Source organism: Streptomyces sp. KR80, assembly GCF_052245555.1.
In the GTDB taxonomy this organism is placed as follows: domain Bacteria; phylum Actinomycetota; class Actinomycetes; order Streptomycetales; family Streptomycetaceae; genus Streptomyces.
In genome coordinates this window covers 1-115,343 of sequence record NZ_JBQQCD010000019.1, presented here as the reverse complement: position 1 = coordinate 115,343, position 115,343 = coordinate 1, and the positions used below count along the sequence as shown (strand labels likewise).

The window sequence follows — 115,343 nt, the reverse complement described above, 5'->3', positions numbered from 1 at the left end:
AAGTGGATCTCGACGGGAACCGCCTGACCGTGTCCGCCGCCGAATAACCGCGTTGTCCTGTCCCGGTGCACCGGGAAACGGCGGCCCGCCGGGGCCGCCGCACCGGGTCGCCGGGGCGAGCCGGGGTTGCGGTCACCGGGCGGGTGTGAGGGAGGATGGCAGCATCCGTACGAAGGGAAATCCACGGTGAGCATCGACCCGTCCTCGATTCCGAATTTCGGGGGCCAGCCCGAACCGCAGCCGTCGGGGCCGGTGGGCCCCGTCGTCCCAGATCAGGACCTGGTCAAGCAGCTCCTCGACCAGATGGAGCTGAAGTACGTCGTCGACGAGGAGGGGGACCTCGCCGCGCCGTGGGAGCAGTTCCGCACGTACTTCATGTTCCGGGGGGAGGAGGAACAGCAGGTCTTCTCGGTCCGCACTTTCTATGACCGGCCGCACTCCATCGAGTCCAAGCCGCAGCTTCTGGAGTCGATCGACGACTGGAACCGCCGCACGCTGTGGCCGAAGGTCTACAGCCACACCAACGACGACGGTACGGTCCGCCTGATCGGCGAGGCGCAGATGCTGATCGGCACCGGCGTCAGCCTGGAGCACTTCGTCTCCAGCACCGTCAGCTGGGTGCGGGCCTCGATCGAGTTCGACCGCTGGATCGTCGAGCAGCTGGGCCTGGAGAAGGACATCGACTCCGCCGGTCCGGACGAGAAGGACGACGACGGCGAGGACTAGGTTCCCCGGCCATCCGCCCCACCGGGGTCCGACCCGGTGGTCAGGGCGACGACAGTGAAAAACCCTGAGAACCGAGCCTGAGCACCCGCTCCAGCGGTTCCACCGGACGTAGCGCACGCATCGTCGTCACGGCGCCGACCCGGCGATCGCCAGCAGATACGTTCCATAGCAGCACGAGAGCCCGGCCAGCGCGCCGACTGTCACCCCGACAGTGCGCAGCCGGGCTCTCGCCATGCCCACCGCGACCGGCAGCAGCAGCGGGAAGGCGGGCAGCAGGAAGCGCGGCTTGGAGCCGAAGTAGCGGGCGCCGCCCACCGTGATGACCAGCAGGACGGCGCTGTAGACCAGCAGCGCCACCGGCGGCCGGTCCATCATGAGCAGCACGAACAGCACCACCGCCAGCGAGACCACCGTGACCGTCATCGGATACGTGATGTGTTCCCTGCCCAGGACCATGTCCCGCACCGAGGCCCATGCGTCCTGGCCGAAGTCGAACTCCGAGCCCCACCTCCGCTGCACCCGGAAGTAGCCGAAGAACAGGCTGTCCTTCTGCCAGCCCACCCACAGCACGTACGTCAGCCAGCCGAGCGGGGCGATCGCGGCCCCCGCCCACAGCCGCCAGTCCTGGCGGGCGCACAGCGAGAGGCTGTCGGGCCCGCGGTTCCGCCACAGTTGGCAGATGTGCCACGCGGCGGCCATGCTGACGGCGGCGGCGACCGCGACGCCGTTCGGCCGGGACAGCCCGGCAAGCACGGAGAGTGTCCCCGCCCACAGCCACCGCCCGGTCAGCACGGCGTACAGCGTCCAAGCCGCGAAGGCGGTCATCAGCGACTCGGTGTACGCCATCGACTGGATGATCGCGTGCGGCAGGACGCCCCACAGGACCACCAGCAGCGTCGCGGCCCGGCGGCCGTGCAGCCGCTCGCCGACCGCGTAGATCCCCCAGGCCGCCGCTGCCGCAGCGGCCCACGACACCAGCAGCCCGGCGTGGACGAAGCCCAGAGACAGGACGGTGCGGATGACCCGGACCACCGCCGGGTACAGCGGGAAGAAGGCCAGATCGCTGTAAAGGCGGCTGGGGTCGGCGCTGTGCACCGCTGTGCCGTAGCCGTGCTCGACGACCCGCGCGTACCAGATCGAGTCCCAGGACTGGGCGAGCAGTTTGCGCGGATCCTTTCCGGCGTGCCAGGCCCACAGCGCCATGCAGGTCAGGCCGGTCAGCCGGACGGCCGCGTACACCCCGAGGGCGGGCGCGGCCCGGAGCAGCGCACTCCCCGCCCGGGTGTGCCACCGGGGGCGCAGTCGTACGGGCCGCACGCCCGGAGCGCTGACGGGCACGTGGGTGTCGGCGAACACGGGGCACCTCCGGTGCGGGCGCTGGGGGCGGACGCGGACCCGCCCCGCCGGGAGGAGGACCCTGCACCCCCGACCTTGCGCGGCGCCGCCCCTCACGGCACCCGCTGACGCCCGACGGTGGCCCGAAGTGCACCCACTCGGACCACGAGGCCGCACCCGGTCGCGTCAGCCCGTGCCGGCCAGGCCCTTCAGCCGCGAGACCGCCTCCTCGAGGACCTCTGTTCGCTTGCAGAAGGCGAAGCGGACGAACGGCGCGCCCTGGTCCTGGTGGTCGTAGAAGACCGCGTTCGGGATGGCGACCACCCCGCAGCGCTCGGGAAGCGCCCGGCAGAACGCGAAGCCGTCGGTCTCGCCGAGCGGCCGGACATCGGTGGTGACGAAGTACGTGCCGGCGGGACGGAACACGGTGAAGCCCGCCTCGGCGAGTCCGCTGCTCAGCAGATCGCGCTTGGCGCGCAGATCGTCCCGGAGGGTCTCGAAGTAGGCGTCGGGCAGGCGCAGCGCCTCCGCGACGGCGTACTGGAAGGGCCCGGCCGAGACGTAGGTCAGGAACTGCTTGGCGGACCGGACGGCCGCGACCAGCTCCGGGGCGGCGGTCACCCAGCCGACCTTCCACCCGGTGAAGGAGAAGGTCTTGCCCGAGGAGCCGATGGTGACCGTGCGCTCACGCATGCCCGGGAACCCGGCGAGCGGCAGGTGCTCGCCGTCGAAGACCAGGTGCTCGTAGACCTCGTCGGTGACCACCAGCAGATCCCGCTCGCAGGCCAGCTCGGCGACGGCGGCCAGTTCGGCGCGGGTGAGCACGGTGCCGGTGGGGTTGTGCGGGGTGTTGAGGAGGATGAGCCGCGTCCCGTCGGTGACGGCCGCCCGCAGCTCGTCCGGATCGAGGTGGTACGCACCGTCGTGCGGCCGCAGGGTGACCGGCACCCGCCGCCCGCCCGCCATCGCGATGCACGCGGCGTACGAGTCGTAGTACGGCTCCAGGGCGATGACCTCGTCGCCCGGCTCCAGCAGCGCGAGCAGTGCCGCGGCGATGGCCTCGGTCGCGCCCGCGGTGACCAGGACCTCGTGGTCCGGATCGAAGCCGAGCCCGTACCGGCGCTGTTGATGGTCGGCGATCGCGGTCCGCAGCTCGGGGACGCCGGGGCCGGGCGGGTACTGGTTCCCGCGGCCGTCCCGGAGCGCCCGCACCGCCGCCTCGCGGACCTCTTCCGGGCCGTCGGTGTCCGGGAAGCCCTGGCCCAGATTGATGGATCCGGTGCGGACGGCGAGCGCGGACATCTCGGCGAAGATCGTGGTGCCGAACTCGGCGAGGCGACGGTTGAGCAGAGGTCGTTTCATGCCGGTCATCCTGCGCCAGCCCCGCGGTGCGCTCAACCAGGCGTCGTTCCCCGTGGCTCTCCGTCCGCGTCCCGGCACAGTTTCCCGCCCGAACCTCTGGACTTCCTCAACTTACGTCCGGGGATCGGCACCTGGGGCGGTACCCGACGCACCGTTGCTGAGCAGGGGTAGGACCGTCGTTGTCTGTCGTTGTTGGCCGTCGTTGATCCCCCTCGGACGGCCCACAGACGGCCCGGAAGTGAGCGCGTGACCTGGCAAGACGCAGGGTTCCGGAAGTTCGCAGCGGGCCACCGCTCACGCTTCACTCACGCGCAGGTCCTTTCCGAGCGAGCCAGTGAGCTCCCTAGAACGACCAGGAGCTGACCGGCCGGCCGCTGCTGTGGTGGCAGGCGCCCACCGGGGGTCGTTCTTCTTACCCTGCCTCCGCGCACCACTTGCAGCCAAATCCTGCGGGTTCACGGCAAGGTGAGGCCCACCAGGATGAATAGGGAGAAGGCGATAGTCGCCCAAGCAAGGACGATCGCCGTCATACGGAGGCGTTCTCCGCTGTACTGGCCACCGGTAGCACGGATTGCTGCGCCGCATGAACGCGCGCGCATCAGTGCGATGACAGCTGGGATCATGCCGACGCCGACGACGAGGCTCAGAGGGAGGGAGACCACGGCCCATATGAGTGCCCCAACGGCTTCCGGATGCTGACCCCGTCCCGACTTGTCGCGGGGCTGCTTGCCCACGATGACCTCGGCAGCGACCTGGATCACCGCTTGGCCTGTCGGCCCCTTGACGGTGACCTCCCCGTGCAGGGAGCCGGGATGCGAGGTGTCCAGTGAGATGTCGACCCCCTCCTCGGAGACCACGGCACGCAGCCAACGGGGGGCCGACTCGACTGTGCAGTAGTGAGCGATAGGTGGGCCGAGCAGGGGTACCGTCTGACTCGGTCGGGATTCGTGTTGCCGCACGACGCCAAAGCCGATCCCCGGTACAGCGGGGTTGATCTCTACCTTGCGTACGGCCTGTTCTGCTTCGTCGGCAATGTCCCGGCGGTCGTTCTTGGCCATCTCGGCCAACGCCTTGTGTGCTCCGAGGGCATCGCCGAGATCCCCGCTCGCCAGAAGAGCGCGTAGTCGAGTGACAGCTCCCATGCGCGTGAGGGGATTTGGATCGTGCATGGCGTTGGCCAGGTCTGGCGGAATCGGCCGGGGCTTGACCACTCGCTGCGGGTTGCGGGCGATGTGCACCTCTCCCTGAAGTTCGAAGTCGCACGTAGGCGTCTGGTTGGGGTTCCTTTCGCTGACACGATCGCGGACGTAGTCGTAGAGCTCGCTGAGTGAAACCTGGCCGTCTCCGTCGCGGTCCGCATCCCCTGTGGTGAGCCCGTCGACCACGGCGCTGGTGAACACCGATGGCGCGGCACTCGACTCGTCGACGAGCTCATCCCCATCGAGCGCGTACTCCATTGCGCTGGAGGCCGTGATGACTGCATGGCCGCGCCCACCGTGGCGCTTCACATGGAACGGTTCGAGGACGTCCATGTCCTCGGCCGCTCGAACCCTGACGCCTTTCGCGAACGCGCCGCCGTAACAGCAGTCCAGGAGCAGTACCACGATGCGGGCTCGGCTGTCGCGCAAGCACTGACTCAGGAAGCCCGCTGAGACACCTGTGGAGATCAGTCGGTTCGGCACGGTGTCGCGTGCCACGAAGAACAACTCTCCCGATTGATGCTTGATGCCATGGCAGGAGAAGTGCACGAGGAGGAGGTCGTCTCGTCTGGCCTCGGAGAACAGGTCTTCGATTCGCCTCCGGATGCCGTGGGCAGACTCGTTTCGCACGACCTGCACATCGAATCCGCCGATCTTCGGATCGCTGAGCACTCCGACGAGAGCTCCTGCGTCTGCCGCTGGTGACCGAAGCCGCTTGAAGCGGGCATCCTCATACTCGTCGTTGGCAATGATCAATGCCTGTCGTTTACCGTCCACCGCTGGCCTCCATCGTCGATGACCTGGTTGATGAACACGTTCACCAGCCGGTCCCGGTCCGCAGCCGAGACGTTGGAGAGTTCCAAGACGGCTCCACCGACCTCCAGACGCACTCCTGCAGTGCCTTCTTGGGATCGGCCGAGCCATCGCTGGACCGTGAAAATGATCGATTGCAGTGCCGAAGCCAACTGCCCCACAGTCACTACAAGCTCACCCGCTGTCGACAGGTCCAGCCCGCGCGTCCCAGGCGGAGCCTCTCCTGCCGCCACGGGCGCGACGTCATCCACGTCGAGCTGGAGCAGGTCGTCTCGGAGGTATCTGGCCAGGAGAGACAACCGCTCCGGCTCCGCCCCCTCCTCGGACACATAGAGGTACAACATCGTGCTCATGAGACTGCTCCCGTTCGCCTCGGAGGGGACGCAACAACCCCTCCGCTATCCAGGCTAGGCGCAGCACAGCAGACCCAGATAGTCACGCTAAGTAATGGTTAACGCCATTGAGTAGCTGCACGCCTTCCTCATGCAGTGGGCCGGGCAAGGCCCGCGGTGACCATGGCCGGAGCGGGATGCTCAACGGCCGAACCCCATGACGCTGGCCGGTGAGCGCGGCCCCGAGTCATACCGCCCTCCGGTAGTCGACGACCTCCACGGAGTGCCCCGCGCACGGCGGAGCATCGTTGGGGGCGTCAGGCCACCTGTTCAGCCACGAGGCCGGCGACGCCCTCATACCAGGGTCTGCCACCGGGGCCGGGAGGCCAAGGATCGGGGCGACCTCCGCCAGGGAGACCACGTCGTAGTTGCGCGTACGGAACCGGTGTTGCGTGTGCCGTCGCCACCCGATTCGATAAGAGGGCATACATCTTCCACGGCACCGTGACCGTCGCAGCCATTCGCCTCTGGCTGCGCTCATGACCCGCCGAACAGCCCTTAGGCGCGTGCGGTCAGCTCAGCCGGGCATCGGCGTACACGGTCATCGCATCGCGCTGGTAGACGGCGAGCCCGTCGGCGATCTTGTCGAAGTTGGCCCGCATCTGCGGGTCGTCGACATAGGTCTGGCCCACTCCCTTGTACGCGGCCGCGGTCGGGGTCCAGAACCGGCAGATGCCCTGGTAGTTGGCGTCCACCTCGGCCTGTACCGCAGGGTCGGATACCGGCGTGCCGGCCACCATGAACTCCGCCATACGGATCATCTGCGCCGTCACCTCACGCTGCCAGCGCTCCGTGTCCTCGGAGGTCATCGCCTCGACGGCCTGCCGGGACTGCTCCCACGCCTGCGGCCACCGCTCCCGTACCTCGGCCTCGGCCTCGGCCTCGGAGGGGGCCTGGAACCCCTCGAACAGGTTCTCCGGCTTGTTGATCTTCGCCATATGGCCCTTGCCCTTACCTTCTTCCAGTTCGGCGATGGTGCGGCCGACCGTACGGGCGAGCGTCTCCAGCCGGTCCCGTTCCGCGAGCAGCCGTTGGTGGTGCGCACGGAGCACGGCCACCTGGTCGAGCTGGCTGTCCAGGACCGCCTGGATCTCGCGCAGCCCCAGGTCCAGCTCCCGCATCAGCAGGATCTGCTGCAACCGCAGCAGATCGGCCTCCTCGTAGTAGCGGTGCCCGTTGCTCCCGATCCATGCGGGCGGCAGCAGGCCGATCTCGTCGTAATGCCGCAGCGTCCGCGATGTCACCTTGGACATCCGCGCCACCTCCGCGATCGACCAGGCCATTGCCGGTGCCTCCCTCGCCGGGCCGGTCTCTCCGGCCCCACACATGACCGTAGAAGTTGCCGCAACGGAAAGCGCAAGCCCGAAGCCCTGTTGGACAGGCACCAGGGCCTGACCCGTCGGACAGGCCCTAGTGGGGAGGCTGACGCTGGCCGTGCGGCGCGCGTACCGTAGGCGCGAGAGACGCGACGATCGCGGGAGGCTCGGACCGTGAGCGACCAAACATGGACCATCGAATCCATCTGCGAGGCGCTGGGTACCCCCGCGCTGAGTCAGAGGTTCCTAGGCGAGATCAACCGGGCCCCCGCCCACGAGCTGCTGACGGTGTTCGCGAGGTGGCAGAGTGTTGCCGCTGGCATGGCCGCCGCGGCTGAACGCGGGCGCACTCTCGCTGAGGTAGAGAAGGCCACGGGGGAGATCCCCGGGGAGTGGGTAGATCGGACGGAGCGTGTCCAAGCTGAGGCCGCCGCTGCGCGCGCTCGTGGCGCCGCCTGATGAGCCACAGGCTCAAGTACGACCCGGCCGCCGAAGCGGTACACGACGCGCTGCCGTCCGACGTAAGTGAGCGGCTGTCCCTCGCACTTGCTGCAGCATGTGATGATCCCATTGCCGCGACAGAGCCCTATGGCGAGGATGACGGAGTCGTGCGGATGCTCATCACAGAGCATGTCATCGCGGTGCTCTTAGTCGGCCAGATCACGAAGACACTCACTGTGCTGCAGCTCAGCTACTTGGGTTGAGCTGCGGTTCAGCGAGCCCGCTTATCTTGGTAGCACCAGCGCTGTTGAGAGGACACGCGTGCCAAGAGTCTCGAAGCCCACTGATCACGCATACGACACCATCGCTGCGGAGCTGCGCTTGCGCATTGAGTCGGGGGAGCTCCCCGCTGGAGCCCCTATGCCATCGGAGTCTCAGCTCTGTAGGGAATTCGGGAAGTCGCGCGGGACTGTGCGTCGTGCACTCCAGCTCTTGGAGGAAGCGGGATTGACTCAGGTCGGCCAGGGGCAAGTGCGGCGAGTGCGAGGAGACGAACCGTTGCCGCACGCGCCGTACGAGAAGGTGGCCGAGGCTCTGACTGCCGAGATCGAGGCAGGGACACGTCGGCCTGGTGACAAGGTACCGAGCGCGGCGGACTTGGCTGCGACACACGGCGTGGCTATCGGCACGGCGCAGCGGGCGCTGAAAGTGCTGGAGAATCGTGGGCTGCTCACCAGCGGAGGTGTGCGGGGGCGCCTGGTTGCTGGATCGCCAGACGGAAGCCTGGAGCTGGGCCAAGTCGGGCAGGTGGCCGCTGCGCTCGCTGCCACGATTAGGGATGGGAAGCATCCGGTTGGGTCACGCCTCCCAGGCGAACGCAAGATCGCAGAGACGTACGGTGTGGCACGGGTGACGGTGCAGAGCGCGCTTACTCAGCTAGCCGAGCAGGGACTGATCGAGCGGCAGAGCCGGGGCAAAGGACGCCTGGTCCTGAGACAGGAGACGTAAGCCGTCAGCAGTGGCAAGCCACGGATTTTCTAGGGATACCTCGAAAGGGGAGCAAGTGGCGCACCGGTCCAATCAGCACACGGCAAACTTCTCGGCTGAGACAACCCTCCGTATAGCTCACAAAGCGAGTGAAATGGTTGGGCTAGGAGGCGAGACACTCCAGCCGATCCGTCTCGGGGAGAACGCCCTCTTTCGAGTCGGTCGGAACACCGTCGCTCGGGTAGCGCGTGGCCTGCACATGCTGGCCGACGTAGCCAAGGAAGTCGCTGTGGCTGATTGGTTGGAAGCGGCAGGGTTGCGAGCTACGCGCCTGGCGCCGCATATTGATCAGCCGGTCGCTGTAGATGGCTACCCGGTGACGTTCTGGCAGTTCATTGAGGAGTCAGAGCCACGCCCGACCATCGCTGAACTTGGTGGAATTCTCCGGCAGTTGCACGCCTTGCCGCTCGCCGAAGGGTTGCGGCTTCCTGATTACGACATGTTCGGCCGTGCGAAGCGGCGCATTGTTGCCGCGGAGGACATCAGCGATTCCGATCGTCGGTTCCTTTCAGAGCGGTACGAGGAGTTGATCGGGCGATACGCAGAGATTGAGTTCACCCTCCCAACGGGCCCCCTCCACGGTGATGCTCATCAGTCCAACCTCATGCGCGATGCTCAAGGGAATGTCGTACTCATCGACTTCGAGGGTATGGCCTTCGGGCCACCTGAGGCGGATTTGGCGATGACGGCCACGGAGTACCTCATCGGCTGGCATACCAAGAACGAATACGGGCGGTTCGTCGCGGCCTATGGGTGGGACGTCATGGACTCGCCAGCCTTCCCCGTGCTGCGCTCCATCCATGAGCTCAAGATGACGACGTGGCTCATGCAGAACATCAGGGAAAGCCAGCGCGTCGCGAATGAGTACGCGGCTCGGATTTCCGCCCTGCGCGATGAGTCAGCCCCGCGCCAGTGGCAGCCCTTCTGAGCGCTGTCTCAAGCGGACTGGGCTATCCGAACCGACTCCGCGACCCGCGCAAAGTCCTCAACCTCTCGGCTGCCTGAAGCCTGGAGCCGTGCATCTTCAAGAACACTGTCCACGTACTGCATGTAGCGGGCTGACTTGAGTGCGCCAGCGAGCTCAACGGCGTTTCTGGCCATAGCAAGCCCTTCTGCGACCTCTCCCTTCCGAACTGCGGCGTCCGCCTGCACAAGACGTAGGAAGGAGAGCGTACGGGCATAGGCAGGATCGGTCAGCTCGATGCAGCGCGACGTATAGATCTCTGCCTGGCGGAAGTCATTCAGGTCTCGAAAGCAGTGGGCGAACTCCCCATGCAATTCAGCTTCATCGAAGTAGCTGATCCACGCAGGATCATTTCCACTCTCACGAGACTTGAAGCTCTTCTCTGCCGCACGGAGTGCCAGCGCGGCACCTTTCGCCCTCACCGTCCAGGTCCGGGCGGCCGAGGCCGACATTCCCACCGACCTGCGCATGGCCGACTTCGCCCACCTGTGCGCGCAGCTCGATGCGGCGACCGGTCTCGGAGCGCTGAACGCCTACCGGACCAGCCTGGACGACCTCAACGACGACGTCATCGAGGGCGACCTACTGGCGCAGACCGTGCTGAAGCACGCCGTCGGCCTGGAAGCGGGCGCGCAGGAGCGGATGACCTCTGCCGAGTGGCTCCACTGCCTGACCCGGCTCTACACCGGCGACGACTTCCGCCCCCTGCCCAAGGGCTGGCCCACCACGGGCAAGGTCCTCTCCGACCGTCTCAAGCGGCTGCAGCCGACCCTCGCCGCTCGCGGCGTCCTCATCGACTGGGGCCGCACCAAAACGGCCCGCTACATCGAGATGACCCGCCCGTCGGTCCCGCCCTCGGAGCAGCAGGAGCCGGTGTTCTGACCTGCGACGCCACGGCCGCCCTGCTCAAGCAAGAAGAGCACCACGGGCATGACGTGCTCCTCTTGCTGTTCGGCGCAACGCGCCGCCCGATGGTCGCGCCGCGAAGCGGCTCCTTCTTCACGCTCTAAGGCGCACCGCACGACAACAGACACCCCCCTTCTCTTGTCCGAAGAGAAGGGACGCTGCGTCACCTGCGTCACCCGAGGGCGGGAAACGGCCCGTGACCTGCCGCTACAGGGGTGACGCAGGCGGGCGGTTCTGCGTCACCTTGCGTCACCCGCGTCACCGATGACGCAGACCACCTCGCGTCGGTGACACACCCCGAGACCTCTGCGTCACTCAAAACCGCAGGTCAGACGCACGAATGACGCAGATGACGCGGTGACGCAGAATCCCGCACCTCGGACAGACGCGGCCATGCCCTTCCCGATTGGAGTCCCTATGGCAATGCCGACAGACCCCGACCCCCGCGTCACTCTCCGAGGCGGCCTCCCGGACCGGTACCTCACCCGGACGACATCGCCGAGATGTTCGAGGTGCCCATAGAGACCGTCTACCAGTGGCGCAGGAAGCGCACTGGGCCGCCCGGCTTCCGCATCGGCAAGCACGTCCGCTACGACCCCGCCGACATACGCGCCTACGTCACCCAACGCAAGAACGCTGACACAGCCGCCTAACCGAATAGCCACCAGAGACAGCAGGGAGAGCCGTCGCCAACGGCTCTCCCTGCTGTGCGTCGAGAGAGGACCGCCGCCGCATGGCTGGCCACATCCAAGACCGCTGGTACAAGACCGAGACCGACACCGACGGCAAGACCGTCCGCGTCAAGACCCATCGGCACGGCAAGGGCATGCGCTATCGGGCCCGGTACGTCGGCCCCGACGGTACCGAGAAGTCCAAGAGCTTTCCCGACGGCAAGAAGCGTCTCGCCGAGAAGTGGCTCAGCGCCATCGAGACGGACATGACGCGCGGTCAGTACACCGACCCCAAGTCCATGCAGATCACGTTCCGCCAGTACGCCGAGAAGTGGCTGGACACCAAGACGCCCAGCGCGATGACCCGGAAGGAACTCGGTCGACGCCTGCGGCTGCACGCCTACCCGGTGCTTGGCTCCCGGCCAATCGGGACTTTCCGGCCTGAGCACATCAGGGAGTTCGTTGCCGCCCTGGAAGCGAAGCCCGGCGTCGGCCCGTCCTACGCCCGGAACATCTTCGCGGACGTTCAGTCGGTCCTGTCCGCCGCTGTCGACGACGCGCTGTTGTCGCGTAACCCGTGCGGTGCACGGACCGTCCGGCGGCCCAAGCCTGACGCGCACCTCGTAGTCCCGTGGGTGCCCGCTCAGGTATTCGCCGTTCGCACGGCCCTTCTGGAGCGGTACCGAGCGATGGTCGATGTCGGCGCCGGGTGCGGCCTGCGCCAGGGTGAGGTGTTCGGGCTCGCTGAGGACGCCATCGACACCGACGGGCGCACGCTCCATGTGGTCCGGCAGATCAAGCACGTGGAAGGGCACCCGGTGTTTGCTCTGCCCAAGGGAGGCAAGAAGCGGGACGTGCCGTTGCCGGACTCCGTGGCGGAAGCCCTCCGGGCGCACATGGACGCCTGCAAGCCCGTGGAGATCACGTTGCCGTGGGACGTGCCGGAGGGGTCGAAGGTGTCCGCCCGGCTGATCTTCACGGCTGAGCAAGGAGGCATGGTGTGGCGTAGCAACTTCAACGGCAAGGAGTGGAAGCCCGCCCTGGCGGTCGCTGGCCTCATCCCGGAGGCGGACGACGACGGCAAGTACGAGTCGGCGCGCGAGCACGGCATGCACGCCCTCAGGCATTTCTACGCCTCCGCCCTATTGGACGCGGGCGAGAACATCAAGGCCGTCAGCGAGTACATGGGACATGCTGACCCGGGGCTGACGCTGCGGGTGTACGCCCACCTGATGCCCGACAGCCGCCAGAGGGCCCGCCGCGCCATCGACACGGTGTTCCAGCGCATCTCCCGGGAAGATCACGGCCCACAGATAGCCCAGTGAGGCACGGACGGCCCCTGAACTGCCCTCCTGTGCAGGGCAGGGGCCGTTTCCCCTGAGGGACCCTTAGAACTTCAACGTACGTCCGGGCGGACTCAACAGCCGCCCACGCAAAGCGCTCGGCTAGGAACCCCAGCCGAGCGCCTCACTGCACTCGGGATCAGGCGGGCGGGCCGTCGAAGGAGGACCATTCGGACCAGGCGTCGTCGGGGTCGGTGCTCACCTTCCAGGAGGACACCGAACCGGTGTCGGTGCCGACCACGATCTGTGGGCGGCCGTCCGTCAGGGTAGCCACGCCCACGCTGCGGGCCGATCCCGGCAGATTGTTGAACTTCGCCCAGTTGGCCCAGGCGGCGCTCGGCTGGGTGTTCACCTTCCAGGTAGTCCACAGCTCGCCGCCTTCGGACACGGCGAATATCTGCGGCCGTTCGTCCGTCAGCGGGGCCGCGGCGAGCGACACCACACGGCCGTGGTCGAAGCCGAACGGCTGCCAGCCCGTCCAGCTGGCGTCCGGGAGCTCGGTCTCCTTCCACCTGGTGAACAGCCCATGGTTGCTTCCCGCGAACACTTGCGGGCGGCCGTCCGTGAGACGTGCTGACGTCATGCTTCGAACAGACATGCGATCCGTCTCCTTTTCCACGCCCAGACGGGCGTTCACGCCCCCACGTCCCTCCCTCCGTTCCACTGTTCGTCCGGCCGCGCGGATCCGCAAATCGGGCACTTGGCGGTAGGTGCAGGTATGGTGCCCGGCCGGACCGTGCTCGGCCGGCGGCCCGTTGTGGCGAAGAGCAAGACGGTGCGGCCCACGGCCGCGCGCCCCAAGATCACGGCCCACAGACGGCCCAGTGAGCCCCGCACGGACCCTGAACTGCCCTTCTACGCAGGTCAGGGGCCGTTGCCGCTGAGGGGACCCTCAGAACTTCCTCAACTCGGCTTTGGCCCGGGAAGGCCGGGGGCATCTCCCCTCCACGCCAGAAGCGGAGCCTCGCTTCGGGGGATGGAAGGAGAGTGAGGACTGATGGAGTTCACCCTTGGCTTGTTGTTCATCGGCTTTCTGCTGGCCGTCGTGATCCGCTTGGTGGGCGGCGGTCACAGGGGGCGCCGGCGCGGGAGCCGTGGCAGGGGCCGCGGCAGCGGCAGCAGCTGGTGGGCAGGCGGTGACGGCGGCGGCTCGTCCTGCGGCGGCAGCTTCTCCTGCGGCGGCGGTTCGTCGTGCGGCGGCGGAGGAGGAGGCGGTGGCTGCGGCGGTGGCGGCGGAAGCTGACGCAGCGACAGGGGTGACGGGCTGGGGGAGAGCGACCGCATCTGACCCGTGGTCGTGCGCCCGTCCCATGCTGCCTCGCATATGCGCCCGGCGGGACCGAATCCCGCCGGGCGTTCCACTTGTGAACAGTTGAACCGTGGAGCCCTCGGGGGGATGGAAACCCGCCGAAGATGGGTAAAACCGCTGTGGGCCCAAAACATTTCATGATTTCGTATCCCCCGGACCCCACGTGGGCACGAGCCGGCGAGCATTGCTCCCCTGGTCCTCTTCCGGGGCGGGCCGGCCCACCCTTCCACTGCGTTATTCACTGCGTGCTTGCGGAGCCGACCCATGCTCACCACTCTCAAGACTGCCTATACCGACACCCGTGCGGACGATCTCGCCTGGGCGCTCGGCAGGGAACCGCTTCCCGCCCTCGCCATCCTGGATCTCCGACTCGGTGATGCCTCGGTGCAGTTGCGGCTGCTCGGCGCCTCCCACCAAGTCCTCATCGAGGAAGAGCAGCGGGGCCGCTGCTCGGAGACCGTCGCCTGCATGCCGGGCAGCAGCACGCCCCTGCCGCTGGGCGTCGCCAAGCACATCGGGCAGTGGGAGTACGAATTCGCGGCCCGCGTCGAGACGCTCTCGCAGGGCTCGTTCGCAGGCCGCGCCCAGGAGTTGCTCGCGCTGGTGGCCGACCATCCGAACGGCCTGGCCGGGACGTTTCCGGGAAGCCCGCACGCGTTCACCGCCATGCTGGCCCAGCGCCACGAGGATCAGCTTCGCTGGCGTACATGGCACGCCTATCCGCAGGAGGGCCGGCTCGTCGCCACCCGCACCCAGGTCGGTACGCGGGTCGGTGTGCGGGTGGGCACGCGCGCGTGCATCCCCCAGTGACCTGTACTGCCCTGTTGACACCGTATTGCACCCCTGTGGGTGACTGGTTACTCGATGGGCCTGACGTAGCGTTCCGGTCGTGATCGACCCGCCGCTGTCCAGCGTCGTCCCTCCCGTGGCTGCCGCGCGGGAGCCGCAAGGTCTGGCGCGCCTGCCCGTACCGGCCGGGCTCGGCCGGCTGCTCGTCCTCGGCGCCGTCTTCGTCTGCGCCGCGTGCGGTCTCATCTATGAGCTCGAACTCGTCGCGCTGGCTTCGTACTTGACCGGCGATTCGGTCACCCAGGCGTCCGTCGTGCTGTCCGTGATGGTCTTCGCCATGGGGATCGGCTCGCTGCTGGCGAAGCGGCTGCGGTGGCGGCCGGCGGTCGGTTTCGGGCTCGTCGAGGCGGCCCTCGCACTGATCGGCGGCACGTCGGCGATGGCGCTGTACGCGGCGTTCGCCTGGTTCGGTCCGTCCCGCTCCGTGCTCGTCGCCTTCTCCTGCGCGATCGGCGTGCTGATCGGCGCCGAGGTACCGCTGCTGATGACCCTCATCCAGCGCATCCGCCGCCAGGACGCGGGCGGCGCCGTCGCGGATCTGTTCGCCGCCGACTACGTGGGCGCACTGGTCGGCGGCCTGGCGTTCCCGTTCCTTCTGCTGCCGGAGCTCGGGCAGTTGAGCGGGGCGCTGCTGACGGGCGCGGTGAACGCGGTCGCGGGCGGGGCGATGGTGCTGTGGCTGTTCCGCCGCGACCTGACCCTGCGGGCACGGTGGCTGCTGCTCGGCGCCAACGTGCTGGTGCTTGCCCTGCTCGCGGCCTGCACCCTCTTGGCCCAGCCCTTCGAACGGGCGGCGCGGCGCGCGGTGTACGGGACCGACGTGCGGGTCGCCGTACGAACCGACGTGCAGGAGGTCGTGCTGACCGGGGGCGTCGGCGGGCCGGCGGGCCGCCCGCCCGCCGTTCTCTCGCTCTTCGTCGACGGGCGGTTGCGGGTCGGCGGCCGCGACGGGGCCCGCGATCACGAGGCGCTGGTCCACCCGGCGATGGCCGCGAGCCCACGACGCGTTCTGATCCTCGGCGGCGGCGACGGTCTCGCGCTGCGCGAGGTGCTGCAGCACCCCCGGGTGACGGCGGTGACCCTCGTCGAACCCGACGCGGAGCTGGTGCGGTTGGCCCGTACGGACCCGGGGCTGTCCCGGCTGAACGGCGACGCCTTCGGGGACCGGCGGCTCCGGGTGGTGGTGGCCGACGCCTTCGACTGGCTGCGGAAGGCCGCGCGTTCGGCGGAGCGGCCCTACGACGTCGTCGTCTGCGATCTGCCCGACCCCGCGACCACCGGGGGCGCGCGGCTCTACTCGGCGGAGTTCTACGGACTGGTACGGCGTGTCCTGGCCCCCGACGGCAGGCTCGCCGTGCACACCGGCCGGATGCCGCTGCGCCGGCGCGCCTTCTGGACGGTCGACGCGACGCTGCGCTCGGCGGGACTGCGGACGGTGCCGTACCGGGTGGCCGCAACGGATCGACCCGACGGCACGGGGCTCTTCCTGGCGGCGCGTCGGGAGTCACCGGCGCGGCTGGAGTTGTCCACGGCTGTCCCGGGGCGGCGCTCGCCGGCCCGGTTGTCGCTGCGGGCGGTGGCGCGCGAGCGGGTGAGGGGGCTGCCCGCATCGACGCTGATGCATCCGCGCTACATCGACTGACGGCCTGGGGGCACCTCCCAGGTGAAGCTCTGGGGGAGGGTGTAGAACTGGGTGTCATGCGACAGATGGCTACATTTCGGACCGTTCTCTGCTGGTGGGTGGCCGGACTGGCGGCTGGGGCCGTCCTGACCGGCTGCGCCGACGCGGACTTGGGTTCCGGCGCGGATCCGCAGTCCGGTTCTGCGGCCACTTCCGACGGCGGCCTCGGCTCCGGTGGCTCGGGTTCCGGTGACTCGGGTTCCGAAGCCGACTCCGAGCCTCATGTCTGGGACGAGAAGTCGTCCGCCACCACGAAGCCCTCCCCAGGCGAGACCCCGAAGTCGGTGCTGCACGCGCTGACGGCGCTGGACACTGCTGACAGGTCCCTGCCGACCGGCGAGTCCTACGAGCTGGAGAGCGAGCGGGACGCGCGGGGCCGGCGGGTGTGGGAGATCGGTGTCGCGTCCGACGGCGACGACGAGTACGAAGTGGTGGTCTCCGAGGACGGCACGACGGTCCTGTCCAAGCGTGAGGACGAGACCACGGACGATGACGTCCTCAAGCTGAAGCGGGCGCGGACGACCGCCCAGCAGGCCGTGCGCCTGGCCTATATGCACCGGCCGGGCGAGGTCCGGGCGCTGGAGCTCGACACCCGCGCCGATGGCACGGTCGTCTGGCAGGTCACCATGGCGCCGCCGGGTGCCGGGGACCACGCCCCGGTCTCGGACGTGATCCTCAACGCCGGCACGGGCAACGTCATCCGCTCCGGGGCGTAAGGTCGCGGGCCGGCGCCATGAGGTCGGCGGGTGCCGGCGGTATGGGGCCGATGGCGTGGGACTGACGGCAGTGGTGCGCGAAGTCGCGCGGAAGAGGGTGCCGAACGGGATCGGCTGGGTAGGCTCGGGCCTCATGGAGCATGAGGTATTCGTTCCGTTTCCCACCGGCACCGTGCGGCAGGCCCTCGCCGATCCCGTACGCGTGGCTCGCTGCATCCCCGGCTTCCTGGGGGACGGCGACGCGTCGGACGCGCTCTCGGGCCGGATGCGGGTACGGATCGGCAACTCGACCATCACCTACCGCGGCCGGCTCCGGATCACGGAGCAGGAGGACGGCGACCTCGCGGTCGAGGGCGAGGGGACGGAGGCGCGCGGCAGCGGCTCCGTGAAGCTCGCGCTGCACGTCCGGCTGTCCGCCGCCAGTGACGGCTCGCTGCTGGCGTGCACCGGCACCGTACGCAGCGAGGGCCGGCTTGCCGACGCCGGGGAGACGGCGGCCACCACAGCGGGCCGCCGCCTGCTGGACCGTTTCGCCACGGAGCTGGCCGCGGGGCTGGAGTCCTCGCCGATCGGCACGGACGACGCGGCGCAGACCTGGGAGCCGGACGCGCCGGTCGGCGACCGGCCGCTGATCGGCTCGGAGGACGACAACCAGCGCGCCATCCCCGGTATCCCCGCGCCTGACAAGCCGAAGAACGGGAGCCCTTCGGGAGCCGCCTCCCCGCCGGACACGGCGGGTGCAGCAGGGGCGTCAGGTGCCGCGGACACCGAGGACGCGACCGGCGCGGCCGAGGCCGCGGAGGAGAGCGACGCGCGTGACGGCGTGGACGCGGGCCCCGAACAGCCCCAGCTGCCCCCGGACCAGGAACCCGAGCCGGGCACCGGCCCGGAGCCGGAGCCGGCCTCGGTGTTCGAGACCGAGGTCCCGCCGCCGTCGCTCGATCCGCTCTCCGACGAGGAGGACGCCGGCAGGGAGCCCCCGGCTGAGGCCGCGCACGCACGCCGCACGATGATCGGCCGCAGCGCGGAAGAGGTCGACCACGCACCGCCCCGCGGCCGCTACGCCCCGGTCCCCGCCCCCGAGGCCGGTTTCCCCACCGACACCCTGCGCTGGGCCGCACCCGTCGCGGCGGTGCTGATCGCCTCCGCGGTGGTCGTCGGCCGGATGCTCCGCCGCCGCCGCTGAACGGTCGGGCCGGGCGCGCAGGATGGTGATCTCTCTGCGGCCACCGCGCGCGAGGAATTAGGGTCGGAGGGTGAACACCCAGGACTCCGCGAAGACGGCGACCACCGATGGTGTCGTACGACTCGGCGCCGGAGATGCCGAGTTGACCATGCTGCCCGCTCTCGGCTGCCGGATCGGCTCACTGCGGATCGGTGGTAGGGAGCTGCTGCGACAAGGAGCGCGGTTCGGCTCGTTCCCGATGGTTCCCTGGTGCGGCCGGGTCGAGAACGGGCGGTTCCGGAACGGCGCCGTACAGCACCAGCTGCCGCGGAACAGTCCGCCGCACGCCATCCACGGCACCGGCCGCGACACCGCCTGGCGCACGGCCCGTGCCGAGCAGGACTCGGCCGTCTTCACCTACGACCTCGCGGAGCCCTGGCCGTATCCGGGCCGGGTCACCCAGCTCGTCGCACTGACCGCGGAGTCCCTCACGCTCACCATGGGCGTCGAGACGATCGGCGACTCCTTCCCCGCGCAGGTCGGCTGGCACCCCTGGTTCCTGCGGAACCTGGGCGGCGGTGGTGCCGATGTGGAGATCGATTTCCATCCCGCCTGGCAGGAGGAGCGCGGCGAGAACCACCTCCCCACCGGCCGCCGCATGGAGCCGAAGCCCGGTCCGTGGGACGACTGCTTCGGCATGCCGGACGGCGTGGCGGTCACCCTGCGCTGGCCCGGGCAGCTGGAATTGAAGATCAGCAGCCGCACCGAGTGGGTCGTCGTCTACGACGAGCAGCCCGCAGCGGTCTGCGTCGAGCCCCAGTCCGGCCCGCCGAACGGGCTCAATACGCTGCCGCGCCTGGTGACCCCTGTGGAGCCGCTCGAGATGGCCGTGACCTGGACGTGGCGCCGGCTCTGACCGCTCCGACCGGCGCCTGCCACCCACCGAGCACCGGGGGCGGCGAGGAGGCTTAGGCTCAGGGGCATGACCGATGCGCGTGACGCCCTGCTGCAGCAGATCAAGGACAAGGCCGTGGTCCACGGCAAGGTGGTCCTCTCCTCCGGCAAGGAGGCCGACTACTACATCGACCTGCGCCGGATCACCCTCGGTGGTCAGGCCGCCCCACTCGTCGGCCAAGTCATGCTCGACCTGACGGCCGACCTCGACTACGACGCCGTGGGCGGCCTGACCCTGGGCGCCGACCCCGTCGCCGCCTCGATGCTGCACGCCGCCGCCGCACGCGGCCGCACGCTCGACGCCTTCGTCGTACGGAAGGCGGGCAAGGCGCACGGTCTGCAACGCCGTATCGAGGGCCCGGACATCGCCGGGCGCCGTGTGCTGATCGTCGAGGACGTCTCCACCACCGGCGGTTCGCCGCTGACCGCCGTCGATGCGGCGCGTGAGGCGGGCGCGGAGGTCGTCGCCGTCGCGGTGATCGTCGAGCGAGGCGCGGCGTCCGCGATCGCGGAGGCAGGGCTCCCGTATCTGTCGGCCTATGGGCTCGCCGATTTGGGCCTCTGAGCTGCGGATTCACCGGCGCTTCCCTGTGGAGGCCTTGCACGGGCCTGAGGTTTCACGTGAAACTCCAGGCCCCGCGTCGCGCTCCCCGGGCGGCGCCGGGTGGACCAATCGTCCGTGTCTGGGAAGATGGGCGCGACGATGACGTCGCCCCTAGGTCAGGGCCCTTACGCACCCACCCGCACATCACAAGGAGCGGACAGATGCCCATCGCAACCCCCGAGGTCTACAACGAGATGCTCGACCGGGCGAAAGCAGGCAAGTTCGCCTACCCGGCCATCAACGTAACCTCGACGCAGACACTGCACGCGGCCCTCCGCGGCTTCGCCGAGGCCGAGAGTGACGGCATCGTCCAGATTTCCACAGGTGGCGCCGAGTTCCTGGGCGGCCAGTACAGCAAGGACATGGTCTCGGGCGCCGTTGCACTGGCCGAGTTCGCGCACATCGTCGCCAAGAAGTACCCGGTGAACATCGCGCTGCACACCGACCACTGCCCGAAGGACAAGCTCGACGGCTACGTACGGCCGCTGCTCGCGATCTCGCAGGAGCGCGTGGCCGCCGGCCTGGACCCGCTCTTCCAGTCCCACATGTGGGACGGCTCCGCGGAGAAGCTCGACGAGAACCTCGCCATCGCGCAGGAGCTGCTCTCCGAGGCCGTGAAGGCGAAGATCATCCTCGAGGTGGAGATCACCCCGACCGGCGGCGAGGAGGACGGCGTCTCGCACGAGATCAACGACGAGCTGTACACCACCGTCTCCGACGCCGAGCGGACCGCCGAGGCACTGGGCCTGGGCGAGAAGGGCCGCTACCTGTTGGCCGCCTCCTTCGGCAACGTCCACGGCGTCTACAAGCCGGGCAATGTCGTGCTCCGCCCTGAGCTGCTGCGCGACCTTCAGGATGGCATCGCCGCCAAGCACGGCAAGGCCGACCCGTTCGACTTCGTCTTCCACGGCGGCTCCGGCTCCACGGAAGAGGAGATCCGCACCGCTCTGGGGAACGGCGTCGTGAAGATGAACCTCGACACCGACACCCAGTACGCCTTCACCCGCCCTGTCGCGGACCACATGTTCCGCAACTACGACGGCGTGCTGAAGGTCGACGGCGACGTCGGGAACAAGAAGACCTACGACCCGCGCAGCTGGGGCAAGCTGGCCGAGAAGAGCATGGCCGAGCGCGTGACGAAGGCCTGCGCTGACCTGCGCTCCACGGGCACGAAGCTGAAGTAACGCGCTCCGCGCGCTCTGCGTACCGGGCCCAGCCCGGTCCCCCGCCGAGGCCCGGCCCCTCACCCTGAGGGGCCGGGCTTCGCGCTTTCTGGCGACCACCATTGCGGCGCGGCCTCGACCCACCCACGGCGGGGGCGCAGGACGGGCCCGGGCGAGGTGGCCGCAGACGGCGAAGGCGGGGATGATCCCGGTATGAGTGAGGGCTCGGCCGGGGCTCCCGGTGAGGGCAGGCGCGAGCGCGTCGGGCGGCCCGCGGAGGCGCCCGGGCGGGATGGTGCGGGATCGCGGCCGCCCGAGGCGCCTCCGCCCGGGGATGCCGGCACCACCCGGCTCTCCGAGGCCGCCGGGCGATGGATCGTGCTGGTGACCGTGCTCGGGTCCGGGATGGCCTTTCTCGACAGCACCGTCGTCAATGTCGCCCTGCCCCGGATGGGGGCCGATCTCGACGCCGACCTGGCCGTCCTGCAGTGGACCGTCAACGCCTACATGCTCACCCTCGCCGGGCTCATTCTGCTCGGCGGGGCGCTCGGCGACCGGTTCGGGCGGCGGCGGGTGTTCGTCGTCGGCGTCGTCTGGTTCGCGCTGACCTCGCTGGCCTGCGGGCTCGCACCCGGCGCCGGGGTGCTGATCGCCGCCCGCGCCCTGCAGGGCATCGGCGCGGCACTGCTCACCCCAGGATCCCTGGCCCTGATCCAGGCCACCATCCACCCGGACGAACGGGCGCGCGCCGTCGGTGCCTGGTCCGGGCTCACCGGCGTCGCGGCGGCCGTCGGGCCGTTCCTCGGCGGCTGGTTGGTCGACGGACCCGGCTGGCGATGGGTGTTCCTGCTCAACGTCCCGCTGGCCGCCGTCTGTGTGCCCGTGGCGCTGCGGCACGTGCCCGAGACGCTTGCGGCGCCCGCGGGGGCACTCGCCGGCGAGGCCCCCGGGCGGTTCGACGTCCCGGGCGCCGCGCTCGCCGCGCTGTCGCTCGGCGCCGTGACGTACGCCCTGATCGAGGCCCCCGAGCAGGGCGCCTCCCCGGCCGTCCTGGTCACGGCGCTCGGCGGGTTGTTGCTCGGCGCCGCCTTCATCCGGCGGGAACGGCGGCTGGAGCGGCAGCGGGACCATCCGCGGGAACCGTGGCCCGCCTCGCGACGAGCCGACCCGATGCTGCCGCCCCGGATCTTCCGCTCCCGCCAGTTCACCGCGGTCAACGCCGTGACCCTGTGCGTGTACGCGGCGTTCGGCGGCTTCTTCTTCCTTTCCGTCCTCCAGCTCCAGGTGGTCCTCGGCTACTCCGCCCTCGCCGCCGGTACCGCCCTGCTGCCCATCACCCTGCTGATGCTGCTGCTGTCCTCGCGGTCCGGTGAGCTGGGACAGCGGATCGGCCCTCGGATCCCGCTCACCGCGGGGTCGCTGCTCTGCGCGGCGGGGATGCTACTGATGATCCGGGCCGGTGCGGGAGCCTCGTACTGGACGGACGTGCTGCCGGCGCTGCTGGTGCTGGGCTCGGGCATGGTGCTGCTGGTCGCGCCGCTCACCGCGACCGTCCTCGCATCGGTCGAGGTGGCCCGGGCAGGCCTCGCGAGCGGGGTCAACAACGCGGTGGCGCGCGCGGCGGGCCTGATCGCGGTCGCCGCACTGCCGCTGCTCGCCGGGATGGGGCCGGAGGCGTACCGGGATGCCGGGGAGTTCGGCGAGACCTTCCGCCGGGCCATGCCGATCTGCGCGGGTGTGCTCGTGCTGGGAGCGCTGATCGCATGGCTCGCGGTGCGGACCGATGTGCTGGAGCCCGCCGCCCCGGGCGAGCCGCAGCGCTGCCGGGCGGAGTGCCGTACGCACTGTGCGGTCAGCTCGCCACCGCTCGACCCCGGTGAGACCCGCGGCGGGTCGGCGGGGGACCACGGCCCGGCGGTGGACGGTTCCCGCCCCTCTGCTCCGAGGGCTCCCTGAGCGCCCCTTTCGGGGCCGGGCCGGGCAAACTTGAACCCATGGCCATTCACGAGAATCTGCTCGGGGGACCGCCCCCGACCCATCTGCCCGACGAACCCGAGCCGCGCGAGCTGCTCGCCTCCGGCACCGCCCCCGCCGACGTGGCGGCGAAGTATCCGACGTCCTCGCTGGCCTGGGCACAGCTCTCCGACGACGCCTTCGAGGCAGGCCGGGTCGTCGAGTCGTACGCATATGCCCGCACGGGCTACCACCGCGGCCTCGACGCGCTGCGCCGCAACGGCTGGAAGGGCCACGGGCCCGTGCCGTGGGAGCACGAGCCGAACCGCGGCTTCCTGCGCGCGCTGCACGCCCTCGCGCGCGCCGCGCAGTCCATCGGTGAGCAGGACGAGTACGAGCGCTGTGCGACCTTCCTGCGTGACTCCTCCCCGACCGCCGCGGACACCCTCACCTGAGGTCTGTGCGCTCCCGGCGCGGGCTTTCCCGAGCCCGTGCCCACTCGGCCGTACGGCCGCCCGGCCGCTGGTCGCGCGACCGTACGGCCGTCGGGCCTGGCTGCCGGATTCGCCCAGGCAGCCCTTGCCGGAGCGGGCACCCGCCACGGATGATGCGCGTGGGCCTGCATCGCGCGGACCGCGCAGGCGGGCCCGAGGGGACCGGGGCTCCAATGCCGAGAGGAAGGGGCGGACCGCTACCCGGTAGCACGTACCGAGGAGACAGTGATGTCCCAGAAGCCCAATATGTCCGCAGTCGATCCGGACACCCCGGATCTCACCCCGGACTTCACTATTGGCAGCGGGGGCACGACACCCTACGAGGACTACGTCCAAGCGGATGTCCTCACGCACCTGCAGCACCCGCTCTCCGACGACCCCGGAGAGATGGTCTTCCTGGTGACCACCCAGGTGATGGAGTTGTGGTTCACCGTGATCGTCCATGAGTGGCGGACGGCCGCCGAGGCACTGCGCCAGGACGATCTGCCCGGCGCCATGGCGGCGCTCACCCGCTCCACCTACGAGCTGGAGTCGCTCACCGCGTCGTGGAAGCCGCTGGCGCACCTCACCCCTGCGCAGTTCAACGCCTACCGCGGCGCGCTCGGCGAAGGCTCCGGCTTCCAGTCCGCGATGTACCGGCGGCTGGAGTTCCTGCTCGGCGAGAAGTCCACGTCGATGCTCGTCCCACACCGTGGCGCACCGCGGGCCCACGCCGAGCTCGAAAAGGCGCTCGCGGAACCGAGCCTGTACGACGAGGTGGTACGGCTGCTCGCCCGCCGCGGCTACGCGATCCCCCGATCCGTACTCGATCGGGATCCGACGCAGCGCTACGAGCCCGAACCCGCAGTTGAGCAGGCCTGGCAGCAGATCTACTCCGGCCGGCAGGACAGCGAACTGCTGCGGCTCGGCGAGGCGCTGACCGAGGTCGCCGAGCTGGTGTGGCGCTGGCGCAACGACCATCTGGTCGCGACCCGCCGGGCGATGGGCGCGAAGCCCGGCACCGGCGGATCGGCGGGGGTCGCCTGGCTGGAGAAGCGGGCGCAGAAGTACGTCTTCCCCGAGCTGTGGACGGCGCGTAGCCATGTCTGAAGCACTCGCGGAGAAGGCGGCGCGGCTCGATGCCGCGGACGAACTGGCCAAGGCGCGCGATCGCTTCGCCCTCGACGACGACGTCGTCTACCTCGACGGCAACTCCCTCGGCGCCCTGCCCCGCTCGGTGCCGCAGCGACTGGCCGATGTCGTCGAGCACGAGTGGGGACGGCTGCGGATCCGCTCCTGGGAGGAGAGTGGCTGGTGGACCGCGCCCGAGCGGATCGGCGACCGGATCGCACCGCTCGTGGGGGCGGCGGCCGGGCAGGTCGTGGTCGGGGACTCGACGAGCGTCAACGTCTTCAAGGCGGTCGTCGCGGCCGTACGCATGGCCGGGGAAGGCCGTGACGAGGTGCTGGTCGACGCGTCGACGTTCCCCACGGACGGCTATATCGCCGAGTCCGCCGCCCGGCTGACCGGCTGCCGCCTCCGGGCCGTCGCGCCCGGTGCGATGGCCGCCGAGACCGGTCCGCGCACCGCCGCCCTGCTGGTCAACCACGTCGACTACCGCACCGGCCGGCTCCACGACCTGCCCGGGACGACGGCCGCCGCGCACGCGGCGGGGGCACTGGTGGTCTGGGATCTATGCCACAGCGCGGGCGCGCTGCCGGTCGGGCTCGACGAGCAGCGGGTCGACTTCGCCGTCGGCTGCACGTACAAGTACCTCAACGGCGGCCCGGGGGCTCCCGCGTACCTCTACGTCCGCCGTGACCACCAGCCCCGCTTCGACTCCCCGCTCCCGGGCTGGAACTCCCATGCCGACCCCTTCGGCATGGTGCCTTCCTACGCTCCGGCCGACGGTTGTGTGCGGGGCCGCGTCGGCACGCCCGACATCCTCTCCATGCTGGCGCTGGAGGCGGCGCTGGACGTCTGGGAGGACGTCTCGATCGACGCGGTACGGGCGAAGAGCCTCGCGCTGACGGACTTCTTCCTCGAGTGCGTGGCGCACTGCGTGCCGCGCGGACGGGTGGAGTGCCTCACCCCGGCCCGGCACGCCGAGCGCGGCAGCCAGGTCGCGCTGCGCTGCGCGGAGGCGGGCGCGGTCATGCGCGGTCTCACCTCGCGAGGCGTGGTCGGCGACTTCCGCCGCCCGGACGTCCTCCGCTTCGGCTTCACCCCGCTCTATACGTCATTCGCGGACACGGAGCGCGCCGCGCGCGTGCTGGGCGAGGTGCTCGCCGCCGAGAGGGGAGCTTGACCGTGCCTGCCGCGGCCGAGTCCGCTGGCGACGTGGAGGTGGCTGCTGTGCTGGCACATGCGCCTGTGCCCGCCGATGCGACCTTCGCGTACGGCGAACACCCCGATCAGGTCGTCGACTTCTACGCCCCGTGCGGGGGCGAGGGGACGGCGCCGCTCGTGGTGCTGCTGCACGGCGGGGCGTGGCGCGCGCCCTACGACCGCAGGCACATCTCGCCGTTGGCGGCGCATCTGGCACGGCACGGCTTCGCCGTGGCCTCGGTGGAGTACCGCCGAGGCCCGGCGCCGTCGGCTCAGCGGCACGGCGGGCCCGCGCTGTCGCGCGCCGGCCGCTGGCCCGACACGCTGGACGACGTCGCTACAGCCGTCGACGTCATCCCGACCTTCGTCAAAGAGCTGACCGCCGAGTCCGCCGAGTCCGCCGAGTCCGCAGGGGCGGGCAGTGCCGCCACCGCGCGCGGCCGCGCGGCCGCGCCCTGGGTGCGGGTCGACGCCGGCCGCGTGGTGCTCGTCGGGCACTCCGCCGGGGGGCACCTCGCCCTGTGGGCCGCCGCTCGGCATCGGCAGCCCGGCGGATCCCCATGGCGCCTGGCCGCCCCTCCCCCCGTCCGAGGCGTCGTCGCACTCGCCCCCATCGCGGACTTCGCCTTGGGCCGGGAGCTCGGTGTGTGTTCCGACGCCGTCGTGCAGTTCCTCGGCGGGCCGGAGGCGTACGCGGCGCGGCGGCCGTACGCCGACCCCGCGGCGCTGCTCCCCACCGGAATCGCCACCACGATCGTGCAGGGCGCCACCGACAGCGACGTACCTCCGCAGGTCGCCCGGGCCTTCGCCGATGCGGCGGAGCGTGCCGGAGCGCGGACCCGGCTCGTCGTCCTCGACGGCGTGGGGCACTTTCCGCTCATCGATCCCACCGCGCCCGCGACCCGTACGGTCGTGGCCGAGATCGAGCGGCTCAGCCGCTGAGATCCCCGCTTCCGGGTCGGTGCCCCGGCGCGGTCACCACACCAACACCGCTCGTCATCCTCGCGACGGACGCCGCGAAGTCACCTCACATGGTGACGACGCCCGGGCTCGCACTGCGTAGCGTGCACGGTGTGAACGAGACGACGACCTCTACCTGGACCGAGTCCCGGATTGCCCGAGCTGCTTGGCGGGCCCTGCATGAGGACCTGTTCCGGGACGCCTGGGCCTTCCGGCCCCTGCAGCCACTGCGCGCCGAGCGCTTCGCCCGCCGGCCCCGCCTCGAACGGATGGGTGCCCGCTGGCTGCCCTATGCCGCAGTTGTGGCGGTCGCCCTGTACATCTTCATGATCGACACCGCCAGCCGGGAAGACTCGCCCGGTGGCTCCGCGGTGGCGGTCCTCCTGGCGCTGGCCCACACCGCACCGCTCCTCATAACCCTCTTCCGTCCCGTCGGCGCCTGGTGGCTGTCGCTCGGTGTCATGGCCGCCGATACCGCCTTGAATGACGGGCCGGGGGCCGGGATCTTGGCGCACCTGGGGGTGATGGTCATCGTGACGCTGCGGTCCAGGCCCCGGGTGGCCGTCGAGATGTGGCTGATCTCCTTGGTCGTTCTGGGTGGAATCGGCGGGCTTCTGGGCTTCTCCGACGGGGCGACCGTCGGCTCGTTCGCCGTCTTCGCCGCCGTCGTCCTCGCCATCGCCCTCGCCGTGCGCGGCTGGTCGCTGGCCCGCGGTGAGGTCGCCGAGAAGGAGACCCTCGTGGCCGACGTCCGCGGCCAGCACACCCAGCTTGAGGAACGGGCCCGGATCGCCCGTGAACTGCACGACGTCGTCGCCCACCACATGTCCGTGATCGCGATTCAGGCCGAGGCCGCCCCGTACCGCGTCACCGATCCGCCCGAGGAGCTGACCAGGAGCTTCGCCACGATCCGCGAGAGCGCGGTGGTGGCGCTGGCCGAGCTGCGCCGTGTCCTCGGGGTGCTGCGCTTCGAGAACGGCCAGGTCGAAGACGGCATCCCCGACGCCCCGCAGCCCGACCTCTCCCGCCTGGACGAGCTGGTCGAGGGGGTACGGTCCGTGGGCCTGTCCGTCGACGTCGCGCGCACCGGCGCGCAGCGCAGCCTCCCGCAGGGCGTGGAGCTGTCGGCCTACCGGATCATCCAGGAGGCGCTGAGCAACGCCCTGCGCCATGCGCCCGGTTCACAGGTCCGGGTCGAGGTGAGTTACGTCCTCACCGGCCTCGGCCTGCGCATCGCCAACACCCCGCCCACGGAGAAGGTGCTGCCCTCCCCGGGCATCGGCCACGGCGTGATGGGCATGCGGGAGCGCGCCTCGATGCTGGGCGGCGAGCTGACCGCCCACCCCACTCCGGACGGCGGCTACGAGGTCGTGGCCTTCCTCCCGGTCGACCAGGCGGCCGCCCCCGCCGCCGACCAGGCCGGTGAGGGGGAGTCCGCATGACGATCCGCGTGCTGATCGCCGACGACCAGCTGATGGTCCGCGAAGGCTTCTCCGTGCTGTTGGGCGCGCAGCCGGACATCGAGGTGGTCGGCGAGGCCCTCGACGGTCACGAGGCCATCGCCAAGGTCGCCGAACTGCGTCCGGACGTCGTCCTCATGGACATCCGGATGCCCGGCATGAACGGTCTCGAGGCCACCCGCCGGATCGCCGCGGAGCGGCAGGACGAGGCAGGATCCGCCGCCCCGGAGGGCGGCACCCGAGTCCTGATCCTCACCACCTTCGACCTGGACGAGTACGTCTACGAGGCCCTGCGCGCCGGCGCGTCCGGCTTCCTCCTCAAGGACGCGTCGGCGCGCCAGCTCGCCGACGCCGTACGCATCGTGGCGGCGGGCGAGGCGCTGCTCGCGCCGACCGTCACCAAGCGGCTGCTGGCCGAGTTCACCCGGCTCGGCGCGCCACGCGCCCCACGGATGGACCGGATCGAGGCGCTGACCGAGCGCGAGACGGAGGTGCTCGCGCTGATCGCGCAGGGCCTGTCGAACGGGGAGATCGCCGCCCGGCTGTTCGTCACCGAGGCGACCGTGAAGACCCATGTCAGCCGGATCCTGGTGAAACTGGGGCTGCGCGACCGTACGCAGGCCGCCGTGTTCGCGTATGAGATCGGCCTGGTGACGCCGGGCGGTTGAGCAACCGGGGGCCGAACCCCGGGCGGTCGTACGGCGGATGGCCGCGGTGGCGGCTAACGTCGGTCCATGAGTGCTGCAGCCCCCGGGGCCGACGCCCCCGAGCCGCCCGGGCCTTACGTCCACCCCGAGTTCGATCCCTGGTCCCCGGCTTTCGTGGCCGACCCCTACCCCGCGTACGCGGAGCTGCGCGCGCGGGGCCGCGCCCTCTTCTTCGAGGGCTCCGGCCAGTGGCTGATCCCCCATCACAGCGATGTGAGCGCGCTGCTGCGCGATCGCCGACTGGGCCGTACGTATCTGCACCGCTTCACCCATGAGGAGTTCGGCCGGCCGGCGCCGCCGCAGGAGCAGGAGCCGTTCCATGTCCTCAACGACCACGGTCTGCTGGAGCTCGAGCCGCCGGCCCACACCAGGATCCGCCGGCTGATCTCGACGGCCTTCACCCCGCGCAGGGTCGAGCAGCTGACCCCGACGGTGGAACGGCTCGCCGGTGAGCTGGTCGACGAGCTGTGCGAGGAAGGCGGTGGGGATCTCATCGCCAGCCTCGCCGAGCCCCTGCCCGTCGCGGTCATCGCCGAGATGCTGGGCGTCCCCCGGGAGGACCGGGGGCTGCTGCGGCCCTGGTCGGCGGACATGGTCGCGATGTTCGAGCTGAACCGGACGGAGGAGACCGCCCGCCGAGCGGTCCAGGCCTCCGTCGAGTTCTCCGCCTACCTCCGCGAGCTCATCGCCGCCCGCCGCACATCTCCCGGCGACGACCTGATCAGTGGACTGATCGCGGCATACGACGCGGGCGACCGGCTGAGCGAGCAGGAGATGATCTCGACCTGTGTGCTGCTGCTGAACGCGGGCCACGAGGCGACGGTCAACACCACCGGCAACGGCTGGCTGTCGCTCTTCCGCCATCCCGAGCAGCTGGCCGCACTCCGGGCCGACCCGGCGCTTCTCCCCCGCGCGGTCGAGGAGCTGTTGCGCTACGACACTCCGCTGCAGCTGTTCGAGCGCTGGGTACTGGACGACATCGAGATCGACGGCCGGACGATCCCCCGCGGCTCGGAGGTCGCGCTGCTCTTCGGCTCCGCCAACCGCGACCCGGCCCGGTTCCCGGACCCCGACCGTCTGGACCTCGCCCGCGCCGACAATCCCCACATCTCCTTCGGCGGCGGCATCCACTACTGCCTTGGCGCGCCGCTCGCCCGGATCGAGCTCACGGCCTCCTTCGGCAAGCTGCTCGAGCGGGCCCCAGGCCTACGGATGTTGTCGGAGCCGGAGCGAAAGCCGGGCTACGTGATCCGCGGCCTGAAGGAACTCGTCGTCGAGGTCTGATGTGTTGGAGGGTCCGGTCCGTCCTGGTGGCGCGACCCGGGCCGCTGGGGCCCGGGTCGCTCACCCCAGGTCCCGGCGGCGGAACGCCACTACGCCCGCGACGGTGAGCGCCGCCGTCAGTGCCGACAGCTACAGGAACGGAGCCGCCGAGATCTCGGCGCCGGGCAGCCTCGGCAGGTGCCCGAAGGGCGAGATGTTCATGACCGACTGCGGCAGCTCCAGCGCGGGGCCGAGCCAGCCGATGGCCAGGCAGCCCCCGGCCGCGGCCCAGGCCGCCGCCGACGCCTTCGGGAAGGCGCCGAAGAGCAGCACCGCCACCGCTGCGAGCGCCCACACGGCCGGCACCTGCGCGAGGGCCGCGCCCAGCAGCCGTGGCAGCTGACCACCCACGTCCTCGGCCGCGACACCATGGCCGAGGCCCATCGCGAACCCGCCGACGAACAGGACGACTGCCGTGCCGAGGAAGGCGAAGACCAGATGGCTCGTCGCCCACGTGAAGCGGCTGACGGCGGTGGCGAGGACCGGCTCGGCGCGCCCGCCGGTCTCCTCGCCGCGCAGCCGCAGGACGCAGCCCACCGCGTAAAGAGCGGCGACCATGCCGAGCATGCCGATCATCGAGGCGAGGAAAGCGTCGGTGAGGTCCTGCCGCCCGCCCATCCGCTCGAAGATCTCCCGCGTGTCGTCGTTGCCGCCGACCAGGTCGGCCACGCCGTGGGTCATGCCGCCGAAGACCGCGCCCGAGGGGAGTCAGGTCCGGAGCAGGGGAGATGATGAGGCGATGACCGAGACGGCGGACGCCGCTAAGAACCGGCGCCGACGCGACGTCGGCCGTGATGACGAAGCGGTGTCCCGTTTCGTCGAGCGCTTCGCCGCGGAGCTGACCGAGGCCGGTATGCAACGGATGGCGGCCCGGGTCTTCGCTGCTCTGCTCGCCTCCGACTCCGGCTCGCTGACCTCCGCCGAGCTCGCCGAGCGGCTCCAGATCAGCCCGGCGGCCGTGTCCGGTGCGATCCGGTACCTCTCCCAGGTCAACATGGTCGGCCGGGAGCGCGATCCGGGTTCCCGCCGCGACCGCTACCGGCTGCACAACGAGCTCTGGTACGAGACCTTCACCCGCCGCGACCAAGTCCTGACCCGCTGGGAGAAGGTCCTGCGCGACGGAGCCGACACCCTCGGCCGCCTCGCCGGCGGGCGAGCGCGTCGCCGAGACGGCCGAGTTCTTCGAGTTCCTGCAGAAGGAGCTGCTCCAGGTGATGGAGCGCTGGCGGCATCGTCAGTCCGCTCGCCGCGAAGGCGGCGCCGCGGCGGAGTAGGGCACGGAACCCCCAGGCGGGCTCCTCCCGCCGGGCCCGGGGGGGTCGGCGGACCACCCCGGGCCCCGTGCTGCTACGCGTGGGGGAGCGTGAGGCGCCACGCGTCCGGCCGGACCGTCCAGGTGCGGGTGCGGACCGGTCCGCCCACCACGGCATCCGCGTGGTAGCGGAAGTCGGGGCCCGACACGGTGATCGCCCGGGCCCTGGCCGTGACGGCAGCGGCCGGCCGGCCGTCGTCGGCGGTCGGATTCACCACGACATGGGCGAAGCCCCCGTGGTCCGCATCCGGTCCCGAGGTCGTCACCGACAGGCCCTCGACCGGCCGGTCCAGATCCACCAGCAGATCCCCGTCCGCCTCCACTCGCAGCCGGTGCGCACGGCGGTCTCCTCGGGAGGACTGGGCTCCCGCGCCGGCCGATGGAGCCGAAGGCCGCACACCGCCGTTACCGGCCGGATCGCGGGGCCCGGCCGTTCCGGCGACATCCGCGGACTCGGCCGCCGCGCGCTCGGCACCGCCCGCTCCGGCGGTGGTCCGTTCCGTCTCTGCCGCGGCCTCCGCCCCTCCCCTGGTCAGGGTCTGGACCAGCGAACGGCAGCCCCGCAGGCCCGACTGCCACCAGGGCCCGCGCCCCTCACGTCCGGCGCCGCCGGCCGGCGCCGGAATGCGCAACCCGCCGAGCACCACTCCGTCGCTGTCGTCCACCAACAGGTCGAGTCGGCGGTCCACCCCGTCCAGCACCGCACGCGCCGCCGCCACCGGCCCCGTCGGCACGCCCAGCGTCCGCGCCAGCGAGAGCGCCGCCGATGCCCCCACCGGTACGAGCGCCAGTGCCGCCTCGCTCAGTGCCCGCTCCCGGTGCAGCATCCCCACGACCCGTACCAACGCCGCGTCATCGCCCACGACCACCGGCCGCCGACTGCCGCGCCGGGACAGCGCCCGCGCCACCTCCTCCGGTCCGTCCGGCAGACAGATTTTCGTGGCCGCGCCCGCACACAGCACATCTTTCGCGATGCGCACGGCTTCGCCGTCGATACGACGGGCGACCGGATCAATGACGAGGAGCAGGGGGTGCCCCCGGACGGAGTCTGGGGGAGCGTGCCCATGACACTGTGCCGACACCTCGGTCCTTCCGTCAGGTAATCTCTCGGTGCAAGAGCCCCTGTCGCTGTTGCCTTGCGCCAGGGGCTTCGTCTATCCGGGGCACCGGTTCGACGGCTCTCGCGGCGGCTGCATCTGCGCAGCGAGCCGACCGGCACGTTGGACATGCCCCGCCCGGAAGGGGTGTACGCCTGTGCCCGCACTTGTGCTGCTCGGTGCTCAGTGGGGTGATGAAGGCAAGGGGAAGGCCACCGATCTGCTCGGCGGCTCCGTGGACTACGTGGTGCGTTACCAGGGTGGCAACAACGCCGGTCACACGGTCGTCGTCGGCGACCAGAAGTACGCGCTGCACCTCCTCCCTTCCGGAATCCTCTCGCCGGGGTGCACCCCGGTCATCGGTAACGGTGTCGTCGTCGACCCGGCAGTCCTGCTCTCCGAGCTGAGCGGACTCGAGCACCGTGGCGTCGACACCTCCAAGCTGCTGATCAGCGGTAACGCGCATTTGATCACGCCGTATCACACCACTCTCGACAAGGTGACGGAACGCTTCCTCGGCAAGCGGAAGATCGGCACGACGGGCCGTGGTATCGGCCCGACCTATGCCGACAAGATCAACCGGGTCGGCATCCGCGTCCAGGACCTCTTCGACGAGTCGATCCTGGCCCAGAAGGTCGAGGCGGCCCTCGACTTCAAGAACCAGGTCCTCGCCAAGCTCTACAACCGCCGCGCCATCGCCCCCGCCCAAGTCGTGGAGGAACTGCTCGGCTACGCGGACCAGATCAGGGGCTACGTCGCGGACACCACCCTGATCCTCAACAACGCCATCGACGCGGGCCAGGTCGTCCTGTTCGAAGGCGGCCAGGGCACCCTGCTCGACGTGGACCACGGCACGTACCCCTTCGTCACCTCGTCGAACCCGACCGCCGGTGGCGCCTGCACCGGCGCCGGCGTCGGCCCCACGAAGATCAGCCGAGTCATCGGCATCCTCAAGGCCTACACCACGCGTGTCGGCGCGGGACCCTTCCCGACCGAGCTGCTCGACGAGGACGGCGAGAAGCTGCGCGCCATCGGCGGAGAGCGCGGCGTCACGACGGGACGCGACCGGCGCTGCGGCTGGTTCGATGCGGTTATCGCACGCTACGCCACGCGCGTCAACGGCCTCACCGACTTCTTCCTGACCAAGCTCGACGTGCTCACGGGCTGGGAGCAGATCCCCGTCTGCGTCGCGTACGAGATCGAGGGGAAGCGCGTCGAGGAACTCCCGTACAGCCAGAGCGACTTCCACCACGCGAAGCCGGTCTACGAGATGCTGCCGGGCTGGTCCGAGGACATCACCAAGGCGAAGACCTTCAGCGACCTGCCGAAGAACGCCCAGGGCTATGTGAAGGCCCTCGAGGAGATGTCCGGTGCCCCGATCTCCGCGGTCGGGGTCGGCCCGGGCCGCGACGAGACGATCGAGATCAACTCTTTCCTCTCATAAGCGCCTTGAGCGGCATAACCGCCATCGGCGGCATCGACGGCGGGCGGTTCCGGACGTCCGGCTCCGGCGCGGCGGGTCCCCGCGGACGTCGGTCCGCGGGGACCCGCCGTCGCTCATCCGGCCCATGTCACTCGGTCACTTTCCCTTCGACGGCGTCCAGGGCGCGGGACAGCCGTTCCAGGACGCGTACGGTTTCCTGGAGTTGGGCCGGTCCGAGTTCTTCCGCGAGCAGTCCGGCGAGATGCGCGTGCCCCGGGCCGATGCGGTCCACGGCCGCGTACCCCTCGTCGGTCGGGCGGAGCAGCTTGGCGCGGCGGTGCGCCGGATTCGGCACGTACTCGGCGAGGCCCTTGCCGACCAGCAGATCCGCGATGCGCTGCACGCTCTGCCGGGTGATGCCCATGGCGCGGGCGATGCCGGAGACGGGCAGCGGTTCGCGCAGTACGGCGCCGAGTACCTGCCACCAGGCGGCGGTCAGCCCGGCGGGCCGGGCCAGCCGCTCAGCCGCCGAGAGGAACTGGCCGTTGAGCCGGAACACGGCCAGCGCGGTCCCGGACAGCATCTCCTGCTCGGACATCTCCTTCTGGGCCGACCGTTCCACCGTGCCGCCTCTCCCCGTCATGCAGCGGCGCTCATCAGGATGGGGAACGCCTCGACGTCGGAGTGCCGGAACAGCCGGTACCAGGCGTCGAGCACCTGCGGCTCCATCACGCCCAGCTCCGCCAGGATCTCCCGGGCGAAGGCCACCGGCTCCGTCGGCCCGGCCGTGATGAGCCCCCGGTCGTTCACCGCGTCCGCCTCGCGGTAGCGCTTGTCGCCCTGGTAGCCGGGCTGTTGGGCGAGGTATTCGGGGACTGCGCTGGTGTGGTCCCGGTCGTCGAGCAGCCCTTCGCGGGCCAGACCGGCGGTGGCTCCGCAGATCGCGGCGACCGGCACCCCCGCATCGAGGAATTCCCGCGCCTTGCGGGTGAAGGGAGCGAGTTCTTCGCCGCTGTCCCACAGCTGGGCCCCCGGGAGGATCAGCAGCGCGCTGTCCTCCGGGCGCAGTTCCTCGAGCGCGAGGTCGGGCAGGAGGCGCATCCCGCCGATGGTGGTGACGGGGCCGGCGCCGTCGGCGGAGACGGTGGCGACGCTGAAGCCGATCCTGGGGGCGCGGTGGTACGACGTGTCCCTGATGAGCGAGGTCGCGTAGCCGAACTCCCAGTCGGCGAGGGTGTCGTAGCCGGCCACGTGGACGGTCCTGCTGGTCATGGCTTCTCCTTGGTGCGGGATTCCCCCGTGTTGACAGTATGCTGTCAAAAATGCAGCATGCTGTCAATCCCTCACCGCCGGACCCGACAGGGTGCCGGACAACGCGGCCGAAGCCATACAGATTGGCGGTGGGGCCGGGCCCGTCGGGCTCCTTACGCTGTGTGCATGACCCCTCATGCAGACCCCCAGGCCGGGAAGGCCGTCCAGGCCGCCGACCGCGCCCATGTCTTCCACTCCTGGTCCGCACAGGGGCTCATCGAGCCCCTGGCCGTCGCCGGTGCGGAGGGCTCGCACTTCTGGGACTACGACGGCAACCGCTACCTCGACTTCTCCTCCCAGCTGGTCAACACCAACATCGGCCACCAGCACCCGAAGGTCGTCGCGGCCATCCAGGAGCAGGCGGCCAGGCTGTGCACGATCGCGCCGGGGTTCGCCGTGGACGTGCGGTCCGAGGCCGCACGGCTGATAGCCGAGCGCACGCCCGGCGACCTGGACAAGATCTTCTTCACCAACGGCGGTGCGGAGGCGGTGGAGAACGCCGTCCGGATGGCGCGGCTGCACACGGGCCGGCCGAAGGTGCTCTCGGCGTACCGCTCGTACCACGGGGCCACCGCCGCCGCGATCAATCTGACCGGAGACCCCCGCCGGTGGCCCTCCGACACGGGTGCGGCCGGGGTCGTGCGCTTCTGGGGTCCGCACCTCTACCGCTCGCACTTCCACGCGGACACCGAGGCGCAGGAGTGCGAGCGCGCCCTGGCCCACCTCGAGGAGACCATCGCGTTCGAGGGCCCGCAGACCATCGCCGCGGTCATCCTGGAAACGGTGGTCGGCACGGCGGGCGTCCTGGTGCCCCCGCCCGGATACCTGAGCGGTGTCCGCGAGATCTGTGACCGCCACGGCATCGTCTTCGTCCTCGACGAGGTCATGGCCGGCTTCGGGCGCACCGGCCGCTGGTTCGCCGCCGACCACTTCGGCGTGGTTCCGGACCTGCTGACCTTCGCCAAGGGCGTCAACTCCGGCTACGTCCCGCTCGGCGGTGTCGCGATCTCCGCGGAGATCGCCGCGACCTTCGACCGGCTGCCGTACCCGGGCGGCCTGACCTACTCCGGCCACCCCCTGGCGTGCGCCTCCGCCGTCGCGACGATCAACGCCATGGAGGAGGAGCGGATCGTCGAGCACGCGGCACAGATCGGAGAGACGGTCCTCGGCCCCGGCCTGCGCGCGCTCGCCGAGCGGCATCCGTCGGTGGGCGAGGTCCGCGGCATGGGCGTCTTCTGGGCGCTGGAGCTGGTGAAGGACCGTACGACGCGTGAGCCGCTGGTGCCGTACAACGCGTCGGGTGCGGCGAACGCGCCGATGGCCGAGTTCGCGGCGGCCTGCAAGCAGCGCGGTCTCTGGCCGTTCGTGAACATGAACCGCACGCACGTCGTGCCGCCGTGCACCATCAGCGAAGCCGAGGCGAAGGAGGGCCTGGCGGTCCTCGACGAGGCCCTCGCGGCCGCGGACGCCCATACGGCCTGACCTCACGGGCACCACCTGGGCCGCCCCTCCGGAGGGCACCGCCTTCCGGACGGGCGGCCCCGCGTCGTCCCAGGTCTCGGGCGGGGTGTGATGACCGTCGCACGGAGTGGGCGCGCAGCGGGCGTAAGCGCTTATCGTGTCCGCGGGCCGACCCCCACCTGTGGGCCCGCGGAAGGAGAACTACGGATGCCCGGCAGCGGCAGCGACATCCACGGCGGCAGTCGAGCCGGCAGTCCCAGCCGCCGTCAGCCCGGCAGACAGCCGGGCGGCCACCGGGGCGGCGGGCATGGCGGTGGCGGCAATGGCGCCGGTGACAACCGGTCCCCCGTCACCCGCAACACCCTGCGCCAGCAGATGGCCGAGGCACTGCGTGACGAGATCCTGGCCGCCAGGCTGCCCGCCGGGCGGCATGTCACCGTGAAGGAGATCGCCGAGCAGTACGGCGTCTCCGCCACACCGGTCCGCGAGGCGCTGGTCGACCTCTCGGCGCAGGGTCTGATCGACATGGAGCACCACCGGGGCTTCCAGGTGCACCGTTTCACCCCGGACGACTTCCGCAGCATGATCGAGGCCCGCGCCCTCATCGTCGACGGGATCTTCCGATGCGCCACCGACCGGCTGCTCCAGGCCGCGACCCCGGCGGCCCTGACCTCCGTACGGCGCCGGGCCGACGAGGCCGAACGGGCTTCCCGAGCGGGCGACCTGGACATTCTCATCGGCTACGACCTGCGGTTCTGGCACGAACTCGGCTGCCTCGTCGGCAATCCGTACATATCGGACCTACTGGACCGCGTCCGCGTGCAGTGCTGGGCGTTCGCCGTGCCGTATCTGCGCCGCGCCGGAGACCTCAAGGGGCAGCTGTGGAGCGGTCACAACGACCTCGTCGACGCCGTCGACCGCCACGATGCGGCGGCCGCACAGCGCATCATCCAGGAGTACAACGAGCATGCGTTGAGCCTCCTCGACGAGGCCAGGCCCGCACACTGAGGCAGACCGGGGCCCGACCAGCCCCGGTCCGCTGCTTCCCGCCACCTCCGGCCGCCCGGGGCCCGGTACCGTACACACGGTCGACCACGTAGGGGGAAAGTCACGCATGGACGCCGTACGACGGGTGGCGCTACCCGCGCCAAGACCGCAGCCGCCCGGAGAGCCGTCCCGGGAGCCGGTGCCGGAATCGTCCGCGGTCATCGACCTCTCGGTGGTCGTTCCCGCGTACAACGAGGAGCTTCGGCTGCGCCGCGGGGTGGACGACGTCTGCCGCTACCTCCGCACCACCGGGCTCCGTTGGGAAGTGATCGTCGTCGACGACGGGTCCACCGACCGCACGGCCGCCGTGGCAGCCGAGGCCGCAGTCGCCGAGTCCGGCATCCGCCTGCTCCGGGCACCCGTCAACCGGGGCAAGGGCCATGCCGTACGGATCGGGATCCGCGCATCCCGCGGCCGCCGCGTGCTGTTCTGCGACGCCGACGCCGCCACGCCCATCGAGGAGCTGGCCCGGCTGCACGACCGGCTGGACGAGGGCTATGCCGCCGCGATCGGCTCCCGGGCCCAGCCCGGGGCGCGGATCGAGACCCGGCAGCATGTACTGCGCGAGCTGCTGGGGAAGGCCGGCAACCGGTTGATACAGCTCATGGCGGTGCCCGGGATCCGCGACACCCAGTGCGGCTTCAAGCTCTTCGACGGGGACAAGGCCCGGGCGGCCTTCGCTCGTGCCCGTACGGACGGGTGGGGCTTCGACGTCGAGATACTGCGGATCTTCCATGCCAGCGGCTGGCCGATCGCCGAGGTCCCGGTGCGCTGGGCGCACCAGCCGGGTTCAAAGGTCGGTCCGTTGGACTACGCCCGCGTGCTCGCCGAGGTCGTGCTGGTCCGGGTCCGACTGCGGCGCGAGAGCGGTCAGCCGCAGGAAACCCCGGGAGCCCGGGGCGCGCGGGTTCGCGAAGCGCAGGACGTGCGCGAACCGGGGGCGAAGGGACCGGGGACGACGTGACGACGGAGACGACGGAGACGACACCCACCCCGGAGCGGACACAGGAGCGGAGCGAGGTGGACACGGTCGCGCCGGGCCGCCGGACGAGCCCCCCGGCCTTCCTCATACCCGTCGGCTACCTGCTGGCGTCCCTACTGCTCTACGTCCATCTGTGGGCCGATCTCGACCGGGCCTACCTCGTCGACAGCCTGCGCGACCAGAACCAGTGGGAGTGGTTCTTCGCGGTCACGGCCCACCATGTCCTGTACGCCGACAACCCGCTCTTCACGACTCTGCAGAACTTCCCGCTCGGCGTGAACCTCATGGCGAACACCGTCATGCTCGGGCTCTCCGTGCCCCTCACCCCGGTCACCGCCGTCTTCGGACCGACCGTCACCTGGGCGATCGTCCTGACGGGCGGCCTCGCGGCGACTGCCACCGCTTGGTACTGGCTGATCCGCAAGCACCTCGGCACCGGCCGCGCGGCGGCCGTTCTCGGCGGCGCCTTCAGCGCCTTCGCGCCACCGATGATCTCGCACGCCAACGCCCACCCCAACCTGGTGGTGCTGTTCGTGATCCCCCTGATCATCGACCGCGCCCTGCGGCTCTGCGAGGGGCGGCGGGTTGTACGGGACGGGGTGGTGCTCGGACTGCTGCTGGCCTGGCAGATCTTCCTGGGCGAGGAGGCGCTGCTGCTCGCCGCGACCGGGATGCTGGTCTTCGCGGCCGGCTACGCCTGCATGCGACCGGCCGTGGTGCGCTCGGCCGCACTGCCGCTGCTCGGCGGCCTCGGGGTGGCCGCGGCGGTCTGTCTGCCGCTGGTCGCGTACCCGCTGTACTGGCAGTTCTTCGGGGACCAGAGCTACCAGAGCATCCTGCACGGCCCGACCGGCAACTCCCCGCTCGCCCTGGTGGAGTTCTCCAAGAGCGCCCTCGCGGGCGACGAGCAGACGGCCGCCGCGCTGTCCCTCAACCCGACCGAGCAGAACGCCTTCTACGGCTGGCCGCTGGCCTGCGTGCTCCTCGGCATCTCCGTCGTGCTCCGGAAGCGCGTCGTGGTCAGGGCTCTGGCACTGACGGTCGTCTTTGCGGCCCTGCTGTCGCTGGGCGCCCGGGTCCCGCTGCCGTTGACGGGGGCTACGGTGCCCGGGCCGTGGTGGCTCTTCGACAAGCTGCCGCTGTTCGAGTCGGTCATCGAGTCGCGCTACGCGATGGTGTGCGCCCCGGCGATCGGCATGCTGCTGGCCCTTGCGTGGACGGCGGTCGACCGGGCGGCGGCGGCCACCGCCGACCCCATGGCGAATCCGGCGGCGGAGGAGGAGCCGGCTCCAGAGTCGGTCGCGGCGCAGGACGCGGAGTCGGTCGCGGCGCAGGAAGTCGCGTCGGACGAAGACCCGGTGACCGCGCGGGACCGGCGCAGCCGTGCCCTCCTCATGCGCGTGGCCGGTTGCCTCGCCCTCGGTGCCGCACTGCTGCCGATCACACCGAAGCCGCTGCCGACCGTCGACCGCCCGGCCGTCCCCGCGTTCGTCACGGACGGCACGTGGCGCACGTACGTCCAGCCGGGCCAGTCCGTCGTACCCGTCCCGCTGCCCTCGCCCGCCGAGGCGAGCGCCCTGAAGTGGCAGATCGACGCCGACTTCGCATTCCCGCTGCCCGGCGGCTACTTCAACGGGCCCTGGGGCCCCGAGCGGATCGGCATCTACGGCGCCGTGCCACGCCCCACCAACGACCTCCTCCGTGACGTCCGCTACAGCGGCCGGATTCCGGCGATCGGCCCGGAGCAGCAGCGGGCCGCCCGAGAGGACCTGCGCTTCTGGCGCGCGGGCGTGGTGGTGCTGCCCCGGCAGGGGAACGACGAGGCGCTGCGGGCCACGCTCGAGCGGCTGCTGGGCTTCCCCGGGGAGCCGGTGGAGGACGCGTGGGTGTGGGACGTCGGCTGACGGGCGCGACGGCCCGGCGCGCGGCTGCCGCTGGGGTGTCCGGCTGACGTCGGGTGCCCGGCACACTACGCTGTCCCGATCATCGCAACGAACCACATCAATGCGACCGAGAGAGAGCGCCCGTGGCATGTGACCTCTGGTTGGTCCCCCTCGTCGACGTGCTGTGCCACAGCCCCGACAACCCGTTCGCCGAAGAACTCGCCACCTACGACAAGGCCTTGAACAACGCCGGTCTGCCGTCCGTCCCGGTCTTCGGCTACATGCCGGGACTCTCGGGGGACGTCGCCCCGGTCGCCGGATTCGACTACGACGCGCTCCACTTCCTCCGCCGCGCCTACCTGCTGCAGATCTCGGGCCTGGCCGTGACGCCGGTCGACGAACTGGGCGGGGACTACGAGCAGCTGCTCGAGATGTTCGAGGGCACCGCCCAGCAGTCTCATCTGGTCTGGCACTACGACCACGCGGGCGCGTACGTGCCGCTGGATTTCGCCCAGCCGCTGGCGAACGAGGAACTGATGGCGGGCGGCGGCCCCTTGGGATCGAGCAACGGCCTGCTGCGGGAGCTGGAGACCGTCGCCCCGGCGATCGGCATCGACCCGGTCAATCCGCCCGCGGCTCCCGCTCCGCCCGTCCGGCCCACCTCCCTGGAGGAGCCCGCAGCCACCGTGCCGTACGACGACAGCCCGTATGCCCGCGAGCGGCACGTCTGGCTGGGCCTGCACGCGGCGGCGATGCGAAGCCTGAGCCAGGGTTCGATGATCGTCTTCAGCTGACCCCTGACACCTCTGGACGCCTCACCGCTGACCCCTCACCGCCGACCCCTGACCGTTGACCGCTTCGCGGGTCGGCCGACGTGCCTCAACGCGGCGCCTCGGGCGGCCGTTGCCGCGGCATGCTCGGACGGGCGCCCGGCGGCAGCTGGAATCGGCTCGCCGACTGCCCGCCCGAGCCCGGTCGCTGCGCCCACGGGACCAGCGTCTGCGTGAGCAGCGGCCCGGAACCGGCCCGGAACTCGACCATCCAGTCGGCGGTCTCGGCCCGTACGAGCTCGGAGACGTCCTCGGAGAACCGCCGCAGCACGGTCAGACAGCGCTCGGCGGCCTCGCTCGCAGTGCCCTCGGTCGGCCCCAGCACCTCGCGTACGCTCTCCGACGCCCAGTCGAACTGCAGCGCCTCCAGCCGCCGCTGGATCGCCTGCGCCGTGGCCACGTCCCGCATCCATCCGGCGGTCAGCCCGAAGTAGCGGTCGCAGCCCACGCAGGCCGCGGCGGCCAGCAGGGCCAGGATGCCCCAGGCGGTGCCGTCGTGGATGGCACCGGTCAGGCCCAGCAGGGGCAGCGTTCCGCCCACCACGGCCACCGTGGCGGAGCCCAGGCGCAGGCCCTGGGCCGCGCGGCGCTTGCGCCGCCGGTCGGCGAGGTACCAGTCGACGGTGCGGAGCGCGCGGGACTCGACCCAGAGGTAGAGCTCCTCGAGGCGCTCCGCGGGCTCCCCCCAGTCGCCGTGCGGGAACGGCCGACCGAGCAGGTCGCCCTGCTGCTTCCCGCCCTCCTCCCGGGGGAGCCCCTCGGGGTGCATCTCCGGCTGACTCACCCGTGCGCTCCCTCTGCGGTGTGCGGTCTCTGCCTGCGGTCGTCCGTGCGTGGTGCGGCCCCCCTTCCTACCCCGAAAGGCTGGCCTCGACGGCAAGATCGCGGGATTACCGCCCGGAAGTGGTGCCCGGTCAGGTATAGGCACGCCCCTGACCTCACTCGAAAGAGTGCCCCGCCGCACACGGTCCGGTCCGGGCCTCAAGGGGCGGCGCGGTACCACCGAGGAGCGGACCACTACCCTGAAGCCCGTGAAGGTCCTCGTCATCGGCGGCGGCGCCCGCGAACACGCCCTGTGCCGCGCTCTCTCCCTCGACCCCGACGTCAGCGCGCTGCACTGCGCCCCCGGCAACGCCGGCATCGCCGAGGTGGCCGAGCTGCACCCGGTGGACGCCCTGGACGGTTCGGCGGTGGCCGGGCTGGCGGCGGAGCTCGCCGCCGATCTGGTGGTCGTCGGTCCCGAGGCGCCGCTGGTCGCCGGTGTGGCGGACGCCGTACGCGCGTCCGGCATCCCGGTCTTCGGTCCGTCGGCCGAAGCGGCGCAGCTGGAAGGCTCAAAGGCCTTCGCCAAGGAGATCATGGCCGCAGCGGGCGTGCCGACCGCCAGGTCGTACGTCTGCACGTCCCCGGAGGAGGTCGACGAGGCCCTGGACGCCTTCGGGTCCCCGTACGTGGTCAAGGACGACGGCCTGGCCGCCGGCAAGGGCGTGGTCGTCACGGACGACCTCGAGGTCGCCCGGCGGCACGCGCTGGCGTGCGAGACGGTGGTGATCGAGGAGTTCCTGGACGGGCCCGAGGTGTCCCTCTTCGCGGTGACGGACGGCGAGACCGTCGTACCGCTCCAGCCCGCCCAGGACTTCAAGCGCGCCTACGACGCCGACCAGGGCCCCAACACCGGAGGCATGGGTGCGTACTCCCCGTTGCCGTGGGCCGCCCCGAAGCTGGTGGACGACGTGCTGGAGACGGTCCTCCAGCCCACCGTGGACGAACTGCGGCGCCGCGGAACGCCCTTCTCCGGGCTGCTCTACGCGGGGCTGGCGATCACATCCCGTGGCGTGCGGGTCATCGAGTTCAACGCCCGCTTCGGCGACCCGGAGACCCAGGTGGTCCTGGCCCGCCTCAAGACTCCCCTCGGCGGGCTGCTGCACGCCGCGGCCACCGGCGCGCTCGCGTCCTTCCCGCCGCTGCGCTGGAGCGAAGGCGCGGCCGTGACCGTCGTCATCGCCTCCGAGAACTACCCCGGAACGCCGCGCACCGGTGATCCGATCGAGGGGCTGCAGGAGGCCGAGCAGCTGGACGAGCACGCGTACGTGCTGCACGCGGGCACCAGGCGGGGCGCCTCAGGGGAGATCCTGAGTGCGGGTGGCCGGGTCCTCTCGGTCACGGCCACCGGCGCCACGCTGGAGAAGGCCCGCGCCCGCGCCTACGGTGCCGTCTCGCGGATCCGCCTCGACGGCTCGCACCACCGCACGGACATCGCCGAGAAGGCGGCCGCGCAGCAGGATTCGCAGGACTGACGCCAGGACTGACGCCAGGGCTGACGTCGTCCCGGCATCCGGGCGCCGGGACGACCTGATGTGCCGTGCACACTCACCCCGAAAGCCACGCGCAACGGAACCGGCTTTGACCAAAGCCATTCCATCGAGTGACCGCGCAGTCATATGGCTGACGCCCGCCGACCCCCCAACTAATGTGCCCCGCAGGCGCGGCCGTACGGCTCCTGCCTGCAAGTCCGGCAACCGGCCCACCGGCATTGCGATGTCGGTGCCAGGTGCCACAGTGGGGGAGTGGTCAGTCGCAACAGGCAGTGGCGTACCAGCCCGTAGGGGGTGACCTTCGATCGTGTCCGAACCGTCCGGCGTCGAGCCGGGCTCGGCTTTCGCCCGTTCCCGGGCCCTTGCGGTGCTGCGCGTCCGCAGTACCGCGCTGGCCGTCGCCCTGCTGCCTGCGGCCGTCGCCGTAGTGCTGCTCGTCGCCGCGGCCACGGACCGGATCGGCGGCCCGGGCTGGGACGCGGTGCGCTGGGTCTTCGTCGTGACGGCCGCGGTGGTGCTGCTGCTGGCGGCGGCGATCGGCGCCGTGGTCGTACGGGCCCGGCCGGCCGTGAGCCCCACCGTGCCGATCGTCGAGGACACGGCTCCCGACCTCTACCGCCTCGTCAGGGACCTCGCCGACCGCCTCGACGTGCCGGCCCCGTCGGCCATAGCGCTCACCCCGGACTGCGACAGCTGGCTGGAGGACCGCACTCACCCCGCGGCTCGTGACGGCGGGCCGGGCGGCCGTATCCGCAGCGGCCGGATGCGCGGTGCCGGGGAGCAGGCGCCGCCGGTTCTGGTCATCGGGTCCCCCTTCCTGTGGTGGATGCGGGTCGCCGAGCTGCGGGCCGTGCTCGCCCCGGTGGTCGCCGGTACGGGCCTGTCCGCGCATCCGGACATAGCCGCGGCCCGCCGGTTCGTCCGGGGACTGGATGCCGCGATGGCCGTCGCCGCGCGCCATCCGGCTCTCGGCTTCCTCGGCTGGACTGCCCGGCTGATGCTGGCCGGCTGCCGTGGACACGCGGCCGAGATGGAGCGCGGCGTCGCGGCTGCGGCGTCGGCCCGTGCACAGGCTGTGGACTACGGACTGCGCATCGTCGCCCAGGAGCAGGTCGGGCTCGCGTACGCGGGCTGGGACCGGCTCCTGACCCGAGTGGCACTGCCCGCCTGGCGCATGGGCCGCTGGCCGTCCCGGCTCGACGCCGGAGTCGTCGCGGCCCTGACCGAGCTGTCGCGCCGCGACCGGCTTGCCGAGGGCTTCGCCTCACGCCTCGGCGAGCGCCCGGCCTGCGACCTCCTCGAGGAACCGGGAGCGGTCGACGAGGCGGCGTCGCTGCTGGCGGCCCGGCTGTTCCACGGAGGTCCCCCGTCCCGCGGGCCGGACTGGTCCCCGGTCGACTGGAGCACCTATCCGGAAGAGATCGTCGACCGCAAATGGCGGCTGGAGGCCGCCCGCCTCCACCGCGTCCTGGACGAGCTGCCGTCGCAGCCGGCCTCCGCGTCCTCCGGCACTCCGGCACCCTCTGGGAGTCCGGCCCGTGAGGTTGCCGCCCGCGAGACGGCCGCCCGCAAGGCCGCCGCGGATCCCATCCGCACCAGGACCGCCGACCGCCTCGTGGGGCCCACCCTCGCGCGGGTCGTCGACCGGCTCGCGTCCGCGGGCGGGGTCGGCCTGGGGGAGAAGCTGGCCGAGCGGCTGAGCGAGGAGATGGCCCGCGAGGAGGCGGCGGGCCGTCGGACGACCAGTGGGTCCGGCGGGACGCCCGAGCGCATGGAGGCGGGGGCCGCGACCGCATGGGCGGAGGCGCCGTTCGCCGCACCGCTCTTCCCCGTCCAGTCACCCCGTACGGGGCGTGAGCTGCTCGCCGACCACATCACCGCCATGGTCTGCTGCGCCGCCATGGACACCGCGGGCGCCGCGCCCGGCCTGGACTGGCTCGACGGACCCGTCCTGCTCATCTCGGGCAAGCGTGGCACCGACCTCGGCACCCCGGTTCTGAGCCTCCTCGAGGACGGCGACCCCGAACCGCTGCGCGACTGGATGGCCACCGTCGGCGTGCGCCCCGAGAAGCCGGTCCGGCTGGTTTAGGACTCCCCCGCAGTCGGCCGCTCCTCGCCACCTGGCGGCCGCTCCTCGCCACCTGGCGGCCGTTCCCCGCCGCCTGGCGGGGGCGCCTCCGCCTCCTTGGCCGGTACGGGTGCCGCAGGCGCCGCTGCCCGGAAGATCAGTACGACCGAGGTCACCAGCACCCACAGCGCGAACAGCATGACCGTGCCCCATGCGGTGAACGGCCCGCCCAGCGAGAGCACCGCCACCAGGAAGGCGAACCAGCCCAGCCAGCGCGGCACCGCGTGTGTCCGCTCCATGAGCCGCCAGAGGGCGAAGAGCAGCACGGCCGCCCCGGCCATGGCCGCGACGCTCGCGGCGTACGACACGTCCAGCAGCACCATCGCGACGATCGACGTCCTGGGATCATCGACCGGGAACGCATCCCAGATCTGCGCGGTGATCGCGAAGATGTTCCCCGCGATGGCCGCCATCAGAGCGAAGACCAGGAACAGCGTCCCACCGATCAGCATCGCCAGGGTCAGGCTGCCCATCCTTCCCGTCCCGGCTTCCGCGGCACGCACAACTCGTAGCAGCGCCACGAGAAACCAGACGAAGAGAAAGCCGCCCAGCAGGGTCATCGAGACCGACCACTGCGCCAGGTCCTGGTTCCCGCCGTCCCGATAGAAGCGTGCGAAATCCAGAAGTACGCCGGGCTCGTCGTCATCCGGCGCACGCCACACGAGCGCCTGCCCGGCGGCCAGCAGCCCCGCGGAGAGGATTCCGGCGACCCCGGCCCAGATGAGCCCGTGCCTGACGTCCTCGTTCAACGATGCCGTCATCATGGCCTCCCTCGGAAGAGTCCCCCGGACACAACGCCCCGAGAAAGATCCCCTTCCTTTAGATTCATCCCGATTGCGCCATGCGGCCACCCGGCTCCACCCATCCCACCCCAAAGATTCGCCACGAACAGTTACGAACTCAGCGCTGAGTGTGATGTGCTGTAACCGGTCAGGGGAGCACAGGACCGGGAGGGATTGTTCGTGAGTACGGACAAGATCCGTCGCTGGCAGTCGGGAGCGCTCGCGCACGCCGTGTCGGACCCCTTCGGCCAGGGCCCGTTGCCCTGGCTGCGCGGCATCGAAAACTACTTCGACGACACCGGCCAGGTCGTCCCCTGGTACGTCGATCCGGCCGTCGCCGCCAGCGAGCCCGGCATCCCTACCGCCACCGACGGGACCCAGGGCGGCGGATGCCGTCCTCGCACCGCCGACGACGTCCACCGCCAGATCAAGGGGTTCGCGTCCACCGGAGCCGTCGCCCCCGGCGAAGCCATCGACTTCCGCATCACCGTCGATCCGCCCCAGCAGTTCTCCGTCGACATCTACCGCATCGGTCACTACGGGGGCGACGGCGCGTCGAAGGTCACCACCAGCCCGCGGCTCTCCGGCATCGTCCAGCCCCTCCCGCTCACCGCCGACCGGACCGTTTCCTGCCACCACTGGTGGCTGTCCTGGCGTCTCCAGGTTCCGAGCTACTGGAACTACGGCGCGTATGTGGCCGTGCTGACCACCAGCGACGGCTACCGCAGCCACATCCCCTTCACTGTCAGGGACGTCCCGTCTGCCGCCCACTCCTCCGACGAGCTGTCATGTTCCGACGAGCTGCTGCGGTCCGCCCCTCCCGTCGCCGACTTGCTGCTCCTGCTCCCGGACATCACGTGGCAGGCGTACAACCTCTACCCCGAGGACGGCCGCACGGGAGCCAGCCTCTACCACGCCTGGGACGAGCAGGGCCGGCTGCTCGGCGAGGAGGACGCGGCGGTCACGGTCTCCTTCGACCGTCCGTACGCGGGCGCCGGCCTGCCCCTGCACGTCGGTCACGCCTACGACTTCATCCGCTGGGCCGAGCGCTACGGCTACGACCTGGCATACGCCGACACCAGCGATCTGCACGCCGGCCGCATCGACCCGACCCGCTATCGCGGCCTGGTCTTCCCCGGCCACGACGAATACTGGTCCGTCCCCATGCGCCGCACCGTCGAACTGGCCCGGGACAGCGGCACCTCACTGGTCTTCCTCTCGGCCAACACCCTGTACTGGCAGGTCGATCTCGCTCCCTCCCCGTCCGGCGCCCCCGACCGCCTCCTCAGCTGCCGGAAGCGCCGCGGCCACGGGAAACCGGCGCTGTGGCGCGAGCTCGGACGGCCGGAACAGCAGCTGCTGGGCATCCAGTACGCGGGCCGGGTCCCCGAGCCGCGCCCCATGGTGGTCCGCAACGCCGACCACTGGCTCTGGGAGGCCACCGGCGCGGGTGAGGGCGACGAGCTGCCCGGACTGGTCGCGGCCGAGGCCGACCGGTACTTCCCGCGCACTCCCCTGCCCGAGCACACCCGCCGGATCCTGCTCGCCCACTCCCCGTACGAGGACGTCGAGGGCGTTGTGCGCCACCAGGAGACGTCGCTCTACCGCGCCCCGAGCGGCGCCCTGGTCTTCGCCTCCGGGACGTTCGCCTGGTCCCCGGCCCTGGACCGGCCCGGCCATGTCGACGCCCGCATCCAGCGGGCCACGGCCAATCTCCTCGACCGCATCTGCAAACGCGACTGACCGTGAGGACGTACGTTCTCCCGAGCGCCGCCCGGCGGCACCCACCCCCGGGCCCCACCCCGGGGGGAGGAAGCCTCGCGCATACGGGAGAATCGGCACTGCTGGATCAACCAACGCGGAGGCAGCGTGTCCGGATTCGTTGACAAGCCCGAGCCGGTACAGGTGCCGGGTCTGGTGCATCTGCACACCGGCAAGGTGCGCGATCTCTACGAGAACGCGGCCGGTGACCTGGTGATGGTCGCCAGCGACCGCATCTCCGCCTACGACTGGGTGCTGCCCACGGAGATCCCCGAGAAGGGCCGGGTGCTCACGCAGCTGTCGCTGTGGTGGTTCGACCGCATCTCCGACCTGGTTCCGGGCCACGTCATCAGCACGGATCTCCCCGCGGGCGCCCCGGCCGACTGGGAGGGCCGCACCCTCGTCTGCTCCTCGCTGCGCATGGTCCCCGTCGAGTGCGTCGCCCGCGGCTACCTCACCGGCTCCGGCCTCGTCGAGTACCAGGAGTCGCGTACGGTCTGCGGTCTCGCCCTCCCCGAGGGTCTGGTCGACGGCTCCGAACTGCCCGCCCCGATCTTCACCCCGGCCACGAAGGCGGCCGTGGGCGAGCACGACGAGAACGTCTCGTACGAGGAGGTCGCACGCCAGGTCGGGCCGGACACCGCGGCGCAGCTGCGGCAGGCCACGCTCGCGATCTACAGCCGGGCCCGAGAGGTCGCCCGCGACCGCGGGATCATCCTCGCCGACACCAAGTTCGAGTTCGGCTTCACGAAGGACGACGAGAGTCGGCTCGTCCTTGCGGACGAGGTCCTGACCCCCGACTCCTCGCGCTTCTGGCCGGCCGACCAGTGGGAGCCGGGCCGGGCCCAGCCGTCGTTCGACAAGCAGTACGTCCGCGACTGGCTGACCTCCCCCTCCTCGGGCTGGGACCGGCGCAGCGAGCAGCCGCCGCCCCCGCTCCCGGCCGAGGTCGTGGAGCGCACCCGGGCGAAGTACCTGGAGGCGTACGAGCGCCTGACCGGCACCCCCTGGTCGTAACGGAACACGTTCCTGCGAACGGGAAGGCCCCGGTCGGAATCCGACCGGGGCCTTCTCATACGGAGCGGACGACGAGATTCGAACTCGCGACCCTCACCTTGGCAAGGTGATGCTCTACCAACTGAGCCACGTCCGCACTGGCGGTGCGCTCACCACTATAGCGACCGCGTCGGCCGTCCGACGCCGCCGTGTTGTGATGCCCTTCACGGATGCCTACATACCCGTAATGCCTCGTAAAGGGGACGCCCAGCGTCTCGGCCACCCACCTTGCCGCGCGCGCGTACGGTTTCCGGGGCTCAGGTCCAGCCGCGGTCGCGGGCGATGGACAATTGTCATGGGCGGACACGGGTATGGACCCAGCGCAGGACAGAGGGCGGGGCGTGCGGGTGACCATCGGCGGTTCGCGGATTCCGGAATCACGAAGGCCCCGGTCGCCATGACCGGGGCCTCGTTCTATGGAGCGGACGACGAGATTCGAACTCGCGACCCTCACCTTGGCAAGGTGATGCTCTACCAACTGAGCCACGTCCGCATTGCCTCCGATCGGCTCTCACCGACCGGCGCGAACACCACTGTACCTGATCCACCGGAGTGGTCGGAAAGTGATGAGAGAGCGGGTGACAGGGATCGCACACTGCGCCTCCCCCTTGGAAAGGGGGCGCTCTACTACTGAGCTACACCCGCGTGGCTCCGCGAGGTCCGGCCCTTCGGCCTCGCCTCTCGACGCGTCCCCGACTTTATCTGATCACCCGGGGTGTCGTGCAAGTCGGCTACGGGCCGGCTCAACTCGACGCGTTGAACGCCTCGTAGACCCGCTTGGGGATGCGGCCGCGCGGGGGGACCTCCATGCCATGGGACCGAGCCCAGGCGCGAACGGCGGCAGGGTCGGGGGCGACGGCGGTGTGCCGGTAGGTCTTGCCCGACTTGGACCGCTTTCGGCCCGCCTCCACATAAGGGGCGAGCACTCCCCGCAGTTTCTTCGCATTGGCTGTGTTGAGGTCGATCTCGTAGAACTTGCCGTCGAGACCGAAGGTGACCGTCTCCGCCGCTTCCCCGCCTTCGATGTCGTCGGAGAGTGTGACCACTACACGCTGAGCCACGGATATCGGTCCTTTCGTGCGGCACCACCGCAATGACGTGCACAGATGCGGATGGCTGGGGGGTCGGTGTCAGTTCTTTTTCATTTGTACAGGGGCGGGCATTGCTTTGCGAAACCCAGTTAATTCCGTCCGCGTGTCACCCGCAATCGGTGACCATACGGTTTTCCGCGGATTTTCCCCAGAGGTTCTCAGTGCCGATGCGTAAACGTGACCGGCGACGGCGATATCTACTCGCGTAGATTCTCGATCGGGGTACGCTGAGGGCACCGCCTTACGCACCACACCATCAGGAGTGCCCGTGGCACGCGTCGTAGTCGACGTCATGCTCAAGCCGGAGATCCTCGACCCGCAGGGCCAGGCGGTGCAGCGCGCACTGCCCCGCCTCGGCTTCGACGGAATCTCCGACGTCCGCCAGGGAAAGCGCTTTGAACTCGAGGTCGAAGGGCCGGTCGACGACGCCGCCCTCGCCCGGGTCCGGGAAATGGCCGAGACCTTCCTCGCCAACACCGTGATCGAAGACTTCACCGTGAAGGTGGAGTCGTGACTGCCCGCCCGTCTCCCTCCGCCACCCTCAACGGAGACCCTTCGGGCCGCAGCAATGCCTTCCCGTCTCCCTCCGCCACCCTCAACGGAGACCCTTCGGGCCGCAGCAATGCCTTCCCGTCTCCCTCCGCCACCCTCAACGGAGACCCTTCGGGCCGCAGCAATGTCCGTATCGGAGTCGTGACTTTCCCGGGAAGTCTGGACGACCGGGACACCCACCGCGCGATTCGCCGGGCCGGCGCGGAACCGGTCCCGCTGTGGCACCGGGACAAGGATCTGCACCAGGTCGACGCGGTCGTCCTGCCCGGCGGTTTCTCCTACGGCGACTACCTGCGGGCCGGAGCCATCTCCCGTTTCTCGCCGGTCATGGAGACCGTCATCGAACAGGCGAGGGCCGGACTCCCGGTCCTGGGCATCTGCAACGGCTTTCAGGTGCTCACGGAGGCGCACCTGCTGCCGGGCGCCATGCTGGGCAACGACCACCTCCACTTCATCTGCCGGGAGCAGAAGTTGCGGGTGGAGAACGCGGACACCGCCTGGACCGCCGACTACACCGCGGGCCAGGAGATCCACATCCCGCTGAAAAACATGGACGGCCGCTACGTCGCCGACGAGCGCACCCTCGACATGCTCGAGGCCGAGGGCCGGGTCGCTTTTCGCTACCTCGACGGCAACCCCAACGGATCGCTCCGCGACATCGCCGGCATCACCAATGAGGCGGGCAATGTCGTCGGCCTCATGCCACACCCCGAGCATGCCGTCGAGCCACTGATCGGTACCGGCGGGACCGACGGCCTCGGATTCTTCACCTCGATCCTCAAGAAGCTGGTCAACGTCTGATGAGCCTCGACACCGTCAAGCACGCAACGGAGACGCCCGACGTCGAGCAGCCGTGGGCAGAACTCGGCCTGAAGCAGGACGAGTACGAGCGCATCCGTTCGATCCTCGGCCGCCGCCCGACCGGGGCCGAGCTGGCGATGTACTCCGTCATGTGGTCCGAGCACTGCTCGTACAAGTCGAGCAAGGTCCACCTGAAGCAGTTCAGCGAGAGGAAGCCGGACAGCGACGCCCTGCTGGTGGGCATCGGCGAGAACGCGGGCGTCGTCGACGTCGGCCAGGGCTACGCGGTCACCTTCAAGGTCGAGTCGCACAACCACCCCTCGTACATCGAGCCCTACCAGGGTGCGGCCACCGGCGTCGGCGGCATCGTCCGCGACATCCTCGCCATGGGCGCCCGCCCGGTCGCCGTCATGGATCCGCTGCGCTTCGGCGCCGCGGACCACCCCGACACCAAGCGCGTCCTCCCGGGCGTCGTCGCAGGCATCGGGGGCTACGGCAACTGCCTGGGTCTGCCGAACATCGGCGGCGAGGTCGTCTTTGACCCCTGTTACCAGGGAAATCCGCTGGTCAACGCCCTGTGCGTGGGCGTGATGAAGCACGAGGACATCCACCTCGCCAAGGCGTCCGGCGCCGGGAACAAGGTGATCCTTTACGGCGCGAGGACCGGCGGTGACGGGATCGGCGGGGTCTCGGTGCTGGCGAGCGAGACCTTCGACGCAACCGGTCCGGCCAAGCGGCCCGCTGTTCAGGTCGGCGACCCGTTCCAGGAGAAGCTGCTGATCGAGTGCACCCTTGAGCTCTTCAAGGAGGACCTGGTCACCGGCATTCAGGACCTCGGCGGCGCGGGCCTGTCGTGCGCGACGAGCGAGCTGGCGAGCGCCGGCTCAGGCGGCATGCGCGTGGAGCTGGACACCGTTCCGCTGCGCGACGCGACGCTCTCGCCCGAGGAGATCCTCATGAGCGAGTCGCAGGAGCGCATGTGCGCGATCGTGGAGCCGGGCAAGGTCGGTCGCTTCCTGGAGATCTGTGAGAAGTGGGACGTCATCGCCACCGTCATCGGCGAAGTGACGGACGGCGAGCGGCTGGAGATCTTCTGGCACGGCGAGCAGATCGTCGACGTTCCGCCGCGGACCGTGGCCCATGAGGGCCCGGTGTACCAGCGGCCGTACGCCCGCCCGGAGTGGCAGGACGCGCTGCAGGCCGACGACGCCGGCAAGCTGCCGCGGCCGGCCGGCGGCGAGGAGCTGCGCGAGCAGGTGCTCCAGCTGGTCGCGTCCCCGAATCAGGCGTCCAAGGCCTGGGTCACGGACCAGTACGACCGCTTCGTGCAGGGCAACACCGTGCTCGCGCAGCCGGAGGACTCCGGCATGGTCCGCATCGACGAGGACACCGGCCTCGGTGTCGCCGTCGCGACGGACGGCAACGGCCGCTACACCAAGCTCGACCCGTACACGGGCGCGCAGCTGGCGCTGGCGGAGTCGTACCGGAACGTCGCCGCGTCCGGTGCCAAGCCGCTGGCCGTCTCCGACTGCCTGAACTTCGGCTCGCCCGAGGACCCGGCGGTCATGTGGCAGTTCGCGGAGGCCACGCGCGGTCTGGCGGACGCCTGCCAGGAGCTCGGCACCCCGGTGACAGGCGGCAACGTCTCCCTCTACAACCAGACCGGAGAGGCCGCGATCCATCCGACCCCGGTGGTGGCCGTCCTCGGCGTGATCGACGACGTCACGCGTCGCACCCCGATCGGGTTCGCGGAGGAGGGCCAGCTCATCTATCTCCTCGGTGACACCAGGGAGGAGCTGGGCGGCTCGGCCTGGTCCCAGGTGGTCCACGGTCACCTCGGCGGGCTCCCGCCCCAGGTCGATCTGGCGCGGGAGAAGCTGCTCGCCGAGATCCTGATCTCCGCGTCCCGGGACGGCATGATCGATGCGGCGCACGACCTGTCGGACGGCGGCCTGGTCCAGGCGCTCGTCGAGTCGTGCTTGAAGGGCGGGAAGGGGGCCCGGATCGTGGTGCCCGACACCGCGTCCGACACCGGATCCGGCAGCGGCTCCGCCGCCGGGGATCCGTTCCTCTTCCTCTTCAGCGAGTCGGTGGCGCGGGCCATCGTCGCGGTCCCGCGCAGCGAGGAGCTCCGTTTCACCGACATGTGTGCTGCACGGAGCCTGCCCGCCACGCGGATCGGGGTGGTGGACGGCGATTCCCTCGACGTCCAGGGGCAGTTCAGCATTCCGCTCGCCGAGCTGCAGGACGCACACGAGGCCACGATCCCGGGTCTGCTCGCCTGACCGATCGCGGTGCGGACGCGCCGCGGCCCCGTTCCCTGCAGACACGGGAGGAACGGGGCCGCGGCAGTCTTGCGGCAGGTGCCGCGTTCAACGCCAGAACGCGTCCGCGGCTTCGAGGTCCTCGTTGCACTCGTCGATGTCGGTGATCTTGCCGCCGACGATCGTGAAGAAGAGCCCTTCCCGCAGCTCCAGGCCGCGGTCGCCGCGATCCGCACGGAACGTGTGGACGGAGATCACATGCCCGCGCCCGTCACCCAGGACGCTGTCGAGGTCGACCCGCAGGGTGCCGGCGGTCTCGTCGAAGAGGCGGCGGTACAGCTGGAGACAGGCGTCGCGGCCCTTGTGATGGCCGGATATCGGGCTGATGCCGGGCACGTGGTGGACGACGTCGGCGGTCATCAGCGACGCCAGGGTGTCCATGTCACCTTTCGAGAACGCTTCGTAGCTACGGCGTACCAGGGTGCAGTCGGGGTGTTCGGCCATGACCGATCACACCTTTCTTGCCGATTGATTCCCTTTGTCTCCATCATCGACCGGGCTCTGTGGGCTGTCCACGGCTGCGTACGGGCCCTGGGTAGGCTCCGCGCATGACTCCCCACGCCCGCACCCGAGCCCGTGCGTACGACCCCGGCAAGGTGCGACGCGCGCTGGCGGCGGAGGTGCAGGCGGTACGGGATGCGGTGGCCGCCATGTGCAGCGCGGCGGACGCACGACAGTTGCTGGACGCGCCCACCCGGCTCGGTGCCTGGACGGTGCGCGAGTTGATCGTCCATGTCGCGCTGGGCCTGGACGAGTTGCCGTCCCGGCTGGAGATCCTCACCCGGCCTTCAGCCCGTCCTCCCCGGCCCGGCCAGGAGCCGATCCCCCCTGCGCCGACCGACCCCGAACTCGACCTCCAGGGCTATCTGCGCAGCCTGCGCACACAGGCCGAGGACATCGCCGGGACGGCGGTGGCGGAGACGGCCGCCCTGCCCGACGCGGGTCACCCCCGGGACGTGCTCGCCCGCCTGGACGCCGCTGCCGGGCACCTGGGGTCCGCGGTCGCCCAGGCGGACGGCGCGACGGTGATCCCCACCCGCTTCGGTGCCATGACCGTGGACGACTTCCTGATCACGCGGCTGCTCGAGACCGTCGTGCATGGCGACGACCTCACGGCCGCGACCGGCGCGGCCATCGCACACGACCGGCATGCGCTCGCCACCGTGACCCGGATGCTCGCCGACGCGCTCGCGGTCAAGGCGCCCGGCGGCTCGGTGGAGGTGCGGATTCCGCCGTTCGCGGTGGTGCAGTGCGTCGCCGGACCGCGGCACACCCGCGGCACCCCGTCGAATGTCGTCGAGACGGACCCGCTGACCTGGATCCGGCTCGCCACGGGCCGTAAGAGCTGGGCCGCGGCGCGCGACACCGCGGAGGTCTCCGCCAGCGGCGAGCGGGCCGATCTGTCGGACCACCTGCCGGTGCTGGGCTAGGCCCCTGTCCGGTCGATCAGGCCGGAAAAAGCCTAGACACGGCATACCCGGACCCGCCGGACGGATCGTTGCACGGGCGACCATGGATCGGATGGATGTTCACGCCCCGGTCGGCGGGGCCCGACATAATCCCGGCATGACGTCGCCGCATGCCCAGTTGCCCGCGGAGCTCCGCGCCGTCCGCCCGTGGACCGGCCGCGATGCGCAGAGTTGGCTGGCGGTCCGCCCGCCGGCCTGGGCACGGCCCCTGGGGACGGTGGTCGTATTCGCTCTGGCCTGGGCGGTCGCGATGGCGGTCGCCCCCGTGGAGGTCCACACGTCACGCTCGCCCGCCGATGCGGACTGGATCGGCCTTGCGGAGGGGGCGTTGGCCGGCGCCCAGCTCTACTGGTTCCTGCGACTGCCCGAACTCACGCTGGTCTCCGCGCCGTTGCTCGGTGCCGTCGTGGCCTACGAGGAGTTCCCCACCGCGGACGGGCCCGGAGCGGCCGCCTATGCCGTCGTACTCGCCGCCCTCGGCTACGGGTGGTGGGCCGCGCTGCTGCGGCTGCGCCACCGCCGGCGCCAGCGGGTCTCGGCGCAGGCCGCCGCCGGGCCGGAGACCCGGCCGCTTCCCGGGACGCTGCCACCGCTGCGCCGCGGACGGGCCCAGATGGCAGCGGGCGTGCTGCTGTGCGCTGCCGCAGCGGGCTCGTTCTGGATCGGCGAGCAGGGGGTGCGCGCCGATGAGGCGAAGGCGCGGGACGCGACCCGGGTGACCGCCGAGGTCGTGGCACGCGACGACGAGAACGTCAGGATTCGGATGCCGAGCACCGCAGCGGCCGGTGCGGAGGTGCGCACCCTCGACGCGTACTACGCCGACGACTATCCCGTGTCGGGCAACCAGGCCGTGCTGGTGGACGGGGACTGGGCGCGGCTCGCGGCCGAGCCGTTGGACCTCGAGACGCTGGTCCTCTGGCAGTTGGCCGGCGCCGTCGCCGCGGCGGGTGGCATCTCGCTCATCGTGTTCGGGGCGCTCGCCCGCCGTCGAGCCACTGCCCTGCGACGCGGCCCGGTCCCGGTACTGAGAGTGCTCATCCGGGACGACGTCGAAGCCGACACCTGGGTGTTCGCGGCGGACGACCCCGAGGGCCGCCGTCCCCTCTTCTCGTGTGCCGTTGCCGAGGAAGACCTGGACGACGAGGACGACGACGAAGAAGACGGCGAAGAAGTGGGCCACAACACACCTGGAGAGGAGGAAGACGAGCTGCACCAGCCGAGCCCGGAGGAGGCGTCCGAGCAGCTGCGCAAGATCAGTCGGCTGCAGGAGGCAGTCCTCTACGGCGCGCCGTGCACCCGGGCCGAGGTGGCCCTCGCCTCCGTGACCACGGACGGCGAACTGATCACGGAGTGCTCCTTCGAACCCGTACGCCCGGCCCGCGCACGCTGGCGTACCCCGGCGGCTCCGCTCGCCCACGAGGACGAAGGCGTGGAGCTCATCCTCGGCAGCGGCGCCACGGCCCACATGCTCGAGGTGGTGGCCGCGACCAGCCGCACGGCGCAGCGGATGACGACCCGTCACGCTCCCGCTCAGTGGCACCCGGATCTGTCCCACCGCGTTCTCGGAGCAGCCGACGTGATCATCGCGGCCGCCGTCGTGGGGTCGCTGCTGGTGGCCGACTACCACTCCTCGTGGCTGAGCGCGTTCATTGTGCTGATGGCCATCGTGGTGCTCACCATGGGCGCCGCGAGGCTCAACTGGCGGATCACCGCCGATCGCGACGGGCTGTGGATGACCGGCGCATGGCGAGTGCGGCATCTGCCGTGGAACCGGCTCGATGTCGTCGTGTACGAGGACGGGGAACTCCTCGTGTACGACCGAAGCGGGGACACCGCCTGGAACCTCCGCGTGGGCCCGCCGAAGCGCTGGCGCCGACGTGGTGAGCACGGCGACCGGGGCCGGCAGGCCGCCGAGGAGATCACTGCCATGCGCGTCCAGCCGGAGCTACGGCCCACCCGCATGAGCACCCGCCGGGAACGCGGGCTGCCGCTGGCCCCGCTGCTCACCCTGGCCCTCCTGACCTGGGCGGGGTGGGCTCTGTACCTGGCGTGAGGTGGACCACCGAGCGGTCACGGCCGGGCGTGACCGCCCAGGTGTGACGCAGCCGTCACCGCGGGGGCGCGGGCGCCGGGCTCCGGCCCGCCCACCAGGCATGACGACGGTCGCGTCGCCAGGGTGGCGGTCACTTGGACCGGACTCGCCCGCGCTCGCCCGTCGTATCCGACAGGCGAGCGGGAGTACCCGGTTCGGGTTAATTCTCAACCTGTCCTAGACTCGGTGCCGTGCCACGTGGTGACGGACGACTCAACCACGACCTCCTTCCCGGCGAGAAAGGCCCCCAGGACGCGTGTGGCGTCTTCGGTGTCTGGGCCCCGGGCGAAGAGGTCTCCAAACTCACCTATTTCGGGCTGTATGCGCTGCAGCACCGCGGACAGGAGTCCGCGGGCATCGCGGTGAGCAACGGCTCCCAGATCCTCGTCTTCAAGGACATGGGCCTGGTCTCCCAGGTCTTCGACGAGACCTCCCTCGGTTCCCTCCAGGGCCACATCGCGGTCGGTCACGCCCGCTACTCGACCACCGGAGCGTCCGTCTGGGAGAACGCACAGCCGACCTTCCGGGCCACCGCGCACGGCTCGATCGCGCTCGGCCACAACGGCAACCTGGTCAACACCGCCGAGCTCGCCCAGCTGGTCGCTGAGCTGCCCCGCGAGGGCGGCCGCGCCACCCAGGTCGCCGCCACCAACGACACCGATCTCGTCACCGCCCTCCTCGCCGGCCAGGTCGACGAGGACGGAAAGCCGCTGACCGTCGAGCAGGCCGCCCCCCGGGTGCTGCCTCAGGTCAAGGGCGCCTTCTCCCTCGTCTTCATGGACGAGCACACCCTCTACGCCGCCCGTGACCCGCAGGGCATCCGCCCGCTGGTCCTCGGCCGCCTCGAGCGCGGCTGGGTCGTGGCGAGCGAGACCGCCGCCCTCGACATCGTCGGCGCCTCCTTCATCCGGGAGGTCGAGCCGGGCGAGATGATCGCCATCGACGAGGACGGCCTGCGCGCGACCCGCTTCGCGGAGGCCCGCCCCAAGGGCTGCATCTTCGAGTACGTGTATCTCGCCCGCCCGGACACCGACATCGCGGGCCGGAACGTCTACCTCTCCCGGGTGGAGATGGGCCGCCGCCTGGCGAAGGAGGCCCCCGCCGAGGCCGATCTGGTGATAGCGACCCCGGAGTCCGGCACCCCGGCGGCGGTGGGCTACGCCGAGGCGAGCGGCATTCCGTACGGTTCTGGCCTGGTCAAGAACTCCTACGTGGGCCGGACCTTCATCCAGCCGAGCCAGACCATCCGCCAGCTCGGCATCCGCCTCAAGCTGAACCCCCTCAGGGAGGTCATCCGGGGCAAGCGCCTGGTGGTCGTCGACGACTCGATCGTCCGCGGCAACACCCAGCGCGCACTCGTCCGGATGCTCCGCGAGGCCGGTGCCGCCGAGGTCCACATCCGGATCTCCTCGCCGCCGATCAAGTGGCCGTGCTTCTTCGGCATCGACTTCGCGACCCGCGCGGAGCTGATCGCCAACGGTCTGTCGGTCGACGAGATCGGCACGTCGCTGGGGGCCGACTCGCTGGCGTACATCTCGATCGACGGCATGATCGAGGCGACCACGATCGCCAAGCCGAATCTGTGCCGCGCCTGCTTCGACGGCGAGTACCCGATGGACCTCCCGGACCCGGAGCTGCTGGGCAAGCACCTCCTGGAGGCCGAGGTGCAGGCACCGAGCCGCAGCGATGTGGACGGGGTCGAGACGCTCACCGCCGGTGTCGGTGGTGCCGATGCACTCCGTCGGCCGTAGCTCCCCCAGCCCTCCCGTACCTCTACCGCTCGTACCCGACGACACGAAGGTTCTCCCGACAATGTCCGAGTCTGAGTCCGCCATCGGTGCGGCCGGGGCCAGCTACGCGGCCGCGGGCGTGGACATCGAGGCCGGCGACCGCGCCGTCGAGCTGATGAAGGACTGGGTGAAGAAGGCCACCCGCCCCGAGGTCGTCGGCGGGCTCGGTGGCTTCGCCGGTCTCTTCGACGCCTCGGCCCTCAAGCGCTACGAGCGCCCGCTGCTGGCCTCCGCCACCGACGGTGTCGGGACGAAGGTCGACATCGCCCGGCAGCTCGGCGTGTACGACACCATCGGCCACGATCTGGTCGGCATGGTCGTCGACGACCTCGTGGTGTGCGGTGCGGAGCCGCTGTTCATGACCGACTACATCTGCGTCGGCAAGGTCTACCCCGAGCGGGTCGCCCAGATCGTCAAGGGCATCGCCGAGGGGTGCACACTGGCGGGCTGTGCGCTCGTCGGCGGCGAGACCGCGGAGCACCCGGGCCTGCTCGGGCCCGACGACTTCGACGTCGCGGGCGCCGGTACGGGCGTGGTCGAGGCCGACCGGGTGCTCGGCGCGGATCGTATCCGTACGGGTGACGCGGTGATCGCCATGGCGTCGTCGGGACTTCACTCGAACGGGTACTCGCTGGTTCGGCACGTGGTCTTCGACCGGGCCGGCTGGGCGCTGGACCGGGAGATCCCGGAGTTCGGCCGGACCCTCGGCGAGGAGCTGCTCGAGCCGACCAAGATCTACTCGCTGGACTGTCTGGCGCTGACCCGTACGGCCGAGGTGCACGCCTTCTCGCACATCACCGGCGGCGGACTGGCCAACAACCTGGCCCGCGTCGTCCCTGACGACCTGTACGCGACGATCGACCGGTCCACTTGGACGCCTGCCGCGGTCTTCGACCTGGTCGGTGCGGCCGGGCAGGTGGCCCGTCCCGAGCTGGAGAAAACGCTCAACATGGGCGTCGGCATGGTGGCGGTCGTCCCGCGGGAGTCGGCCGACGTGGCGCTGACGACGCTCGCGGACCGTGGCGTGGCCGCCTGGGTGGCCGGCGAAATCAGGCCACGCGGCGGCCGTACCGAGGCAGTGGCCCTGACCGGTGACTACGCGAGCTAGCCGGTCCGAGGGCAGCACAGAACCCGGTCCGGGCATATGCCCCGGACCGGGTCAGTGGTCGTGCTGTGGACGGCCTGGACGCAGCGAAGGCGTCAAGCGCGCCGACGATATGCGGACTGGTCGGAGGGTTCGTCCTCTTCCTCGTCCTCGTCGTTGTAGCGTTCCGCGTACTGTGCGTACGGGTCGTCGTCCAGCTCATCGTCCTCGAAACGCTCGCCGTTCGGCGGCTGGCTCGATGTCGATGCGCCCAGCTCTTCAGCCAGGCGTGAGAGGTCAGTCCCACCGCTGTTGTACTTCAGCTGGCGGGCGACCTTCGTCTGCTTGGCCTTGGCCCGGCCGCGCCCCATGGCTCGACCCCCTCAACGACGGGGCTCAACGGCCCCAGAGTCTTGACACGCGTTCATGATTCGGAGCGGACTCTCGAGAGAGACCGGTCCGTAGGGCTTTAACGGTACCTGTTTCCGCGGCCATACGGTACGTCGCCCGCAGGACGCGACACGCGGCACAGACCGCGAGGAGCCCCGTCCTCGCTGGTCAGCTCCGATTTTACCGTCCGTACAGGATCGACCCGCCGACGGGTGGTGACAAGTCTCTCGCGAGGGCTATCTTGCGGCCCCCCGCCGCGGCCCGTAGCGCCCGCCCAGGCCGTCGAAAGCCCGCCGAACGCCCGAGAAAGCCGAGAAACGCTTCAGCGCCGGGGGCGGTGCTCCCCGGCGCTGAGTGGCTCGCATAACCGCTCGGACGGTTCCGTACGCCGCTCCGCTCGGGCCTGCGCGGCCTCAGCCGGCCCGGCGGGCCTCCGCCATGCGCTGCTCGGCGATGCGGTCCGCGGCGGCCGCCGGCGGGATGCCGTCGACCGTGGCGCGTCGGAATATGGCCAGCGTCGTGTCGAAGATCTTGGTGGCCTTCGCCTTGGCCCGGTCGAAGTCGAAGCCGTGCAGCTCGTCGGCGACCTGGATGACCCCGCCGGCGTTCACCACGTAGTCCGGGGCGTACAGGATGCCGCGGTCGGCGAGGTCCTTCTCAACGCCCGGGTGGGCCAGCTGGTTGTTGGCGGCGCCGCAGACCACCTTCGCGGTGAGGACCGGCACGGAGGTGTCGTTCAGCGCTCCGCCGAGCGCGCACGGAGCGTAGATGTCCAAGCCTGCGGTGCGGATCAGGTCGTCCGTGTCGGCGACCGCGGTCACGTCCGGATGACTGGTGAGGATGCGCTCCACCGAGTCGGCGCGCACATCCGTGATCACGACCTCCGCGCCGTCCTCCAGAAGGTGCTCGACGAGGTGGTGGCCGACCTTGCCGACGCCCGCGATGCCGACCTTGCGGCCGCGCAGCGTCGGGTCGCCCCACAGGTGCTGGGCGCTGGCGCGCATGCCCTGGAAGACGCCGAAGGCGGTCAGGACGGAAGAGTCGCCGGCGCCCCCGTTGCCGGGGGAGCGGCCGGTGGTCCACTGGCACGCGCGGGCCACGACGTCCATGTCGGCGACGTACGTGCCGACGTCGCAGGCGGTGACATAGCGGCCGCCGAGCGATGCCACGAACCGGCCGTAGGCGAGGAGCAGCTCCTCGGTCTTGATCAGGTCCGGGTCGCCGATGATCACGGCCTTGCCGCCGCCGTGGTCGAGCCCGGCGAGGGCGTTCTTGTAGGACATGCCGCGGGCGAGGTTGAGCGCGTCCAGGACGGCCTCCGCGTCGGAGGCGTACGCGTGGAAGCGGGTGCCGCCGAGGGCCGGGCCCAGAGCGGTGGAGTGGATGGCGATCACGGCCTTGAGGCCGCTCTCGCGGTCCTGGCAGAGGACGACTTGCTCGTGTCCACCCTGCTCGGAGTGGAACAGCGTGGACAGAACGCCGAGATCGTCGGCAGGCGGAGCTACGTCGGTCACGGTGGTGACTCCCGAAGACGTGAGGGAACGCCCTCCTACGGGTGGGGAGGGCCCGATGGGCACAGGGTAGATCGTGGGGCCCCGCCGACGTACAGAGGTATGCCGGATCATGCCCTTCTGGCCTACACCCGTGGGACGATCAGCAGTGTCGGAAGGCGGCTTCCGGCACGGAGCGGAAACGGGCGGAAGGCGGAGGAGAGGGCGCGTGGGCGTGGCGTCATCGGTGGTCGTCCCGTACGCGGCATACCTACGGGTCTACGAACCACTGGCCGCCTTTCCCGAACCCGAGCGCTCCCATTGGTATCGCTACGCGTCCCGTGAGCAGATCCCCACCGCCCAGGACGAACTCCGCCGCTCGCTCGCCGACTTGCTGCCCGTACCGCCCGTCCCCGTGCCCGTGCACGAGAGCAGTGACGCCTTTGTCGCCGTCGTGGACGGCGTGACGTGCGTCAGTCCCTGGCGCACCCGGCTGCGCGGCTGGATGGCCCTCGAGGAGCTCGCGGAGCGACTGCCGCAGCCGGTGCTGGACGCCGTGCTGCCGCCCGTGGTGCGCCGGCAGGCGGAGGCGGACTACGAGCGGTGGCTGGAGCGCAACCCCGACGCGCGGCCGTGGATCCGCTCAGCGATCTGGCATGTACCCGTCCGGTGGTTCGTACTCTTCGCGGCCGAGGAGCGCGAGTACCTGAAGGACGGCGACGTGGCGGGCGGTGCGGGGGGCGAGGGCCGGGGCGGTTCCAGGGGTGAAGGTCCGGTGCTGCGCTATCGCACTCCCATGGTGCAGGCCCGCAGGCGCGTGGCCCGCGGCCTGAAGGTGCTGCGCGAGACCATAGGGGAGGGGCCGCTCGTCGACGGCCTGGAGAATGTGGGGAAGTGGCTCGAGGAGTTCCATCCGCGATCGCTCGTGGAGCTGGACTACGGCGGCTTGGTGCATGCTCTTCCTGAGGGGCAGCTCGCCGAGGACCATTCGGTCGCGGATGTGGCCGAGGGACTCGAGGCGTTGCGTGCCGGCGACGGGGGGCGCGCCAGGGAGGCGTACGAGCGGCTTACGGACCGGTGGCGGGTGGTGCGGGAGCGTCAGTACGCGAGTTGATGGCCGGGGCGGGATGTACGTCCTGATCCGGGCCATTGGCGCAAGCGTGACCGAGAGCACTAACCCGGGCCTTGCCCTCATCCCCTGCCCTCGTGTCAAAATAGGACAAGGAGTCCAGGAAGGGCTCCTTCCGTCCAACTATGGGCGGAGAGATCGGTATTGCACTCGCTTGGCAGGTCTGGGCACGCCTGATCCCACCGTGACTGATCGTCACGGTGGGATGACTGTCCGCTATGGCATGGTCCATCGGCATCCGTCGAGGTTGAACACCTGAGAGGGCAAATCCATCGGTTTGGCCGACGCGGCTGGACAGATGGTGTAGTTGTAGTGCCGAGGACAAGCCGTTCGTCCTATAACCGACTCGGCCTGCGTGCGCCATTTCGGGCAACGTGGGTCAAGGTGCAGAATTTAGAGGAAAGAACCGTGATGGTTCGGTTCTCCCGAGGAGGCCGCTCATGACCGCTCGCACCCCTGATGCCGAGCCGCTGCTGACCCCGGCTGAGGTTGCCACGATGTTCCGCGTGGACCCGAAGACGGTCACGCGCTGGGCCAAAGCAGGCAAGCTCACGTCCATCCGCACGCTTGGAGGACACCGCCGCTACCGCGAAGCGGAGGTCCGGGCGCTACTTGCGGGTATTCCGCAGCAGCGCAGCGAAGTCTGACAACTGGATAAACCGGGCATAACCGGGTCCCCCACCCGGCGACGGCCCGCTTGGCACCACACGACGGGTACCTGCCCCAACGGGTTCCTTTCCCTCGGCATCGAGGGTGCGTCGTTGATCGCGCCGGACTCCGCCGGGTCCGGCGCGATCTTTTTGTGCCTGCGACAAGAGGTGTCAGGGATTGTTCGGGGGCTGTGCGGGCATGTTCGGGCCTGTGTCGGTCCCTCCGCGGGCGCCCTTCGGTAGCCCACCGAAACGGCCCCCGGACTCCCTCTCTCGGGGGTGCAATTGCACATATTAAATTGACGTGTTGCAGGGAGTGCTTCAACTCCCCCACTCTGCAAACTTCTTGGGTGACTCCTGTCACAGGACGTCATACTTGTCCCTGAAGCTACTCTGCGGTATTGAACGCGGACGGCCAATTCGGCGTCGGTCGGGACAGGGTCGGGAACGGGCAGGGACGGGCAGGATTTCAGGTCCTGCGGTCCCGTTCCGTGTGGGCTTCGTCCGCTTGCCGGTCCGCCCTCCGGCGGTCCGCTTCGCCCCGCCGGCGGTCCGCCTCCGCGTCCCGGCCGGGCTCGGGCCCCCGGACTGGCGGCACGCCGTTTCCGCCCGCCTCCATGGCGAGCCGCAGCAACTGATGGCACACGGGACAGTGGCGGGTGAGGTGGCGATAGCTCGTCGCGGCCGACAGATGGGCCCTCAACAGCGCCCTGGTCTCATGTCTCGCGGACATCACCATGACGGCACCTCCCGAACGCATCCCCTGATGCCTGGGTACCCGCGGCAGGTGCGTGAGTCAAGAGACGAGCACGCCCTGATCCCGGAGGAACCGGGACGCTTCCCCTGCAGCAGGTGCAGCCGCGGGCACGGCCTTGGGTGCCGGGGGCTTGGGCAGCAGTACGGCCCGCGTCCGGTGGGGGCGCGGGCCGTGGTGTGGTGCTGCAGTCCTGACGGGATTTGCGGTGTCCGATTGCGGCTCCTCCCCCAGCCTCCGGCCGGGAGGTGCCCCCAGGGCTCGACCTCCGGTGCGCCGGGGCCGGGCAGCAGTACAGCCCGCGTCCGGTGGGGATGCGGGCCGTCGTGTCGATGCTGCGGTCCTGACGGGATTTGAACCCGCGGCCTCCACCTTGACAGGGTGGCGAGCACTCCAAACTGCTCCACAGGACCCGGCTTTGCGGCTTCCGGTGCGGCTCGACCGCACCATGTTCGTTCTCGTTGCCGCGAGAAGAGACTGTACAGCAGGTCAGGTGCGCCGTCGAACTCACTCTTGGCGATTGCCGTACTACGGCACCGCGGCGTCGATCGCCTTCACGATCCGCTTGTCCGAGACCGGGTACGCCGTGCCCAGCGCGTGCGCGAAGTAGCTCACCCGCAGCTCCTCGATCATCCAGCGGATCTCCAGGACCTCGGGCCGCACCGGTCTGCCCGGCGGCAGCTGCTCCAGCAGCCAGCCGTACTCGTCCTGCATCTCCTGCACCTTCGCCATCCGGGCCGTGTCCCGCTGCACGCTGGTGGGCAGCTGCTGCAGACGGCGGTCCACCGCCACGAGGTACCGCAGCAGGTCAGGGAGCCTGCGGACGCCGTGCGCGGTGACGAAGCCCGGCTTGATGAGCGCCGCAAGCTGCTCCTTGACGTCGGTGAGGGCCGGAACCAGAGGAAGGCTCGTCGACAGGGGCGCGGTCTTCATGCGGCGCTCACAGGCCTGCCACGCCGCCAGTACCTCCTGCACCTTGCGGATCGTGTCCAGTGTGGCGTCCACGAGGTCGGCGCGGACCCCGTCGAAGAGCTTGCGGAAGGACTCCTCGTCCCACGCCGGGCCGCCGCGGGCCGCGATCAGCCGGTCGGCCGCCGCGGTTGCGCAGTCCTCGAAGAGAGGCGGGATGCCGCCGTGCGGGTTCCGGGAGAGGGCGAGTTTCTGCTGGTTGCTGAGCTTGTCCTGAGCGAACTTGGCGGGGTTGGACGGGATGTTCAGCAGGATCAGGCGCCGGGTGCCGGCCCACATGGCCTGCTGCTGCTCCGGCTCGGTGTCGAAGAGCCGTACGGCGACCGATGTGCCCTCGTCGACCAGCGCCGGATACGCCTTCACGGGCTGGCCCGCCCGCCGCGTCTCGAAGGTCCTGGGCAGCGCCCCGATCGTCCACTGCGTCAGCCCGGAGCGCTGCTCCGGACCGCCCGGCCCCGCCGGGGAGGACGCCGTGGCCTTCTCGAAGGCCTTGGTGATCGCAGCCCGCGTCCTCGGCTTGAGCTGCAGCTTCAGCGCCTCGAGGTCCTTGTCCTCGGCGAGCTTGCGCCGACGCTCGTCAATGACCCGAAAGGTGATCTTGAGGTGCTCCGGAACCTTGCCGAGGTCGAAGTCGTCCGCCGCGACGGGCACGCCGACCGTCCGCTGGAGCTCGCGCGCGAGTGCAGACGGGAGGGGCTCCCGCAAGGGCTGGGCCCGATCAGGCCCCTCCGTGGACGACACCCGGTCCAGGAAGGCCTTCGCGTGGTTCGGCGCCGGGACGCAGTGCCGGCGGATGGGCTTGGGCAGGGACCGGATCAGCTCGGTGACCAGGTTGTCCCGCAGGCCCGGGATCTGCCAGTCGAAGCCCTCGGGCGTCACCTGGTTGAGCACCTGGAGCGGGATGTGGACGGTCACTCCGTCCGCATCCGCACCCGGCTCGAACTGGTACGTCACCCGGAACTTCAACTCCCCCTGCCGCCAGGAGTCCGGATAGTCGGCCTTGGTGACCGCCTCGGCCGCCTCGTTGATGAGCATCGACCGCTCGAAGTCGAGCAGTTCGGGCTCCTCGCGGCGCTTCTGCTTCCACCAGGAGTCGAAGTGGGCGCCCGAGACGACGTGCTCCGGGACCCGCTGGTCGTAGAAGTCGAAGAGCGTCTCGTCGTCCACGAGGATGTCGCGGCGGCGGGCGCGGTGCTCCAACTCCTCGACCTCGCCGAGAAGCCTGCGGTTGTCGTGGAAGAACTGATGGTGGGTCCGCCAGTCGCCCTCGACCAGCGCGTTCCGGATGAACAGCTCGCGGCTCGTCTCCGGGTCGATCCGCCCGTAGTTGACCTTGCGCTGGGCGACGAGCGGCACACCGTAGAGCGTCACCCGCTCGTACGCCATCACCGCCGCCTGGTCCTTCTCCCAGTGCGGCTCGCTGTAGGTCCGTTTCAGCAGGTGCTGGGCGAGCGGCTCGACCCACTCCGGCTCGATCCCGGCGTTGACCCGCGCCCACAGGCGGGACGTTTCGACGAGCTCGGCCGACATGATCCAGCGTGGCGGCTTCTTGAACAGCGCCGAGCCGGGGAAGACCGCGAACTTGGCGTTGCGCGCGCCCAGGTACTCGTTCTTCGCCGTGCTCCTCCCGCCGTCCGTCCCGGCGTTCTTCCCGCCCTCCCCCGCAGCGTTCCGCAGACCGATGTGCGAGAGCATCCCGGACAGCAGGGAGATGTGGATGCGATCCGCGGTCGCGTCGTCGTCGCTGAGGTGGATGCCCATCGTCTTGGCGACCTGGCGCAGCTGCGTGTAGATGTCCTGCCATTCCCGTATGCGCAGGTAGTTCAGGAATTCTGCGCGGCACATCCGGCGGAACGCGGAGGAGGACAGTTCCTTCTGCCGCTCCCGGATGTAGCGCCACAAGTTCAGGAAGGCGAGGAAGTCGCTCGTCTCGTCCCGGAAGCGCGCGTGCTGCTGGTCGGCCTGCTGCTGTTTGTCGGAGGGGCGCTCGCGCGGATCCTGGATGGACAGAGCAGCCACGATGACCATGACTTCGCGTACGCAGCCGTTGCGGTCGGCCTCGAGGACCATACGGGCCAGGCGCGGGTCGACGGGCAGCTGGGCGAGCTTGCGGCCGAGCTGCGTGAGCCGCTTCTTCGGGTCCTTCTGTTTCGGGTCGAGCGCCCCGAGCTCCTCCAGCAGCTGGACGCCGTCCTTGATGTTGCGGCGGTCCGGCGGATCGATGAAGGGGAACTTCTCGATGTCGCCGAGACTCGCGGCGGTCATCTGGAGGATGACGGAGGCGAGGTTCGTCCGGAGGATCTCGGCGTCGGTGAACTCCGGGCGGGAGAGGAAGTCGTCCTCGGCGTAGAGCCGGATGCAGATGCCGTCGGAGGTACGGCCGCAGCGCCCCTTGCGCTGATTGGCGCTGGCCTGGGAGATCCGCTCGATCGGGAGCCGCTGGACCTTCGTGCGGTGGCTGTAGCGGGAGATGCGCGCCGTACCGGGATCGATCACGTACCGGATGCCGGGAACGGTGAGGGACGTCTCGGCGACGTTCGTGGCGAGCACGATCCGGCGGCCGGTGTGCGGTTGGAAGACCCGGTGCTGCTCGGCGTGCGAAAGGCGGGCGTAGAGCGGCAGCACCTCCATGCTGCCGTCGACAGCACGTCCGGAGCGGGGCAGCTTCTTCTTGTTGAGTGCGTCGGCGGTGTCGCGGATCTCCCGCTCGCCGGAGAGGAAGACGAGGATGTCGCCCGGGCCCTCGGCGTGGAGTTCGTTCACGGCGTCGCAGATGGCGGTGATCTGGTCGCGGTCGCCGTCCTCGGAGTTCTCCTCCAGAAGCGGCCGGTAGCGGACCTCGACCGGATACGTACGGCCACTCACCTCGATGATCGGTGCGTCACCGAAATGGCGGGAGAAACGCTCCGGGTCGATCGTCGCGGAGGTGATCACGATCTTGAGATCGGGGCGGCGGGGAAGCAGCTGCGCGAGATGGCCGAGGATGAAGTCGATGTTGAGACTGCGCTCGTGGGCCTCGTCGATGATGATCGTGTCGTAGGCGCACAGCTCGCGGTCCGTCTGGATCTCGGCGAGCAGGATGCCGTCGGTCATCAGCTTGATGTGGGAGTCCTGGCTCACCTGATCGGTGAAGCGGACCTTCCAGCCCACCGACTCGCCGAGTGGCGTCCGCAGCTCCTGGGCCACGCGCTCGGCGACCGTGCGGGCCGCGATACGGCGCGGCTGGGTGTGCCCGATGAGACCCCGTACACCGCGGCCGAGCTCCAGGCAGATCTTGGGAATCTGGGTGGTCTTGCCGGAGCCGGTCTCGCCCGCGACGATCACGACCTGGTGGTCGCGGATCGCCTCGAGGATGGTGTCCTTCCTCTGGCTGACCGGGAGCTGCTCGGGGTAGTCGACCCTCGGCACGGCCGCGCGGCGGTGGGCCACCCGTAGCTCGGCCGCCTCGATGTCGCCGGTGATCTCTTCGAGCACGGCCTGCCGCGCCTGGGGCTTACGGATCCGGCGTGCTCCGTCGAGTCGCCGCCCGAGCCGGCGCTCGTCGCGCAGCATGAGCTCGGGCAGCCGCGCATGGAGGGCGGCGAAGGAGGGGGTGGAGGGCGAGGACGTAGGCATACCTGGGCAAGGATCTCACTTCGCGGAAAGACTCGGCCAACGATTTCCCCGGCGGCGCGCTCGGCGGCGTCACGGCGGGCCGCCTGCCCTGGCGAAGGCGGGCCCGGAGGTGGGCGGCGAGGCGATCGTGCCGGGCAGTCGACGTGTCCGCAGGCAGTCGTGGCGGCTCGCGCACAACTGGGCGGCCCGGAATCGTCGACGTGTTCACCCCGGCCTAGCGTGAGGCCATGACCCAGCAGCCCGACGAGTCCCCGGATCGTCGGGACTCCGCGGAGCGGGAAGGGGCAGGGGGCCGCCGGACCCTCGGCGAGCGGTGGCGGGTCTTCACCCGCACACCGTTCTTCCCGGCCAGTGTCGTGGCGCTCATCCTCGCCACCGCGGCGGGCCTCTTCGCCGGGTCGTACACCTACGCCATGGCCGACCCGACCCCGCACCGCATCCCTACCGCGGTCGTCGCGGACGCCGCCGGGGATCCGGCCTCCGCATCAGGAGTGGAGGCCTTCCGCGACGGCATGCAGCGCGCGTTCCACGCGTCCCTGGAACTGCACGGCTACGCGAGTTACGCCGAGGCCCGTGTGGCCGTCGAGGAGCAGAAGATCTTCGCGGTCCTCCACGCATCGGAACCGGACCGCCGCGCCGTGGTGCTCGATGTCTCGGGCGCCTCCGGCGCCTCCGTCGCGGAGCTGCTCGCGAAGACCGCGCCCGAAGTGGGAAGAGACGTCGGCGTCCCGGTCACGGTCCGGGACGTGAATCCTCTGCAGCGGGGAGATCCGCGTGGATTGGCGATCTTCTACATCTCCCTCGCCGCCGTGGTGACCGGCTTCATCGGCGCGATTCAGATGAGTCTCCACGCCCGTGCGCTCAATCCGGCGGAGCGGATCGCGTTCACCGCCGCGTACGCCCTGCTCGGCGGCTTCGCCATCGCCGCAGTGGTCGACTGGTGGCTGGACGCGCTCAACCTGCCCTTCGCCGAGTCGTGGATGATCCTGGCGCTCACGATGTTCGCGTCGGGCATGGTCTTCACCATGTTCAACGCCCTCATCGGGCGGTGGGCGGTGCTACCGACCTGGGGGTTGATGGTGCTGCTCGGCAACCCGTCCTCCGGTGGCGCGGTGTCGTGGCCGCTGCTGCCGACCGGACTCGGGCACATCGGACGCTGGTTGCCGCCGGGTGCCTCGGTGAACGCCCAGCACACCGCGGTCTACTTCGCCGACCACCAGACGGCGGGGCCGTTCCTGGTGCTGGCCGCGTGGGCCCTGGTGTCCTGCACGGTCTTCTGGATCTGGCGCCACCGCCACCCGGGCGGCCGAGGAGAGCCCCCGGCGCCGGGGTGAGACGCAGCAAAACGGCCCTGACGCGATCACGTGTCCGGGGCCGTTCGCGCTCCACGGTCGCGCCATCGATCGTGTCCAGCTCTCTTGAGTTCCGCCCCGCGTAGGAGGACTGACCGGCCACCTTCCTCTCGGTCTGCCGGAAACAGCAACAGGTTGCCCCCGCCCGGCCCGAAGGCCAGACAGGCGACGTGGTCGTTCGGGATGCCGTCCTATGCGATAGCAGTGACAATCGTGACAACAGATGCCCAGCTAGGGCATTCCCCGCCCTGATGCAGGCTTGTTCCGTTGAAAGGGAAGGCTTATGTGGGGTGTTGCCAAGGGCGCGGCTGTCGCCGCTTTCGCCGCTGTCATGCTCCTCGGCTCAGCTGGTTCTGCTTCCGCCGGTGGGAAGATCCCTCCTCCTCAACCGATTCCTCCTGTGAACATCCCTCCTCCTCAACCGATCCCTCCCGTGAACATCCCCCCTCCTCAACCGATCCCTCCCGTGAACATCCCCCCTCCTCAACCGGTCGTCCTGTGAACATCCCACCTGTGGTTTCGCCTCCTATGGACGGCACGCAACGTCTGGCGGACGGGCGATGCCGACATGGCCATGTGCGTACTGCCAACTTGCTCGCCATCCGCATCGATCAGCTCTAGAGCTCGATGGATGGGCGTGTCTGTCGGCAAAGTCCCACAGGACCTCCAACTTCAAGGTGATGGCGCTCGGTGGCGTAGCGGAGTGTTCGCGATGTACACGGACGTGGGCCGTCGGACAAGCGGCTGGACCCACCACCACAGTCGCATCTGCTGTGTACGTGGTGCGGTGCAGCTCTACCACCCATTCGCCTGGTGAGGCTGGAGGAGCCGAGACTCTTCGGCGGTGGGGATGCGGGGAATAGCTCTTCCTTCATGTGATCGATCTCGTACCCCGGAACGAGGGCTCGTCTTCACGTCCCGCATCGGGACGCCCCTGGGGCCGGACAACCTCCGGCGGAGCTGGCACCCGCTCCGGAAGCGGCTCGGGCTGGAGATCCGGTTTCACGATCTCCGGCACTCGGCGGTCTCGCTCCTGCTCGATCTTGGGGTGCCGCCGCACATCGTCCGGCAGATCGTTGGTCACAGCGACATCGGCGTGACGATGAAGGTCTACGCCCACGCCTCGCTGGACGAGCAGCGGAAGGCGCTCAGAAGGCTGGGAGACACCCTGTCCTGAGAGCCGTTGGTGCACCGGTTGGCGTAGTCGACATGAAAACACCCCTGCCGATGATCTTCGGCGGGGGTGTTTGCCCTGGTAGGGCGGCGGTGGCTGGGGCCGGGGTCGAACCGGCGACCTTCCGCTTTTCAGGCGGACGCTCGTACCAACTGAGCTACCCAGCCGCAGCGGTCCTGACGGGATTTGAACCCGCGGCCTCCACCTTGACAGGGTGGCGAGCACTCCAAACTGCTCCACAGGACCAAGCACGTGCGAGGACCAGTCTCGCACAGGTGTTACGTGCCCCCAACGGGATTCGAACCCGTGCTACCGCCTTGAAAGGGCGGCGTCCTGGGCCACTAGACGATGAGGGCTGATGGCCCACCTGGGCGCTGTTCGGCGCCGTCGGGGACGTGAGAAGCATATGGGATGGGGGGAGAGTTCGCCAAAACGGTTTCACGGGCGCGGCCCGATCAGTCGTTCCGCACCGTGTAGACCGCCCGTGAGCAGGGACGACGCAGCGCGGGACGGGCTCGTGCCGGTCGTCACTCCGAGGGGGACGGGCTTGCTCCCGGGGCCTTCTCCTCGGGCAGCTGGCGGCTCACCTCGGCCTTCGACAGGCCCAGGCCGCCCAGGGTGATCTCGTCCCAGGCCTGGAGCCGGTGGGTGTCACGGTCAAGGTAGAGGACCGAGGCCTCGACCGGGTCTGGCTTGTCGTCATCGACCGCGCGCAGCCCGCCGCCGCCCGTCGAGCCCTGGGTCATCAGCCGCGTGCCACCGCTGAGGATCCGGTTCGTACGCCGGTGGATATGGCCGGCCAGGGCCAGTGGGACGGTGCCGTCGGTCTGCTCCATCAGGACCGGGTTGTGGGAGACGGCGATGTCCACGGGCCGGCCGGCGGCTTTGAGCAGCCGGATCGACGCGGCCAGCTCGCGGCCCGCCTGCCGCTCCGCCGGATCGCCTTCCGGGATCACGGAGCGGTCGGGCGTGAACTGCGGGTCGCCCGTGCCCACGATGCGCAGCCCGGCGACCCGTACCGCCTTGCCGTTGTCCAGGACGTGCACGTTCTCGCGCTGTTCCATGGACTTCTGGGTCGTGGCCGAGTCGTGGTTGCCACGCACCCAGACATACGGTGCGCCCAGGTGCGAGACGGGGTCGAGGAAGCTGTTCTCGGCGGCGGAGCCGTGATCCATGGTGTCCCCGGTATCGATGATCACGTCGATCTCGTACTGCTCGACGAGCGATTCGATGATGTGCCAGGCGGCCGGGTTGAGATGGATGCACGAGACGTGCAGGACCCGTACGGTCGTCGGGTCGGGCTGATACGTGGGCAGGGTGGACGTGGCGTCGTAGAGCTTGGTGACGTTGGTCACCAGCCGGGCCAACTCCTGCTGATAGATGTCGAAATCCGTGACGATGCTGCGCGCGCTGCCGACCACGCTCGGCGCCGAGTTGAGCAGTCCGGAGAACTTCGGTTCCAGCACCGACTTCGGATTCCAGGTCGCGTACGCCATCCCGCCCGAGGTCGCGAGGAGCGCCAGCGCGAGTCCGCCCGCGGCGAGCGCGCGGCGCGGCCTGCGGTAGACGGCGAGACCGAGGGCGCACGAGCCGGAGACGACGGCGACACAGGAGCGCCACGCCAGATCGAGGGTGCCGGTGGAGATGTCGCGCGAGATCTCGTCCTGCAGTCCGGAGATCCGCTCGGGATGCTTGACCAGGGCCTGGGAGCGCTCGGGGTTCAGCTGGTCGATGTCGACATCGAGGCGGATGGGGGCGATGTGGCTGCGGAGTTCGAGGGAGCCCAGGGGAGAGACGTTCACTTCGGTGCCGCCGGTCAGGGAAGGCCGGAGGGCCATACGGGTGTCCATGGGGCCGACGGGGGCCCGGACGCCGCCGACGATCAGCAGCCCCAGCCAGGCACCGACCAGCACGACGGCGATCAGGCCGACGGTGGATGTGTAGGAGTGACGCGAAGCGTCACCATCGAGGGTGGCGGCAGGTGCCGGGCGGGCGGGTGACCTGCGCGTCAAGCGGCGCAGGCTGCGGGTGACTGTGGCGGCCCGAGAGCTGCCGCCGGAGTCCAGGCACGCCCGAAGGCGCCGCCGTACGGTCGCGCCCGCGGCGCGGAGGAAATGGGGCGACCGGAGAGGTACGCGAACCACTGTGGGCGTATGCCCGGGCAGGCCATCGGCTATGCGGCGCCGAGCCGGCGGGCGGGCATCCGTCAGGAGCGGCCGCCGACTCGAGCCGGTTGGCGGAGAATGATGCATGTGCTGGAGATGACGCCTGAGGAGTTCGAGGAACTGGTCGCCGAGGCGCTGGACCGGATCCCGCCCGAGTTGACGCGGCTGATGGACAACGTCGCGGTGTTCGTGGAGGACGAGCCGTCCACGGACGACCCCGAGCTGCTTGGACTGTACGAGGGGACACCCCTGACCGACCGCGGGGAGTGGTACGCGGGCGTGCTGCCCGACCGGATCACCATCTACCGCGGGCCGACCCTGCGGATGTGTGAGAGCCGGGAGGACGTGGTCGAGCAGACCGAGGTGACGGTGGTGCACGAGATCGCACACCACTTCGGCATCGACGATGAACGGCTGCACGCGCTGGGCTACGGATGACCCGAGAGACGCGGGACGTGACCGGGGGGACGCGGGAACGGGCAGCGGCGGCCTCCGGAGCCGCAGGGCCCTCGTAGCCGGTCCACCAGAGCTCTGGGCCCTGACGATGCTGACGGTGCGCCAGATGCGGACGCGTGTCCTGTGCAGGGGAAGGGGAGTTGAGCATGACATCCTCCCCCAGCTACCGCTGGGGGTGCCCCCACCGCCCGTACTCTCCGGAGGTGCCCGTCCGTGAGCTTGCTCCCCACCCGCCGTGGCCGTCGAGCCCCGATCGCCCGTACGCCGGTCCGCACCCCGGCCCGGATGGCCGCCGCTGCGCTCGCGCTTGCCGCGGCGACCGGCTGCATGAGCGTGGGGCCCGAGGGAGGCGAGCCGTCCGGGTCGGCCGACGGGAGGGGCGGCGCGGCGCAGCCGGACGGCGGGGTGTCGGAGAGGAACGGCGATACGGACCTTCGGCGCGGTCATGCGGGACAGGGCACGGCGGACGGCCGGAGCGGGGCGCGGAAGGGCGGCGGGGCGGCCAGCCCCACGCCGGACGCCCGCTTGTCGAGTGACCGGGCGGTGCCCAGCCGGCCGGGTGCAGGATCCCGGCCTGCCACGCCGCCGCGGCCGCCGGTCTCGACCCCCTCGAGCAGCACCCCCGCGCCGCAGCCCAGCCCGACCTCGCCGCGACCGTCGTCACCGTCCAGCCCGCAGCCGAGCGAGGCCACGCCGCCGGCCTCGCCGAGCGCGGAGGACCCGGCGGCGGAGGAGGGGGAATCCGGGGCGGGACCGCAGTACGAGCTGGGGTGGTAGGGCCGCGGGCCGTCAGCGGTAAAAGGGCGGGCGCGGTGATACAGAGGGGGTGCGGAGGGGGCTGAGAGGTGATTTGCCAGCGGGGCCACGGGGCCCGTATGGTGGTAGATCGTTTGATCCCATTTGCCTGGCCGTTTCGGTAAGCACACCCGAATCGCGCCGCGTGGCGCGTTCCTGGTCCTTGCCGTGGCTGACCGCATTGAGGCGGTCGTATGCGAATCACGGAGTTTGGGCGCGTGCCGAAAACTCCGGAAGGTTCGCATTTCGCATGTCTGTTTCCGCTGTCAATCACGCCGTCATGCCCGACACGGCGGCTGAACCGGCCCCCGAGGCACCTGCCCGCCAGGTGACCTTCGCCGACCTCGGCCTCCCCGAGCAGGTCGTCCGCAAACTCTCCCAGAACGGTGTCACCACGCCGTTCCCCATCCAGGCCGCGACGATCCCGGACGCCCTGGCCTGCCGGGACATCCTCGGCCGCGGCCGTACCGGCTCCGGCAAGACGCTCGCGTTCGGCCTCCCGCTGCTGACCCAGCTCGCCGGCGGCCACACCGAGAAGAAGCGCCCCCGTGGGCTGATCCTCACCCCCACCCGCGAGCTCGCGATGCAGGTGTCGGACGCGCTCCAGCCGTACGGCGACGTGCTCGGCCTGCGGCTCAAGGTCGTCTGCGGCGGTACGTCGATGGGTAACCAGATCTACGCCCTCGAGCGCGGCGTCGACATCCTCGTCGCCACCCCGGGTCGGCTGCGCGACCTCATCGAGCGCGGGGCCGCCTCGCTCGACAAGGTCCAGGTCGCCGTTCTCGACGAGGCCGACCAGATGGCTGACATGGGCTTTCTGCCCGAGGTGACCGAGATCCTCGATCTCGTGCCGCCCGGCGGGCAGCGGATGCTGTTCTCCGCGACGCTGGAGAACGAGATCGATACGCTCGTCAAGCGCTACCTCTCCGACCCGGTCACCCACGAGGTGGACGCGGCGCAGGGCGCGGTCACGACCATGACCCACCACGTGCTGGTGGTGAAGCCCAGGGACAAGGCCCCGGTCACGGCTGCGATCGCGGCACGCAAGGGCCGCACGATTCTCTTCGTGCGGACCCAGCTGGGCGCGGATCGCGTCGCCGAGCAGCTCCGGGACGCCGGGGTGCGGGCGGACGCGCTGCACGGGGGCATGACGCAGGGCGCCAGGACCCGCACGCTCGCCGACTTCAAGGACGGCTACGTCGGCGTCCTGGTCGCGACGGACGTCGCCGCCCGGGGTATCCACGTCGACGGCATCGACCTGGTGCTCAATGTCGACCCGGCCGGAGACCACAAGGACTACCTGCACCGGTCCGGTCGTACGGCGCGTGCGGGCCGGAGCGGCACGGTCGTGTCACTGGCCCTGCCGCACCAACGGAGGCAGATCTTCCGGCTGATGGAGGACGCGGGCGTCGACGCCTCACGCCACATCATCGGTGGCGCCGGTGTCTTCGACGAGGACGTCGCCCGCATCACGGGAGCCCGTTCGCTCACCGAGGTCCAGGCCGAGTCGGCGGCGAGCGCGGCCGGCCAGGCCGAGCGCGAGGTGCAGGACCTGACCCGGAAGCTGGAGAAGGTGCAGCGGCGCGCGGCCGAACTGCGCGAGGAGGCCGACCATCTGATGGCGCGTGCGGCACGGGAGCGTGGTGAGGAGCCGGCCGCCGCGGCTGCGTTGACGTCGGCCGGGGCGCCGAGCCAGACCTCGACCGAGGCTTCGGCCGAGGCCTTGACCGACGCCTCCAACGGGACTGCGGCCGACGCCGTCGCGACGAAGGAGACCGCGACCGCTCCGGCAGCGGCGGCTGGGGACTCCGCCGTGGAGCGGGCGGCGTACGCCGAGCCGCGCCGCTCCTCGTACGAGCGTCGCGACGATGTTCGCCGCGAGGACCAGCGCCGGGGCGAGCGGCCGTTCAACCGCGACCGCCGCGACGGCGAGCGCGGTGGTTTCCAGCGCCGTGACGAGCGCGGTGACCGGGGTGGTTTCCAGCGCCGTGACGAGCGTGGCGGCTTCGGGGGCCGGGACCGTGACCGCGACCGGCGCGACGAGCGCCCGTTCGGCCGCGACCGCCGTGACGACCGCGGTGGCCGTCCGTACGAGCGTCGCGACGAGCGCCGTGACGACCGCCGCTTCGACGACCGTCGTTTCGAGGGCCGTGACCGGCGCGAGGACCGTCCCTTCAACCGTGACCGCCAGGACGGCGAGCGCGGTGGCTTCGGCGGCGGACGCTCCTTCGAGCGTCGCGACCACAGTCACCGCGACCACCACCACCGCGACCACGGTCACCGTGACCACCACCACCGGGGCGGCGACCGTCCGTACAACCGCGACCGCCGCGACGACCGCCCGGGCCGCCGGGACGACCACCGCGGCGGCAACGCTGGCGGCCGCCCCTTCGACCGCCGCGCCGACAAGCCGCGCTGGAAGCGCAACGGCTGACGTCTGAGTCGACACCTGCGCACAAGTCGCCGACCTGCATGAAGCGGGCCCGCCCGGCACGGGCGGGCCCGCCGCTGTTTGTGCCTGGCACCTGGTGCGGGTCCGGCTCAGTCGCAGAGTAGATACCAGATCGGATCCCGTGCCGGGTCCGGCTATGCTCGGGGGAGCACGACCGAGGGCCGTTAGCTCAATTGGCAGAGCAGTGGACTTTTAATCCATTGGTTGTGGGTTCGAGTCCCACACGGCCTACCGGGTGCATCGCCCTCGGAACCCTCGTTGACCTGTGTCGATGAGGGTTCCGCCGGTTTCGGGGCCTGCTCGGCTGGCGAATCCGCGGGCTGGGTGGTCACCAAGTGGTCACGCTCGCCCTCGGTAGGGGTTGGCTGCTCGGTCCGACGGGCGCGCGGGATGAGGGCCGAGGCCCGGTCTGCGGCGTCCCGTCCGACACCGCCGAGCAGATGCGAGTACGTGTCCGATGTGATGGTGATGGTCGAGTGCCCGAGCCTCTTCGACACGATCGCCATGTCGACGCCGGCGGCGAGCATGAGCGCCGCCTGCCCATGGCGCAGGTCGTGCAGCCGGATACGGCGCAGCACAGTACTTCGCCTGGCACCGCACCCACACATTCCGCAGGGCACCAACGGCCTGAGGCGACGGTCCTTACTGCATTTGGCTCCTACCTCGCCCACAACTTCCAGTCCCGAACGAGGCCGGGGTGCGATCTCCCACCAGCGGTACGGCATATATGCGCAGGTCAGGGCGCCAGCATGACCTGGTCTCGCAGAGTTGTCCAGAGAAGATCTTCTCTCAGGTTTCCCCGAGGATGGGATGGGGCCTCTGAGCGATGCCCGTGGCTGGAACCTTTACCTTCAGCCTAAGTGGCTCATTCGGCGCTCTACCTGGCGCGGAACTGCCTGGTCACTCTGTCAGTAGCGACTCACACGTCAACTGGCTGAGTGCATGCAGCGCTGGGGGTTGCCGGTGGCTTATGTTCCCATCCTCAAGGGCAAGTTGGGCGAGTTCTTGGCGCTGGAGCATGCATCGAGGGAGGTGCAGTCCCAGATCCGCCCAGTGATGGAGGTCGTGCCGGACCCTCGCGACGTCCTGGAGACCTTTTGCGACCATGCCATGGACCGCGTGCCAAACGGCATGGTGCTCACGATCGATTGCGGCGCCTTGCCACCGGTGCGCGTACTCGACGGCGACTCCGGCGGCCCAATGGTGCGATGAGGCGAGTCGCTGGCACTACGAGGCGTTGCCATGTGCCCGGTGTTCCGGATTACTGACACAGACAAGGTTCTGGCCGAGGTGGCTGACGTGATCACCTGGCACCAGCCCGTGGCATCGGCCGCCCACGCCAGCTCATCGCGAGTCGGCAAGAAAGACAGATGCAGTTCATGTGCAGTGATCAGCCGCTTGAACCGCGACCCATGAGAACCGTGTCATCTCCGTCTTCCGCGTCCAGCACACCGAAGACACCACGGCTGACATGGAAGAGACCGGGCTCGACCAGTAGGAATCCAGTCAAGCGCTCAGCAGCTTGTCCCGAAGCAGCGCACCCGGCTCGCCGGTCAGCAGGGAGGCGAGCTGGGAGAACGGAACCTCCACGTCCGGGCCGAAGCTGTCCGCGTACTCGTCCTCATCCGCATCTTCCTCGGGCGTCATGACGAACGGGTAGTCCTCCGATCCCGGCTCACCCACTGGTTCCGGCTGCCAGTTCCAGGATGCGCCCGCGTGACGCACCTGCACCTCACCCAGGTACCACATCGCGTCGGCGATGAACGGGCCGTCGGCGTTCTCCCGCATCTCATCCCGGGTGTGGAACAGGCCAAGAAAGATGTCCTGAAGCCGGTCCACCGACTCGATACTGAAGTCCCACACCCGCGTACCGCCGCCCGCGGCCTCCGCCCACGCCGGGAAATCCGCCCGCCGACGCTCCAGCCACTCGTTCAGGCGCGGATTGTTCCCCGCATCGGCCATCCCGTACCTGACCGGCTCCCACCCCTGGTGCGAGGCCCGGTAGGTGGCCGCCTGCTGCTGCCACGAAGCGGCCACGGAGGCGAACTCGTGCCCGCTCCCGGTCTGCACGGCGTAGTTGATCAGCCGATGCGGGGCTATCGCCGGCAACCCCAGCACCTCATCCGGCACGACCACCGGCTCACGGTCCCCCCATGCCCACCGGCCCCCGGCGATAGACAGCAGCACTTCACCGAGATAGATCGTCTCCTCATCCGCCCCCGACGCAGCGTTCGGGGCAGGCTTCTCCCGTCCCTCCCGGTCGGCCACGATCTGCTCTTCCGCGTCGGCGAGGCCATCGCGTGTGAAACCGTGCTCTTCTGCCGCCGTCGGGTAGGCGCAATACTCCCGTACCGCCTCAACGCGCTTGTACCACTGCTCGATGTGCCAACCGTACGTCTCGAAGCGGCCGTCGTAGATTTCGAACCCCATGCCTGTGAGCCTAGAACCTCCGCCCGACTGATGTGCAACTATCCGGCATGCCCGGCTAGTTGACTGCGGCACACCGTTTAACCCGTTGCTCCGCCGATGAGTTCAACGTCTAGGGTGTGGTGCTTGGGTGGGTCAACGACCACACACGGGGGGCCCTGGCTCATCCGCCCCCGGTCTCGGGGTCTTTCCATCATCTTCTGGGCCCCCAGGAGAATTCACGTGAGCTATCCGATACCAGCCACATACCGGCGCGCCCGGCTGTGGGGGAGGCTGGCCGTCACCCTCGCCTGCGCAGGCGCGGTGACCTTCAGCGCCCTGCCCGGCCTGCCCGGCCTCCAGGGAGAGGCCAACGCCGCGATCAAGGGCGGCAAGCGCTGCGACAAGAAGTACGGACTCCCGACCAACCCCTCCGGCGGCCGCAAGCCCGGCGACTTCCCGCACGACTACGTTCGGCCGGACACCGAGCAGGATGTGATGGAGTTCACCAACGACCGGCGGGCGATGGACGGTCTGAACCTTCCGGGCAACCCGGCCGATTACCTCGACAAGGTCGGCAAGGACCCCGACAAGTACGAGGAAGGCGACCCCAAGCGGGTCTTCGCCTCCTACAAGCGCTACCTGGGCAACAAGCCGCCGGGCACCAACGACCAGTTCCGTGACTGGCTGGTCAACGACTACATCGACATGGCCGAGCGCCGCACCCGCGGCGGGGCCTTCGAACGCAAGGTCGTCACCGACTTCAAGCTCACCGGACCGGACTGGCTGTGCCAGGTCACCGTGGAGATCCCCGACCCGGACAAGCCCGACGGCAAACCGCCGATCCGCCGCATCTACGACGCCTACAACCAGCGCACCAAGCAGTTCCTGGAGTTCAAGGCCGGAGGCGCCCACGACGACCGCCAGATCCCCAAGGACCGCAAGATCCTCAACCACAAGGACTACGCACGCCACAACCTGCGCTACGTCCTCGGCGGGGATCAGGAGCCGGACACCCGCAACAAGCTGGGCAAGCTCAACAAGGACGTTGGCGGCAACGACCTCCAGCGCCGCGTGAGCGTCTACGAGCACCGCACCACCCCCAGGGAGCAGTGGCGCCCGTCCGTCTACAGCTCCAAGGACACCTACATGAACGCGCGCCCCCAGCCGGGCGCGAACCCGGGCACCAAGGTCATCGACCGATCCGCCCCCAACCCCGAGACGGCCCGCCGCCAGATGGAGCGGGCGCAGCAGCGCAACGCCACCGGCTCCGGCGTACGCGGGCCGGGCGGGGTGGACTTCACTACCCTCGACCTGCGCTACGTCGGGGAGCCAGTCAAGGGTAAGGGCCTGGACTACGCCTTCTCCGCGAAGAAGACGGACCCGAACGTCAACCCCGGATACGGCGGTAAGGAGAAGGCCCAGCTCATCTCGGACTCCTTCTTCACCTGGCTCGCCCTGACGCCGGAGAAGTTCTGGGTCAACCTCAACCCGGACCAGCCGGACAAGATCATGGACGCCAAGTTCGGCAAGACCGACGCCGGCCGGATCCTGCTGGAAGCCGACCTTCAGATGAAGCACGACTTCTACAAAACGATGGACCCCAAGACCAACAGGGGGAAGCTTTTCTGGGACTCCCTGGCCCGCCGGAACGGCACGCCGTGCCTTCACGGCATCCGCAACTGGATCGAGCCCGAGCCCGCGAAGGTGCGCGAGCAGGACGGCGGCATCTACATCCTCGATGCGCCGATGAAGCTCAACTCCGTCCCGCAGGAGACCAACACCCCCGGCCCCGGCGGACACGGCTGTGACCTGACCAAGGCCGAGATCGACCACAACCAGCGCATGGTCGAAACCATGATCGTCCCCGAGGTCAAGAAGCAGATCAACACCGCACCCCAGTACGCCGACCTGCGCCGCGTCTACACCTCCCGCGTCGCCGCGGAGTGGATCCGCCAGCAGGACGCGAAGAAGCCGACCGACTTCCACAAGATCATCAACAGCAACAATGTGTCCCGCTGGCCGCTGCGCGGCAAGAACAAGAACTGGGACAAGAGCGACCTCTTCCAGCGGTACGTGAAGATCTTCAGGGAAGGAGAGTTCAAGTACGAGCTGGAATACGGCGGCACCGTCTACACCTACATGGTCGGCGGGGTGGACTTCTCCAAGTCCCCCAAGCGGAACATCTCCCGCACCCAGTTCACCCTCCAGCACCGCAACCTGCCCAAGTCCACTAAGACCGGCGTCCAGGCAATGACCAATGACCTCGACGACGACAAGCGGCTTCTGCTCGGCGGCAACACCGCCTACAAGGGTGGCGGTGGCGGTGGCGGGGGCCAGCCGGACCCCACCCCAACCCCGACGGACCCGGAGGACCCCAAGCCGACCGACACCCCGTCCACCCCGGCGCCGGACCCGTCCACCCCGGCCGATGGCGGCGACAAGCCGACCCCGCCCGCGAACAAGCCCGACCCGGACGGTGACCTCGCCGACACCGGCTCCGACACCCCGATCGGCCTGATCGCCGGTATCGCGGCAGCCCTCGCCGCCGCCGGCACCGCGCTGATGTGGTGGATGCGCCGCCGCAAGACCGCCCAGAGCTGACCTGAGCAGCACTGGCCAGAACACTTCGGCCCCGCACCCATCGCTTCCGCGATCGTGCGGGGCCGAAGACTATGTGCAGCTACCCAGCGCGAGTGCCTCTTGTGCAGCCGTCCTCGCCGACGGGAGGTTGCGGACGTGCGGTTCTCGCGAGGGCGAGCGCCGGGAGGGGATTGATGCGGATTTCTCGTCGCCGGCTCAGTGGGTTGGCCGGAGCTCTGAGGATTGGTCCATACCTTAACTCTTGACAAGGAAAGAGGTCTAGTCCAGCCTTCGTTGACGATGAGCAGCAAGCGCCATCGGAAGTCGTGCACAGATCACGCCCGGGCCTTTGCTCCAGCGCACAAATGATTGCCTCCCGGTCCGGGTGCCATGCCACGTAGCACTCTCCAAGGAGTCGATCATGCGCTGGACCAGGATATTCGTTCCTTTAGTAGCGGCAGCCACCGTGCTTGTGCCCACCGCGCCCGCACAGGGCGCGATGTCGGGCACGGCTGACCGGGCGCCGGCGCAGGCCGACCGCAGCTGGAGTACCTATCACTGGGGGCGCAGCGGCGCCGTCCAGGCTGGGGCCGAGGTCGACCCAGTACCGAGCCCCCGGTCCGGCGGCGTACACGGGACCATTGTCGGCGGTACCCCCACCACCACTGATGAGTACCCGTGGACCGTCATAGTCAACGCCGGCATGTTCCTCTGCGGCGGGACCCTGGTTCGGCCCAACAAGGTGGTGACCGCCAAGCATTGCGTCACGTTCTGGGGCGGTCCTTTCGATCCGTCCTCAGTCCGGGTGACTGCCGGCCGTACCGACCGGACCACCAACGCAGGGACCGTCGTGGGGGTCAAGGACATTTGGTTGCACGGGAGCGTGGAGGAAGGGGCCGACATCGCCGTACTCACCCTCGCCTCCAACCTGGACTACAAGACGCTCGCCCTGCCCGCACAAGGCGAGGCGCCGCAGTACAACGAGAAGTCACGCATCCTCGGCTGGGGACTTACCGCGGAAAACGGTTCCGCCTCGCAGGTCCTGCGGCAGGCCGAGGTCCCGGTCACGCCGGACAGCGCGTGCCGAGCCGCCTACGGCGAGCGGGTGGACCTCGGCCTTGAGTTCTGCGCAGGTTACGAGGCCGGCGGAGTGGACACGTGTCAGGGCGACTCCGGTGGACCGGTGGAGCAGAACGGCAAGCTCATCGGCGTCACGTCGTGGGGCGAGGGCTGCGCCCGCCCGGGCAAGTACGGCGTGTACGCCCGGGTGGCGGCCGTGGCGGACGAGATCAAGGCCCAGTTGGACGGCTGACCGCACCGGTCACCGCGGCCCCTTTCCGGCACTTGGCGATTGCCTGAAAGGGGCCGCTGCGTGCCCTCCGGCGTGAAGCTCAAGCGCAAGTCGGCGCGCTCGGTGACGTTGAACAGTCCGTGGTCTGCGGCACCCGTTCGTCGCTGGAGGCTGGCTGAGCCCGGCGCGTGTCAAGCTTCGTGTCAACTCCCATCCGTGCAACCTGGGGAGTCGTGGCTCCGTGAGGTGCGCTCCGCGGCGTCGCCGCAGGTAGTGGCCTGGGTGGCGGCGATCGCCATCCTTTTAATCCATTGGTTGTGGGTTCGAGTCCCACACGGCCTACCGTGCGCAGGCGCGGTGAGCCCCCTCTGACCTGCTACGCAGCGCCCTGGCTGGGCTGGACCGGCCGGGGCGCCGCGGTTTTCCGGTGCTCGTGCGTGAGCGGGCGTGCCGTACGGATGCCGCCGTGCCGGCAGCCGCAGCGACCGGTGTCCGGTTCTTCGGATGCGTCGGCTCTGCGTCGTCGGCGCCGCCGATGGTGGAGCGGCTGCCGGTCTACCCCAGGGTGGCGAGGTGGTCGGCGGCGCCCCCGCGCCACTCGACGAGGAAGAGGGTTGCGTCGTCGCTGGTTCTGCCGCCCCGTTCCTCCTTCAGGGTGTGGGAGAGGGTGCGCACCACCGCCCGAACTCCCTTCTCCGTCCGCCCGATGCGGTTGACCCAGTCGATGAGCTGTTCCTCGCCGAATTGCTCCCCGCCGGCTTCGCGCTCCTCGATCACACCGTCGGTGAAGCACAGCACCTGGTCACCGCGTCGGAGCGTCAGCTCGCTGATCTGTGGCTGTTCACCGCCGAAGCCGACCGGCAGGGTGGTCGCGCTCTCCAGCTGTTGGACGACCTCGTGGTGGCGGATCAGCAGCGGTGCGGGGTGGCCCGCGTTGACCCATTGCAGCTGGCCCGTTGTGATGTTCAGGCGCATCATCTGCGCGGTGACGAAGTGGTCGGGCCCGAACTGCTCGGCGATCGCCCGGTCCATGAAGGCGTAGATCTCGGACAGGTCGATGTTGGCGCGTCTGGCGTGCCGGTACGCGCCGATGGCGACGGTTGCCATGGTGGCGGCGTCCAGGCCGTGGCCCATCGCGTCGAGCGTGGCCGTGTGCAGGATCTCGTCGTTGAGGGCGTAGTCGAAGCTGTCGCCGGCAACGCTGTAGGCGGGCTCGAGGATTCCGGCCACGGCGACCTGCGGGACGGACATCGCCAGCGGGGGCAGCAGAGACCACTGGATCTCCGCAGCCACGGTCATCGGTTCGAGGCGCCGGGCCTGGAAGAACTGATCGGTGTAGCTGTGCTTGGTCACCAGCATGTCGGCGACCAGGCCGGCGAGCCTGCGCAGGAGTCGCCGGTCGTCGTCATCGACGGTGTGGAGGGTGAGGGCCATCACTCCGACCTGGTCGCTGCCGTCCAGCAGTGGCAGGTACATCCGGACGCCGTCGGCCTGGGATACCTCGACGGGGGTTGCCTGCAGGAAGGCCGTGCCGGCGTGGGAGTCGCTGATCGGCTCGGGCTGCCCGACAGTCATTCCCCTGCCCGGCAGCGGCACCAGCATCAGCTGGCCGTAATCCTGCAGGAGGATCGAGAGGTCACCCCCACCGACCCTGGCCACCTCTTCGGCGATCAGCGGGGCGATCAGCTGGGGTGGCATCTCATGTGCCCGGTCCAGCAGCACCCCCAACAAACGCTCACCGAATCCTTCGGACCGGTTCACCCCGCTCTTGCCGGGCTGCCGCTCACCCCCGGCCATATCCGCGATCTTTCACCACAGTGGCCCCGAACTCGTCACCATGCCGGGCCCGGCGCACGCGGACCCATCCGGAGGTCTCAGCGGGGGGATCCGCCTCGATGACCCACTTGCGCGATCTGTCCACACGGGCTCCTGGCACGACCGTCATCAACCTGCACAGCTTGACGGGGCCAACCGGCCCTAAGAGCCCATTACGCCAAGGGCGGCATGTCACACCCAGCCGTGGCCGGTCATGGGCGACGACGAACCGCCCCTCCACGCCGGTCCTGGGTCACCCCTGCGGTTCGGCCCGCAGGGGTGCTCCTACCGCGTGGAGGTGGCGCAGTGCCTGTCGGTACGAGTCCAGCAAGCTCGTCTCGGCGTAGGGCAGGCCGAGTTCGGCGCAGTGGGCACGAACCAGGGGCTGGGCGGCCGGCAGGGCGATCCGGGGCATGCTGGGGAACAGGTGGTGCTCGATCTGGTAGTTCAGGCCGCCGAGCACGAAGTCGGTGACACGCCCGCCCCGCACGTTGCGCGAGGTGAGGACCTGGGCACGCAGGAAGTCCGGGCGCTCGTGCTCTTCGGGCATGGCCATGCCCTTGTGGTTGGGGGCGAACGAGGCTCCCATGTACAGGCCGAAGAGAGCCTGCTGTACCAGGACGAACACCAGCGCCTTCAGCGGCGAAAGGACCAGGAGCACAACGGTGAGATACGCCGCCGCGTGGATCAACAGTGCCAGCGCTTCGACTGCCAGGGGAGCAGGAGCACTCGTCCTGCCCTTGCGCAGCGCCCGGACCGTGTCCACGTGCAGCGCCCAGCCCTCCAGCAGGAGCATCGGGAAGAACAGAGTGGCCTGGTGGCGGGTGATGAAACCGGCCACACCCGTGCGCCTGGGAGCGTCCTGACCGTCGAAGACCACGGCGCCGGCCTCGATGTCGGGATCGCGGCCGATCTGGTTGGGATGGGCATGGTGACGGTTGTGCTTGGCCACCCACCATCCGAAACCGAGACCGATGAAGAGGTTGCCGAACACCAGCCCCATCATGTTGTTGGTCCGCTTGCCCCGGAACAGCTGGCGGTGGCCGGCTTCATGGCCGCGGAATCCGCACTGGGTGAAGGCGAAGGCCAGCACAGCGGCGACCGCCAGCTGCCACCAGGAGTCGCCGATCACGAGGAAAGCCGCCCAACCGCCGGTCAGGAGAAGCAGCGTGCCGGTCAGCGCCGTAGCGGAGTGCAGCGGTCGGTGCCGCAGCAGCCCAGCGCTCCTGACCCGGCGGGAGAGCAGCGCGTAGTCACTGCCTGTGGGTCGCTCTCGGAGCGTCGTGCGCCCGCCCGGGCTGTTCCCGGAGGGGTCGGCCTGCGGGGCCGAGGAGGTTCCGGTCGGCCCGCGCGTGGACACGCGAAGTTGAGCGAAGTCTGAGGAATCCATAGATCTCGATCCTGATTGATGTAGCGGCACACGGATGCGGGCAGCTCTTGCGGTGCCGTCGGGGGGCCAGCCCTAGCGGGCCACCAGGGAGTGGACGAGGATCATGACGGTCAGCCGGTTCGCCCGGCAGGTGCTCGGACCGCGTCGTCCTCTGCTCGCGCGGTTGTGTCGAGGCCGTAGTGGCCACAACGCGGGCCTCCCTGGGCGTCCAGACGCCCTCTCCGGGGTTGGTGGGCCCGCCCCGTGTTGTGAACCGCCCAGGATGGCGGCACCGCAGCCGCCATTGCGGATTGCCCTGGGCACTACCACCGTACTCCCCTCACGCCGAAAGCCCGTTCCCGTGCGGCCCGGCACCGGCAGGTGCACTCCACAGCCCGGAGGCGAGTACGGTGGCGATACCCCGCGCACCTCGGGTGCCGTCATCCGTTGCGGCGCCGACCGCGGGGAACGGCAAGGCCGGAAACATCGGGTCTGGGAGAGGGCCCCACCCGCCGGTCACCGCGTATCGCGCACCGAGTCGTCGGCTCGCCGCCGGGCCCGCGACGGCCCAAGGAGAGCAGTACAGCCACTGCTCCCTGAGCACTACCGAACAAGCCGGAAGATTCCTGGCCCACGCCCGGAATCGCTCCGGTCCCGCGCCCATGTGCAAGAAGGAGTGCTGCCTGATGTATTCACCTGACGCCATCTCAAACCGCCGTCACCGGCGCACCGAGCCGACCGAGGAGATGATTGCCGGGCTGGTCTGCATCATCTGCCGCACCGACTACCGGCGGTCACCGGGCACGGACGCGAAGGTGGTCTCGCACCACAGCGAAGAACAACTGCTCGCCTGCGAGGGGGTGTGCGCACGCATGGCGACCGGCTCGGTCACCGGTCTCGACGAGACACCCCTCACGCTGGCCGAGCGCATGCACAATTACGGGGTCGAGCACTGATGAGATGATCACGGCACGTCGCAGGAACGCTCGATACGGCGGCTCCGGGGCCCGAACCCATGCGCCGACCAGGTGGCGGACACGAAGAGATAACCGACGAGTACGCCGAGCCACAGCATGGTGCCGCCACCTGGCGTCCGAGCGGGCTGAGGGCATCCCGCCAGACCGTCTCGTAGCCGAGTTTCCGCGGCCTCTTGACTCGCCGTCGACGAGTCGAGGGCCTAGCGTTGAGCTGGGGCGTAGCGTCTTAGAAGGTGACGGGCATGGCATCTCTTGCTGAGCGGAAGGCGTACCGCGAGAAGATCATTCAGGCGCTTTACAAGGCCGCAGAAGGGAATCGCCTTCTGGGGATCACTGGGACAAAGCTGCGTGACGATCTCGGCATCCCCGACGCGGATATCGCCGCCGCCTGTGCGTATCTGGAAGGCGAAGATCTGATCACGGTCGACTGGGCGGCGGGCAATACACCCGCCATGGTCATGCTGACGCACCAAGGTATCCGCTTCATGGAGGCCAAGGAAGAAGAGCAGGCTTGACGCAGTGCGCCGGGGTCGCTTTGCGGTCAGGCTTCACGTCGGTTCGCCGGGCTCCCAGTCGGTGCTTTGCTCGGCCACGGACTGTGCGTGCACGGGATTGATGCTGGTGTCGATGAGAATCTGCTCGGCCTGTCTGACGTTGTCGACCTGCACGGCCCTGGACATCGCCTCCCGTGCCGCCGACGGAGTCGCCTCGGGCGGGACCACCAGCAGCACGAAGTGATCTTGATCGCCACGGGTGATGAGCACCGTATCGTCGCCGACCGGATACGAATCGATGGGTACGACCCGGTCATCGATGATCAGGTGCAGCGGGACCTCGCCCCAGGCACTCGTGTCCAGGCCGACGCGAGCGATGTGGCCCAAATGCCTGGTCAAGGCAGAGATCAAGCCGGGCAGCTGAGCGCCGACGTCACGGGAGCGCGGCCACCACGCACCATCGAGAATTCCTCCGCGAGTCCGAGTCGTCTCCAGCCTCAGCAGGAGCGCGCCCGGCTCCACGCGCCGGTGAATCGCATTCGGCAGCAGCTTGGGGCGGGGTGAGTTTTGGGAGTTGGCCATCATGGTGCGCCGCCCGTCCGCGGAACCCGGCAGGGCCCGCTGACCGTCCGGAACGACGTCGGCACGGCTGCCGACGTGCGGGGCGTCCTCGGTACTCCCCTCCACGGTACGCCGCGGTGAGGCCGTCCCGGCTGTGGCTACAGTCGTGAAACCCACAGGCCGATCAAGGCCCGGCCGGGTCTCGACCGGAGTACGCTCGAGGTACTGGGAACTTTCGGACGCCGGCTTCCATGTCGGGGTCGTTCCTGGTGATCAATTATGCCGGGCAGACGGAAACGCGCCCGGAGTCAGGTCCGCGTTATGACCCTGACCATCGACCACACACCGACAGCTGACGGGCGCGTGTCCTCACCACCGGTCCGGCTGTCCCTGACCCCGGTGGATGTCGGTCCAGGTCTTCTGGACGGCGCCTGGTGGCCTTACTCCCGCGACCTCGCACGTGAACTCCCCGCGCTGGTCGACGTACTGGATCGCCGCTGGGGGCGGATCACTCGGATCGCGGTGAACCCGGCATTCTGGCCGGTGATCCCGCGGAAGGTGCCCGTCGCCGGGCACGTGGTGCACGTGGGCTGGTTCGCACCTGAGCAGGACCCGCACAAGCTGCTCCTGCTCTCCTACACCACGGGCCGCTGGGACCTACTGGTGATCCCGCCCGAGAGCGGCGAGGCCGCAGCCGCCCGGCTGATGGCAGCCGCGATCGAGCCGCGGGGCCGCCTCACCGCCAGCAGCCTGATGGCGGACGAGGAGGCGCTCAGCGCCGCGGAGAACGAGCGTGGCCGGGAGGCGGAGTGGGAGTCCGAAGGCGGTCCTGCGCCGTCCGATCCTGCGAATCCGGCCGGGCTCGCCAGCCCTGTCCAAGGGATGTGAGAACGATGACGACCGCCATCACCGTGGCCGTGATCCTCGCGATGATCGCCGTAGGAGCCCTCCTGATCCGCGCTCTCAACGGCCAGCACGACCAGCGGATCGCAGCCTTCCGGTACAGCGATGTCCTGCCGTACCGACGCCGCCGGGCCACCGGGCCCCAGGAGGACACCACCGGTACCGCCGGTCCGTCTGCCGGTCAGCCCGTGGGAAGTGCTCGCGGGGAGCGACCGGGCAGGAGCCGTCGACGGCTGCGGTCCGCGAGGCAGCCGGCAGGAGGCGTGATGGGCTCGCGCAAGCTGCTCGCTGCCCCGGGCCGGGTCACCACTTCGGACCGAGAGCCACCCACCAGGAGTTCGGACGCATCGGCAGCCCCGCTCGGGCTCGCCGAGGTCCGCATCGTCGCCGCGTCGCCCGAAGCAGCTCGGAAAGTGGCCGAAGCGCTCCGCCGCCGCTTCGCCAGCACTGAGCAGCGCAGCTACCCGGCGGGCCACGACGGCAGCACGCGGCTCCACCTCACCGTGGACACCACGCATCGTCCCCAGGCCCTGCAGTCGTTCCATTCCGGAGTGCTCACCGACCACTCGTCCGCCACCGAGCGGCCGCACGCCGACGAGGCCTGAGACAGGCGTACCGCTCCGGATCACCTGCTGAGATCACCCCACCCGTGACCAGACCAACGTGTTGGCGCAACAGCGAAAGACTGAGGTTGTGCTGAAGGCCCACCTTGAGGAATGCAGGTGGGCCTTGAGCATCTTGCGTTACTCGAGGCGTTCTCCGAGCTTGGCCGACTGCCGTTCGTCGGTAGGTTTGGCGGCGGTCGGAAGCTGAGCTGCGTGGCCTGGCGTGATGGGTGGCGTGGGATTGCGAGATTACGGCTCCCCCCACTCGGGCGGCTCCAACAAAGCCGCACACGTGCGTCCGATCCACTGCCTGCGGGCTACCAGCTCGGAAGCCTGAGTAGTTCGAAGCGCATGCCGGGATTGCTGCACGGGGTCTGAAGCTCGTGTGGATGCCCTCGCGGTCCGCGAGCAATGGGACAAGGAGCATGCCGGCCACGGCATTTGGGGACCGGGCTCGAGCTGAAACGGGAGTTGTGATGGGTTCCGCGATCTCGTCGTGAGGGAATGGAGAACAGAAAGGAGGGTGGCGCGATGACTGCCAACCTGATCTGGGGCGGATTGCTCCTGGCCGGTCTCGTCTACGAGATCATCGCCCTGTTCAACACCCGGGCAGGGGACACTCTTTCTGAGCGCGTGCGCGAATGGTTCCGGGTGCACAGCCGTCCTGGACGCGCGGTATTCGCCCTTACCTGGACCGGCTTTGCGGTGTGGTTTCTGGCGCACATCCTGGCCTGAGCGGATCGTCCGTCCCGGAATCGGCTCGTCATTCGCCGCGTGAAGTATGCGCGGGAGACCCCGGCCGTCCGCTTCGGGACTCGGACGACCGGGGTCGAGGGCGCGCCGACGGCCCGTGGGGTGCCATCCCGCCGGCGGCCCGTCTCAGGAGGGGTGTGACTCACACCTCACCCTGGATTACGTGGCGCACCGCTCATGCGTTCGCGGTCGTGCTCAGTGTGCGGGCGCCACGCTGCTGCCTCATGGAGGAGAGCCCGCCCGCACTCGGCGCGGGTCCCGGCGGGCGGGCGGTTTTCCCCGATCTTTGTGGGAAGTTGTGACGAGGCACTCGACTGTGTCGGTCGAGATCCCGTGCGCCTGAGGTAACTGCATCCCCGCTACCCAGGGCAAGCGAATGCCCACGAAATCTCGGTAGTTGCTTCGGTACCGAGAAGGGATGGGGGACGAGCGTCTGCCGTCGTCAGGTTCCGATGCGGGCTGGTGAAGGCTGCCGAACAGCGGGCTCAGCGGGCTCATCTGACGATCTCTCGGTACCGAAATCTCAACCGAAGTCTTTAGCCGATGTGCTTGCCGGGCTGTTGACGGTTCGTTTGTGTTCCGGAGCAACGGCAGGCAATGCGGCGGAGTTCAGCACCGCCACCGTCCATCGACGGTGAAAGCAGGCGCCGTTACTCGAAGAGAGAAGGGAAGGCACCCCGATGTCGACTCCCAACGGCCATATTCGCGTCATACCCCTCTTCCGCCGCGGCGCCATCCGGCCGAGCAGTGACCGGCTATCAACCGCTCCGGCCGGGCCCGATAGGAACGCCGGTTTCGGCCTCGGCCTTGCCGCGACGCGGGTGGAGGCGATCAGGGACCAGCGCGGCCGGGTGGCGGAGTCGTCGTAGTCGTCCTCGACAGCTGTGCCAGCGCCTCGGCCACCTCCGGCACGTACGGGGCGAAGATCCCGAGGTCGGTGGCGCGAGCGAAGGCCGGATGGTCGGCGTACGCGTCGAGTTCCCTGAGCGCGCGCAGGCCGTAGTAGCCGGTGCGGGGGGCCTCGACGTCCGCCGGTGGTGCCGGGTGGGTCAGGGGCCGTCCCTCCACGACGGCCTGGAGGGAGCTCTGGAAGAGCTGGTGGCAACTGTGCACCCCACGCATCAGGACCTGGTGATAGCGGGCTTCCGGAGCGATGGGGAAGCGCTGTTCCGCCAGCACACGGCCGGTGTCGATGCCCGCGTCGACCTCGTGCAGCGTGGCGCCGTACTCGACGTCACCGTTCAGCAGGGCGAAGAGCACGGCGACGGACGGCAGTCCGCGGTGTTGCGGGAGCAGGCCGTTGTGGATGTTGTAGATGCGCAGGCCGGAGTCGAGCACCGGAGCACGGAAGATCATCCGGTTGTTGATGGACCAGACGATGCCGTCGGTGCACGCGTCGGCGAGCCGGTCGGCATGGGCGTTGATGTCGACGACGACCGCGTACGGAGCGGAGCTCCGGGCCAGGGACGCGGCGTCCTCCGAGTCGTCCGAGCACACCAGGTCGACCTGTTGGCCGGTGGACAGGGCGAACTGTACGGCGCGCCCCAACAAGGCGCCCCGGCCCACGAAGATCATACGTCGGCCTCCGTCCGCCGCCTCAGCGCCAGGCCGACAGCGGCGCATACCCGCTCCAGGGTGAGGTCGTCGACGAGGTGCTCGAGCTCGTCCATGAACTGCGCCTCCTGTCCGGGGTCCAGCACCTCGGAGGCGACGGCGGACAGCATCTCCAGCACCGCAAGGGAGTCGCCGCCCAGCTGCGTGAAGTCGGCGGCACGCCCCAGCAGTCGGCGGTCCACCTGGAGGATGCGGGACCATATCCCGGCCACCCGGTCCTCGACGGCGGACATAGGCGGCCCGGGGTCCGTGCCGGCGGTAGGGGAGGCGGCCGGGGCTGCGACCGTTTCGCTCGGTACCCCGACGAGTTCGGAAGGTGCCGTAGACGGGTCGGGAAGTGCCGTGGACGGGTCGGAAACTGCCGTGTTCCGGTCGGGAACTCCCGCGTACGGATCGGGAAGCGCCGCGAAGTCGACCTTGCCGCTCACCGTGCTGGGCAGGTCGGCGACCGGCAGCACAGCCGCGGGCACCAGGTAAGCGGGCAGCTGCGTCGCGAGGTACTCGCGTAGTACGGCGCCGAGTTCGGCCGCGGTGGTCGAGGGCGACGGCTGCCCGGGATCTTGTGCGACTGGCCCGGCATCGGCACGGAGCGCACCGTTATCCGCACCGGCCGCACGGACCTCGGGCGTGTCCTCCACGACGTAAGCGCACAGCGTCGGCCCCGCACCGTCCGGACGCGTGCGTACGGTCACCGCCGCCCGGCGCACGGCCGGATGGCCCTCCAGCGCCGTCTCGATCTCGGCGGGTTCGATCCGATGCCCAGCGATCTTGATCTGGTCGTCGGTCCGTCCGACGAACTCGATGCCGCCGTCCGGCAGTCGGCGGCCGAGGTCACCGGTCCGGTACCTGCGCACGCCGTCCTCGCCGACCACGAAGCGCTCGGCGTCGAGATCCGGCCGGCCGAGATAACCGCGGGCCAGCTGAATCCCGGACACCACGATCTCGCCGACCATACCCGCCTCCTCCAGGCCGACCCGCCGCCCGGCGGAGGCCATCAACTCGACCTGCGCATAGGGCCCGGGGTGCCCGATGGGGACGGCCGGGCCCGGTTCCGTGCCGTCCAGCACATGGGCCAGGCAGGCGACCGTCGCCTCGGTGGGACCGTACGCGTTGACGATCCGGCAGTCGGCGCCGAAGCGGCGGCGGGCCCGGTCGGCGGCGGTGACGGTGAACTGCTCTCCGCCGATCAGCAGGGTGCGCACGTTCCCGGGTGCCAGATCGAAGCGCTCGATCAGATCGAGGTGGGACGGCGTGACGGCGACGGTGTTCACCCGGCCTTCGTGCAGCACGTTCTGCAGCGCGGTACGGGTCGGCTCGCCGGGGAGCAGCACCACTGCCCCACCGGCCAGCAGTGGCAGGAAAACCGGGAAGCAGGTGATGTCGAAGGCGTAGGAGGACAGGAAGGCGAAGCGGGTGGTGGCGTCGATCCGGCACAGCTCGGCGGCCCAGCGAAGGAAGCCGGCCAGGCTGCCATGCTCGATCTGCACGCCCTTGGGGCGTCCGGTCGAGCCGGAGGTGTGGATGATGTAGGCGAGGGATTCCGGGGCCGGTTCGGGCAGCCGCACGCCGGGGGCCGGGTCGTCGGGGATGTCCTCCATCGCCACCACCGGGCACGTCGCGGCGGCCGCGATACGGCGGTGCAGATGACGCTGTGTCAGGCAGACCGTCACGCCCGCGTCACCCAGGACCTGTCCGATCCGGGCGTCCGGGTGGTGCGGGTCGAGCGGCACGTACGCGGCACCTGCCTTGAGGATGCCCCACAGCGCGGCGACTCCGGCCGGCGAGCGCTCCACGACCAGGCCGATCCGGGCTTCGGACGCGATGCCGCGGCGCAGCAGCTCGGCGGCCACGGCATCGGAAGAGCGGTCCAGCTCCGCGTAGCTGACCTCTCCCTCCGGGCCAACCAGCGCGGGTGCGCAGGGCGTACGGGCCGCCTGGTCGCGGAACAGGCGCACCACGGTGGTCTGCGGCGGCGACGCCGCCGGGGCAGCTGCTGTGATGGTCGTTGACCGGGCTGCGGCGACGGCCGTCGTGGAGGCAGCCGCTGCCGGCTCGCCGAGTGCCGCGACCAATCCGTCGAGCAGCGCGTCCGCGCGGGCGGCCAGGTCTCCGCCGCCCTGGAATCCGACGGTCAGTTCGGTGCCCACGGCGGTCTCGACGGCGACGCAGGAGACCGGCACCAGGGGCGCGTGCACCGGCAAGGCGTAGACCGAGGTGGCGGTGAACCCCGGGCCGGAGCACGCGGCGAGGTCGATCCGGCCCAGATGCGAGACGATCGCCGAAGCGAGGTGCCGGCCGTGGCGCTCCGAGACGGCCCGCCCGGCCCGCAGCAGCGCGGCGGACACGGCCAGCGGCAGGCGGGCGAGACCGGACTCGAAGCCGCCTGCCAGTTCGCGGCGTTCGTTCAGGGCGCGGAGCAACTGCGCCTGGGCGGTGCGCCAGTCCTCCCGTGCGTTCAGTCGCAGGAATACAGGGAGGGTCAGGTTCGCGGTGGAGGACACGTCGGGCCGGTGCCGCCGTAAGTCCACCGGAATCATGATCCGGGCCGGTACGGCGGTGGCGTCCGCCAGTGCCTGGGCGAGCCGCGCGGTGAGCGCCGGGTGATGTCCCGGCAGCGTACGGCGCCGCCACAGCGCGTTCCGGGCCGCGACCCCCCGCGCCGTCGGACCCGCCTGCGGGTCCGTCGTGGCCAGCGGGGACGGCTGGTCGAGCAGCAGGGTGGGACGGCGGCCCGTCGCCCTCAGCTGAGCCAGCAGCGCGTAGTCGGTCTCCGTGGAGTGTGCGGGCCGCGGATCCTCACCGCGGAGCGCCCGGAAGATCTCGGTCGCCCAGATCAGCGCGCCGTGCCCGTCCATCACACCGTGGAAGACCCGGAAGGCGAGCGTGGTGGGCCGCCCGGGTGCGCCGGGCAGCAGCACGACCTCGCAGCTGGGGCCCGCGTCGGGGTCGAGCGGACCTCGCAGTGCCTCCGCACTCTCCGCACCGACAACTGCCTCTGCACCTGCACCTGCCTCCGTGCCTTCCCTCGCCTCCGCACCGCCAAGTGACCCCGGGATACGGAGCCGTTCGGAGCCCGAGTGCCGCCCGGCGACGGGCCCCGGGGCCGGCGTCCCGACCACCCGCACCCGGGGCGCCAGGCCGGAGTCGCGCCAGATCCGGCCGTCCCGTACCAGCCGTGAACCGGGGCAGGCCCGCGCGGCCGTCGCGACCGCCGCCCGCAGCTCCTCGGTGTCGAGCGTGCCCTCCCCCTCGACCACCAGCTGCAGCACCATCCCGGGGCCCAGTCGGCGGGCGGCGAGGTAGAGCCATTCGGTGGGGGAGACGCGGCGCCGGTAGACGCCCGGGCGATCCCCGGGATGATCCACCTCGGGTACGTCCAGGGCGGCGCCACCGTATCCACCCGTTCCGGCAGCCTTCGCGGCCCGGTCTGCTGCGGTGCTTGCTGCGGTGCTGTGACGAAGTGTCATTGCCGTATCCCCGAGTTTCCGAGTTCCTGCTACGTGGCCGGTCGTCCGGCCGCCTTCAGCGCACGGCGCGTACGAATTCCTGCACGCCGCCGATCGAGTCGACCCAGGCCACCAACTCCCGTAGCCCGCGTTCCTGGTCCATCTCCGGCGCATAGCCGAAGTCATGCTCGGCCGCCCCCGTGTCGTAGGTGCTCGAGCGGGTCAGCAGTGCAACCGAGCGTCGGCTCAGCGGCGGGGGCACCCGGGCCGCCAGTGCGGGCAGCCGCCAGAGCAGCTCGACGATCTCCACCAGAGCGTCCCTGACCAGCGGGGGGACCGTACGGTTCGGTGGCCGGCCGCCGAACAGGGCGGCCAGCCGGGCCAGAAAGGCCCAGAGGTCCGTCCGTTCGCGGTCGGCGACGAAGTAGGCCTTGCCGCCGACCCGTTCGGCCGGCGCCTCGGCGGCCCTCAAGCAGGCCGCCACCGCGTTGTCGCAGTGGCACAGCGACACCAGGACCTGATGGCCCCCGGAGAGGTCCGGCAGCTTCCCGGTCATCATCTTCGCCACCATCCGCGGCAGGAAGCCGGAGTGGTCGCGCGGCCCCCAGATGCCGCGGGGCCGCAGGGCGCAGGTGGTGAAGTCCGGCCCGTCCGCGGCCAGTACGAGCCGCTCGGCAGCGGCCTTGGTCTCCGAGTAGAGGTCGAAGTACCGGTCCGGGTACGGGGTGCTCTCATCGATGTCGAACCGGTCCCCCTCGTCGATCCGCATCAGGGCGCTGGGGCTGCTGATGAACACGAACCGCCGAACCCCCGCCTCCCGGGCCGCCTCCAACAGCCGCTCGGTGCCGAGCACATTCGCGTCATGGAACTGGGCGCGGGTGCCGACGTCGGAGACCCGGGCGGCGCTGTGGTGCACGACGTCGACGCCCGCCGTGGCACGGCGCAGCGACTCGGCGTCGCCGAGGTCGCCGTACGCCAGCTCCAGCCCGGGTACGGCACGCAGCCGGCCGACGTCGCTCCCCCGCCGTACCAGTGCCCGTACCTGATGGCCCTCCCGTAGGCAGCCGTCCACGATGTGCCCGCCGAGGAAGCCGGAGGCGCCGGTGACCAGGACCTTCACGCGGCGGCCCGCCGTTTCGCCCACGCCGGTGCGGCCGACGGCAACAACCGCCACCAGGTCGCCCCGTACAGCATCGTCAGCCCCACCGTGGCCGCGGTGGAACGCCCGGCGGCCCGGCCGCGCGGCAGCGCCTGCGGGATCTGCGCGGCGTGCACCACAACGCTGAGGAAGACGTCGATCCACCACAGCGCCAGCAGGACAGGGGGTTCGAAGGGGCGGGCCAGTCCGGCCAGTAGATAGGCCCAGCCCGCCAGGGGGATCGCGCGCAACGCGGCCCTGCGCCACCGCGCCGCGCGGTCCTCGGGGGCGAGCTGCCCCGCGGCCCAGAGGGCCAGTGCCTCGCGGCCGATCTTCGCGTTGTGCCGGACGTCGACGGGGAATGCGGGGTGCCGCAGGAAGTCCTGGATCTGCGCGGTCAGCGCGTGGCCGACGGCGAGGCGGCGGAGCTGGGGCAGCATCTCCTGCCACCGCGCCTCGTCCACCCCGGGTTCGGTCTCCACGCACAGCACCGGCCGCTGCGCACCCGGCTCACCGATGCCGACCAGTGCGCTGCGCCGGACCAACGGGTGGCTGTTGAACACACCTTCGCAGCGCACGGTGGGCAACTCGCCCTCGGGGGTGCGTACGCGCTGGGTGCGCCGGCCGCAGAACCACAGCCGCCCCGCGTCATCGAGGTATCCCAGGTCGCCGGTGCGGTGCCAGACCGTGTCGAGGCGGCCGTCCTCCCGTTCGGTGATCTTGTGCTGGGCATCGGCGTCCGGAGCTGCGTGGTAGCGGCGGCTGACCGAGTCGCCCGCCACCACGATCTCGCCGACCTCGCCGGAGCCGAGCGGCCGGGCCGCTTCCCATCGGGGCAGCGGCTCATCGCTGGTCTCGATAATGCGCACGTCGGTGCCGGGCAGCGGCCGGCCCACGCAGCTGCCATCGCCCGCCGCACCGCGCGCCGCGGTCTCCGCCAGCACCTCTGCGGACTCGATCGAGGAGATCGGCAGCACCTCGGTGGCTCCGTAGGTCACATGGACCTCGGCCTTCTCGTCCAGCACGGTGCGCAGCGTGGCGACCACGTCCGGAGGGACCGGGGCACCACCGGACACCACGCAGCGCAGGGCGGGCAGCTCCGCGGGGTGCCGGGTCAGATGGTCGCCGAGCACCCGCAGCAGCGCCGGGGAGGCGAACATGGTGGACACCTCGAACCGGGCGAGCGCCGAGGTCAGAGCCGCCGGTTCGGCGCCTGCGACCTTGGCGGGGGCGAGGGGTGCCAGCACCAGCGTGGAACCGAAGACCAGGTCGAACATGCCGTAGAGGGGCAAGGTCACCAGCGAGACGTCGTCACGGCTGCGCCCGTGGGCGGACTCGATCCGGCGGGCCATGGCTGCGGCCATCCGGTGGGTGTACTCGACGCCCTTCGCCGGGCCGGTGCTGCCCGTGGTGAAGCCGATCATCATCAGGTCGTCACCGGCCGGTCCTTCGCCGGTGTCCGGAGCGGTGGTGCCGCGCAGCCCGTTGAGGGTGTGGCCGCCCCAGAACCAGCGCCGGCCCAGCGTCACCCGGATACGGGTACGGGCGAAGGTCCGGCGGCTGAGCACCCGTACGGCGTGGGCCGCGGGCGGGCCGATGAACGCCTCCGCACCCACCGCGCGGTAGCAGTGCAGCATCCGCTGCACGCCCATGCCGGGATCCACCACGACGGGCACCGCACCGATCCGGAACAGGGCGAAGGCCAGCGCGAAGAGGTCGGGGCCGGGGGACGCCATCAGGACGGTCTTCGTGCCCTTGACGATCCCGATCCGGGAGAGTCCGGCCGCCAGCTCCTCGACTCGGGACTGCAGGGCGCCGTAGCCGAGTTCGCGGAAGCGGATGCTCCCATCGGCCTCGCGCCCGTCCGGGTGGATGATGGCGGTCTTGCCGGGGAAGGCCCGGGCGTTACGTGCCAAGTGGTCGGCGAGACCGGCGTCCGTGCCGAGCGGGGGCGCAGTGAGGAAGGTCATGGCGCGCGGTCACCGTCCTTGCGGGCGGTAGCCGGCGCAGGCCGCGCTGAGCCCGCTGCCCGCGGAGACGAACAGCGCCCGCTGGTACCCGTTCGGCAGCCCGCCCTGGACGGCCTTGAGGTATCCGAGGACCGGCGCGGCGGTGTGCGGTTCGCCGGCGGCCCCCGGGTCGGTGTCCGGAGCCTCGGGTGCGCAGACGGCCGCCGGATCCAGGCGGAGCCGGGTGGCGAGCCGGGCCGCAAAGTCGGGGGTGGGCCGGGAGCACACCAGCAGGGTCCGGACCAGGTCCAGCTCCTCCTCGTCGGCGTAGTCGGTGACCAGGCGGGCGGTGAGGTCGAGCAGTCGCTCGACCCAGTCGGCGTCCCGTTTCACGGTGATCTGCCGCCGCCCTTCGGTGCCCATGGCCGAGCTGTCCAGATATCCGGTGACGCCGGGCGAGCCGTCCGCGGTACGCAGCCGCACCGGGCCGAAGCCGACGCCGGGGTCGGCGGCCCGCTCCAGCAACAGGGCGGCGCCCAGGTCCGCGTACGGGTAGTCGCCGTCCTGAGGGGCCTGGCCGCTGGGGTGGACGTCGGCGGCCGTGATCAGCACCCGCTCGGCGCTGCCGGTGTTCAGCAGCGCCTGGGCCACCTGCACGGCGTTGAGCACCCCGCAGGCGCCGTTCATCAGGTCGAAGGAGAAGCCGGCGCCGGGGACGGGATGGGCGAGGTAGTCCAGGTTGATGCCCGCCTCTTTCTGCACCAGGGCGGCCACGGCGGGTTCGAAGGTGTTGGCCAGGCGGTAGACGCCGACGTTGACCAGGGCGCCGACGGCATCCGGCGACACTCCGGCGGTCGCCATGCAGTTCTGGGCCGCGCGGCCGGCGAGGCGCCCCGGGAGGGCGGCTGCGTCGCCGGGTTCCGGCGCCGTGATCGAGGCCGCTGTGATGACGGTGGTCATGCGTCACACCCCCATGGTGGAGATCGTCGCGGACAGGGCCCCGGCGACCACGCCGGAGGCGGCGGGCACCAGAAGGTACTTGGCGCCGCGGCGGGCGGAACCGGCCTTCAGGTGCTGATGCAGCACCAGGAAGTGCGAGGTGGTGGCCGTGTTGCCGAACTCCTGGACGACCGCGAGCGACTCCGGCATGGAGGTGCCGAACTCCGCTGCCCCGGTCTGGTTGACGAATTCGATGAAGCGGGTGCCGACCTGGTGCTGGACGATGTAGTCGAAGTTCTCGTCGGCGAAGGTGCGGCCGCGCTTGGCCAGCAGGTCGCCGTGGAAGCCGGGCCACAGCCGCAGCCGGTCCTCCTTGTGCATCTGCTTGTTGTCCGTGTAGAGCGCGATCCCCTCGGTCCGGTCGCTGGGCATGCCCAGGCACAGGTGCGCGTACTCGGAGCAGGTCATCAGCTCGATGTAGTGGATCCGGTCGGCCTCGTCGACGGCCTCGTCGAGGAGCACCGCGACGCCCGAGTCGCCCACCGACAGGGAGGCGAACTGCGGGTCGTAGGTGTCGGTCAGCTCGGCGGCGGCGGTCTGCGCGACCTTGGTCGCCTGCTCACCGCTCACCACCAGGCCGTTGCGCACCAGTCCGGCGCGGATCATCCGGTCCAGGACGTAGACACCGGTCATCATCCCGGCACAGGCGTTGGACACGTCGAAGGTGATCGCGGAGGCGGCACCGAGCTCGCGGGCCAGCATCGTGGCGAAAGCGGGCTCGAAGTAGAAGCGTCCTTCGTCCTTGAAGCGGGTGATGGACGCGGATATGACCACATCCAACTCATCTGCTTGATAACGGGAATTGGTGAGGCAGTTCCGGGCGGCTTGCACCGCGAGCCCGTATGAGTCCTCGCCCGCGTCCGGCCGCGGGTCGGACACCCTGCGCTCGGCCACCCCGGTGATCCGCTGCAGGTCTAACTCCGGCACGCCGGTCACCTGGGCGACCAGATCCTCGGTCGACAGCACGGTGGGCGGCAGACAGGCCCCCAGCGCCTCGAAACGGCTGCTCCGGGCGGTCGTCGTCATCGTCTCTCCCCTCCTGTCCTCGCCGACCGTCAGGCCCGTGCGGGCAGGCCGAAGCAGCCGTACGGCGGCACGGCTCAGTCAGTCAGTGGCAGGACAGTTGCTGCTTCGCGGTCACGACCCTGAACAGGCCGGCTTCATTGCCGGCATTCTGCGCTCCGACCTCGGGCACACGCCCTCGACGGAGTCCCCCCACGGGCCGTCGCTCGCTAAGTTACCGCACCGTAGAAGCCCGTTATCGCCGGTTCGCGCTGCTCCGCGGAGCCATCACGCCGGTGAACACCCGGACTTGGCCCCGGCTCGAGCCTGTGGCCTGCGGCTTTTAAGGCTACTTGCGGTAACTCGCAGGAGAGCGCCCGGATGTGTGAAAGCCACCTTCTTTCGGCCCTCTTTACTGAGGCCTGACAGCGGTCGGGCCGCAGTCGGCTCAGAGGGTGCAGCGCTGCGCGTGCAGCCGCCGCTGCATCGACTTCAGGGCGTGGTGGCCGCGCGACTTCACCGTGCCCAGCGGAACGCCCAGCGCGCGGGAGGTCTCCTTGCCCGTCATCCCCTGGTAGTAGATGCACACCAGGACGGCCCGCTGTTCGGGAGACAAGGTCAGCAGGGCCTGACGGACGACGGCGGACGTCAGGATCTTGTCAAAGGTGCTGTCGCACGCTTCCGGCATCTCCTCCAGGCCGGCATCGGAGGTTTCCCGGGGCCGGGCGCGGCGGGCGCGCTCCGCGTCGATGGAAAGCCGCCGGGCCACCGTGAACAGCCAGGGAACGAGCGATGAATGCCGCCGGTTCGTGATCACGTCCGGATGCCTCCAGGCCCGGATCACGGTCTCCTGAACGAGCTCCTCGGCCCGCCATCGGTCACCGCCCGTCAGCCACACCGCATAACGGCGCAGCGGTAGACCGTACTCCTCGATCAGGTCGGATATCTGACTCTCCGTCGCGGTCCGCCGCACGGGGGTGGAGTGCCTCGGCATGGTGCGTCCTTCGTCGAGTGGCGGTGCTCGGCTCCGCCGCTTCCTCCTGACGCACCACAGGGTGCTGTGCCCTGGTCCCCAGATCATCCGGCAGGTCACGTACATATGGCCGCGGGTTTCGGCGCCCAGGACGCCGCGTACGGCCGCCGGCCGGTTGGCTCTCCGTGAGAGCACGGATATCCGGTCAGCACCCCTGCCGCGACGGCCGGCGGCGCAGTACCGAGGCGACGGCGGCCGCCCGGATTCCCATGCTGCGCGCCCAGAAGAGCTCCCTGGCCGTGATGCCGAGGCGGGTCGCGATGCGCCGGTCGCTCCAGCCCCTGGCGGTGAGTCCGATCACCACGATGGGGTGGTCCGTCGGCGACACGATCACTTCGCTGCCCTGGCGCACGGCTTCGATCAGCGGATCCAGCTTGCCCAGGCGGTGCACCAGGGCACCCAGTCCGCGGCGCTCGGGGGGCGTCGTCCCACCCCAGATGCCGTAGGGCTCGTCGAGTTGGGTCGCGGTGGCCAAGCACTGGATCTGCACGGAGCAGTGCCGGCACACCCGCTTCGCGGCCGCGGTGGTGCTCTCCTTCTGGTCCTGCGTCCGGCGCCGTTCCGGAAAGAACAGCTCCGGATCGACGTCACGGCACGCGGGGTGCGACACCGGTTCCCGGTCGGTCGGCCCGGGTCCACGGGGTGAGCGCGGGCGTTCCTCGGTGACGGTGGCGGATCTGGACTGATGCGGCACGTTGGGCTCTCCGGGTGCGGTGGGAATGGGCGGAACCCTCCGCCTTGAAGGGAAGCCCCGTTCTCCGGCAGCGAGGTTCTACTGTGCTCCACGTACGGCTACTGGCCGGGGGTTCAGGCGGGATCAGCCGGCTGGTGCGGCGACGGCCTTCGCCTCGAATCTCTCGGCACCGAAGGATCTACCGAAGACTTTTCGGACAGCCCTTGTAGGCGCGTACGCCCATGCGATTGCCTGCTGCACACCGGCTGCTGCGCTCGTCCCCCAGGAGCGGGGCAGCCGGCGCACTCCCTTCGCCCTCCTCCACAGCGCAGCCCCCCGCTCACCGAGCGGGGCTGCACGCTGAGCCGCGGCTCACGCCGTGGCTTCACAGGTGTTCCCGTGGCGTACGGCCTCGAGTGCGATCTCCGTCCGGGACCGCACGCCCAACTTGCGCAGAATGTGGGAGATATGGGTCTCGACCGTACGCCGTGACAGGAACAGCGACGTGGCGATGTCCTGGTTGGACTGCCCTGTCGCGACAAGTTCGGTGACCCGCCGCTCCGTTGGCGTCAGGGCCTTCCAACCGGTCTCCGGGCGCCGTCGTGTGCCCCGCTGCCCGCGTCGTACGCCGTGGGCACGGAGCCGGGCGTCCGCCCTTCGGATGTCCGCACGGGCACCGAGCTCCTTGTAGCGCTCGATGGCCTCGTCGTAGTGGAGGCGCGCCCCCGTGGCGTCACCCTGGGCCGCAAGGAGGACCGCGGCGTCCTCTAGGATCCGGCCCCATTCGAAGCGCTGGCCCAGGGACCGGATCCCTTCCGCGGCGTCGAGCAGCGGTCCGGGATCCCCGGCCAGCAGGCCGGTGCACCAGTGGGCGGTGGCCTGCTCCATGCGGGTGGTCGAGGCGGCGACGGCGCTCTCCACCGCGGACGCGGCACTCTCCCGGTCGTCACAGGCCACGGCGATCCGGGTGAGTTGCGGCAGGATGAGGTGGGGGTATGCGTTGTAATCGACGTCCTTCAGCACCGCCAGCGCGCTCGCCGGGTCGCCGGCCCGTTCCGCCCGCTCGGCCCTGGCCAGCGCCAAGTGGCCCAGGCTCCGCCTGGCGTCGCCCGTGGGGACGTCGAGCATCGACACCGCGTTCAGGTGCCGTTCGGCATCCCGCTCGTCATCGCGATGCACGGCGAGCAGCGCCCCCAGCCCATGCATCCGCAGCCGCCAGGGCAGATGCGCGTCGAGGAGCTCCTGTTCCAGCACTTCCAGCTCGGCGGCCGCGTCGTCCCACCGGCCCCACAGATACCAGTGCTCGGCGGCCGTCAGACGGCTCATGGCCACGCGCACCGGCACGCCCAGGACTTCGGCCGCCTTCAGCAGTTCCGCCACGGCGGTGTCGGCCTCGGCCGGCCGGTCGAGGCCGTCCAGGGCGGCCACCCGGTTCGACAGCAGAAGCACCCGCAGGTCAGCTGCGTTCGGGTGTTCGCCGATGCAGGCCAGCCCCCGGTCCAAGTGGCCGAGGGCGATGTCCGGACGGTGCCACGAGGAGGGGATGCCGCTCAGCGCGTGCTGGGCATAGCCCGCCGCCAGCGGATCGGGGTCCGGCTCGGCCAGCACGCCCTCGGCGGCGGCCTGCCCCTCGTCGAAGCGGCCGGCGCTGCCCAGCACCACGGCCCGCAGCGCCGAGAGACGGGCCGTCCATACGGCTTCGGCGCCGGGTACCTCCCGGTAGCCGTCGAGCGCGTGCAGCGCATCGTCGTACTGGCCCAGGCGCAGGAGCGCGTACGCCCGGTTCCAGACCAGACGGGCTTCGGGCGCCGGGCCGTTCCCGCCCTCGCCGATATGGCGGGTCAGCCGGTTCACCTCGTCGTACCGCGCGAGCAGGAACATCACGGTGACCAGGTGCGCCTTCAGCTCGGTGCGGACCGAGGGCTCGACGACCCGGGCGTCGAGGGCGCGCGACAGCAGCTCGGCGGCGACGTGCGGTGCCCGGTGGATCAGGGTGTCGGCGGACCGGGACAGCCAGTCAAGCAGCCAGCCGTCGATGCCGTCGGGGACCACGACGAGGTGCTCGGCGACCCGGTCGGTCGGCATACCGGCCTCGTCCAGGGCGCGGGCCACCTGCAGGTGCAGGGCAACGCGGAGGCCGGCGGGCAGGCCCTCGTACAGCACCTGCCGGATCAGCCCGTGCCGGAAGCCGAGACCGGCGTCGCACTCGACGAGCACACCGCCGTCCACCGCCTCGTCGATGGCGCTGATCATGGCGATCGCCGTCCGGCCGGTGACCACCCCCAGCGCACTCACCGAGAACTCCATGCCGAGCAGCGCGGCCATCCGCAGCAGCTCCAGCGTGTCCTCCGACAGGAAGGTCAGCCGGTCCGCGATCACCGAGGCGAGCGGCGTCGGCGCGGTGGGGTCCCCGACCCTGTCGTCGGAGGAGAGGTCGGCCACGGTGCGCTCGCCGATCTGGATGCGGCCCTCGCGCTCGTACGCGGCGACCGCCTCGCGCACGTACAGCGGATTGCCCCCGGTGTTGGCCATGAGATGCCGCAGGGCCGGGCCGGGCAATGCGCCGAGCAGGCTGCCCACCAGCTCTTCGACCTCGGCCGGTGGCAGCGCTCCGAGGGACATGAGGACCGCGCCATCGCCCGCCACCGCGCGCCGTACCTGGGCGATCTCGGCCCGGCGCGGCACGGGACGGCAGCCGACCGCCAGCATCAGAGGGAGCTGTCGGACCAGGCGGTTGAGCCGCTGCCAGGCCAGCAGGCTGGCCTCGTCCGCCCATTGGATGTCGTCGAGGACGAGGAGCACCGGGCCCTCGGCGCACAGCTGTTCCACCTCCGCGACCAGCGTCTCGACCATGGCCATCACGGGGTCGACGGGGAGCAGCGGAGCGCCGCCACTCGCGGGCGAGCTGTCGTGCGGGCTGGTGATCCTCATGCGCTGTGGGTCCAGGCAGTCCAGCATCAGCCGGAGCGGGAAGCGCTGGCTCAGCTCCTGAGCGAGACCGCGGAAGGTCCGGACGCCGTGGTGTTCGGCTCGTTCCTGCGCTGCGGACAGCAACGCGGACTTGCCGATCCCCGGCTCGCCCTCGATCCACAGCACTCGACCGATGCCGGCTGCGAGATCGCTCACCATCTGGCATATCTGGTCCAGCTCCGCGGCCCGGCCAACGAGTAAATCTCGATCTGCCACGCCCACAGCCTATGTCGGAGGCAGGGGCGTCGATGTGTTGTGCGTTACATAAGAACCTTAATTCTGACATAAATTGACGAGGGTTCACTCTGCGGGCCGGGCCCGTTGATGGGCGTGTGATGCGAGCGGCGGCCGGCTCGGGAGTACGGCTCGGCTGGTTTTTCCGTTGTCCGATTCCGGTACCGGGCGGTCAGATCACCGCGTGTTTCTGCTCGGAATGGCGCAGGACCGCGGCAAGCTCCGACCGCCCATTGATGCCCAGTTTGCGGTACGTGTTGGTGAGGTGAATCTCGACCGTACGGCGTTGCACGAACAGGATCTCGGCGAGCTCCCGGTTCGTCTTCCCTGTGGCGGCGAGCGTCGCGGTACGCAGCTCGGCGGCCGTCAGGCCGTCGATGCCGGTCCGGCGCGGTTTCGCCCTGCGGCCGCCCGACGCGGACAGCTCGAGGCGGGCGAGCAGGGCGAGTTTGGATGCGCCCGACTCCTCCGCCAGGTCGAGTGCGGTGCGCAGCGCCCGCCGCGCCTCGACCGTCTGCCGGGCCCGGTTGAGGGCCGTACCGTACTCGGTGAGGCACCGGGCCCGCTCCAGGCGGGACGAGGAGCGCTCCAGGACGGCGGTGGACTCCTCGAGCACCGCCAGCTCTTGTGGTCCGCGGTCGGCGGCCGCCTGCGCCCGCAGTGCGAAGGCGATCGGCTCCGGAGCCCCCCATCGGCGCGCCGACTCCACCTCTTCCGCGGCGTGTTGGCGGGCGCTGGTCTCGTCGCCCATGGCGAGCAGCGCCGTCGCCACGCGGGATCGCCAGGGCGCCACCGCCGGATTCGCCACGTTCCACGCCCGAAGCAGCGTGCTCGCCTTCAGCAGATCGCCGATGCCGTCGGCGGGGTCCCCGGTGGCCACCCGCAAGCGGCCCCGCGCGAGCAGCAGCGCCGTACCCGCCCAGGTCCTCGGTACCTCTCCGGTCAGTTCCGAGACCTCGATCAGCCCTTCGGCCTCGTCGTAGTTGCCGAGGTCGACCAGCACCTCGACCAGCCGGGCCAGGAACTCGACGCTCGCCCCCGTCCGCCGGGTCGTCCCGCAGGTCAGGAGCAACTCCAGCGCCTGACGGGCGTCCTCGGCGGCGGCGGGGAGTCGGCCGAACTGCCGCTCCACCACGGAGCGTACGGACCGGGCCGCGGCGAGGCACAATCGCCGGCGTCGCCGTTCGGCGTGCCGTACGAGCGCGTTGACCTGCTCGTATGCCTCCTCGGGTGCCCCGGCTTGGGCCAGCACCAGAACGCTGCGCAGGAACGGCTCCGCGGTTTCCGATGCCGCCGGGGTCGCCACCAGCGCCTGACGGGCGAGTTCCAGGGCGCGGCTGAGGGACTGACCGGCCCAGGTCTCGCGCATGGCCAGCAGGCTGAGCAGGCGACCGTGGTCCGCGGTGCCCTCCGGTGCGCTCTCGGCCAGACCCTCGAGCTGCTCCGCGGCGGCGGCTGCCGTCGTCTCGTCGCGGAACCTCAGCTCGACCGTCCGAAGAGCCGTGTCGAAGGAGGTGGTGTCCGCCTTCGCGTTGATGAGGTCGAGAGCCGGCCGGTGCCGACCGGTCAGGTCGAGCAGGGTGGTGAGCCCGGAGGTCAGCTGGAAGGGCTGTTCCCGCTCCTCGTACAGGTCGGCCGCCTCGGTGAGGTGCCGGATCGCCGCGACGACGTCCCCTTGGGCCTCGGCCAGGCCCAGGTCGAGCAGGACGGTTCGGCGTTCTTCCTGGGACAGGGGCTCGGCGAGCGCTCGACGCAGGCAGGTGATCGCGGTGTCGGGATGTCCGCTGCCGAGTGCGGCTCCGGCCGCGCTGCGCAGGACCGCGGGCACCCACGGTTCGGCCAGCGGCGGCGTCGCGATGAGCTGGGCGGCCACGGACGCCTCGGGGGCCCCAGCCGTGTGCAGCAGCCGGGCCGCCTTGGCGTGCACCGCCTGGAGCGCGGTGTAGGGCGCCTCCCGCACGACGATACGGCGCAGCAGTGGATGCGCGAAGGCCACGGTCTGCCCGGATATACGGAGCAGACCGACGCGGCACAGCGCCATCGCGGTCTCCGCCGCCACGATCCCGTCGATGCCGACGATGTCGGTGACCCGGGTGGGGCTCGCCTGCGTGCCGAGCACCGCGACGGTGCGCGCGATCGCCAGGGCGTGCGGCGAGATGCGGCGCAGCCGGGCGTTCACGCAGGAGGCGAGCCGGGACACGGCGTCGTCGATGAGCGCCGGCACCGCGTCGGCCGTCGGGGCGGCGGCCGGCTCCGTGGCCGCCACAGCAAGCGCGGACAGGAGCATGGGGTTGCCTCCGGTCGCCTGCATGCACGCGGTGACGAACGAGGTGTCGGGGGTGGCGACGAGGGCGCGCTCGAACAGGTCCGTCGCGGCCGACAGGCTCAGGTCGGCCGGCCGCAGTTCGGTCGCGCTGACGGCCAGCACATCGTCGAGGACCGCGGCGTCGGAGCACGGCTCCCCGTTGCACACCGTGGCGATGACGGCGATCCCGGCCTGCTCGATGCGCTGCGGGAGGGTGCTCAGCCAGCGGAGCGACTGCGGGTCCACCCACTGCAGGTCATCGATGGCGACGAGGACGGGGGAGTCGGCGGCGATGGCCGCCAGAGCGCGGTGCAGGGCGCGAAGCTCGGCGAGCGAGGGCTCGGCCCCCGATGGACGGGCGTCCACCTCCTCCTGTGTGGCCGTCAGAAACGCGAGCTCGGGCTGCATCGCGTGCGGCAGGGCGCCATCGAAGAGCCGGCTCGCCAGCCCGAACCAGAGGTCGCGCTCGGCGAGGCTGCCACGCGCCATGAGGACGGTGAAGCCGCTTCTCCGCGCCTGGCTCACGGCGGCGTCGAGCAGCGCGGTCTTCCCCGCACCTGCCCCGCCCCGCACCACCGCCAGGCGGCCGGCGCCATCCGTGGCGTCGCTGAGCAGTTCTTCGATCGCCGCGATCTCTTTCTCGCGGTCGAACAGTCCGGTGGGCTCTGACCTCATGCTGGCTACCGTTTCCCTGCGCACAACCGGGTGGACGAATGAGTGCCCATCACCCTGCGGCATCGGACGGTTATGAACATCCGTGACAACACTGAGCTGTTCACTGCGCTGCACGAGGAGGTACGGAGGCGGGGGCCCGGACGGCCCGCGTCGCCGTGCCCGCGGTGCCTGCCACGACAGACGGGCAGGTGACCCGAAGGTCTCGGGTCACCTGCCCGTGCCGGACCAGGGCACCTGCCCGTGCCGAACCAGGGCACCGGCGGGCGGTGGACGGCGCGGCGTGGGGGACTTCCCCTGGGTACGGGACAGGCTTGCGGCCGATCAACCGCCGGTGTACAGCAGCCCGTTCGGCGAATCGGGACCGGGGTTCTTGACCGATCCGCGGGTCGATGCCTGCACCAGGGCCTTCTCGACCTGTCGCGGAGTCGCGGTCGGATGCTCCGAGAGGTACAGCGCAGCGGCACCGGCGACATGGGGGGCTGCCTGGGACGTTCCCTCGCCGACCATGACCTTGGTGTCGCCGCCCTCCCAGCCGGACGCTATCGCCACCCCGGGGGCGAAGAGATCCACGCAGCGGCCGTAGTTGGCGAAGTTTGCCCTGCGGTCGCGCTGGTCGGTGGCGCTGACGACGATGGCGTCCGTGACGCGGGTCGGGGAGAATCCGCACGCGTCCTGCGGATTGCCGTTGTCGTCCCCGTTGCCCGCCGACAGGACGTAGACGAGGCCGGAGGCGATCGACCTGCGCACGGCGTCGTCCAGTACGCGGTCCAGATCACCGTTGAGGCTCATGTTCACCACCGCCGGCTTCTCGGCGTGCTTGGTGACCCAGTCGACGCCGGCCGCGATCTTTTCGGTGGTGCTCTTGTTCTCGCAGTTCAGCACGCGGACGCTGTGCAGCTGTACGCCCTTCGCCACGCCGAACCGCTCGCTGCCGAGGATCCCCGCCACATGCGTGCCGTGCCCGAAGCAGTCGCGCGCGTCGGCATCGTTGTCGATGAAGTCGTATCCGGACCGGACCGGGCGCCCCTTGAAGGCGGCGTGAGTGAACCGGATTCCGGAGTCCAGCACGTACGCCTGGACGTTTTCGGCCCGGGACGCGAACGAGTAGCTGTGGTCCAGGGGCAGTTGACGCTGGTCGATGCGGTCGAGTCCCCATGGCGGTCCCGGCTGCCGGCCGGTGCCGCGTATCTCCTTGTTCTGCTGGACGAACTTCACCGCGGGGTGGGCGGCGAGCCGGCGGGCCTGCTCCTCGGTCATCGTGGCCGAGTACCCGTGGAGGGCGCTGGTGTAGGTCTGTCGGACCTTTCCGCCGAAGCGTTCCCGCAGCTCGCCAGAGAGCGATGTGATCCGGGCGGACACCGATGTGCCTGCGGCCGACGGCTTGGTGGCGGTGTCTTTGAGCACCACCAGATAGCTGCCGGATATCGCACCAGGAGCATCGGCCCCGAGTATCACTCCTTCCGCCTGGGCCTGCGACGGGGCCAATGCAAGGGCCATGCCCGTCACGCCGACACCGGCCAGTAATCCGACGAGCGGCTTCGTTAACTTCACCCGTGACCTCCGAAAACGAATACAAGGGACGTTCTGGTTGCTGGAAGTGCATCAACCGACGCTGTTTGCGACTGGTTTACTCGCCCCCTCACCACCGGCTGAACCTACTCGGACCAGTGCCTCGGGTCATACCTGCGGCGGATTTCCGGGCCGAGCTCGGCTGATTCCTCCGGACTCATTCCTGGGTGCGTTTCCTCGCCCAGCTCGGGCAGTTCCGGGGGCACTGTTCTGTCACCGCGCCCACCTCGTCGTCTTCGAGCTCGGAGGTGTCCAATTGCGGCCTCGGTGTCCATCCCACTGAACCCCACTCCTGAGAACCGAACCGTAGAATCGGCAAGCGTGCCGCGAGGCAGCAGATCAGCGGAACTGGCGAGATCACAAGCAGGTCGCCGAGAAGCTTCGGAAGAGTTCTCGGTATCGGCTACCGAAAGGCCGAGTTGGGGTCCCCAGGCGGTGTACCGAAATTCGGTGCGGCGCGGGGAAGGTGTCTCGGTACCGAGAGAAGCCGGCTACGGTCGAGGGCTCGGCAGCGTTTCTCGCCGCTCGGCAGGCCGAGCGGCCCATGCCGAGCGGCCCAGACTCGAGGGAATTCTCCGCCCTGAGCGGGTACCGAAATGAGCACCGAGAGACCTACCGAAGACTTTTCTGCAGTGCTTGTTCCGGTGATTACCGGTGGGGTTACCTGGTGGCGGATGGAGAATCGCCTCCGGTCATCCGCTCAACAGCCTGTCGAGATGACCGGGGCGTCTCCGAGCAGGAATCCTGGACGCCACAGCCTGGGGAGGGTGTTGGGGGTCAACTGGATACCTGCGTCGCCGCGGTGAGGGGGGAAATCACCCGGCCGCTTCCGAGCCCCCGTACGGTTCCCGACCGTGCGGGGGCCGTTCGTCGTGGCCGCAATGCATGGAGCCTTCTCCAACCTCACGGTCACGTGGAGGGCGAGGACAGCCTGACCCCTCGGCGAACAGGCCATGACCACTCCTACCCGGGAGTGGTGAAGCGGGCCCGCCACAGGTCGCGGAGCAACGCGATCTCGGCCATGTGGTGGATGAATTCGAGGTTGGCCCCCGCCAGCACGGCGATGAATGGGTCGTCGGGATCGGAGCCGTACGGGTACTGCGAGAAGCCGACCGTGTCGAGCTGCTCGTCGGTGACGGCGGCGACGCTGTCGCGCCAGCGGTCGATCAGCGCCCAGAACCGCTCGAGTGCCAAGGCGGCGGAGGGGGTGAAGTCGACCAGCAGCTTCGGCTCCTGCCGCCGTTCACCGAAGCTCCACTCCCATTGGCCCGCGAAACAGGAGTGCAGGTGCCCCAGCCGCCACGCGATGGTGCTGACCGGCGCTTCGTCGGGCTCCGGCGCACCGGTGTGGGTGAGGATCTGCTCGACCCGCTCGACGCTCACGCTCCAGTCCTCGGCGATCTTGGCGACCGTCATGCCGCCGGCAGCCTGCCGGGCGATCTCGGCGTACTCGTTCGCCGGGATGTCCGGGGCGCCCTTGTCGAGCACCCACCCGCCCGGCCCGTACGCTCTGGGCGTCGCCGCCTCGCCCCGGCGCCGGATCGACCAGCAACCGGCCACCGGCTCCCACAGGTACTCCTCGTCACCGAGCCCCGTCAGCCGCACCTGGGCCATGTCCCTGGCCTGGTCGAACTGGTCGAGCAGCAAGCCCAAACGGTCGGTCCGCGCGCCCTCAGTCTCCATGCCTGGCTCCCTTCGCCGCGCGTCTCGTACCTCACTGCGCTCAGACGGAAGTTAACGGCTCACCTCACGGGGCGCGACCGATTTCCTCGCCCACGAAGCGGTGCGGCACCGCTCGCATCACCGCACTCGTTCAGGCCGTCCTCACCCTCCACGTGACCTGCTCAAGCTGAGGTTGGAAAAGGCTCATGGATGGAAGATGCGCGCGAGCCCCCGGCCGTCCGCTTCGGGAAGAGCGGACGGCCGGGGGCGAGGGCGCGCCGGCGGCCCATGAGGTGCCATCCCGCCGGCGGCCCGCCTCGGGAGGGATCTCGGGAGGGATCTCAGGAGTGGCGGGGCTCGTTCGTCGCGGAGTCGTCGCAGCCGCCGTCGCCGCGGTCACGGCCGTCGTCCGGCTCGAGGGGTACGAGAGCGAACACGACGCGGCATCGTCGGCAGGCGTAGCGCATGATCCCCGGGCCGCTGCCGACTTCCGCGACCGCGACCAGAACAGCGTCGTCGGCGTGCTGCTGGTGCCACGAGCACCAGCGCAGTTCCGCCATGCCGCCCTCCGTCCCTCCGTTCCCTCGGCAGTCGGGTCACGGATCTGCGGATCACGACGGAACTGCATCAGCGGCGCGCGGGCAAGGGGATGTGAAAGAGATCTCGGAGATTCTTTCGGTACCGAAAGGTTCGGTTGTACTGGGCGGACAGCGCCTCAGAAGCCGCCGCCGAAGTCGCCGCCGCCTCCGAACCCTCCTCCGAAGTCCCCTCCTCCGAAGCCGCCGCCGAAGTCGCCGCTGTCGAAGTCGGAGCCGGAGACGTCGCCACCGCCGTAGTCCCCGTAATCGCTGTCGGAGCCGTCGTACGCGTAGGCGTGCGGGCCGGTCATCAGGCTGCCCAGCACCGTGCCCATCAGCAGTCCCGGCAGCAGGCCGCCGCCGAAGTAGCCGTAGGCCCACGGCCCGTACAGCGGTCCCGCCTCCCAGTACGGCCTGCGTCCGGACGCCGTCTCCACCTCGCGCCCCATCGGCTCCTCGCCGTCCTCCAGCCGCGCCGCGTCCGCCGCGCACACCGGCACGGTCCGCTCGGGGCCGCCCGCCGGGGCCCACTGCACGTCCTGGACCGACGGGCCGTGGCGCGGGTCGAAGAAGCAGGGCGGCCGACGGTCGGGCAACGGCTTGCCGTCCCGTCGTGCCTCCAGCGTGACCAGCGAGAAGCGGCCGTCCTCCAGGGCCTCGGTGACTCCCCGGACGTCGCCAGGACGCCGTGCCGCCTCCATCGACGCCTTCGCCTTGTCGTACGAGTCGAGGGCGCGGGCGTAGTCCTCCCGCATCGTGTCGTCCGTCTTCGGCGCCGACGGGTCGAAGCTGATCCGTTCCAGCTCCTCGCCGAAGGCGGTGATGTCCTCGTCCACCACCGGGCGCAGGGTCTCCAGCTGCTGCCGGTCCCGCTCGGCCCGGCGCTGCTTGGTCCGGCGGCTGACCAACAGCGCGCCACCGCCGACGGCGGCCACCAGGACACCGAGCGAGATCAGCAGACCGACGCCGCTCACGCCCTCTCCGTCGCTCGTGCCGGCTCCGCCGTTCCAGGCGGCGGGGGCGTCGCCCCGTGCCTGCTGCACGGCCTGGTCGACGAAGTCGCCCGTCATCGCCCCGACGTCACCGGGGTTCGAGCGCTCCACCGCTCCCTCCAGGTTGTCGACGGCGTTGCGCGGCATCACGGTGGAGTCGGCGCCCGCGGCGAACCGGTCGCCCAGCGCGACCACGTAGACACCGGTGATGCCGACCTCGGTCCGCAGATCCTGCAGCAGCGTGGTCCGGTCGAACTCGGAGGCGGCGGGCAGCACGGCCACGAAGACCGGCTTGTCCGCCCTCTCGATCTTGTCCGCCAGGGCGTCGGCCTCGGCGGATGGCAAGGCGTCCCCGGCCCGCGGATCGACGTAGACGGGGCCTTGTTTCAGGGCTTCCGCGGCGCGGTCGAGCCCGTCCGCGGCCCGCGCGCCGGATGCCATGACGGCCATCAGTACGAGGACAGCGGCGACCACGGCCAGCACCGGCACAAGGGCGGTGTGACGTACTGCGGTCTTCATACCTACGACGCTAACTCCAAAGCCGTATTTCCGGGCCTTTCGGTCTTGGATCCCTGCCATCCGCCCGCCCACCCGCCCGCCCACCC

General features: G+C 70.2%; 91 protein-coding genes, 8 tRNA genes and 5 pseudogenes (1 of these 104 running past the window's edge). 57 read left to right on the top strand and 47 right to left on the bottom strand.

Annotation, left to right across the window (positions count from 1 at the left end; translation table 11 throughout):
* Positions 1 to 47, top strand: the 3' end of a protein-coding gene (locus ACTWQI_RS24185) for an ATP-dependent Clp protease ATP-binding subunit (RefSeq protein WP_443273665.1). It extends 2,659 nt beyond the left edge of the window; the window shows 47 of its 2,706 coding nt (coding positions 2,660-2,706); the start codon falls outside the window, past its left edge; the stop codon is at positions 45 to 47.
* A 139-nt stretch (positions 48 to 186) separates the two neighbouring features.
* Positions 187 to 726: a YbjN domain-containing protein gene (locus ACTWQI_RS24180; protein WP_443273663.1), complete on the top strand. Its 540-nt coding sequence runs from the start codon at positions 187 to 189 to the stop codon at positions 724 to 726.
* Between the two features lie 126 nt (positions 727 to 852).
* Here the strand turns inward: ACTWQI_RS24180 and ACTWQI_RS24175 are convergent, their stop codons facing one another.
* From ACTWQI_RS24175 to ACTWQI_RS24155, 5 genes are all read right to left on the bottom strand, one after another.
* Positions 853 to 2,082 (bottom strand): hypothetical protein, encoded by a 1,230-nt coding sequence (locus ACTWQI_RS24175; RefSeq protein WP_443273662.1) that lies wholly within the window; start codon positions 2,080 to 2,082, stop codon positions 853 to 855.
* A gap of 165 nt (positions 2,083 to 2,247) precedes the next feature.
* A complete protein-coding gene (locus ACTWQI_RS24170) occupies positions 2,248 to 3,432 on the bottom strand; it encodes a pyridoxal phosphate-dependent aminotransferase (RefSeq protein WP_443273687.1) in 1,185 nt (394 codons plus the stop codon).
* Between the two features lie 446 nt (positions 3,433 to 3,878).
* Positions 3,879 to 5,399 carry a caspase family protein gene (locus ACTWQI_RS24165; RefSeq protein ID WP_443273661.1) on the bottom strand — a complete coding sequence of 507 codons (1,521 nt, stop codon included), beginning with the start codon at positions 5,397 to 5,399 and terminating at the stop codon, positions 3,879 to 3,881.
* A complete protein-coding gene (locus tag ACTWQI_RS24160) occupies positions 5,375 to 5,788 on the bottom strand; it encodes a hypothetical protein (protein ID WP_443273660.1) in 414 nt (137 codons plus the stop codon). Before ACTWQI_RS24160 ends, ACTWQI_RS24165 begins: the two co-directional genes overlap by 25 nt.
* 551 nt (positions 5,789 to 6,339) lie before the next feature.
* On the bottom strand, positions 6,340 to 7,110 hold the full coding sequence (locus ACTWQI_RS24155) for a MerR family transcriptional regulator (protein WP_443273658.1): 771 nt from the start codon (positions 7,108 to 7,110) through the stop codon (positions 6,340 to 6,342).
* A gap of 491 nt (positions 7,111 to 7,601) precedes the next feature.
* On the opposite strand from ACTWQI_RS24155, the gene ACTWQI_RS24150 reads away from it, so the two are divergent.
* The 6 genes and pseudogenes from ACTWQI_RS24150 (at position 7,602) to ACTWQI_RS24125 (ending at position 12,497) form a co-directional block, all read left to right on the top strand.
* Positions 7,602 to 7,847, top strand: coding sequence for a hypothetical protein (locus tag ACTWQI_RS24150; protein WP_443273656.1), 246 nt, complete (start codon positions 7,602 to 7,604; stop codon positions 7,845 to 7,847).
* A 58-nt stretch (positions 7,848 to 7,905) separates the two neighbouring features.
* Complete coding sequence (locus ACTWQI_RS24145) at positions 7,906 to 8,592, top strand: GntR family transcriptional regulator (protein ID WP_443273654.1); 687 nt, start codon at positions 7,906 to 7,908, stop codon at positions 8,590 to 8,592.
* Positions 8,593 to 8,725: 133 nt separating this feature from the next.
* On the top strand, positions 8,726 to 9,559 hold the full coding sequence (locus ACTWQI_RS24140; RefSeq protein WP_443273685.1) for a phosphotransferase enzyme family protein: 834 nt from the start codon (positions 8,726 to 8,728) through the stop codon (positions 9,557 to 9,559).
* 453 nt (positions 9,560 to 10,012) lie between these two features.
* Positions 10,013 to 10,477: pseudogene (locus ACTWQI_RS24135) on the top strand (ATP-binding protein); the annotation flags it as partial.
* 441 nt (positions 10,478 to 10,918) lie between these two features.
* Positions 10,919 to 11,154, top strand: a pseudogene (locus ACTWQI_RS24130) (helix-turn-helix domain-containing protein).
* Between the two features lie 80 nt (positions 11,155 to 11,234).
* Positions 11,235 to 12,497, top strand: a complete 1,263-nt coding sequence (locus tag ACTWQI_RS24125; RefSeq protein WP_443273652.1) for a tyrosine-type recombinase/integrase — start codon at positions 11,235 to 11,237, stop codon at positions 12,495 to 12,497.
* A gap of 157 nt (positions 12,498 to 12,654) precedes the next feature.
* Here the strand turns inward: ACTWQI_RS24125 and ACTWQI_RS24120 are convergent, their stop codons facing one another.
* Positions 12,655 to 13,098: a hypothetical protein gene (locus tag ACTWQI_RS24120; protein ID WP_443273650.1), complete on the bottom strand. Its 444-nt coding sequence runs from the start codon at positions 13,096 to 13,098 to the stop codon at positions 12,655 to 12,657.
* 414 nt (positions 13,099 to 13,512) lie between these two features.
* On the opposite strand from ACTWQI_RS24120, the gene ACTWQI_RS24115 reads away from it, so the two are divergent.
* The 16 genes from ACTWQI_RS24115 to ACTWQI_RS24040 all read left to right on the top strand — a co-directional run bounded on the left by ACTWQI_RS24115 (position 13,513) and on the right by ACTWQI_RS24040 (position 30,121).
* Positions 13,513 to 13,758 (top strand): hypothetical protein, encoded by a 246-nt coding sequence (locus tag ACTWQI_RS24115; protein ID WP_443273648.1) that lies wholly within the window; start codon positions 13,513 to 13,515, stop codon positions 13,756 to 13,758.
* Between the two features lie 330 nt (positions 13,759 to 14,088).
* The gene (locus tag ACTWQI_RS24110) at positions 14,089 to 14,634 is read left to right on the top strand and encodes a DUF2617 family protein (RefSeq protein ID WP_443273647.1); all 546 of its coding nucleotides are present in this window, start codon (positions 14,089 to 14,091) and stop codon (positions 14,632 to 14,634) included.
* Positions 14,635 to 14,713: 79 nt separating this feature from the next.
* Positions 14,714 to 16,315 (top strand): polyamine aminopropyltransferase, encoded by a 1,602-nt coding sequence (locus ACTWQI_RS24105; protein WP_443273645.1) that lies wholly within the window; start codon positions 14,714 to 14,716, stop codon positions 16,313 to 16,315.
* Positions 16,316 to 16,380: 65 nt separating this feature from the next.
* Positions 16,381 to 17,070, top strand: a complete 690-nt coding sequence (locus ACTWQI_RS24100) for a PepSY domain-containing protein (RefSeq protein ID WP_443273643.1) — start codon at positions 16,381 to 16,383, stop codon at positions 17,068 to 17,070.
* A 133-nt stretch (positions 17,071 to 17,203) separates the two neighbouring features.
* Positions 17,204 to 18,256, top strand: coding sequence for an SRPBCC domain-containing protein (locus ACTWQI_RS24095; RefSeq protein ID WP_443273642.1), 1,053 nt, complete (start codon positions 17,204 to 17,206; stop codon positions 18,254 to 18,256).
* Positions 18,257 to 18,326: 70 nt separating this feature from the next.
* Entirely contained in the window at positions 18,327 to 19,151 is an 825-nt protein-coding gene (locus tag ACTWQI_RS24090; protein ID WP_443273640.1) for an aldose epimerase family protein, read from the top strand.
* Between the two features lie 66 nt (positions 19,152 to 19,217).
* The gene (gene pyrE, locus ACTWQI_RS24085) at positions 19,218 to 19,754 is read left to right on the top strand and encodes an orotate phosphoribosyltransferase (protein ID WP_443273638.1); all 537 of its coding nucleotides are present in this window, start codon (positions 19,218 to 19,220) and stop codon (positions 19,752 to 19,754) included.
* A 200-nt stretch (positions 19,755 to 19,954) separates the two neighbouring features.
* On the top strand, positions 19,955 to 20,977 hold the full coding sequence (fbaA, locus tag ACTWQI_RS24080) for a class II fructose-bisphosphate aldolase (protein WP_443273636.1): 1,023 nt from the start codon (positions 19,955 to 19,957) through the stop codon (positions 20,975 to 20,977).
* A gap of 192 nt (positions 20,978 to 21,169) precedes the next feature.
* Entirely contained in the window at positions 21,170 to 22,912 is a 1,743-nt protein-coding gene (locus ACTWQI_RS24075; RefSeq protein ID WP_443273634.1) for an MFS transporter, read from the top strand.
* 38 nt (positions 22,913 to 22,950) lie between these two features.
* On the top strand, positions 22,951 to 23,364 hold the full coding sequence (locus tag ACTWQI_RS24070; protein WP_443273632.1) for a DUF3151 domain-containing protein: 414 nt from the start codon (positions 22,951 to 22,953) through the stop codon (positions 23,362 to 23,364).
* A gap of 267 nt (positions 23,365 to 23,631) precedes the next feature.
* A complete protein-coding gene (locus ACTWQI_RS24065) occupies positions 23,632 to 24,492 on the top strand; it encodes a tryptophan 2,3-dioxygenase family protein (protein WP_443273630.1) in 861 nt (286 codons plus the stop codon).
* A complete protein-coding gene (kynU, locus tag ACTWQI_RS24060; protein WP_443273628.1) occupies positions 24,485 to 25,690 on the top strand; it encodes a kynureninase in 1,206 nt (401 codons plus the stop codon). The genes ACTWQI_RS24065 and kynU overlap by 8 nt, the downstream gene beginning before the upstream one ends.
* Entirely contained in the window at positions 25,687 to 26,652 is a 966-nt protein-coding gene (locus tag ACTWQI_RS24055) for an alpha/beta hydrolase (protein WP_443273626.1), read from the top strand. Before kynU ends, ACTWQI_RS24055 begins: the two co-directional genes overlap by 4 nt.
* 131 nt (positions 26,653 to 26,783) lie before the next feature.
* Positions 26,784 to 28,112, top strand: a complete 1,329-nt coding sequence (locus ACTWQI_RS24050; RefSeq protein WP_443273624.1) for a sensor histidine kinase — start codon at positions 26,784 to 26,786, stop codon at positions 28,110 to 28,112.
* Positions 28,109 to 28,798 carry a response regulator gene (locus ACTWQI_RS24045; protein ID WP_443273622.1) on the top strand — a complete coding sequence of 230 codons (690 nt, stop codon included), beginning with the start codon at positions 28,109 to 28,111 and terminating at the stop codon, positions 28,796 to 28,798. Before ACTWQI_RS24050 ends, ACTWQI_RS24045 begins: the two co-directional genes overlap by 4 nt.
* Positions 28,799 to 28,864: 66 nt before the next feature.
* Complete coding sequence (locus tag ACTWQI_RS24040; RefSeq protein ID WP_443273620.1) at positions 28,865 to 30,121, top strand: cytochrome P450; 1,257 nt, start codon at positions 28,865 to 28,867, stop codon at positions 30,119 to 30,121.
* A 129-nt stretch (positions 30,122 to 30,250) separates the two neighbouring features.
* Here ACTWQI_RS24040 and ACTWQI_RS24035 read toward each other — a convergent pair whose 3' ends face one another.
* Positions 30,251 to 30,841 carry a hypothetical protein gene (locus tag ACTWQI_RS24035; protein WP_443273619.1) on the bottom strand — a complete coding sequence of 197 codons (591 nt, stop codon included), beginning with the start codon at positions 30,839 to 30,841 and terminating at the stop codon, positions 30,251 to 30,253.
* A 58-nt stretch (positions 30,842 to 30,899) separates the two neighbouring features.
* Between ACTWQI_RS24035 and ACTWQI_RS24030 the strand changes: the two are divergent.
* A pseudogene (locus ACTWQI_RS24030) lies at positions 30,900 to 31,434 on the top strand (GbsR/MarR family transcriptional regulator).
* Positions 31,435 to 31,507: 73 nt separating this feature from the next.
* Here the strand turns inward: ACTWQI_RS24030 and ACTWQI_RS24025 are convergent.
* On the bottom strand, positions 31,508 to 32,554 hold the full coding sequence (locus ACTWQI_RS24025) for a hypothetical protein (RefSeq protein WP_443273618.1): 1,047 nt from the start codon (positions 32,552 to 32,554) through the stop codon (positions 31,508 to 31,510).
* 172 nt (positions 32,555 to 32,726) lie between these two features.
* Between ACTWQI_RS24025 and ACTWQI_RS24020 the strand changes: the two genes are divergently transcribed.
* On the top strand, positions 32,727 to 34,013 hold the full coding sequence (locus tag ACTWQI_RS24020) for an adenylosuccinate synthase (protein WP_443273616.1): 1,287 nt from the start codon (positions 32,727 to 32,729) through the stop codon (positions 34,011 to 34,013).
* A gap of 127 nt (positions 34,014 to 34,140) precedes the next feature.
* Here ACTWQI_RS24020 and ACTWQI_RS24015 read toward each other — a convergent pair whose 3' ends face one another.
* Together ACTWQI_RS24015 and ACTWQI_RS24010 are read right to left on the bottom strand one after the other, a co-directional pair.
* A complete protein-coding gene (locus ACTWQI_RS24015) occupies positions 34,141 to 34,590 on the bottom strand; it encodes a MarR family winged helix-turn-helix transcriptional regulator (RefSeq protein ID WP_443273684.1) in 450 nt (149 codons plus the stop codon).
* Between the two features lie 41 nt (positions 34,591 to 34,631).
* Entirely contained in the window at positions 34,632 to 35,264 is a 633-nt protein-coding gene (locus tag ACTWQI_RS24010; RefSeq protein ID WP_443273613.1) for a DJ-1/PfpI family protein, read from the bottom strand.
* Positions 35,265 to 35,429: 165 nt separating this feature from the next.
* Here ACTWQI_RS24010 and ACTWQI_RS24005 point away from each other — a divergent pair, with 165 nt between their 5' ends.
* From ACTWQI_RS24005 to ACTWQI_RS23985, 5 genes are all read left to right on the top strand, one after another.
* Positions 35,430 to 36,785, top strand: coding sequence for an aspartate aminotransferase family protein (locus tag ACTWQI_RS24005; protein ID WP_443273610.1), 1,356 nt, complete (start codon positions 35,430 to 35,432; stop codon positions 36,783 to 36,785).
* A gap of 354 nt (positions 36,786 to 37,139) precedes the next feature.
* Complete coding sequence (locus ACTWQI_RS24000; RefSeq protein WP_443273683.1) at positions 37,140 to 37,772, top strand: GntR family transcriptional regulator; 633 nt, start codon at positions 37,140 to 37,142, stop codon at positions 37,770 to 37,772.
* A 178-nt stretch (positions 37,773 to 37,950) separates the two neighbouring features.
* Positions 37,951 to 38,775 carry a dolichyl-phosphate beta-glucosyltransferase gene (locus ACTWQI_RS23995; protein WP_443273609.1) on the top strand — a complete coding sequence of 275 codons (825 nt, stop codon included), beginning with the start codon at positions 37,951 to 37,953 and terminating at the stop codon, positions 38,773 to 38,775.
* A complete protein-coding gene (locus ACTWQI_RS23990) occupies positions 38,772 to 40,697 on the top strand; it encodes a glycosyltransferase family 2 protein (protein ID WP_443273607.1) in 1,926 nt (641 codons plus the stop codon). The genes ACTWQI_RS23995 and ACTWQI_RS23990 overlap by 4 nt, the downstream gene beginning before the upstream one ends.
* Positions 40,698 to 40,819: 122 nt before the next feature.
* Positions 40,820 to 41,470 (top strand): hypothetical protein, encoded by a 651-nt coding sequence (locus ACTWQI_RS23985; RefSeq protein ID WP_443273604.1) that lies wholly within the window; start codon positions 40,820 to 40,822, stop codon positions 41,468 to 41,470.
* An 85-nt stretch (positions 41,471 to 41,555) separates the two neighbouring features.
* On the opposite strand, the gene ACTWQI_RS23980 is transcribed toward ACTWQI_RS23985, so the two are convergent.
* Positions 41,556 to 42,290, bottom strand: coding sequence for an SLATT domain-containing protein (locus tag ACTWQI_RS23980; protein ID WP_443273603.1), 735 nt, complete (start codon positions 42,288 to 42,290; stop codon positions 41,556 to 41,558).
* A 247-nt stretch (positions 42,291 to 42,537) separates the two neighbouring features.
* Here ACTWQI_RS23980 and purD point away from each other — a divergent pair, with 247 nt between their 5' ends.
* Together purD and ACTWQI_RS23970 are read left to right on the top strand one after the other, a co-directional pair.
* Entirely contained in the window at positions 42,538 to 43,803 is a 1,266-nt protein-coding gene (gene purD, locus ACTWQI_RS23975) for a phosphoribosylamine--glycine ligase (protein ID WP_443273602.1), read from the top strand.
* 325 nt (positions 43,804 to 44,128) lie between these two features.
* On the top strand, positions 44,129 to 45,910 hold the full coding sequence (locus ACTWQI_RS23970) for a hypothetical protein (RefSeq protein ID WP_443273599.1): 1,782 nt from the start codon (positions 44,129 to 44,131) through the stop codon (positions 45,908 to 45,910).
* Here the strand turns inward: ACTWQI_RS23970 and ACTWQI_RS23965 are convergent.
* The gene (locus ACTWQI_RS23965; RefSeq protein ID WP_443273598.1) at positions 45,907 to 46,710 is read right to left on the bottom strand and encodes a hypothetical protein; all 804 of its coding nucleotides are present in this window, start codon (positions 46,708 to 46,710) and stop codon (positions 45,907 to 45,909) included. The genes ACTWQI_RS23970 and ACTWQI_RS23965 overlap by 4 nt on opposite strands.
* 201 nt (positions 46,711 to 46,911) lie before the next feature.
* On the opposite strand from ACTWQI_RS23965, the gene ACTWQI_RS23960 reads away from it, so the two are divergent.
* Both ACTWQI_RS23960 and ACTWQI_RS23955 read left to right on the top strand, forming a co-directional pair.
* On the top strand, positions 46,912 to 48,474 hold the full coding sequence (locus ACTWQI_RS23960; RefSeq protein WP_443273597.1) for a N,N-dimethylformamidase beta subunit family domain-containing protein: 1,563 nt from the start codon (positions 46,912 to 46,914) through the stop codon (positions 48,472 to 48,474).
* A 126-nt stretch (positions 48,475 to 48,600) separates the two neighbouring features.
* Positions 48,601 to 49,509 carry a phosphoribosylaminoimidazolesuccinocarboxamide synthase gene (locus tag ACTWQI_RS23955; protein ID WP_443273596.1) on the top strand — a complete coding sequence of 303 codons (909 nt, stop codon included), beginning with the start codon at positions 48,601 to 48,603 and terminating at the stop codon, positions 49,507 to 49,509.
* Between the two features lie 63 nt (positions 49,510 to 49,572).
* Here ACTWQI_RS23955 and ACTWQI_RS23950 read toward each other — a convergent pair.
* The 4 genes from ACTWQI_RS23950 to ACTWQI_RS23935 all read right to left on the bottom strand — a co-directional run bounded on the left by ACTWQI_RS23950 (position 49,573) and on the right by ACTWQI_RS23935 (position 50,609).
* Positions 49,573 to 49,645 (bottom strand) — tRNA-Gly (locus ACTWQI_RS23950).
* Between the two features lie 320 nt (positions 49,646 to 49,965).
* Positions 49,966 to 50,041, bottom strand: a tRNA-Gly gene (locus ACTWQI_RS23945).
* An 80-nt stretch (positions 50,042 to 50,121) separates the two neighbouring features.
* A tRNA-Gly gene (locus ACTWQI_RS23940) sits at positions 50,122 to 50,193 on the bottom strand.
* A 98-nt stretch (positions 50,194 to 50,291) separates the two neighbouring features.
* On the bottom strand, positions 50,292 to 50,609 hold the full coding sequence (locus tag ACTWQI_RS23935) for a histone-like nucleoid-structuring protein Lsr2 (RefSeq protein WP_443273594.1): 318 nt from the start codon (positions 50,607 to 50,609) through the stop codon (positions 50,292 to 50,294).
* Between the two features lie 298 nt (positions 50,610 to 50,907).
* Here ACTWQI_RS23935 and purS point away from each other — a divergent pair, with 298 nt between their 5' ends.
* The 3 genes from purS (at position 50,908) to purL (ending at position 54,277) form a co-directional block, all read left to right on the top strand.
* Positions 50,908 to 51,153: a phosphoribosylformylglycinamidine synthase subunit PurS gene (gene purS, locus ACTWQI_RS23930; RefSeq protein WP_443273592.1), complete on the top strand. Its 246-nt coding sequence runs from the start codon at positions 50,908 to 50,910 to the stop codon at positions 51,151 to 51,153.
* 170 nt (positions 51,154 to 51,323) lie between these two features.
* Positions 51,324 to 51,992 carry a phosphoribosylformylglycinamidine synthase subunit PurQ gene (purQ, locus tag ACTWQI_RS23925; protein ID WP_443273681.1) on the top strand — a complete coding sequence of 223 codons (669 nt, stop codon included), beginning with the start codon at positions 51,324 to 51,326 and terminating at the stop codon, positions 51,990 to 51,992.
* Positions 51,992 to 54,277 carry a phosphoribosylformylglycinamidine synthase subunit PurL gene (purL, locus tag ACTWQI_RS23920; protein WP_443273590.1) on the top strand — a complete coding sequence of 762 codons (2,286 nt, stop codon included), beginning with the start codon at positions 51,992 to 51,994 and terminating at the stop codon, positions 54,275 to 54,277. The genes purQ and purL overlap by 1 nt, the downstream gene beginning before the upstream one ends.
* A gap of 87 nt (positions 54,278 to 54,364) precedes the next feature.
* Here purL and ACTWQI_RS23915 read toward each other — a convergent pair whose 3' ends face one another.
* On the bottom strand, positions 54,365 to 54,760 hold the full coding sequence (locus tag ACTWQI_RS23915) for a nuclear transport factor 2 family protein (RefSeq protein ID WP_443273589.1): 396 nt from the start codon (positions 54,758 to 54,760) through the stop codon (positions 54,365 to 54,367).
* 104 nt (positions 54,761 to 54,864) lie between these two features.
* Between ACTWQI_RS23915 and ACTWQI_RS23910 the strand changes: the two genes are divergently transcribed.
* From ACTWQI_RS23910 to purM, 4 genes are all read left to right on the top strand, one after another.
* The gene (locus ACTWQI_RS23910; RefSeq protein ID WP_443273587.1) at positions 54,865 to 55,746 is read left to right on the top strand and encodes a sterol carrier family protein; all 882 of its coding nucleotides are present in this window, start codon (positions 54,865 to 54,867) and stop codon (positions 55,744 to 55,746) included.
* A gap of 136 nt (positions 55,747 to 55,882) precedes the next feature.
* Positions 55,883 to 57,838, top strand: a complete 1,956-nt coding sequence (locus ACTWQI_RS23905) for a hypothetical protein (protein ID WP_443273585.1) — start codon at positions 55,883 to 55,885, stop codon at positions 57,836 to 57,838.
* A 230-nt stretch (positions 57,839 to 58,068) separates the two neighbouring features.
* Positions 58,069 to 59,628 (top strand): amidophosphoribosyltransferase, encoded by a 1,560-nt coding sequence (gene purF / locus ACTWQI_RS23900; RefSeq protein WP_443273583.1) that lies wholly within the window; start codon positions 58,069 to 58,071, stop codon positions 59,626 to 59,628.
* A gap of 61 nt (positions 59,629 to 59,689) precedes the next feature.
* Positions 59,690 to 60,775, top strand: coding sequence for a phosphoribosylformylglycinamidine cyclo-ligase (gene purM / locus ACTWQI_RS23895; protein ID WP_443273582.1), 1,086 nt, complete (start codon positions 59,690 to 59,692; stop codon positions 60,773 to 60,775).
* Between the two features lie 92 nt (positions 60,776 to 60,867).
* Here the strand turns inward: purM and ACTWQI_RS23890 are convergent, their stop codons facing one another.
* Positions 60,868 to 61,122: a DUF3073 domain-containing protein gene (locus ACTWQI_RS23890; protein WP_443273581.1), complete on the bottom strand. Its 255-nt coding sequence runs from the start codon at positions 61,120 to 61,122 to the stop codon at positions 60,868 to 60,870.
* 432 nt (positions 61,123 to 61,554) lie between these two features.
* Positions 61,555 to 62,655, bottom strand: coding sequence for a Leu/Phe/Val dehydrogenase (locus ACTWQI_RS23885; protein WP_443273580.1), 1,101 nt, complete (start codon positions 62,653 to 62,655; stop codon positions 61,555 to 61,557).
* A gap of 205 nt (positions 62,656 to 62,860) precedes the next feature.
* Here ACTWQI_RS23885 and ACTWQI_RS23880 point away from each other — a divergent pair, with 205 nt between their 5' ends.
* Positions 62,861 to 63,745 (top strand): hypothetical protein, encoded by an 885-nt coding sequence (locus ACTWQI_RS23880; RefSeq protein ID WP_443273578.1) that lies wholly within the window; start codon positions 62,861 to 62,863, stop codon positions 63,743 to 63,745.
* Positions 63,746 to 64,200: 455 nt separating this feature from the next.
* Positions 64,201 to 64,407 (top strand): developmental transcriptional regulator BldC, encoded by a 207-nt coding sequence (bldC, locus tag ACTWQI_RS23875; RefSeq protein ID WP_027749187.1) that lies wholly within the window; start codon positions 64,201 to 64,203, stop codon positions 64,405 to 64,407.
* A gap of 472 nt (positions 64,408 to 64,879) precedes the next feature.
* On the opposite strand, the gene ACTWQI_RS23870 is transcribed toward bldC, so the two are convergent.
* The 3 genes from ACTWQI_RS23870 to hrpA all read right to left on the bottom strand — a co-directional run bounded on the left by ACTWQI_RS23870 (position 64,880) and on the right by hrpA (position 69,748).
* A complete protein-coding gene (locus ACTWQI_RS23870) occupies positions 64,880 to 65,143 on the bottom strand; it encodes a DUF6274 family protein (protein WP_443273575.1) in 264 nt (87 codons plus the stop codon).
* A gap of 359 nt (positions 65,144 to 65,502) precedes the next feature.
* Positions 65,503 to 65,577 (bottom strand) — tRNA-Asp (locus tag ACTWQI_RS23865).
* Positions 65,578 to 65,692: 115 nt separating this feature from the next.
* The gene (hrpA, locus tag ACTWQI_RS23860; protein ID WP_443273573.1) at positions 65,693 to 69,748 is read right to left on the bottom strand and encodes an ATP-dependent RNA helicase HrpA; all 4,056 of its coding nucleotides are present in this window, start codon (positions 69,746 to 69,748) and stop codon (positions 65,693 to 65,695) included.
* A gap of 227 nt (positions 69,749 to 69,975) precedes the next feature.
* Between hrpA and ACTWQI_RS23855 the strand changes: the two genes are divergently transcribed.
* Positions 69,976 to 71,082: an ABC transporter permease gene (locus tag ACTWQI_RS23855; RefSeq protein ID WP_443273572.1), complete on the top strand. Its 1,107-nt coding sequence runs from the start codon at positions 69,976 to 69,978 to the stop codon at positions 71,080 to 71,082.
* Between the two features lie 772 nt (positions 71,083 to 71,854).
* Here ACTWQI_RS23855 and ACTWQI_RS23850 read toward each other — a convergent pair.
* Positions 71,855 to 71,993 (bottom strand): annotated as a pseudogene (locus tag ACTWQI_RS23850) (UTRA domain-containing protein); the annotation flags it as partial.
* On the opposite strand from ACTWQI_RS23850, the gene ACTWQI_RS23845 reads away from it, so the two are divergent.
* Positions 71,960 to 72,277, top strand: coding sequence for a tyrosine-type recombinase/integrase (locus ACTWQI_RS23845; RefSeq protein WP_443273679.1), 318 nt, complete (start codon positions 71,960 to 71,962; stop codon positions 72,275 to 72,277). The pseudogene ACTWQI_RS23850 and the gene ACTWQI_RS23845 sit on opposite strands and share 34 nt — an antisense overlap.
* Before the next feature lie 90 nt (positions 72,278 to 72,367).
* Here ACTWQI_RS23845 and ACTWQI_RS23840 read toward each other — a convergent pair.
* From ACTWQI_RS23840 to ACTWQI_RS23825, 4 genes are all read right to left on the bottom strand, one after another.
* Positions 72,368 to 72,441: transfer RNA gene (locus tag ACTWQI_RS23840), tRNA-Phe, on the bottom strand.
* Between the two features lie 4 nt (positions 72,442 to 72,445).
* Positions 72,446 to 72,520, bottom strand: a tRNA-Asp gene (locus ACTWQI_RS23835).
* 37 nt (positions 72,521 to 72,557) lie between these two features.
* Positions 72,558 to 72,630: transfer RNA gene (locus tag ACTWQI_RS23830), tRNA-Glu, on the bottom strand.
* Between the two features lie 171 nt (positions 72,631 to 72,801).
* The gene (locus ACTWQI_RS23825) at positions 72,802 to 74,418 is read right to left on the bottom strand and encodes a metallophosphoesterase family protein (protein ID WP_443273570.1); all 1,617 of its coding nucleotides are present in this window, start codon (positions 74,416 to 74,418) and stop codon (positions 72,802 to 72,804) included.
* Positions 74,419 to 74,526: 108 nt separating this feature from the next.
* Here ACTWQI_RS23825 and ACTWQI_RS23820 point away from each other — a divergent pair, with 108 nt between their 5' ends.
* Positions 74,527 to 74,877 (top strand): metallopeptidase family protein, encoded by a 351-nt coding sequence (locus ACTWQI_RS23820; protein WP_443273678.1) that lies wholly within the window; start codon positions 74,527 to 74,529, stop codon positions 74,875 to 74,877.
* 461 nt (positions 74,878 to 75,338) lie between these two features.
* Here ACTWQI_RS23820 and ACTWQI_RS23815 read toward each other — a convergent pair whose 3' ends face one another.
* Positions 75,339 to 75,761, bottom strand: a complete 423-nt coding sequence (locus ACTWQI_RS23815; protein ID WP_443273568.1) for a hypothetical protein — start codon at positions 75,759 to 75,761, stop codon at positions 75,339 to 75,341.
* A 179-nt stretch (positions 75,762 to 75,940) separates the two neighbouring features.
* On the opposite strand from ACTWQI_RS23815, the gene ACTWQI_RS23810 reads away from it, so the two are divergent.
* Both ACTWQI_RS23810 and ACTWQI_RS23805 read left to right on the top strand, forming a co-directional pair.
* On the top strand, positions 75,941 to 78,124 hold the full coding sequence (locus ACTWQI_RS23810; protein WP_443273567.1) for a DEAD/DEAH box helicase: 2,184 nt from the start codon (positions 75,941 to 75,943) through the stop codon (positions 78,122 to 78,124).
* Positions 78,125 to 78,300: 176 nt separating this feature from the next.
* Positions 78,301 to 78,373: transfer RNA gene (locus tag ACTWQI_RS23805), tRNA-Lys, on the top strand.
* A 218-nt stretch (positions 78,374 to 78,591) separates the two neighbouring features.
* Here the strand turns inward: ACTWQI_RS23805 and ACTWQI_RS23800 are convergent.
* A pseudogene (locus ACTWQI_RS23800) lies at positions 78,592 to 78,750 on the bottom strand (tyrosine-type recombinase/integrase); the annotation flags it as partial.
* A 334-nt stretch (positions 78,751 to 79,084) separates the two neighbouring features.
* Here ACTWQI_RS23800 and ACTWQI_RS23795 point away from each other — a divergent pair.
* Positions 79,085 to 79,354, top strand: a complete 270-nt coding sequence (locus tag ACTWQI_RS23795) for a beta family protein (RefSeq protein WP_443273565.1) — start codon at positions 79,085 to 79,087, stop codon at positions 79,352 to 79,354.
* Positions 79,355 to 79,648: 294 nt separating this feature from the next.
* Here ACTWQI_RS23795 and ACTWQI_RS23790 read toward each other — a convergent pair whose 3' ends face one another.
* The gene (locus ACTWQI_RS23790; RefSeq protein ID WP_443273563.1) at positions 79,649 to 80,572 is read right to left on the bottom strand and encodes a hypothetical protein; all 924 of its coding nucleotides are present in this window, start codon (positions 80,570 to 80,572) and stop codon (positions 79,649 to 79,651) included.
* Between the two features lie 219 nt (positions 80,573 to 80,791).
* Between ACTWQI_RS23790 and ACTWQI_RS23785 the strand changes: the two genes are divergently transcribed.
* On the top strand, positions 80,792 to 83,152 hold the full coding sequence (locus ACTWQI_RS23785; RefSeq protein ID WP_443273561.1) for a hypothetical protein: 2,361 nt from the start codon (positions 80,792 to 80,794) through the stop codon (positions 83,150 to 83,152).
* Positions 83,153 to 83,552: 400 nt separating this feature from the next.
* Positions 83,553 to 84,443: a S1 family peptidase gene (locus tag ACTWQI_RS23780; RefSeq protein WP_443273559.1), complete on the top strand. Its 891-nt coding sequence runs from the start codon at positions 83,553 to 83,555 to the stop codon at positions 84,441 to 84,443.
* 534 nt (positions 84,444 to 84,977) lie between these two features.
* Here the strand turns inward: ACTWQI_RS23780 and ACTWQI_RS23775 are convergent.
* Together ACTWQI_RS23775 and ACTWQI_RS23770 are read right to left on the bottom strand one after the other, a co-directional pair.
* On the bottom strand, positions 84,978 to 86,219 hold the full coding sequence (locus ACTWQI_RS23775) for a PP2C family protein-serine/threonine phosphatase (RefSeq protein ID WP_443273557.1): 1,242 nt from the start codon (positions 86,217 to 86,219) through the stop codon (positions 84,978 to 84,980).
* A gap of 271 nt (positions 86,220 to 86,490) precedes the next feature.
* The gene (locus tag ACTWQI_RS23770; protein ID WP_443273555.1) at positions 86,491 to 87,627 is read right to left on the bottom strand and encodes a fatty acid desaturase family protein; all 1,137 of its coding nucleotides are present in this window, start codon (positions 87,625 to 87,627) and stop codon (positions 86,491 to 86,493) included.
* A gap of 665 nt (positions 87,628 to 88,292) precedes the next feature.
* Here ACTWQI_RS23770 and ACTWQI_RS23765 point away from each other — a divergent pair.
* The gene (locus ACTWQI_RS23765; RefSeq protein WP_443273553.1) at positions 88,293 to 88,562 is read left to right on the top strand and encodes a hypothetical protein; all 270 of its coding nucleotides are present in this window, start codon (positions 88,293 to 88,295) and stop codon (positions 88,560 to 88,562) included.
* 263 nt (positions 88,563 to 88,825) lie between these two features.
* A complete protein-coding gene (locus tag ACTWQI_RS23760) occupies positions 88,826 to 89,098 on the top strand; it encodes a hypothetical protein (RefSeq protein ID WP_443273552.1) in 273 nt (90 codons plus the stop codon).
* Between the two features lie 33 nt (positions 89,099 to 89,131).
* Here the strand turns inward: ACTWQI_RS23760 and ACTWQI_RS23755 are convergent, their stop codons facing one another.
* Positions 89,132 to 89,659: a DUF5994 family protein gene (locus ACTWQI_RS23755; protein ID WP_443273677.1), complete on the bottom strand. Its 528-nt coding sequence runs from the start codon at positions 89,657 to 89,659 to the stop codon at positions 89,132 to 89,134.
* Positions 89,660 to 89,959: 300 nt separating this feature from the next.
* Between ACTWQI_RS23755 and ACTWQI_RS23750 the strand changes: the two genes are divergently transcribed.
* From ACTWQI_RS23750 to ACTWQI_RS23740, 3 genes are all read left to right on the top strand, one after another.
* Positions 89,960 to 90,526: a DUF5994 family protein gene (locus tag ACTWQI_RS23750; RefSeq protein ID WP_443273550.1), complete on the top strand. Its 567-nt coding sequence runs from the start codon at positions 89,960 to 89,962 to the stop codon at positions 90,524 to 90,526.
* Positions 90,527 to 90,921: 395 nt separating this feature from the next.
* A complete protein-coding gene (locus ACTWQI_RS23745; protein WP_443273676.1) occupies positions 90,922 to 91,146 on the top strand; it encodes a hypothetical protein in 225 nt (74 codons plus the stop codon).
* A 531-nt stretch (positions 91,147 to 91,677) separates the two neighbouring features.
* Complete coding sequence (locus ACTWQI_RS23740; RefSeq protein WP_443273549.1) at positions 91,678 to 91,881, top strand: hypothetical protein; 204 nt, start codon at positions 91,678 to 91,680, stop codon at positions 91,879 to 91,881.
* 849 nt (positions 91,882 to 92,730) lie between these two features.
* On the opposite strand, the gene ACTWQI_RS23735 is transcribed toward ACTWQI_RS23740, so the two are convergent.
* The 14 genes from ACTWQI_RS23735 to ACTWQI_RS23670 form a co-directional block, all read right to left on the bottom strand.
* Complete coding sequence (locus ACTWQI_RS23735) at positions 92,731 to 93,474, bottom strand: formyltransferase family protein (protein ID WP_443273547.1); 744 nt, start codon at positions 93,472 to 93,474, stop codon at positions 92,731 to 92,733.
* Positions 93,471 to 96,980, bottom strand: coding sequence for an amino acid adenylation domain-containing protein (locus ACTWQI_RS23730; protein WP_443273545.1), 3,510 nt, complete (start codon positions 96,978 to 96,980; stop codon positions 93,471 to 93,473). The genes ACTWQI_RS23735 and ACTWQI_RS23730 overlap by 4 nt, the downstream gene beginning before the upstream one ends.
* Before the next feature lie 55 nt (positions 96,981 to 97,035).
* Positions 97,036 to 98,133 carry an NAD-dependent epimerase/dehydratase family protein gene (locus ACTWQI_RS23725; protein ID WP_443273544.1) on the bottom strand — a complete coding sequence of 366 codons (1,098 nt, stop codon included), beginning with the start codon at positions 98,131 to 98,133 and terminating at the stop codon, positions 97,036 to 97,038.
* Positions 98,076 to 100,067, bottom strand: coding sequence for a fatty acid CoA ligase family protein (locus ACTWQI_RS23720; protein WP_443273542.1), 1,992 nt, complete (start codon positions 100,065 to 100,067; stop codon positions 98,076 to 98,078). Before ACTWQI_RS23720 ends, ACTWQI_RS23725 begins: the two co-directional genes overlap by 58 nt.
* 9 nt (positions 100,068 to 100,076) lie before the next feature.
* Positions 100,077 to 101,006: a hypothetical protein gene (locus ACTWQI_RS23715; RefSeq protein WP_443273540.1), complete on the bottom strand. Its 930-nt coding sequence runs from the start codon at positions 101,004 to 101,006 to the stop codon at positions 100,077 to 100,079.
* 3 nt (positions 101,007 to 101,009) lie between these two features.
* Positions 101,010 to 102,071: a 3-oxoacyl-ACP synthase III family protein gene (locus ACTWQI_RS23710; RefSeq protein WP_443273538.1), complete on the bottom strand. Its 1,062-nt coding sequence runs from the start codon at positions 102,069 to 102,071 to the stop codon at positions 101,010 to 101,012.
* Between the two features lie 424 nt (positions 102,072 to 102,495).
* Complete coding sequence (locus ACTWQI_RS23705) at positions 102,496 to 103,041, bottom strand: sigma-70 family RNA polymerase sigma factor (protein WP_443273536.1); 546 nt, start codon at positions 103,039 to 103,041, stop codon at positions 102,496 to 102,498.
* Positions 103,042 to 103,225: 184 nt separating this feature from the next.
* Positions 103,226 to 103,774, bottom strand: coding sequence for a WhiB family transcriptional regulator (locus tag ACTWQI_RS23700; RefSeq protein ID WP_443273534.1), 549 nt, complete (start codon positions 103,772 to 103,774; stop codon positions 103,226 to 103,228).
* Between the two features lie 351 nt (positions 103,775 to 104,125).
* The gene (locus tag ACTWQI_RS23695; RefSeq protein WP_443273531.1) at positions 104,126 to 106,939 is read right to left on the bottom strand and encodes a helix-turn-helix transcriptional regulator; all 2,814 of its coding nucleotides are present in this window, start codon (positions 106,937 to 106,939) and stop codon (positions 104,126 to 104,128) included.
* 190 nt (positions 106,940 to 107,129) lie between these two features.
* Positions 107,130 to 109,937, bottom strand: coding sequence for an AAA family ATPase (locus ACTWQI_RS23690; protein WP_443273530.1), 2,808 nt, complete (start codon positions 109,935 to 109,937; stop codon positions 107,130 to 107,132).
* A gap of 321 nt (positions 109,938 to 110,258) precedes the next feature.
* Positions 110,259 to 111,488: a S8 family peptidase gene (locus tag ACTWQI_RS23685; RefSeq protein WP_443273529.1), complete on the bottom strand. Its 1,230-nt coding sequence runs from the start codon at positions 111,486 to 111,488 to the stop codon at positions 110,259 to 110,261.
* A gap of 981 nt (positions 111,489 to 112,469) precedes the next feature.
* On the bottom strand, positions 112,470 to 113,189 hold the full coding sequence (locus ACTWQI_RS23680) for a DinB family protein (RefSeq protein ID WP_443273527.1): 720 nt from the start codon (positions 113,187 to 113,189) through the stop codon (positions 112,470 to 112,472).
* 320 nt (positions 113,190 to 113,509) lie between these two features.
* A complete protein-coding gene (locus ACTWQI_RS23675; protein WP_443273525.1) occupies positions 113,510 to 113,728 on the bottom strand; it encodes a hypothetical protein in 219 nt (72 codons plus the stop codon).
* A 155-nt stretch (positions 113,729 to 113,883) separates the two neighbouring features.
* Positions 113,884 to 115,257: a hypothetical protein gene (locus tag ACTWQI_RS23670; RefSeq protein ID WP_443273524.1), complete on the bottom strand. Its 1,374-nt coding sequence runs from the start codon at positions 115,255 to 115,257 to the stop codon at positions 113,884 to 113,886.
* Between the last annotated feature and the right edge of the window lie 86 nt (positions 115,258 to 115,343).

Bases quoted from the DNA above. Each gene is read 5' to 3' on its own strand.
- ACTWQI_RS24170 (WP_443273687.1), bottom strand. From the start codon at position 3,432: ATGACCGGCATGAAACGACCTCTGCTCAACCGTCGCCTCGCCGAGTTC.
- ACTWQI_RS24160 (WP_443273660.1), bottom strand. From the start codon at position 5,788: ATGAGCACGATGTTGTACCTCTATGTGTCCGAGGAGGGGGCGGAGCCG.
- ACTWQI_RS24155 (WP_443273658.1), bottom strand. From the start codon at position 7,110: ATGGCCTGGTCGATCGCGGAGGTGGCGCGGATGTCCAAGGTGACATCG.
- ACTWQI_RS24150 (WP_443273656.1), top strand. From the start codon at position 7,602: ATGAGCCACAGGCTCAAGTACGACCCGGCCGCCGAAGCGGTACACGAC.
- ACTWQI_RS24140 (WP_443273685.1), top strand. From the start codon at position 8,726: ATGGTTGGGCTAGGAGGCGAGACACTCCAGCCGATCCGTCTCGGGGAG.
- ACTWQI_RS24125 (WP_443273652.1), top strand. From the start codon at position 11,235: ATGGCTGGCCACATCCAAGACCGCTGGTACAAGACCGAGACCGACACC.
- ACTWQI_RS24120 (WP_443273650.1), bottom strand. From the start codon at position 13,098: ATGACGTCAGCACGTCTCACGGACGGCCGCCCGCAAGTGTTCGCGGGA.
- ACTWQI_RS24115 (WP_443273648.1), top strand. From the start codon at position 13,513: ATGGAGTTCACCCTTGGCTTGTTGTTCATCGGCTTTCTGCTGGCCGTC.
- ACTWQI_RS24110 (WP_443273647.1), top strand. From the start codon at position 14,089: ATGCTCACCACTCTCAAGACTGCCTATACCGACACCCGTGCGGACGAT.
- ACTWQI_RS24100 (WP_443273643.1), top strand. From the start codon at position 16,381: ATGGCTACATTTCGGACCGTTCTCTGCTGGTGGGTGGCCGGACTGGCG.
- ACTWQI_RS24095 (WP_443273642.1), top strand. From the start codon at position 17,204: ATGGAGCATGAGGTATTCGTTCCGTTTCCCACCGGCACCGTGCGGCAG.
- pyrE (WP_443273638.1), top strand. From the start codon at position 19,218: ATGACCGATGCGCGTGACGCCCTGCTGCAGCAGATCAAGGACAAGGCC.
- fbaA (WP_443273636.1), top strand. From the start codon at position 19,955: ATGCCCATCGCAACCCCCGAGGTCTACAACGAGATGCTCGACCGGGCG.
- ACTWQI_RS24075 (WP_443273634.1), top strand. From the start codon at position 21,170: ATGAGTGAGGGCTCGGCCGGGGCTCCCGGTGAGGGCAGGCGCGAGCGC.
- ACTWQI_RS24070 (WP_443273632.1), top strand. From the start codon at position 22,951: ATGGCCATTCACGAGAATCTGCTCGGGGGACCGCCCCCGACCCATCTG.
- ACTWQI_RS24065 (WP_443273630.1), top strand. From the start codon at position 23,632: ATGTCCCAGAAGCCCAATATGTCCGCAGTCGATCCGGACACCCCGGAT.
- kynU (WP_443273628.1), top strand. From the start codon at position 24,485: ATGTCTGAAGCACTCGCGGAGAAGGCGGCGCGGCTCGATGCCGCGGAC.
- ACTWQI_RS24045 (WP_443273622.1), top strand. From the start codon at position 28,109: ATGACGATCCGCGTGCTGATCGCCGACGACCAGCTGATGGTCCGCGAA.
- ACTWQI_RS24040 (WP_443273620.1), top strand. From the start codon at position 28,865: ATGAGTGCTGCAGCCCCCGGGGCCGACGCCCCCGAGCCGCCCGGGCCT.
- ACTWQI_RS24035 (WP_443273619.1), bottom strand. From the start codon at position 30,841: ATGACCCACGGCGTGGCCGACCTGGTCGGCGGCAACGACGACACGCGG.
- ACTWQI_RS24015 (WP_443273684.1), bottom strand. From the start codon at position 34,590: ATGTCCGAGCAGGAGATGCTGTCCGGGACCGCGCTGGCCGTGTTCCGG.
- ACTWQI_RS24010 (WP_443273613.1), bottom strand. From the start codon at position 35,264: ATGACCAGCAGGACCGTCCACGTGGCCGGCTACGACACCCTCGCCGAC.
- ACTWQI_RS24005 (WP_443273610.1), top strand. From the start codon at position 35,430: ATGACCCCTCATGCAGACCCCCAGGCCGGGAAGGCCGTCCAGGCCGCC.
- ACTWQI_RS24000 (WP_443273683.1), top strand. From the start codon at position 37,140: ATGGCCGAGGCACTGCGTGACGAGATCCTGGCCGCCAGGCTGCCCGCC.
- ACTWQI_RS23965 (WP_443273598.1), bottom strand. From the start codon at position 46,710: ATGACGGCATCGTTGAACGAGGACGTCAGGCACGGGCTCATCTGGGCC.
- purL (WP_443273590.1), top strand. From the start codon at position 51,992: ATGAGCCTCGACACCGTCAAGCACGCAACGGAGACGCCCGACGTCGAG.
- ACTWQI_RS23915 (WP_443273589.1), bottom strand. From the start codon at position 54,760: ATGGCCGAACACCCCGACTGCACCCTGGTACGCCGTAGCTACGAAGCG.
- ACTWQI_RS23910 (WP_443273587.1), top strand. From the start codon at position 54,865: ATGACTCCCCACGCCCGCACCCGAGCCCGTGCGTACGACCCCGGCAAG.
- ACTWQI_RS23905 (WP_443273585.1), top strand. From the start codon at position 55,883: ATGACGTCGCCGCATGCCCAGTTGCCCGCGGAGCTCCGCGCCGTCCGC.
- purM (WP_443273582.1), top strand. From the start codon at position 59,690: ATGTCCGAGTCTGAGTCCGCCATCGGTGCGGCCGGGGCCAGCTACGCG.
- ACTWQI_RS23890 (WP_443273581.1), bottom strand. From the start codon at position 61,122: ATGGGGCGCGGCCGGGCCAAGGCCAAGCAGACGAAGGTCGCCCGCCAG.
- bldC (WP_027749187.1), top strand. From the start codon at position 64,201: ATGACCGCTCGCACCCCTGATGCCGAGCCGCTGCTGACCCCGGCTGAG.
- ACTWQI_RS23870 (WP_443273575.1), bottom strand. From the start codon at position 65,143: ATGTCCGCGAGACATGAGACCAGGGCGCTGTTGAGGGCCCATCTGTCG.
- hrpA (WP_443273573.1), bottom strand. From the start codon at position 69,748: ATGCCTACGTCCTCGCCCTCCACCCCCTCCTTCGCCGCCCTCCATGCG.
- ACTWQI_RS23855 (WP_443273572.1), top strand. From the start codon at position 69,976: ATGACCCAGCAGCCCGACGAGTCCCCGGATCGTCGGGACTCCGCGGAG.
- ACTWQI_RS23810 (WP_443273567.1), top strand. From the start codon at position 75,941: ATGTCTGTTTCCGCTGTCAATCACGCCGTCATGCCCGACACGGCGGCT.
- ACTWQI_RS23795 (WP_443273565.1), top strand. From the start codon at position 79,085: ATGCAGCGCTGGGGGTTGCCGGTGGCTTATGTTCCCATCCTCAAGGGC.
- ACTWQI_RS23790 (WP_443273563.1), bottom strand. From the start codon at position 80,572: ATGGGGTTCGAAATCTACGACGGCCGCTTCGAGACGTACGGTTGGCAC.
- ACTWQI_RS23780 (WP_443273559.1), top strand. From the start codon at position 83,553: ATGCGCTGGACCAGGATATTCGTTCCTTTAGTAGCGGCAGCCACCGTG.
- ACTWQI_RS23775 (WP_443273557.1), bottom strand. From the start codon at position 86,219: ATGGCCGGGGGTGAGCGGCAGCCCGGCAAGAGCGGGGTGAACCGGTCC.
- ACTWQI_RS23770 (WP_443273555.1), bottom strand. From the start codon at position 87,627: ATGGATTCCTCAGACTTCGCTCAACTTCGCGTGTCCACGCGCGGGCCG.
- ACTWQI_RS23765 (WP_443273553.1), top strand. From the start codon at position 88,293: ATGTATTCACCTGACGCCATCTCAAACCGCCGTCACCGGCGCACCGAG.
- ACTWQI_RS23760 (WP_443273552.1), top strand. From the start codon at position 88,826: ATGGCATCTCTTGCTGAGCGGAAGGCGTACCGCGAGAAGATCATTCAG.
- ACTWQI_RS23755 (WP_443273677.1), bottom strand. From the start codon at position 89,659: ATGGCCAACTCCCAAAACTCACCCCGCCCCAAGCTGCTGCCGAATGCG.
- ACTWQI_RS23750 (WP_443273550.1), top strand. From the start codon at position 89,960: ATGACCCTGACCATCGACCACACACCGACAGCTGACGGGCGCGTGTCC.
- ACTWQI_RS23740 (WP_443273549.1), top strand. From the start codon at position 91,678: ATGACTGCCAACCTGATCTGGGGCGGATTGCTCCTGGCCGGTCTCGTC.
- ACTWQI_RS23735 (WP_443273547.1), bottom strand. From the start codon at position 93,474: ATGATCTTCGTGGGCCGGGGCGCCTTGTTGGGGCGCGCCGTACAGTTC.
- ACTWQI_RS23730 (WP_443273545.1), bottom strand. From the start codon at position 96,980: ATGACACTTCGTCACAGCACCGCAGCAAGCACCGCAGCAGACCGGGCC.
- ACTWQI_RS23720 (WP_443273542.1), bottom strand. From the start codon at position 100,067: ATGACCTTCCTCACTGCGCCCCCGCTCGGCACGGACGCCGGTCTCGCC.
- ACTWQI_RS23715 (WP_443273540.1), bottom strand. From the start codon at position 101,006: ATGACCACCGTCATCACAGCGGCCTCGATCACGGCGCCGGAACCCGGC.
- ACTWQI_RS23710 (WP_443273538.1), bottom strand. From the start codon at position 102,071: ATGACGACGACCGCCCGGAGCAGCCGTTTCGAGGCGCTGGGGGCCTGT.
- ACTWQI_RS23705 (WP_443273536.1), bottom strand. From the start codon at position 103,041: ATGCCGAGGCACTCCACCCCCGTGCGGCGGACCGCGACGGAGAGTCAG.
- ACTWQI_RS23690 (WP_443273530.1), bottom strand. From the start codon at position 109,937: ATGAGGTCAGAGCCCACCGGACTGTTCGACCGCGAGAAAGAGATCGCG.
- ACTWQI_RS23680 (WP_443273527.1), bottom strand. From the start codon at position 113,189: ATGGAGACTGAGGGCGCGCGGACCGACCGTTTGGGCTTGCTGCTCGAC.
- ACTWQI_RS23675 (WP_443273525.1), bottom strand. From the start codon at position 113,728: ATGGCGGAACTGCGCTGGTGCTCGTGGCACCAGCAGCACGCCGACGAC.
- ACTWQI_RS23670 (WP_443273524.1), bottom strand. From the start codon at position 115,257: ATGAAGACCGCAGTACGTCACACCGCCCTTGTGCCGGTGCTGGCCGTG.